Origin of the sequence: Chitinophaga sp. YR627 (assembly GCF_900114995.1) — a bacterium.
Taxonomy (GTDB): domain Bacteria; phylum Bacteroidota; class Bacteroidia; order Chitinophagales; family Chitinophagaceae; genus Chitinophaga.
Window position 1 is genome coordinate 1 of the sequence record NZ_FOUX01000003.1, and the last position, 115,343, is coordinate 115,343.

A 115,343-nucleotide genomic window follows, 5' to 3' on the forward strand; every position below is an offset into this window, starting at 1 on the left:
CCAAATCAGGCACATGCAAAACAAGGAGAATTAGTGAGAAGATGGCGAAACACAAAGAAAAAGAGTCCTGAATCAGGATTAACAGTTGATACTGTAAACCAGATCCAGGACTAAAATCAGCAAAAAAAACTTTTCCAGGATTATATTTTAATATTGTAAAATTCAAACGGATTATCTCACCCAAACCGTAAACCTATATCAGGACAAGACATCTGAACAAGATCCGATCAACCAATATTTATCCTGGAAAAGACAGTACCGGAAGGAGAGTAGCTGATAAATAGGTAACCCGTCCAAAAACAAAAACCGTCTCGTGAGACGAGACGGCTTTATGTAATTACGGTAGAAAACTTACTGAACAAAAATGCACTTTTTCCAAAAGGTCAAAATTGGTGTTATGAGGTGCAAAAATCGATGGCTTTACTCTTTTTGCTCAGTAAGCTTTCTCCATGGTCAAATCTGATAAGGAAGCTTATAAGGAAGATCGGGATAGATATCTGCCGATCGTGATACAAAGAAACGCCAATATTCCGGGGAGTGTTTTTGTATTCGGGAAAAGTAATGATCAAATCGGGAAAAGAAACTGCACCCACTACTCTCCACTAGCTCAAAATCCTCACAATTAATTGAAGATCAGCCATATGAAATAAAAAAGCCCGACCGCATCCGATCAGGCTTCTAACTATTTTTGCGTATTTCTTTTATCTCAGCAGCAACTCACATGGTTTCAGTCCCGTGTGCTTCTTGAAAGCAGTAGAGAAGTGCGAAATACAGGAATACCCCATCAGGATCGCAACCTCAGAAACAGACATGCCTCTTTCGTACAGCAGGCTTTTTGCCTTTTCCATTCTCTCTTTCTGGAAATAATCATAGATCGTCGTACCGTACATCGCTTTGAAACCTTTTTTCAGGTAACATTCATTCATCGCAACACGACGAGCCAGATCACGGATGGTGATCGGTGCATCCAGCTGTTCGAGTAAGATATCTCTTGCTTTTTCGATCTTTTCACGGTCTTCCAGCTGTGTCAGGAAACGACAGCCATAACGGTCATCCGTATCATTCTGTACAAACTGGTCAGAACTGAACAGTAACAGTTCCAGCGCTTTACTCTGCAGGAAGATATTCTTCAGGGCACCATCATAATTATGATGTACCATCTGCTCCAGCACCTCTTTGGATTTAGTGCTTGGCTGAATTGTCTTCACAAAAGGCTTGCGGGACTGCATATCAAAAAGGGTGGAGTTGGTAGACCCTTTTTGCAGCGATTGTATGAAAGAAGGCTGGAACCTTACAGTGATCATATCAATGGATGGAGACTTCTGTACACAGTTATCTTTATGTCCACCAGCACATACCTGATCAGTACAACCCGGATTCTGACAATATTTATTGCCAGCCACACAATAGCGTAACTCGATGGCAGCAGTCTGACCACGCTTGGCAGGTTGATATACCACCATGGCAACATCTTCTACCGGCAACGGACGATCATACGTAAACCGCTGCAATGTAAAGTCAAGGCAGTCCGGCACCGCTACAGCGTCGTTTTCTGCCAGTTGCAGCTGATCGCTCATCGCGGGCTGCCTGATAGCCAATGCTAATATATCCTGTACCTCTTTCACGCCTTGCATTTTGTTAAAACCGTCACAAAAATAGGCATTCAAAATTTATTCAAAAACGTTTTGACATTCAGGTTACAATAGCAATCCCGTCAAAACGATGTTCAGGTCAACATAAATGAATATAACACAAATACTTATGATTCATTGATGAACTTCAATATTTTTTATTTGCAGTAGAAAAAAAACACCCGCTTTCTATTTTCTACTACCTGGCTATAGGGACAATGGTACGAATTTCGTCTATATTGTATATGATGCAGAAAAAATCCTTTTTCAAAAAAATCTGGGTGAAAATCCTCCTGAGCTTCGTGCTGCTGATGGCACTCATACTGGGAGCCGCATGGTACATCGGACACCGCTGGAACAGACAGATCCAGTGGCAGCTCCGGTCATATATAATGGATATGTCAGACAGCCTGTATACACTGCGTTATGCCGACATGGCCTTAAACCCAATCACTGGTAGTCTTACCCTTGAAAAGGTCAGCCTGATCAGGGATCCGGACGTATATAAACGTCTACAGCAGGAGATGAAAGCGCCGAAGCTCATCTACAGTTTTACCGCCGACAGGATCTCGCTTAGCTATTTCCGGGTATGGCGCTATTTCATGAAAAAAGAACTAAGCGCGGGTTCATTGGTTTTTGAGAACCCAATTGTTCTCATGGAGTACAATACCACAAATAAGGATACTTCTGCACCCAAAAACGCCTATCAGAATATTTCGGCTAAAATAAAGTCGCTTTACCTGGGCAACCTCCGTTTTGATCATACCAACCTGAAATACACGGTCATAAAGCCTGATAGCGGACTGGTCATGACGCACCTGGAAGACCTGCGTATCCAGGTAAAGGACTTCCTGATCGACTCCATGGCACTGGAAGACCCGACCCGCTTTCTGTATGCGCGTAACTATGAATTCGGCCTGAAGGAATACCGTTACCGTACACCGGACAGCCTCTACTGGATGCACGTCAAAGACGTTGTGTATAGTGCTGAAGAACAAACATTGCGGATTGGTCAGTTTGCCGTAGAACCCCGTTATGGAAGAGCAGAATTTGATATCAAAGCGAAAACACAACGTGACCGCTTTGACGTCAGGCTCAATAACATCGAACTGGCGCAGTTACAACCGCGGATGCTGCTGGAGAATCAGGTCATATGGGCCAATAAACTCACAATCGGCAGCGGCGACCTGGATATCTACCATAACAGGAAATTACCGGATGGTCCGGGTAACAAACTGGGCGGGTACCCCAACCAGCTGTTCAAAAGACTGGCAGTACCTATATATATAGATACAATGATCGGGAAGAAGACCGAACTGACCTACACGGAGATCAGTCCGAAATCAGAAGAAGCCGGCAGACTCAGTTTCAAACATGTACACGGCACCTTCCGGAATATCACCAATATAGATAGTATGATAGCTAAAAATGCGCATATCAGTGCGGATATCAATGCCATTCTGATGAATAGTGGCAAACTGAGGGCGCATTTTGACTTTTCGATGAAAGATAGCAGTGGTTCATTTGGCGTATCCGGACAACTGAAGGATATGGATGGCCGTGAACTGAACCCGGTACTGAAGCCTTTAGGGATGGTGGAGATCAAGTCCTGCCAGATCCAGGACCTGACTTTCAATATGTCAGGCAACGAAAGAAGGGCGTCCGGGCAAGTAAAATTCCTGTATAGCAACCTGAAAGTGAATATTTTAAAGAAAAAAGACGGCTCACACGAATTTAAAAAGAAAGGGCTGCTCAGCTTTCTGGCCAATGCGCTGGTCATCAAAGACGCCAACCCGGACGGCGGAGAAACCCGTCTGGCGCACCCCAAATATGAAAGAGACATCACCAAGTCCTTTTTTAACCTGGTCTGGAAGACCCTGTTTACAGGGATCAAAGAGACGGCGCTGGGAGAAAATTCCCCTATCTGATTTCTTAAGCGAAAATGTGGATATCAACGATTCAAAAACCATGTGTTAAATATGGAAATAAGCCTCATTTTTCGTATTTTTGCACAATTCACGAGGATTCAAATCTAAACACATTTTACACCCAAATATGAGCGAAGAATTAGTGCAAGCACCTACCCCTGCCAGCAGTGGCTATGATGCGGGTAGTATACAGGTATTGGAAGGCCTGGAAGCGGTGCGCAAGCGCCCGGCCATGTATATCGGCGACATTGGTGTCAAAGGGTTGCACCACCTTGTATATGAGGTAGTGGACAACTCCATCGATGAAGCCCTTGCCGGTTACTGTAAAAATATCAGTGTAACTATCTGTGAAGATAACTCCATCCTGGTAACGGATGACGGTCGTGGTATCCCAACCGGCATGCACCCTAAAGAAGGACGTTCCGCACTGGAAGTTGTAATGACAGTGTTACACGCTGGTGGTAAATTCGATAAAAATACATATAAAGTATCCGGTGGTCTGCACGGGGTGGGTGTGAGTTGCGTAAACGCACTCAGTGACAAACTCCATGTAACCGTACGCCGTGAAGGCAAATTATTCGAGCAGGAATACCAGCGTGGCGTACCGCAATACGCGGTTCGCGAGATCGGTATCTCCGATGCAACCGGTACAACCGTTCATTTCAAACCGGATAATGAGATCTTCAAAGAGACCATTTACAACCGTGAGATCCTGGCTGGCCGTCTGCGTGAACTGGCTTACCTGAACCGTAAGATCAAAATCACCCTGACTGACGACCGTGAAAAGGACGAAGCAGGTAACTCTATCACTGAAACTTTCTACAGCGAAGGCGGTATCATCGAATTCGTACAGATGCTGGACCGTAACGGCCGTCGTAATGGTCTGTTACCTGATCCGATCTTCATCGAAGCACATGATGCAAGCAGCAACGTGGCAGTTGAAGTAGCCGTGATCTATAACGACTCCTTCAGTGAGAACATCTTCTCCTACGTTAATAACATCAATACGATCGAAGGTGGTACACACGTAGCAGGCTTCCGCCGTGCTATTACCCGTATCTTCAAGAGCTATGGTGATAAGAACAAAATGTTCGAAAAAACCAAGATCGAAGTAACAGGTGATGACTTCCGTGAAGGTCTGAGCGCTATCATCAGCGTAAAAGTACCAGAACCACAGTTCGAAGGCCAGACCAAAACCAAACTCGGTAACTCCGATGTAATGGGGGTTGTGGACAGTTCTGTAGCAGCCGTACTGGATGCTTATCTGGAAGAACATCCACGCGAAGCCAAGATCATTATCAATAAAGTAGTACTGGCAGCACAGGCACGTGAAGCAGCCCGTAAAGCGCGCCAGATGGTACAGCGTAAAAGCGTACTGAGTGGAAGCGGCTTACCTGGTAAACTGGCTGACTGCTCCGAAAATGATCCTGAAAAATGTGAACTGTACCTGGTGGAGGGTGACTCCGCAGGTGGTACGGCTAAACAGGGACGTAACCGTAGCTTCCAGGCGATCCTGCCACTCAGGGGTAAGATCCTGAACGTGGAGAAAGCCATGGAGCATAAGATATATGAGAATGAGGAGATTAAAAACATCTTTACTGCACTGGGTGTAACCATCGGTACAGAAGAAGATGATAAAGCCCTCAACCTCTCCAAACTGCGCTATCACAAGCTGATCATCATGACGGATGCTGACGTGGATGGTAGTCACATCGCTACACTGATCCTGACTTTTATCTTCCGTTATATGAAGGCAATGGTTGAACAGGGTTATGTGTACATCGCACAACCACCACTTTACCTGGTGAAAAAGAGCAAGGAACAGATCTACGCATGGACAGAAGAAGACCGTAAAGCAGCGATCGCGAAGATCGCAGGCGGTAAAGAAGACAGCGTAACGATCCAGCGTTATAAAGGTCTTGGTGAGATGAACGCAGAACAACTGTGGGAAACTACCATGAACCCGGATAACCGTACCCTGAAACAGGTAACCATTGAAAGCGCTGCGGAAGCAGACCGCGTATTCAGTATGCTGATGGGTGATGAAGTTCCACCAAGAAGGGAATTCATCGAGTCACATGCGAAATATGCAAAGATCGATGCATAAAATCTGAAGTGTTTACGCACAATATAAAAGCCCTGGTCTGATCAGACCAGGGCTTTTGCTTTTTATACACGTTTCTACCCCCTTTTGTTTCTTCCTCATTCCCAGTCAGTTCTCATTTTATTGCATCATACCTGTTAAAAAACTTATAAATAATTTATTTAATTTATTAGAAAGTAGCTAATTTGCACTCCTATTTATCACTATACCTGAAGAAACTACCTATCCTATGAAACTCTATTCCCTGCTGGGATTCCTGTGCCTCTGCCTCATTACTTTCGCATCCTGCCAGAAAGATAAGGCTGTACTGGCGTCTGGTTCCTGTGAATTCAAATTTGATGGTGCTTCCTATTCAGCTAATACCGCATACGGAGAAGTGTTTGACACGACCGTAGTAGGTAAAAAGGTGTTAATGATACAGGGGCTGACCAGTAACCTGAACAGTGCCATCATGATGACCGTGATCTTCCCTGATTCACTGAAGACAGGTACCTACACCAATACAGAAAATGCAAGTATGATATTCACTGCTTCATTATCTGGTTCTGATACTTACGAAAGCAAAACAGCGACAATAAAAATTACAAGCATAAATAGTAAATATGCCGAAGGCACATTCGACGGCATTTTAAACAATGGTGAATCAGAAAAGCCATTAACGGACGGAAAGTTTAAAATAAATATTAATTGATCATCGTTTTTTTGAAATCTTTTTCCATCGTGTCCCGCCTTTCAAGGCGGGACTTTTTTTTGGTTAATATCCGTCTATAGATAGTCAAGAATCATAAAAAGGTTAGCCCCCTTCCAATATTACATTTGAGTACATGTCATTTTAAGTCATTTGCGCAGATGACGGGATCAGTTATTTAGAGGGGAAATCACAAAAACCAATATCTAATCTCGTTGTATGAAAAGAAACGTATTTCACCTGCTGGCGTTGCTTGCGGGACTGCTGATCTATTCCTCAGCAATAGCACAAACAAGGGGAATAGAAGGAACAGTGACCGATGAAAAAAAGCAGCCGATCAGCTTCGCCTCCGTCATCATTAAAGGCACTTCAAAAGGGACAACTACCGCGCAGGACGGCTCATTTAAACTGGAAGTATCCCCCAATGCCATACTCATTATACGCGCTGTCGGATATAACCTGCAGGAGATTCCTGTTGGTGGTGAACAACACTTTAATATCACGCTGACAGAAAACGCCAGCGACCTGAATGAAGTAGTCGTAACCGCATTGGGCGTAAAGAAAGAGAAAAGGAACCTCACATTCAGTGCACAGGAAGTAAAAAGCGATGAGATATTACGCGCAAAGGAGCCCAATGTACTAAACTCGCTGACCGGAAAGGTAGCAGGTGTACAGATCACCAGTTCCTCCGGTATGCCAGGTAGTTCTGCACGCATAGTCATTCGCGGTATTACCTCTATATCCGGTGAAAACCAGGCACTGTTTGTTATGGACGGCGTACCTATCAACAATGACGAAAGCGGCGGCACCTATAATGGCGGCTCCGGTACTAACAGACTGGCTGATATAGATCCCGCTACCATTGAAAGCATTAACGTATTAAAAGGCGCTGCAGCGACTGCTTTATACGGTTCTGCGGGGGCAAGAGGCGTCGTATTAGTCACTACAAAAAAGGGAGCTGCCGGCCGCAAACCAGTAGTAACATTATCATCCGGTTTGTCTTTCGAAAGAACCATTTTTCCTGATAGACAATACCTGTATGCACAGGGAGACAAAGGCGTATTCTTTGATGGAGACACCAGAAAAAGCAGTACCTCATGGGGGCCTCTTATGGATACGTTAACAGTGAACGGACAAAAAATAAAAGCACACAATCCGCTGGAAGAATTCTTCCGGACAGGTGTGACTTCCAATAGTACTGTCAACGTATCAGGAGGCGGATCAACATCGAATTATTTCATGTCTTATTCCTACTTCGATCAGAAGGGAACAATACCTGTCACTTCGTATAAACGTCACAGTGTATTCACTAAATACAACACACAGATCATAGACAAACTAAATGCTACTTTTCAGTTGACATACAGCACTGCCAACAACAAAAAAGTACCGGAAGGTTATGGACTTGAATCTCCGCTGTGGACCATCTTTACCGCACCGGTATCTTATGATCTGAAACCAGCGCTGAATCCTGACGGCTCACAACGCCTGTATCGCTACAGCCGCAACAATCCTTACTGGGTACTGGACAATGTGTTGAATACAACTGTTGTAAACAGGTTCCTGCCGGTATTTACATTTGTATACACACCGTTTGAATGGTTGTCTGTTACCGAACGTGCAGGCGCTGATATCTACACTGATCAGCAGACCTATCACGTCAATACAAATGATATTACTTACGCAACAGGATTAACATACTACAACAATAAAAACTTCAGACAGTTTAACCACGATTTTATCGTTCAGGCAAGACAACAGTTTAACAACACGAATGTGAGTCTGCTGTTAGGTAACAACGTCTATTCAGAGCATGGTGACTTCATGACCGCATTAGGGCTGGGATTGGCCAAACCAGGCTATTATAATATGGCCAGCGCCTCTTCCATCACTTATACAGGCACAGAGTATCTGAGGCGAAAAACAGGCTTCTATGCGCAGGCAGAAGTGGATTACAATCGCATGTTAGTATTGTCGCTGACCGGAAGATATGATGGCAGCTCTGTATTATCCTCCGAAAACAGGTATTACCCATATGGGTCCGTAGCAGGTGGATTTATCTTTTCAGAATTATTCAAAGACAAACTGAAAGACGTCATCAATTTTGGTAAAGTAAGGGCATCGTTTGCCTCTGTTGGTAATGACAACGTAAAAACATATGCTACTACAACACCTTACTATCAGGCAGTGATCTATGGAGATGTCAGCAGTAATCTCACCTTTCCTTATAATGGCCAGAATGGTTTCCTGATCAGCTCCTCATTGGGTAATCCAAATCTGAAGAACGAATTGCAGAAAGAATATGAACTGGGACTGGAAATGAAAATGTTCAAAAACAGGGTCGGACTCGAAGCCTCTTATTTCAACAGACGTATGACACAGGGTATTGTTGAAAATATCTCTCTCGCAAATTCTACCGGTTATGCCAGCACTACTATCAACTCTGCAAAAATGTCGACCAAAGGGGTGGAAGTACTGTTAAATCTAACACCTGTCACTACCAAAGATTTCAGCTGGGATGTAACGATCAACTACACAAAACTCAATCAGAAAGTAGAAGAGATCAGTCCCGATCTGGATCAGACAAGCATCGGTAGTATTTATGCAAAAAAAGGAGAACCCTGGGGATTGATCTTTGGTACGAAATACGCGCGTACAGCAGATGGTCAGTTACGTATCAATGAAGCAGGATTACCTTACGCCTCCGGCGAATTTGACGTAGTCGGCAATATCACACCGAACTGGATAGGAGGCATCACGAATCAGTTCCGCTACAAACAATTCAATTTAAGCTTCTTTTTCGACACCAAACAGGGCGGTGATATACTGAACTCAGATGATGGATACGGGCTCTATTATGGCAGCTCAAAACAAACAGAAAAGCGGGAAGACAGGGTAGTAGCCGGCGTGAGTGATGCAACCAGTGCACCTAACAAACAGGTAGTAACGGGACAGGCTTATTTTCAGCAGATCAGCGGTATCACAGAAGCATTTATTCAGAATGCCTCCTATATCAAACTGCGTAACGTGAGTCTTTCCTATACTTTCAGAAAAGGTGCTACAGGACATACTCCATTCAAAGATGCATCTATCGTACTGACCGGCCGCAATCTCTGGATACACAAAGACAAAACATTTACCGGTGGCGATCCTGAAGTAAACTCATGGGGAGCCGGTAACGGTGGATTAGGTGTGTATACATTCTCTGCGCCGACAGCCCGTTCATTTGACTGCACATTAAAATTCACGTTCTAGTAAACTACGCAACATGAAAAGACCATTCATCGCAATAGCATTGCTGGCAGCTGTTACACTGTCCGCCTGCAGCAAATACCTTGACGTCAACCAGAATCCAAACGTGCCTTCTGACGTCTCTGAATCGCTTTTACTGGCGCCACTGGAAGCAGGGGTATCTCAATATATAGCAGCCGGGAATGCCGCCACACTGGTGAATCAGTGGATGCAGAACTGTGTACCTAATCAGCCGATGCCGAATACAGCTAATTATATGGTGACCAGTTCGAACTTTGATGACTTCTGGAATTCATTCTATGTTGTTGTACTCAACAACGCTACCATACTGGACAAACAGGCAACTGCCAACGGTAATCTTAAATATGCAGGGGTCGCGAAAGTATTGAAGGCATATACCCTGGGCACTGCTACGGATCTATGGGGTGATATTCCAAATGCAACTGCATTTTCCGGCACCGGAAATACTACACCTTCTTATGATAAACAGGAAGACGTCTACAAAAATATACAGTCATTGCTCGACGAGGCCATCACACAGTTACAGTCAGACGCAGGAAGTACGCCAGGCACAGATGATTATTACTATGCCGGAGATATGAACAAGTGGGCAAAGATGGCGTATACCTTAAAAGCAAGGTATTATATGCATCTGACAAAAGCACCGGGTTATGATGCAAAGACACAGGCAAATCTCGCACTGACAGCACTCAGCAACGGTATGAACAGTAATGATGATGACTGTTCGTTTACCTATAACGGATCATCTACCTCTTCCAATGCCTGGTATCTGCACTTCTATAATACTTCTACTTTGGTACTGTCATCTCATTATGTGGATTCACTCGCGAAGTATGCTGATCCCCGTTTGCCGTCTCTGGCCAGTAAGGCAGAGAACACCGGCAAATACAATGGTAATGTGATCGGTTCAGGCGCTGGTGCATTACAGGATTTTTCTGTTGCCGGTAGTTTCTATGGCGCGATCGGATCGAAGGTCTATATACTGAATGCGGCAGAAGCATTATTCCTGAAAGCAGAAGCCAACTACATCACATCCGGGTATAGTGCTGCGCAACCGGTATTCAGACAGGCAGTGGCCGGTAATATCCTTAAACTGGGTATTGATACAAACAGTGCAGCAGCACAGACCTTCTTATCTAAACGAGGTATACTGACTGCGAATAATGCCCTGCAACTGATCATCGAAGAAAAAGCGACCGCCAATTTCCTTTCTGTTGAAAACTATACAGACTGGAGACGTACCGGTTATCCGGCACTGAAAATGATCCCTAACAATACGGTAACAAGTCTGCCCCGCAGATTCCTCTATCCTTTAAATGAGATCAGCGCCAATCCACAGGATTTACAAAAAGCAAAACTCACTGATAAGATATGGTGGGATAGCTGATACAGATGGATCTATATAAAAAATAAAGGGAGCAGCGGTAAAGCATGCTCCCTTTTTCTATTTATGCGACAGTAATTATTTGATGAAGAACACCGCTCTTACTTCTGCACGTACTTTTATTTTCTTGAAAGCAGTAGGGTCTGCAACTGCATCAGCCGCCATTAAACGGGCATTAGAGAAAGCCACTGGCTGTACGTCTGCATAGTTATCAGTATTGATCTCCTGTACTTCCAGCACACCACCGATGTTGTCACCGATCGCTTCCAGCATATAAGTAGCTTTTGCTTTAGCAGCCTGTAAAGCTTTTGTTTTTACCTGTTTGCGGTAATCTTCCATTTTGCTGTGTGTATAGCTGCTGATGTTTACGCTTTCAATACCTTCGTCATCTACACCACTCAGGATGCTGTTCACTTTATCCAGGTTGCTCAGTTTAAGACGGTATTGTTTACGCGCCATGAAATCCGGATCTTTTTTCTTTTTAGTCCACCACTGGTCGTAGTTAGTACCAAATACATTTGCGATAGTCAGATCGCCGGAAGGGATACCAGCTTCTTTCACCGCTTTCTGTAACTGGAGTTCCAGTTTATTCATGTCTACTTTAGTTGTTTTATTTTTAAACTCGCGGAGGGAGATATCGAGATAGATCTCATCAGGAGTGATTTCGATCTCCGCGGAGCCTGTTACTTCGATTTTCTTAACAGGAGGCCTGTTGTCTGTCTGCTGTGCCTGACTGAAAGTTGCTACGAGTATTCCTGCCAGTAAAAACATTACCTTTTTCATACTGTTGTGATTTGATGTTAAAATGAATATTAGTTTCCGTTGTTTGCCTATATGATGCGATAAAATATCCCGATTCCATAAAGGGGTAAAAAAATATTTTCCCAGTATACCAGTGCTCAACACTTTATGATTAAAGATATATGGAGTATCTGCCTGTAACGTGCAAGTCGGGGATATGTTACACTGATTATTTTTTTTATTTTACTGACACAGTATTAGCCTATGACCAGAGCATTGTTGCTTTTAGCAGGATTGTGCTGGCTTCTTTTTTTATCCCATACACCGGTACATGCTCAACTACAGACCCCATATATATTGAATGGGGCTGCGACACAACGGACTTGTAATTGTTATGTGCTTACTGAAGATCAGGGTACTTCGAGCGGTACAGTATGGAATAAGAATAAGATCAGCCTGAATAATTCCTTTGATTATTATTTTGATGTAAACCTGGGTTGTAAAGATGAAAACGGTGCAGATGGCATCGGTTTTATTCTGCAAACGCAGGGTACAAACCTTGGGGCCACAGGTCAGGGCATTGGCTTTCAGAATATCAGGCCTTCTCTCGGCGTTATTATAGATACCTGGCAGAACATGGATGACGGCGACCCTTACTACGATCACGTATCCATCCAGATCAACGGAGACATATCACATAGCAGTCCTAACAACCTGGCAGGTCCTGTTACCGCGCTGGCAAACAACGATAACATCGAGGACTGTAACTGGCATATCTTCCATGTGAAATGGAATGCGGCCACCAAAGAACTGGAGGTAAGCATGGACGACTCCCTGCGCTTAAGCATACAGAAAGACCTGGTAGCAGAGGTATTTGGTGGCGATCCGATGGTATTCTGGGGTTTTGGTGCTGCAACAGGCGGTGCATCCAATAAACAACAGTTCTGTGCGGCATTACGTCCACAGCTGGAATTTAACAGCAATCAGCTCTTCTGTGATGGCTCCGCCATTGTCTTTGCAGATAACTCAAAATCATTTGGCAGTATCACACGCTGGCGCTGGGACTTTGGAGATGGAACAACCGCTTCTGTTCCTGATCCGCCACCACATCAATATGCCAGACCCGGCAAGTACCAGGTAAAACTCCTGATAGAAGATAACAGCGGCTGTGTATCAGATACCATGAAACAGGATATTACCATTGGTAGTTATCCAGTCCCTGATTTCTCCTATGACTCGATTTGTACAGGCCGTACGGTTAGCATTACAGACAAAACTACCCTGGACGTAGGCACATTACGCCAATGGGTATGGGATATGGGCAACGGTACGATTGAAACCACTCAAACACCTGTATTTAGTTACGATAACACAGGTACTTACACTGTAAAACTCCAGGTAACCAGTTCCCAGGGATGTGGAGCGGAGATCTCCAAACCTGTCAATGTCTATCCAACACCTGCGGTTGCAGCTGCGGGAGAGAGTGTATGTATTGGTGAACCTGTTGTGTTTACAGGCACTGATTTAACACCTGCTGTTCCGCTGTCGCAATGGTACTGGGATATGGGCAACGGACAACAACAAACAGTACAAAACATCGATTATATCTATCCGGAGGGTGGTGAATATGAGGCATCCCTACACACGCTCAGCACCAAAGGCTGCTTCTCAGATACCGCTTATATACCGATAACTATTTCCGATATCAAACTGGATCTGGGTCATGATACACTCATTGCCCGTGGTCAGCCATTACAGTTGCACGCCGCTACCAGTGGCAATAATCTTCAGTTCAGCTGGACACCTGACAATGGACTCACTGATCCTTATGCCCCCAATCCTACAGCGATACTGAATAATGATCAGACATACTACCTCACGGTAACCTCTCCACAGGGTTGTGTCGATATGGACACCATACATATTAAAGTATATGCCGGTCCGGATTTCTATGTACCGACTGCATTTTCGCCCAACCATGATGGTTTAAATGATATTTTCCGGGCTATTTCTCCGGGTGTTGCAACCCTGGATTTCTTCTGTGTATGGAACAGATGGGGACAGGAAGTATTCCGCACACAATCGCTGTCTACCGGATGGGATGGCAGCTATAAAGGACAGCAGATGCCTGCAGGAACTTATGTATGGATGATACAGGGAACAGATTACAGAGGAAAGGTATTTAACAGAAGAGGCACGGTGACGATTGTAAGATAATCTGCAAAATAATTAGTGTAAAAAAGGAAGGCGCTTCAGTATTGAAGCGCCTTCCTTTTTTACAGATGTATGCGTTATTACTTTTCGTTTCTTGCTTCTTCCATATTCTTCAGAAAATCATACAGATCACTCATCGTCGCGATCTTATCTGCCACCAGCATAAAGTTCTTTCCTACCTGTCTGAGTTTCGCATTGTTCACTCTCGTTTGCAGATAAGTGAGAATGTGATTGAAGGTAGGAGATTCGAAGTATGGAGAATCAGGATTGTTGATGAAATAGCAACGTAATTTTTCCTCTTTCAGCATCATTTTTTCGAAGCCTAATTTGATCGCCATCCAACGGCAACGGATCATACAGAACAGGTCTTTTACCGGCTCCGGAACAGGTCCGAAACGGTCCTGCATTTCTACTTCGAATGCCTGGAGTTTGCTTTCAAGCGTGATATTATCGAGCTCCTGGTAGAGGTTCAGACGTTCCTGTATACTTTCCACATAACTATCAGGGATCAGGATCTCCAGATCAGTATCAATGGTACAGTCACTAACGAAGTCTTTCTTCTCTTCCAGCTGATCTTTAAAGAGCTCACGGAACTCGTTCTGCTTCAATTCACGGATCGCTTCATCCAGGATCTTCTGATACATATCAAAGCCTATCTCTGCCATGAATCCGCTTTGTTCTCCACCTAAGAGGTTACCAGCACCGCGGATATCAAGGTCACGCATAGCGATCTGGAATCCACTACCCAGCTCACTATGCTGTTCCAGTGTCTGCAGACGTTTGCGGCTATCGCCGGGCAGTGTACTGATAGGAGGCGCCAGCAGATAACAGAATGCTTTTTTATTACTACGACCTACACGTCCACGCAACTGATGCAGATCACTCAATCCAAAGTGATGTGCATTGTTGATGATGATCGTATTGGCATTTGGAATGTCCACGCCGCTTTCCACGATATTGGTACATACCAGTACATCGTATTTACGATCGATAAAGTCGAGGATCACTTCTTCCAGCTGATGACCTTCCATCTGACCATGTGCAGTTGCAACAGACAGATCGGGACAAAGACCTTTGATCAGACTGCTCATTTCACCCAAACCTTTCACACGATTGTATACAAAGTATACCTGTCCGCCACGTTCTGTTTCGTAATAAATTGCATCACGTATCAGGTCATGATCAAAGACATGTACTTCTGTTTCTATCGGCTGTCTGTTAGGAGGAGGTGTATTGATCACAGACAGGTCTCTTGCACCCATTAATGAGAACTGCAATGTTCTCGGTATAGGTGTTGCCGTTAGTGTCAGCGTATCTACGTTTATTTTCAGCTGCTTCAGCTTTTCTTTTGCAGCTACACCAAATTTCTGTTCTTCATCGACCACCATTACGCCGAGGTCTTTGAACTTCACATCTTTACTCAGCAGTGCATGTGTACCGATGATAATATCGATCTTTCCTTCTGCCAGTCGTTGTAGTGTTTCCTTCTTTTCTTTCGCCGATTTAAAACGGTTCAGATAGTCTACTGTACAAGGGAAGTCTTTCAGACGTTCAGAGAAGGTCTTGTAGTGCTGGAATGCAAGAATGGTGGTAGGTACCAGTACGGCAGCCTGCTTACCATCAACAATAGATTTAAATGCAGCACGTACCGCAATCTCTGTCTTACCAAAACCAACATCACCACAAACAAGACGATCCATCGGAGCGGGCGACTGCATATCACGTTTTACGTCAGCAGTTGCTTTACTCTGATCAGGAGTATCTTCGTATAGGAAGGATGCTTCCAGCTCTGTCTGCAGATAGGTATCCGGCGAGTGAGGGAACCCGGTCTGGGCCTTACGCGCAGCATATAACTGGATCAGATCTTTCGCAATATCCTTAACCTGTGTTTTGGCTTTTTCTTTCAGCTTATCCCAGGCATCACTACCGAGTTTATTCACACGCGGTTCAACACCTTCCTTACCGGAATACTTGCTGATCTTATGCAGGGAGTTGATGTTTACATACAAGAGGTCATTGTTCTTGTAGATAATACGGATCGCCTCCTGCATTTTACCACCTACTTCGATCTTCTGCAAACCACTATACACACCTACACCATGATCGATATGCGTCACAAAATCACCTGCCTGTAATTCACGCAGGGTTTTCATGGTAATCGCCTTGTTCTTGTTGTAGGCCTGTTTAACCTTGTATTTATGATAACGCTGGAAGATCTGGTGGTCAGTATAACATACCAGTTTCAGCGAGTGATCAATAAAGCCGTGGCTGACAGGGGAGGGGATCGGGAAGAAGGTAAAATCAGCTTTCAGGTCTTCAAAAATGCTACGCAGCCTTTCCAGCTGACGGGCATTTTCTGCGAAGATGAAAAGGGTGTATTTATTCTTGTTGTGTGCGTCTAGGTCTTTGATCAGCATCTCAAACTGTCTGTTAAAGACAGGTTGTTCCTGTGTCTCAAAGTTCAGCGGTGTAAAAGAACGATTGGTGTCTTCCCACCACTGGCGATTGCCGAATATGATACAGTGTCTGCGTAGCAGGTACTGCATCATTGCATGTGCCTTGACAAAATCAGCTTCTGAAAGAGCAATGGTATCATCATCACCTACCTTCACCTGTTGTCCTGTTTGCAGAAAAGCATCCAGTTTTTCTTCCAGTTGCAGGATCACATCCTGTACATAACCAGGGTCCTTCATCCAGACGATGGTATTTTCAGGCAGGAAATCCAGCAGGGAGGCTTTCTCGTGTTTCAGCCCCTGTGTATCCATATTGGCGATCAGCGTTACCTGATTGAGCTTCCGTTCACTCAGCTGACTTTCCGGATCAAACAGACGGATAGAATCGATATCTTCTCCAAACAGTTCAATACGGTAAGGCTTTTCATTACCAAACGAGTAGATATCGAGGATACCACCACGCAGGGCATACTGTCCCGGTTCATACACAAAGTCAGTGAACTCAAAGCCCCAGCTTACGAGTTTGTTCAGCAGGTCATCCACTTTCAGTACGTCACCTACTTTTAGCTGCACCATGTTGCCGGTATAGGCAACAGAAGCAGCTACTTTTTCCCAGAGTGCTTCCGGGTAGGTAACTAATACTTTCTTGTGTACCGCATTACCGGAGAACTTCATCAGTGCCTCCGTGCGCAGCATACTATGACTACTGTTGATCTCGTTGAAGAAGCCGGCCTTTTTAAAGGAGTCCGGGAAGTAGAAGATGTCCAGCCCCTGGGTGATTGACTCCAGGTCATTATGGAAATAGGCCGCCTCTTCTCTGTCATTGAGAATGAAAAGATGGTTAACGGAATTGGCCAATTCCCAAGCTCCCGCAGCTACGAATGTGGTGGCACTTCCTGTTAATCCTGTTAATTGAAAATACTGTGGATCGGACAAATGTATCCCTTTCACCAGCTGTTGCAGGCGGGAATCTCGCTGGTACAGTTGTAAAACAGCCTGTATATTCATGAGGGTTGCAAAGATACGGAATTACTGTTATCAGTCCATAAATGGTATACCAGATCGGGGCGACCGCCTACGGACTAAATTCATTATATTTAGTATAAATAAATTCCACACAAATGGCGGACCAATGGCATAAGGGACTGGTGACCCGTATCGTACAGGAAACCCATAATACACGCAGATTCTGGATACAGATCCCCGAGCTGGAGCGCTTCAGCTTTAAAGCCGGGCAGTTTGTCACCCTCGATCTTCCCATACACGAACAAAAAAACAAACGCTGGCGCAGCTACTCCATTGCCTCCCCACCGGATGAGACCAATACCATCGAACTGGTGATCGTATTACTGGAAGGAGGAGCAGGGACTAACTATCTCTTCAACCACATCAAAGAGGGGAGTGAACTGATCCTGAAAGGGCCATTGGGGCATTTTGTACTGCCCGAACAACTGGACAAAGACCTGTTTTTCATCTGTACAGGCACCGGCATTGCTCCTTTCAGGGCTATGGCGCAGTATATAAAGGCACACGACCTGCCACATCCCCCTATTCATCTTATCTATGGGTGCCGGCAGCAATGCGACCTGCTGTATGCATCAGAGATGTGGGAGCTGGAGAAAGAATTAACAGATTTTCATTATACGCCTACACTGTCCAGGGATGACGACAAATGGACCGGCAGGAAAGGTTATGTGCATCTTATTTATGAGGAACTGGCCCAACATCAGCCGGCGCATTTCTTTCTGTGTGGCTGGAAAAACATGATCGATGAGGCCAAACACCGTATCCTGGCACTGGGTTATGACAAACATGACATTCACCAGGAGTTATATGGCTAAAAGATATACTACAATAAAAAAGGCCGCATCCCAGGATGCGGCCTTTCTATAATTTATACTTATTTTCTATTCGTTGATCTTATTCAGCACGAGTTCTTTCACCTTGTCCATTGGGATTCTTTCCTGCTCCATGCTATCGCGATGACGGATAGTAACAGTGCCATCCTCTTTGGTCTGGTGGTCGATCGTTATACAGAATGGCGTACCGATAGCATCCTGACGACGATAACGTCTACCGATAGCATCTTTCTCCTCATAGAAGCAATGGAAAGCTGATTTACACTTATCCATCAGTTCTTTGGCGATTTCCGGCAGACCGTCTTTCTTGGTCAGCGGGAAGATGGCCAGTTTTACAGGAGCCAGCTTCGCAGGCAGTTTCATTACAACACGGCTATCTTCTTTGCCATCTTTCGTAAGATCTTCCTCAACATAAGCATCACAGATCGTTAACAGGAACATACGATCCAGACCGATAGAGGTTTCTATCACGTATGGAATATAGTTCTGGTTAATTTCTGTATCGAAATACTGCATTTTCTTTCTGCTGAACTCCTGATGTCTGCTCAGATCATGGTCAGTACGGCTGTGAATACCTTCTACCTCTTTGAAACCGATAGGGAATTCATATTCGATATCTTCTGCTGCGTCAGCGTAGAAAGCCAGTTTATCATGTACATGGAATCTGTACTTATCCGGATCAATACCCAGGCTCTTATGCCATTTCAGACGCTCTTCCTTCCAGTAGGCGAACCATTCTTTCTGGGTGCCAGGGCGTACGAAGAACTGCATTTCCATCTGCTCAAATTCACGCATACGGAAGATGAACTGACGAGCTACGATCTCATTACGGAAAGCCTTACCCACCTGCGCGATACCAAAAGGTATCTTCATACGGCCGGTTTTCTGTACGTTCAGGAAGTTTACGAAAATACCCTGTGCGGTTTCCGGACGCAGGTAAATTTCGCTTGCTTCGTCGGTTACGCTACCCAACTGAGTGGAGAACATCAGGTTGAACTGACGAACATCTGTCCAGTTAGCAGTTTTGCTAACAGCACATTGGATATTATAAGTTTCAATGAGTGTTTTTAAACCAGCCAGATCATCTGCTGCCAGCAATTCGTTCATTTTGCTGATCAGCACTTCTCCGTTGCCTTCAGGCAGGGTTTCAGCATGCGCTTCTATCAGATGGTCTACGCGATAGCGCTTTTTGCTGTCTTTGTTATCGATCATCGGATCACTGAACCCATCTACGTGTCCGGAAGCTTTCCAGATAGTAGGGTGCATGAAAATAGCAGAGTCAATCCCCACGATATTCTCGTGCATCTGAGTCATACTTTTCCACCAGTAATCGCGGATATTCTTCTTCAACTGTGCTCCGTTCTGGCCATAGTCATAGACTGCACTTAAGCCGTCATATATTTCACTGGACTGGAATACGAAGCCGTATTCTTTACAATGCGAGATAATCGCCTGGAATTTGTTCTGATCTGTAGCCATAGTGGCGCAAATATAATAAGGGTTTTCGGAATTAAAGGAGCCTGTTATTTACCTTTTTCATTGGTCACAGGGGCTGTTACCGGCAATTCATCCGTCTCTACCGGCACTTCCTTCACGTACACTGCATATTCATTGGGCCTGATCTTTCCCCCGAAATGCTGGACATACACCTGGGTAAATTCAGCCCCAAAATACAGGATTATCGCCGAATAATAGACCCAGAGCAGGATAATGACAATAGACCCCGCGGCCCCGTAGGCAGTCCCGACCTTACTGGAACCCAGATACATGCCAATGGCGAATTTCCCGATCATAAACAGGATGGCGGTTGTCACAGCCCCTACGATCACATGTTTCCACCTTATTTTGGCGTCAGGCAGCACCTTGAAGATGATGGCAAAGAGGGTACTGATGATCACAAAGGTCAGTGCCAGGTTGATAATGTATACCAACACCATGGTCACCTGTGGGAACAGGGTAGCCAGTTGTTGACTGAACAGTTCTATGATACCGTTCATCGCCAGGGACACCATCAGAATGAATCCGAGGCTGACCACCATGGAGAAGGACAGTAAACGGTTAAGCAGCATTTTCAGCAGACCGTTTTTAGGTTTAGCCTTCAGCTGCCAGATAAAGTTAATAGAGTCCTGGATTTCACCAAATACACTGGTGGCACCAATGATCAGGGTCACAATCCCGATTACTGTAGCCACGGTAGAGTCTCCGGAAAGTGCCGCATTTTTGATCATCTGCTGGATCTGGAGAGCCGCCTCATTACCAACCATATCATTGATCTGTCCGTATACACTGCCCTCAATGGCTTCCTTTCCCAGGAATACATCACATAAAGTGATGATCACAATGAGCATCGGCGCAATGGAAAAGATAGTGTAATAGGATAATGCCGCACTGAGCTTGAGCACCTTATCATCCATAAAGTCATTGACAGTCTGCTTCAGGATCTGCCAGTAGGTTATTACTATAGCCGGGATCTTCATATGATTGCTTTAACAAAAAACCTGCCTTATTGCAGCTTCTCATTGTTCTTGTGCCGGTTGGCATCACGGATGTTCTTTTTCTCGAAATTCTTCTCCAGGGCAGCGGTCATATCCACCCCTGTCTGGTTGGCGATACAAAGTAATACCCACATCACATCAGCCAGTTCATCGCCCAGTTCTTTCTTTTTATCAGATTCTTTACTGGACTGTTCCCCGTACTGGCGGGCCATAATACGGGCTACTTCTCCCACTTCTTCGGTCAGGATAGCCATATTGGTCAGTTCGCTGAAATAACGAACACCGACGGTCCGGATCCAGCCGTCAATCTGTTCCTGTGCTTCTTTGATAGTCATATCGATTATTCTTTTGCTTTTGTGTCAATAATGATCGTAACGGGGCCGTCATTCAACAGGTCTACCTTCATATCTGCGCCAAAAATACCGGTAGGGACCTTTTTCCCCATATCCTGGCCTAACTGACTGATCATCTGCTCATACAGGGGTATGGCTATATCCGGCTTACTGGCGCGGATATAGGAGGGGCGGTTGCCTTTTTTGGTGGCAGCATGCAGGGTAAACTGGCTGACAAGCAGGACATCCCCATCCGCTTCTTTTACCGATCGGTTCATTACACCTTCTTCGTCGTTAAAAATACGGAGGTTCACGATTTTATTACTCAGCCAGACAATATCTTCTGTATTGTCGGCATCTTCAATGCCCAATAATACCAGCAGTCCGGTATTGATACTACCTGTAATATTCCCGTCTACGGTCACGGATGCCCGGGACACGCGTTGTATAACTGCACGCATATGTGTAACAGATCAGTTTATTGCGACGGGAAATTAAATAATTATGCGGTATGAGTGAAAATATCGCCGGTTTCCGGCTCCTGGATCTTCATCGTGTCTTCGATTTCGAGTTTAGGGCAGAAAAGCTCCAGCAACAGATAGTAGTAAAGATAGAGCAATGCCATGATCAGTATCAGGTGACCACTGCTGGCAAACAGTATGGTGATAACGTTCAGGGACATCACCAGACCTACAGCGGCTCTTCCGGAACGCAAACGGATATAGCCGATGATCTTCAGCAGGTATAATCCACCAATCAAACCGATAACAGGCAGTCGCAATCCTGTAGGTTGCGTCAGCAGCATATAAATGTTGAAGACTGTCACCAGGATGCCGGCAGCAATCATGATATTTTGTGCCGGTGTCCTGTCCTGTTGCATATAGGTAGCCGCATGTTCAGATGCGGTAGCAGGGGTTTCTTTTGAGAAAAACAACCAGGTCACTGCACCGATATTGAGGACCGGTACATAATGCAGGAGCAGGGTCCAGAAGGAATATTTGCCTACTGTCAGTGCCCGGCTGGTAACGACATTACGCATTAATCCGGCCACTCCATATAACAGGAGGATCATCCCCAGCGTAGAAAAGAGCATATAACCTGCAACCGTCAATGGCTGCGGACCTTCTTCGAAGAACATATAAATATTGGTATCCAGTACGCCGATGGCGCCGATATAGACAAAACACAGTGACAGGAAGAGGAAGAAGTACTCCCATTTTGCCAGCATCTGCACTTTTGATTGTAATAACATGCTGTAGAACTGCCACTTATAGCTATTTTCAATCAGGAACACGATCACATAATAGCAGATAAAACAGCAATATCCGACAGGCAGCGCAAGCGCTATTTTAGTGTAGGAAGAGAAAAGGGATAATACCGGCAGGTCACGGGCCAGCTGGAGATTATTTAATGGTATACCTTCTTTGGGCATCAGGAAATAGATCAATGCACCCACAAGCGCAGCATTGAGTTTATCGCTCATGCCGGCAAGATAGAACCGGGTAATAAAGATCAGTAACAGTACGGCGAAAGTATTGATCTTTTCCAGGAGAAATCGCATATCCAGATCTGTCCTTTGCATCAGCATTTTACTCAATCCTACCTGTAATACAGCGGTTAAAAGTACCGCCAGTGCAATGATGACCGCATGCTTCCATTCTTTCTTTATCAACATTTCCCATACTGCCGTGATGAAGAGGGGTAATACCGTCATCAGCGCAAATCCACCATATCTGATATATTCAAAGTTGTCCTGCCGGACAATATTATTCAACATACAAAAGGCGGTGATTGACCATATCAGGAGTGCTGGTATCCAGCTTGTTTTCAGAACGCGTAACTGAATGGGTGTAAAAAGAGCCATATAGCACAGGATTAAGGGTGGGCGGCAAATAAAATCATTTACCTTTATTAAATTACGACAATCAATTATAAAGAAACGTTAATTAATGAGCTTAGATCTTTCCGCTGAAATCACCTTCCAGACAGCCAGAAGTGGGGGTAAAGGCGGACAAAATGTCAACAAAGTGGAGACCATGGTAGAAGGATATTTCGACGTCTCCGCGTCAGCATTGTTAACCCAGGAACAAAAAACACTGGTACAGGAAAAACTGGGCCACCGCATCAATGCAGAAGGACTGTTGCAGGTCCGCTCACAGGAAGAGCGTACCCAGCTGGGGAACAAGCAACTCGTCATCAAAAAGATGAACGAACTGGTAAGTAAAGCGCTCATCAAACCCAAAAAGAGAGTGCCCACACGGCCGTCCAGAGCGGTACGGGAGAAGAGAATTCAGCTTAAAAAACAACAGTCTGAGAAAAAACAGCTGCGCCGGAAAGGGCTGGAATAGTTAATTTTGGAAAAATTTCAGGGCATTGAGTATAAAATCACTGGCAGGACAAACGATCTATTACGGCTTTAGTAACATTGCGAGTAAGCTGCTTAATTACTTCCTTACCCCCCTCTATCTGGAGCTGATGACACAGGCTTCTTATGGGGAGATGTCTACGGTATATGCCTATGTGCCTTTCATGAATATTATACTCACCTATGGGATGGAAACGGCTTTCTTCCGCTTTGCTAAAAAGGAGAACAGCCAGTCCGTTCTGAGTACCTCAACAATATCCCTGTTATTTTCTACTATTAGCTTTACCATCATATTACTGCTGTTCAGGGGAACGATCATCAATTCATATATTGGCGAACTGGGCGGACTGGGCGGTCACCCGGGATTTTATACATCCCTGGTACTGATCATGGCATTTGATGCCCTGACCGCGATCCCTTTTGCACAGTTGCGAATGGAAAACAGACCGGTACGTTATGCCGTTATCCGTCTGACAGGAATTATCACCACGATTGCGTTTAACGTACTGTTCCTGGTAGTCATCCCGAAATTGTATGCCGCCGGTCAGACCTGGCTGCCTGAGATACGTCCGGGTGGTAACCAGCTGGGCTATGTGTACCTGAGTAATATGCTGGGAAGCGGGGTCACTTTCCTGTTATTCCTGCCACAACTGATGCGCATCAGCTGGAAATTTGACAAGGTATTGTGGCGGCAGATGCTGAATTATTCCGTTCCGCTGATCTTCTTCGGCATGGCGGGCATGGTCAATGAGACCTTTGACAGGGCCTGGTTTCTGCCGGAATTCCTGCCGGGAAACAACCTGAATGATAAAAAAGAGCTGATCGGCATCTATGCGGCCAATTACAAACTGGCGATCCTGATCACTATGTTCATACAGGCATTTAAGTTAGGGGCAGAGCCCTTTTTCTTCAAACAGGCCGAAGGCAAGGATCCGCAGAAAATGTACGCCCGTATTATGAAGCTGTTCGTTGTACTGCTTTGTATGATGTTCCTGTTCGTCGGGTTGTACCTGAATATCTGGAAAATATTCCTCCGCAAACCGGAGTACTATCCGGGTATGAAGATCGTACCTATCTTATTGCTGGCCAATATGTTCCTTGGCATCTATTACAACCTGACCATCTGGTTCAAACTGACTGACCGGACCAAAACCGGTGCGCTGATCACGATCGTCACGGCGGTACTCGCTTTCCTGCTGAACTGGTGGTGGATCCCTGTTATGGGATATTTTGGAGCAGCCCTGGCCACCATGGCCTGTTATTTTGTGCAGATGGCCATCTGTTATGTACTCGGACAAAAATATTACCCGGTGCCTTATCACCTCCCGCGTATACTCACCTACATACTGGGAGCAGTAGGCACTTTCTATGTATATGACCTGTTGAACAGGACCCTGTTCTCTCCCCGGGATATCTATGCGTTAAGTCCATTATCGCTTACAGTAGCGACCATTTTCTTCTTCGCATATATCTGGTTCCTGCTGAAGATGGAAAAGAAAGAGTTTTCCAGGCTCCCGTTCATTGGTAAGTATGTCGCAAAGATCTGATCCTGCTATTGCAGGAAGGGATTATGCTGCTTTTCGTACCCGATAGTCGTGGACTGTCCGTGGCCAGGATATACCGTCACATCATCAGGCAATACGAACAATTTCTCCCGTATACTGTTTAATAAAGTTTGATGACTGCCTCCGGGGAGATCGGTACGACCGATACTCTGGAAGAACAGCACATCGCCACCAATCACGAATTTCCCGGCGGCGGAATAAAAGCATACGCTGCCTGGTGAATGACCAGGTGCGAGCAGTACCTCCAGTTCATCATCACCAAAAGTGATCTTTTCACCATCTTCAAGGAAACGAACGGGTTCAGGGGAGGGGTCAAAGGGAATATTATACATTTTCCCTATTTCAGGAGAGCGGTCGAGCAAAAGCTTCTCCAGGGGGTGTATTTCCAGGCCTACGCCATATGTTGTAACCACCAGCTTATTGCCGAGAACATGGTCGATATGGCAGTGAGTATTGAGCAGGCGTGTAACTTTAAGCCCCTCTTTTTCGATATAACTCTGTAATTGTTTCCTTTCTTCTTCAAAATAACAGCCCGGATCTATAATTATACATTCCTTTTTTTCGTTAATGAGTAAATAGGTATTTTCCTGAAACGGATTAAAGGTGAAATGTTGTATTTCCATCATTGTTGCCGATTTTTGCTATTTTTAATTCAGAACGCAATATTATCAATACTTTCTGTATGAACCGACTTATTACCAGGTTATTAATAATTACCGGTACCCTATTACTTGGCCCGTATCTATCTCAGGCACAGACCAATACCGTGGAATTTGGGCAGAACCGCATACAGCATAAGAATTTCAAATGGCGTTATTATCAAACCCGTCATTTTAATACGTATTTCAGCCAAAACGGTCTTGAACTGGGTAAATATGTTGCACAGGTAGCAGAAAAGGAATTGCCGCAACTGGAGCAGTTCATGGAATTTACCTTCCGTCAGCGTGTGAATATCGTGGTGTACAACAGCTTCGGAGAAATGAAGCAATCAAATATAGGCATTGGCGTTGAGTGGCAGAATACAGGTGGTATTACCAAGCTGGTGGGCAACAAACTGATCGTTTATTTCGATGGTGACCACCAACACCTCTACCGTCAGATCCGTGAAGGTATTGCCCGTGTGATGCTCGAAAACCTGCTGTTTGGAGAAGATATCGGAGAGTTTGCAGGTAACACGATCCTGATCGATTTCCCTAAATGGTTCACAGATGGATTTGTGGCTTATGCGGCTGAAAACTGGAACACTCAACTGGATGATGAGCTGAAAGATGCCATTCAGTCCGGCAGATATAAAGACTTTTACCAGCTGGCCTACGAAAAACCAACCCTGGCCGGACATGCGTTCTGGTATTATGTAGAAAGTAAATATGGTAAGGATGCAGTGCCTTATCTGATGTATATCTCCCGTATTAACCGTGGATTGAAAAAAGGCTTTGAGCAGGTGCTGAACCAGAAACCGAAAAATGCGCTCAAAGACTTCATGATATTCAATACCAAACGTTATCAGGATGACAACCGCCGTCGCCGTCAGAGTACCCGTGGCGCACGTACCGTTGTATCCAGAGAACTGAACAAATCAGACTTCTACCGTTTCCAGGCTAACCCGAAGAGCAACTACTATGCAGTGGTTGAATTCTCCAAAGGCCTGTATAAAGTACAGATCCAGTTTGCTGACATGAAGCCGAAAGTGCTGCTGCGCAGTGGTGTAAGAATGCAGGCCAGCCAGCTGGACCCTAACTATCCGCTGCTGGCATGGAACCAGAAAGGGAACCGTCTGGCCATCGTGTATGAGCATGAAGGGGTTACCAAACTCATGGTATATGACCTGGTTACCAGGACCAGCACCAGGGAAGATCTGCCAAGATTTGACAGGATCATTGACGTGAAATACTTCTTCGAGTATGACAACTCCCTGTTGCTGTCTGCCGTGAAGAATGGCCATACAGATATCTACACTTACAGCATCAACAAAAAGACCGCTGAACAGATCACCAACGATGTGTATGATGACCTGGATCCGTCTTTTGTATCGTTCCCTGGTAAAAGTGGTATCATTTACTCATCCAACAGACCTTCACCAACCGCTAAAAGCGGCGATACTATACTGCCTGCCGGACATTATAACGTCTTCCTGATCGACAACTTTAACAAGAGTGCCGACAAGCAGATATCCCAGCTGACAGACATGAAATACGGTGACGCACGTTCACCATTACAGTATAACACGACCCACTTTACGTTCGTATCTGACGTAAACGGTATCCGTAACCGTTATGCAGGTTTCTTCAAAACTGAAAGAGCCGGAGTAGACTCCCTGTTCTTCGTAGGTTCTGAGATCCTCCATAACCCTGACAAAGCAGACCTCGATTCTGCCCTGGCGGAATATGGCGCTACAGAACCGGATTCTGTAATGGCAGTTTCCCTGACAAAAGACTCTACCTATACTTTCCCGATGTCCAACTACTCTTATGGTATCAAAGAATCCAGAGGCGCAGGCGACCAGTCGGAAGTATCTCAGGTAATTCAGCAGTATGGTTTCAAGAACCTCCAGAAACTGAAGATCGATACCGTTACACTGCGTAAGAGAAACGTTGCCAGCCGTCCTACTACCTTCAGGTCCCGTCAGATGCATGAGGATAGTATCCGTCTTGGTCTGCCGACCTATCATGAGAAGGCAAAAACAGATACGGCAAAACACGGTGATTTCTTCCAGAGCGAGTTTGCACAGGAAGCACCAGATACCACAGCTGCTGCTGAAGCAATGGCCATACAGATCCCGCTCATTGAGCCGGTACTGAAAAAGGCCAAACTGCTGCCATATAAATGGAAATTCTCATCAGACTACCTGATCCTCCAACTGGATAACTCAGTACTGATCAACAGGTACCAGCCATTTACCGGTCCTCCTGTAAGTCCGATCAGACTGGCTGACCCAGTGAATGGTCTGATCCGTATCGGTGTAAGTGACCTGATGGAAGATGTGAAGATCAATGGTGGCTTCAGATTCCCTTCCAGCCTGGATGGTACTGAGTATTTTATCTCCGGCGCTTATCTGAAAAAACGCTTTGACTATAAATTCACTTACTACCGCAGAGTGGATAAATACAGCAGCCTCGGTGTCGATACCTCCGGTAACCTGCTGGATTTCCCAGCCAAACTGAAAACAAACCTCTTCCAGTTTGAAGTACGCTATCCGTTTGACCAGGCAAGAAGCGTTCGTTTACAGGTAGGTCTGCGTAACGACAAGTTTGTAGTAGCGGCATCCGATCCGACTACACTGAAGATGAAAAACTATGCTGATAACTATGCATTGGTTCGTCTGGAATATGTGTATGACAATACCATCAACCCTGCCACTAACATCTGGCATGGTACCCGTTATAAGATCTATGGTGATATGAATGCCCAGATCAACGGTGACCTGAACGATATATTTGATCAGGGAGCTGCCGCAGGTAAAGGCAAGTTCACGTACAATATGGGTATTGATGTAAGACATTATCACTCTATTTACCGCAACTTTATCTGGGCTACCCGCTTCTCAGCTGACCTGTCATGGGGTACACGTAAACTGTTGTATTACCTGGGTGGTAGCGACAACTGGCTGACGCCTAAGATCAATACCAATACGCCGGTAAATATGAACGCAAACTATGCGTATCAGACACTGGCTACACCGCTGCGTGGTTACAAGCAGAATGCCCGTAACGGTAATAACGTAATGGTATTCAACACGGAATTACGTTTACCGGTATTTGCGACCTTCATGAACAGACCGATCAACTCAGCGCTTGTTCGTAACTTCCAGGTGACCAGCTTCGTGGACATCGGAACTGCCTGGAACGAAAAACTGAGCTTCAAAGATGCTAACTATACCTATTATACAGGGAATGACGGAACGGTAACAGTGAAAGTGAAAGAAGGTTTCCTCGGACCATTTGTAGGAGGTTATGGTTTCGGCGCCCGTACAACGCTGGCAGGTTACTTCCTGAGAATAGATGCAGGCTGGCCGGCAGTAGCATTCTTCCGTGGCAAACCGATCTGGTATTTTGGATTGGGAGTTGACTTCTAATAATCGGATTAACACATATAAAGCAGGGGCTCGTTGAATAACGGGCCCCTTTTGTTTTAATACAGGATAGGGATAAAAATGACAGCTCCTGTAATAGCAGCGATCAATGCCGCAACAAGTACCGCCCCCGCAGCAACATCTTTGATCCACTTCACCCGGGGGTGATAGTCCGGGGACAAATGGTCCATGATCTTTTCAACAACAGTATTCAACATCTCGGTAACCCACACCATTCCAATGACGATCAATATAGGGAGCCATTGGCTGGCTGACAATCTGTAATAAAAACCGGCCGCTATCACCAGCACCGTTGCGACGGCATGAATACGGGCATGAGGTTCACTACGCAGAAAAGCAATGATTCCCTGAATGGCGTATTTAAAACTTCGTATGCGTTGTTGCAGATAACGACCGGTTTGCATGAATATCTTTATTTACTGGTTTATAATTCTCCCCACTTAATTCTCCGGCTAAAGTACATCACAATGGCCAGTATTATGAAGAGCCCCAGACTACCCATTAACAGGGCCTGGTCTTCGGATCGGATGATCACGTAGATGAATCCATAGAGCAGGGAAAGTGCGCCACCGATACCAGCAGCCAGACGAATACTTCGTAATACGCTTGCCGTATAAAAGGATACCAGGCCAATGGTCATGACCGCTGCTATCAGGTAAGCAATACTGAAATTCAATTGTTCAGCAAGGGCAATGAGCAGAGTATAAAATACACACAAAGCCACGCCTATGAGTATATATTGTAATGGATGAACGGAGTATCGCTGTAATAGTTCGATGAAGTAATAAACAAGGAATGAAAGGCCGATGATCAATATTGCATATTTAACAGCACGGGTTGATTGCTGATAGGTATCGACGGGGAGGAACAATTTTACACCAAAGTCCGCGGAATGCAGGTTACTGTTATTACCGATCCAGCTTTGTGGGAAATTGCGGTTCAGGTTAGAGACCTGCCATGCAGCAGTAAAACCTTTACTATCCACATTATGCACATTTGGCAAAAAGGCGCCATCAAAACTCGGGTTAGTCCAGTTCGACTTCATTTCTACAGAGGTCGTTTTTCCAACAGGGGAGAAGTACAGCTGACCGGAACCTTTCAGCTCAAGATTTACCGCAAAGTTACCGGCTACGATGCCACTGTCGGACATTGATAAGGGCACTTTCACCTGCATGCCATTGTGAAAAAGATCTGCCGCCGGAATACCTGGATTGAAATAATAGGTCTGGCCGTTCCACTGCACACCTGCCTGGTTACTGATCCCACGCATATCATTCACACCAACGGCGAGATAGGCATCTTTCAGCAGGACTGCTGCCGCAGGGATATTCAGTTCGCTGAGATCAAGTTTGGAAAAGGCACCGCTGATATCCAGTCTGGATGTATAGACGGCTACTTCATAGATCCCTCTTCTGCGGATTTCCGGCATCAGCTGACCATTGACCTTTAGTTTTTCCGGCAGATAGATCGCGTGGGAAACTACATTAGGCTTGCTATAATAAGGTATTACCAGTACAGGTCCGGTGATGGTCTGGGCGTCCCCCCATTTACCGCTCACTTCTCCTTTGGCCTCAAACTGGCGCTGTTCTCTTTCGGATATCAGGCCCATGATCATATTGGCGGGTATCAACAATAAGAGGACCAGGATGCCTATCAGCAGGGCCTTAATACCATAGGCATATCTTTCAAAGAAAGACGGCCCGGGCGCTGCATTGTCCGGGAGCTGGCGCGAGGATTCATTAGGACGGCTGGAACCATCATTCATATTCGTTGTTTCCATATTTACTGTATTTAAAGTGCTTTGTATTTCAAAGTGTAAAGGCAAAAAAAATCACTCCATAGAGCGGATCATATTTTCGAGCGCAGCAAGATGCCCTTTGAAAGCCTTTTCACCAGCTTTCGTAATAGAATAGGTGGTATTGGTTTTACGTCCGACAAACCCCTTATGTACTTTCAGAAAACCATTCTCCTCCAGGGTACTAAGATGGGAGGCAAGATTACCATCGGTCAATTCCAGCATCTGCTTCAGGTCATTAAAGCTTACTTCCTCATTCACCATCAGGATGCTCATGACCCCCAGCCGTATACGGCTGTCAAATATCTTATTTAAGTTACCTATGGGATTGATCACGAGTTCATCATTTATTCAAAAAATTGATACCAAACAGCACCGGTTCACTCTTCTACGGCATTCCGTTCATATTTCCACCACATCACGATGCCATAAAATATATGCATAACACCAAAACCGACAGCCCAAAAGTAAAGCCCTCTGCGCAAAAAGAAAACATTTAATATTCCCAGGGCTATTTCTGCAATACCCAAATATTTCGTATCAGAAACTGTATACTTGCTGGCATTGAGTACAGCCATACCGTAAAATATCAAACAGGAAGGGGCAATAAGTACATCCATATTGTTGTACATCAGGCCGACGATAAAGGCGCCACCTGCTGCCATAGGGATCATCCCATTAATGAGTACTTTACGGGAGGTAGCATCATATACCGGCAGGTTGTTCTTTTTCGCCCGTCTCCAGGTGAAATAAAGTCCACCGGCAGCTGCCAGGAACATGACCACAAGACCTAACAGGATCAACTGCAATCTGAGTGTAGAAAAATCTGTATCATCATAGTGACCTCTGACTTCCCATTTGTCATAGTACGAACGGAAAAGAACCAGTGCGGCACCCGCACCTGCCAGTGCGGAAGCGCCAGCAAAAACACCACTTAATCCGCTTAAGGATAAAAAGCGGCTGCTACGTTCCATGATGCGTTTGATATCACTTAATGTTTGCAGGTGTTGCTGTTCTTCTGTCATACTTAAAGTACTTTGTGAATCAAAGTTACATATTTTAGGGAGATGACAAAATATATTTTTCTATTATGGGTTGGAAAAAGGAGCAGCGCAGGAAATATAGCCGGCAGCGTTTACACTGCCGGCGCGCGATGAAAGGGATTAATATCTCAAATACAATGAGATAGAAGGTATAGGAATATAACAGCTAAAATGATCGTACTACAGCCAGTACCGCTGCCACGGTAGCTGCCTTTTCGAAAATGACCGGGTACGAAAGTGCCGTTTCTGCGAAAGTGACCTTTTACCCAGCTCATAAGTCCCGTTTATTTACAGGCTGCTGATTCAGACGATCCAGTTTATCGCTGATGTTTTTGAGATGCGCAACGATATCATCGATACGAAGGGTCTGTCTGGCTAAAAGTGCTCCAAGTGCCAAAATGAATACAATACTACCAAGAGTAGCGATGACCATACCTGTGTCCATATGAGCATATTGTTTTTGAGGTTAAAATGTCAGTAGATTACAATGCATCTAAATTAACGCTACGACTACATCTAACTCTCAGCCCCGATCAGAAACAGGAAAAATCCCCTCTCTTCTCCGGGGCTTTTTCACATCAAACAAAAAAGGCCATCAGCAATGCCGATGACCTTTCAATATGTTTAAATAATCATTTATCCCTTCGCCGCTTCTGCTACTGCCTCGAGTATAATATCACAAGCCTGCCTGATCTCCTCTTCACTGATAATCAATGGAGGCGCAATACGCAGACATTCCGGGGCAAACAGGAACCAGTCTGTCAGCAGGCCCTTTTCTATACACAGATCAATCACCTTCTTATTCATAGCAAAGCTCTCAAATTCAACGGCCATCATCAATCCAAGGGAGCGGATATCCTTTATTGCATGATGCTTCAGATACTGATGGAACAGCTGTCCTTTCGCTTTTACGCTTTCTATAAGATTCTCTTCAAGTAATACCTTAAATCCAGCCATACCTGCTGCACAGATCACCGGGTGCCCGCCAAAGGTGGTCATATGTCCAAGCACTGGCTTATGGGTAAAACTCCACATGATCTCCCTGTCGGCAATGAATGCGCCCATCGGCATACCACCACCCAGGGCTTTTCCCAGCAGGAGTATATCCGGTACTACGCCCGTCTGTTCGAATGCCCACAGACTACCATTTCTTCCCAGTCCGCACTGTATTTCGTCCAGCACCATCAGGGTGCCCGTAGCAGTACATTTCTCCCGGATGGCCTGTAACCATTCTTTCTGCGGTACTCTTACACCGGCTTCCGCCTGTACGGTTTCCAGGATAATACAGGCTGTACGTTCGGTAATCTGGTCCAGCGCCTCCCAGGTATTATATTGAAGATGCTGTATATCAGGCAATAAGGGACGATAGGCATTTCTCCAGGTCTCATCACCCATGATACTCATAGCCCCCTGTGTGGAACCATGGTAGCTTCTTTCAAAAGCCAGGATCTCTGTCCTGCCGGTATAACGTTTGGCCAGTTTCATAGCGCCTTCTACAGCTTCCGCTCCGGAATTGGTGAAATAGACGCTATTGAGTGATGCCGGCAGGTGTTGTGTCAGCAGGGTGGCAAAGCCTACCTGTGGGGTCTGGATCAGTTCTCCGTACACCAGCAGATGCATATATTGCTCCGCCTGTTCCTTAATGGCATTGACCACAGCAGGGTGGGAGTGTCCTACGTTACACACACTGATGCCCGCAATCAGATCCATGATCTTTTTGCCATCTGCATCCCACATATACATGCCGGAGGCCTTTGTTATCTCAAGAGCCATAGGGGCATCAGATAGCTGAGCCACATGGCGTAAAAATAGTTGTCTGTTATTCATGCTGGCACAAAAATACGCTATACGATTTTATTTACTTTTGCGTTAAAATTAACTATATGCCTGTCATCTTACCGGTTAAAGGAATACTGCCTACAATGGGAAACGACTGTTTTATTGCGCCAAATGCGACGATCGTAGGCGATGTCGTAATGGGCGATCAATGCAGCGTCTGGTTCAATGCAGTGATCCGCGGAGATGTGAACAGCATTCGGATGGGCAATAAAGTAAATGTGCAGGATGGCGCTGTGATACATTGCACCTATGAAAAAACGAAAGCAATTATCGGCAATAATGTCTCTATAGGACATAACGCGCTCGTGCATGGCTGCACTGTTGAAGATAATGTATTGATAGGCATGGGCTCTATTGTGATGGATAATGCGCACATTGGCAGTAATAGCATCATTGCAGCAGGAGCAGTGGTACTGGAAGGTACCAAAGTAGAGCCGGGATCCATTTATGCCGGCGTACCTGCCAAAAAAGTGAAAGATATCAGCCAATCCCTGATCAGTGGTGAAATAGACCGCATTGCCAACAACTATCTCATGTACTCCGGCTGGTTCAAAGAGGATGCCGGCAGTAAGTGACATATTTTAATTATCTTGCATTTATTAACACCTTACCCTATGAAAAAGCTATTATTCCTGATGGCGGTATGCGGCATTTTTGCCATTGGCTGCAAAACTGAGCGTACCGGTTGCCCCAACAACAACTACTATTCTGCCAAAAACGGAAAACAGAACAGGTCATCTATCAAACAGATGAACGGAAGAGTATTCTGATAAATAAGCTACCCTATGAAAAGATTAGTACTCTTTGTACTGGTGATGTCCCTCATCGGACTATCCGCCTGTCGTACCCGTAAGACAGGTTGCCCTACGCCCCGCAAGAACTGGGGTGCGGAAAAACTGCTGGACGAAATGAGCGCTCCGAAGAAAAAGAAACGTCGTTGACAGCAGCAAGCATCTGTTCAGATAACTAAAATATATAATTTGACATGGGCAGGTATTTCCCCCGGAAGCCTGTTGGAGAAGGACTAATACCGGTCAGCAGAGTCCTGCGGATCAGTATTGGTCTTCCTGTATGGTTTCCAGGATACTGGCATAGCTGACATAACGCTCAACATCGATTTCTCCCTCATTTACAGCTGCTTTTACGGCACATCCCGGCTCGTTGATATGGAGACAGTTATTGAACTGACACTCCTGCAGATAAGGCTGCATTTCCAGGAAATAATGCGACAATTCCGGTTTTGTGATATCCACAATACCAAACTCACGCACCCCCGGTGTGTCAATCAGTTTACCACCATCCGGCAGATCATACATTTCTGCATAGGTAGTCGTGTGCAGCCCTTTTCCGCTCCATCCGCTCACTGCTTTTGTACGCAGTTCCAGTCCCGGCAGCAAACGGTTGATCAGAGAAGATTTACCTACACCGGAATGCCCTGCCATCAGGGTCGTTTTATCTTTCATCTCCGCTTTCAGGAGATCGATACCGTCAGTCGTTTCTGCAGATACCAGTAGGACTTTATAACCGATATCTTCATATAAAACCTGTAGTTCGGCGAACTTGTCCAGGTCTTTTTCTTTATAAATATCCCTTTTATTAAAGACCAGGATCACTGGAATATGATAGGCTGCCGCTGTTACCAGGAACCTGTCCATAAAGCCGTTGGACGTACGTGGCTCCTTTACCGTACAGATCAGCATCGCCTGATCCATATTGGCCGCCACAATATGTTTCTGGTTCTTCTTATGCGGAGAGCTCCGCACGATGTAATTATGTCGCTTACTGATCTCCGTGATCATTGCATTATTTGCAGTAGCATCTCCATCTTCCCGCACGATCTCTACCACATCCCCTACGGCAATAGGGTTGGTGGAGGTAATATCTTCATCGATTTTTAATACCCCTTTGATACGTGCCTGGAACACTTCTCCTTCGGCTGTTTTTGCTGTATACCAGCTACCGGTCGATCTGTAAATAGTTGCCTGCAATGCTTCTCGTAATTATTTAAGGTATAAAGGTAGGTCGTTTTTCAATTAAGAATTAGGAATTAAGAATTAAGAATTATTGGCCAATTTTCTTGTCTCTCGCTTCCTGCCGGTTTAAACATCTAGATTGGGTATCATAAATAGAAAAGGGTGCCTAAGTTTCTAACTAGACACCCTTTTCTATTTATAATACTAAAATATTATTAATTATTCCACCTATCTCCGCTGCATTCAATTCTTAATACTTAATTTTTAATTCTTAATTTCTCTTTACGGCAGACTTCTGAAAACCGTATATCTCAATACCACTTCCAGCAGCATACACGCCAGCGCCAGCATGGCCAGTAGGAAGAAATGCTCCGCAAAGCGTTTATAAGAGGTGATTTCTACCTTCGTTTTCTCCAGTTTGTCGATCTCTCCATAAATGTTTTCCAGTTCCTTGTTGCTGGTCGCTCTGAAATATTTACCTCCTGTTTCAACAGAGATCTTTTTCATTAAAGGTTCGTCCAGCTGTACATCCTGCATCTGCATCTGAATAGAGCCATCCGGCATTGTCATCGGGAATGGTGCTTTACCAATAGTACCCACACCGATCGTATAGACACGGATCTTAAATGCCTTTGCGATCTCCAGCGCGGTAAGCGGGTCTACCAGACCGGTATTGTTCACACCATCCGTCAGGAGGATGATCACTTTACTTTTTGCCTTGCTGGTTCGTAAACGTTCTACAGATGTAGCCAGTCCCATACCGATCGCTGTACCATCCTGCAACATACCACTTTTCACCTGTGCGATCTGATTTTTCAGCACGCCGTGATCAGTTGTAATAGGGCATTGTGTAAAGCTCTCGCCGGAGAAGATCACGAGACCAATACGGTCACTGATACGGCTGTCTACAAAGTTCATAGCCACCCTTTTGGCTGCTTCCAGCCTATCAGGTTGTAAGTCCTGCGCCAGCATACTACCCGAAATATCTATCGCCAGTACGATATCGATACCTTCACTGTCGATACTTTCAGAGGTATTACTTGTCTGCGGTCTGGCAAGGGCCACCACCAGTGCGGTGAAAGCCACTAAGCGCAATACCAGCAATAAGGGGCGCAATCTCACCTTCCAGGATACCGGCAAGCCTTTCAATCCCTGCAGGGAAGACATTTCCATAGCAACCTGTCTGCGTTGCTGCCGGGCAATATACCAGTAAATCATTACCGGTATCAGCACCAGCAATCCGAAGAAGGCGGGATGGGCGAATTCAATATTTTTCCAGATCGAAAAATCCATTTACTGATAATAATTTCTCTTTTCAAGGAGCAACCTACTTCGCAGGCTGCTTTATTTCTTCTTTCCCGTTTTCTGCGGTTGCGGCTTTCTCTACTGCCGGTTTCGTCCACTCAACAATCTCCTGCGCCTGTTGCATGGCACTTTCATGCTCTTCCGGAGAAGGCATCAGTTTTGCAAACTTCGCAAGGTCAGCTACACTTAACAGGCTACGTAGCTTGTCGCGCTGCTGGTTCAGAATAGTAACAGGTTTGATATGCTGTAACAGTTCTTCTGTGGTTTGCTCCAATGCAGGAATGTTAAACTGTTGCTCAAAATAAGCGCGCAAAATATCTGTAAGACGGGTATAATATTGTTTGATATCTCCCTGCTGCCATACCTTTTCCGCTTTCAGCTGCTGCAACTGCCGCAATGCGATCTCGTAAGGCGGAACAATCGGAGCGGCTACTACAGGCGCCGTTTTCTTAGGCCGGTTACGGAAGTATACAAATAAGCCGATACCAATCAGTGCTGCGGATATGCCAATGGCAAAATATAACCAGTAATCCCAGAAACTCCAGGCTACAGTGCGCAGACCTTTGATAGGTTTGAAGGCTTTTGTTGTATCAACGCTCACGGTATTGACATCAATAAACAGCGGACCTGTAAAAGCGGAATCCGTGATGTTACCATTATTGACAATGTCAAAACGCAACGCCGGAATATCCCATCTGCCTGAATCAAAACTGGTCAGTACGATGGTTTGTCCCAGCAGTTTTGTGCTGCCCTGTGCGGTAGTATCCAGCGGGGAGCGGCGTACTACTTCAAAATGTCCGAAGGAATCCGGTATCTGCGGAAACACGATATCCATGCCCTGTGGAGGCATAGTTGCCGAAAGACGCAGCTGAACCTGTTCTCCCAAACGGATGCTCTCTGTATCGACTGTTGCCTTTACTTCACCCTGCTGTGCGTAGGAAGCAAATGGCGCCAGGATAAATCCAAGCAGAAAAAATAAAATAAGACGTTTAACTATAATCAGTTTAGCCATGTTAATACTTGCTCAGCTTTAGACTATCACCTGTTTACGAAAAAGTTCTGCAGGGCTTTTACATAATCTTCATCGGTACGGATACTGATTAGATCTGCGCCGCTCTTCTTGAATGAATTGCGGCAATATTGCACGTGCTGATTGAACTGATGGGTGTAATACTGCTGTACCTGTTTATCGGAGGAATCCACCCACTGACGCTCGCCTGTTTCCAGGTCATTCATCTGGATCAATCCTACGGAAGGTAATTCTTTATCACGCTGGTCATATACGTGTATACCAACCATGTCATGTCTCTTTGATGCAATGTTCAGCGCATCCTGGTAACTGCCGGTCAGGAAGTCACTCATCAGGAATACGATGCTTCTTTTCTTGGTCGCATTATTAAAGAAGCGTAATGTTTCCTTAATATTCGTGCCCTTACGTTTTGGTTCGAAAGAGATCAGTTCACGGATGATAAACAGGATATGCGATTTTCCTTTTTTAGGCGGGATATATTTTTCAACACCGTCGCTAAAAAAGATCACACCTACCTTATCGTTGTTGTTGATAGCAGAAAACGCCAGTACGGCACACAATTCAGTGATCATGTTCCGCTTGTTCTGTTTGGAGGTTCCGAAGACGGAGCTTTCACTCACATCTACCATCAGCATCAGGGTCAGTTCACGTTCTTCTTCAAATACCTTTACGAACGGGTGATTGAAACGCGCAGTCACATTCCAGTCGATAGACCGGATATCATCTCCGAACTGGTATTCCCTTACCTCACTGAACGACATACCACGGCCTTTGAAAGCACTATGGTATTCACCTGAGAAGATGTGATTGGAAAGGCCTCTGGTCTTTATTTCCAGCCTCCTTACCCTTTTTAATATTTCCGCAGTATCCACCGGTAATGATTAAAATGAATAATGATTACTACTCCCGACTTTAACTATAAAGACTAAGGTACTTCTACCGCATTCAGAATTTCACTGAGGATGTTTTCGCTTGTTACATTCTCTGCTTCTGCTTCATAAGTAAGACCAACACGGTGACGCATTACATCAAAGCAGATGCTGCGTACGTCTTCAGGAATTACATATCCTCTGCGTTTGGTGAATGCATATGCTTTAGCTGCCAGTGCCAGGTTGATGCTGGCCCTTGGGGAACCACCATAAGAGATCAGCGGTTTCAGCTTTTGCAGTTTATAGTCTTCCGGATTACGGGTAGCGAAAACGATATCGATGATATAGCGTTCTATTTTCTCATCCATGTATACTTCACGCACCAGCTTACGCGCCGCCAGGATGTCTGATGGCTGTACCACTGGATTGATCTGTACGGAAGCCTGCGGATTCAGGTTCTGACGGATGATATGACGTTCTTCTTCTTTTGTTGGATAGCCGATAGTCACTTTCAGCATGAAACGGTCTACCTGTGCTTCCGGCAGCGTATAGGTACCTTCCTGTTCTATCGGGTTCTGGGTAGCCAGTACCAGGAACGGATCATCCAGTTTGAAAGTAGTATCACCGATGGTGATCTGTCTTTCCTGCATTGCTTCCAGCAGCGCACTCTGCACCTTTGCCGGGGCACGGTTGATCTCATCCGCCAGGATAAAGTTGGCGAAGATAGGACCACGACGTACCACGAACTCGTTCTTCTGCTGGTTAAATAACATAGTACCTATCACGTCAGCCGGCAGGAGATCCGGTGTGAACTGAATACGGCTGAATTTCGCATTGATTGCAGAGGACAAAGATTTGATGGACAGTGTTTTTGCCAGACCCGGAACACCTTCCAGCAATACGTGACCACCTGCCAGCAAGCCGATAAGCAACCTATCTACCATGTAACGCTGACCAACGATCACCTTACTCAGCTCCAGGTTCAGCAGGTCCACAAATGCACTGGCCTGATGGATCTTTTCGTTCAATTGACGGATATCATACGATGTATTCTCCATGCTTATATATGATTTACAAGTTTGCTAAAGTAAACATTCCGTAGGTAAAAGCCCGCGCCACGCGCAGTTTTTGCCCGTTAAAATGCTGTTAATAATAACATTATAAATGACAAATTACGAATTACGTCTATGATTATCAGGATCCTCAGGTTTTTCCAGGTGTGCCTATATCAGAAAATGGTCATTCATAAGTCTCACCAACTCATGCGACCAAATTAATAAAGCCTGAGCATATTTATATCATCTTTTTTTATAACGTACATTTGCAATCGTAACTTCTCCATACGGAGCTCATAATTAAATATTTAGAAAGATGCAGGAAGATTTCGCGCAGCAATGGAAACGGGTGGAGGATATGCTTACAGAACGTTTCGGTAAGAAACCAAATATGGAGGCGATCCTCTTTTTAATAGGTGTCCAGGAGCTGAATCACATAAAAAAGAAATTCACCAAGGAGCAGAAACAGGACCTCATGCATGTGGCCACCTGTACACTGTTGAGCCAGAGTGGCTACTTTGAGGTAGAGGGCCGCGACAAGGATGGCTGGCCTCATTTCAGGGAAGTGCAACCCGTTCCTAAAATGAGTATGTTCGAACAGGAAAGATTTTTACAGGAGCATATCATTGCATACTTTGACGATCTTGAGGGGCGCTAGGCAGCGCCCCTTTTTTCACCGGTCTGTATGATACGGCCCGGCATTTGGGAACATAATCACAACATAAAACGTTTTTATGAGCGAAAGGACTTTGTGCCATCCGGACAAGATAACTTTTGCATTGACCGGCAGCCAGTTACCGGCCGGTTCCTGAAAAAATCCATAAAATACCCGCATGAAAAAACATTTACTACTACTATTCTTGTTATTCTCTTTTGGCACCACCATGGCAAAAAACCGGAAAGTAAAAGTTATTACACCCTATGGCACCATGATCATCAAACTATATGATCAGACCCCATTGCACAGAGACAACTTCATCAAACTGGTAAAGGCCCATTTTTATGATAGTACCCTTTTTCACCGGGTCATCAATACATTCATGATACAAGGTGGAGACCCTGAATCCAAACATGCACAGCCAGGTGCACAGCTGGGTAACGGAGATGTGGGTTATACTGTTCCGGCTGAGTTCCAGCTGGACCTCTTTCATGCGAAAGGCGCGCTGGCAGCCGCGCGTGATGATAATCCGGCAAAAGCAAGTTCCGGTTGTCAGTTCTACATTGTACAGGGCAAGAAATGGACGGATGAACAACTTGATAATCTCGAAAAGAACCGCCTTGGCGGCCGAAAGATACCTGTCGATCAAAGGGAATACTATAAACAATATGGCGGCACACCGCAACTGGACCAGAGCTACACTGTTTTCGGACAGGTAGTGAAAGGACTGGATGTGATCGATAAGATCGCCACACTCAAAACGGACGCGAATAATCGTCCGGCAACAGATGTTCCTATGAAGATAAAGCTGATACATAAGTTCCTTTTCTTCTAGGGTAAATATTCAATCGGAATTTCATTAATTTTACCGCTTAAAATCAAACTTGCCATGAATTTTCCATCAGAGCTGCGTTACACTAGAGACCATGAATGGGTATTACTGGAAGGTAATACAGCAACTATCGGTATTACTGAATTCGCTCAGCGCGAATTAGGCGATATCGTATTTGTAGACATTCCAACCGTAGGTAAATCACTCGAAGCCGAAGAAGTTTTCGGTACTGTAGAAGCTGTGAAAACCGTTTCTGACCTGTTCCTCCCGGTTGCAGGCACCATCAATGAAGTCAATGAAGAACTGGAAGGTTCTCCTGAACTGGTGAATACCGATCCATACACTGATGGCTGGATGGTAAAAATGACCGTTAAGAACCCGGCTGACGTTGCAGGCCTGCTTACTGCAGATGCTTATGCGAAGCTGGTTGCTGAATAATTCATTCGCACTCCACACGATATTTTAATAAAAGGTTAAAAAGGGTATAACCCTGCAAAGTTTAAGGTTATAAGGTTGGTAACAACTTTATAACCTTATAACTTTACAGACTAAACTTTGTCATAGTGCCAGCAATGAGACTTTTCAGATATTACCTGCCAGCAACTGTCTGGATATTACTGGTACTATATCTGTGTACACTTCCGGGAGACGATCTGCCGTCCAATCCATTCTTTGAGAAGATTCATCTGGACAAGATCGTACATATTGGATTATTTGGAGGAACCGTATTCTTCCTGTGTCTTGGCGTATATCTGCAAAAGCGGATCATATCAAAATTCACACTGACGATCATCGCGATCTCAGCTGCGTTCTATGGCCTGGCAATTGAATACATCCAGAAATATTTTGCTGTTCACCGCAGCTTTGATATGAGCGATGTCGCTGCTGACATAGTAGGCGCTATCGCAGGTATCATTGCATTTAACCTGGTCAGAAAATGGTGGCTTAAGTAGGCCTCTGCTGCGGTTCCGGCTGTACGATAATGAAGTGTATAGGCGGATAAGCTGACATAATTTCCTTTCTGATCCGTATAATGGCCTCATTAATATCTTCCGTTCCCAGATCGTCTCTGAAAGTAACCATCAGTAATAACATCACATCCTCCGGCGACTGATAGGTTGAGAAGATATGCTGCACCTTTACAATTGCCGGATCACTTTCCACCAGCCCCTTTATATGCTGCTGTGTAGCAGGTGCAATACCTTCTCCCATCAGCAGACTACGACTTTCCCTTGCCAGCAGTACTGATACAATACTGAGAATGATCCCCACGATCAATGAAGCGACTCCATCCAGGTACGGATTGTTGTAATGATGCCCCAGATATACCATCAGCGCTACAACTGAAAGGCCGATCACGGCAGCACCATCTTCAAATAACACGATAAAACTTGCCGGATCTTTACTACGGTGGATCGCCGTCCACCAGGACAAATCCCCCCTTACCTTATCAAATGCCCTGATAGCAACAATCAGGGAAGTACCTTCAAATACAAATGAGAACGCCAGTACAATATAATTCCAGGTAGGATCTTCAAGGGGAGGAGGGTGCTGAATATGGATCACACCCTGATAGAAGGAAATACAACCTCCTATACCAAAGATGAGTATAGACACGATAAACGACCAGAAATAGATCTCCTTGCCATAGCCAAAAGGCCGTCTTTCATCCGGAGAACGCCTGCTTCGCCTGATCCCGAACAGCAATAACAACTGATTGGTGGTATCTACCAGGGAATGTACCCCTTCTGATATCATAGCGGAACTACTGGTTGCTGCACCGGAGATAAACTTGATGACAGCAATCAGCAGATTAGCTGCCAGCGCGGTAAAGATGGTTTTATTATTTGCGGCCATATACACCGGTACCGGCGGGAAAATCGTGCCAATAGCCACAAAAAAAAGTGCCCCCGTAATAATGGAGGCACCAGTTGTATCAGTTGATCAGTGGAATATTAATTATTTTCCTGATTCTTTCTGCGCGTCAGATTTCATCTTCTCATTCGCGAAGATGGAGAATTCAACACGACGGTTCTTTGCTTTGTTAGCATCAGAGTTGTTTGGAACAACCGGCTGTCTTGCACCATACCAGTAAGTCTGTACGCGGCTTGCAGCAACACCCTGAGATTTCAGGTAAGTAGCAACAGCATTTGCACGTCTTTCAGAAAGACCCATATTATATGCATCTGTACCTGTAGTATCAGTGTGACCTTCCACACGTACATAAGTATCAGGATATTTGTTCAGAATAGTAGCCAGGTCTTTAATGTTCTGCTGTGCCTGTCCGGTCAGGTCTGATTTATCGAAACCAAACAGTACACCTGAAGCAAAGGTTACATTGATACCTTCACCTACACGCTCAACAGTTGCATTCGGAACTTCAGTTTTGATTTCCTGTGCCTGTTTATCCATTTTCTTACCGATCAGCACACCGGCACCACCACCTACAGCAGCACCAATGATCGCACCTAATGCAGTATTACCAGCAGCTTTACCGATAATTGCACCAGTCGCAGCACCACCAGCTACACCGATAGCAGCGCCTTTTTGGGTGTTATCCATTTGTTTCACTGTGTTACAAGCGAATAACATGATAGCAGACAGGAAAATAGCTACAATAGGATTTATCCTTTTCATCTTAATTAGTTTAAACGTTCTTTTAATTTGCTTTTAATAGTCAAGCGAAATACCTTAGACAAATATGCTGCCAGATTTTGAAACAGGCAGCATACCAGTGAACTAGATATTACGAGCGGCGCAAATGTAAGACATATATTTATTATGAAATAAGATATATATCTGCTTCGCCACTACTTATTAACTGCCCATCTTCATCTTCTCCGCGTTCTCTGCAAACTGTAATGCCTGTACCATTTCCTGGATATCTCCGTTCATAAATGCATCCAGATTGTACATAGTCATACCTATACGGTGATCAGTTACACGACCCTGTGGATAGTTGTAGGTTCTGATCTTGGCAGAACGGTCACCGGTAGATACAAGGCTCTTACGTTGTGAAGCGATCGCCTCTTCATGCTTACGCACTGCCGCCTCATAGATACGGCTGCGCAGCATCTTCATCGCGATATCCCTGTTGGAGTGCTGGCTACGACCTTCCTGACATTCTACCACCACACCGGATGGAATATGCGTCAGACGTACGGCAGACTCAGTCTTGTTTACGTGCTGACCACCCGCACCAGATGAACGGAAGGTATCCATTTTGATATCTGCGTCTCTGATCTCAACGTCTACTTCCTCCGCTTCAGGCAGGATCGCTACTGTAGCAGCGGACGTATGTACACGTCCCTGGGTTTCAGTCGCCGGTACACGCTGCACACGGTGTACGCCTGATTCAAACTTCAGGGTACCATATACATCATCGCCGGTTACTTCTACCACGACCTCTTTATATCCACCAGCAGCGCCGGGCGTCTCATTCATAATGGACGTACTCCAGCCTTTGGTTTCACAGTAACGCAGGTACATACGCAGCAGGTCGCCGGCAAAGAGACTCGCCTCGTCGCCACCGGTACCACCACGGATCTCCAGCATCGCATTTTTCTCATCCTGCGGATCTTTCGGGATCAACAGGTTACGGATATCAGCCTCCTGCTCGTCTTTCAACAGCTGCAGCGCTTCTGTTTCCTCCTTGGCAAGCTCCCTCATTTCCTCATCTCCGCTCTCAAGGACTTCTTTATTAAAGGCGATATTGTCCAGCGTCTTCATATAGGCATCGTATACCTTTACGATCTTTTCCAGCTGACGGTATTCCTTACTCAGCTTGCTGAACTGCTTATTGTCACTAACAATTTCAGGATTCGTTAATGCCAGCGATACCTGCTCAAAACGGCCTTTTATCGCATAAAGTTTATCTATCATAATTATCTTTGTTGGAGAGGGGATGGGTGACCTTCCGGTTGCCATTTCCTCTGACTGGCCGCAAAATTAATATAATTACTACATGTCTGAACAGCTGAAATTTAAGGGAACGGCATTATTTAACGGGCGGCAGTTATTGCCCGGGAGTATGGTACTGGTATTGACAGACGGTGGAATCGTACAAGACATAGTACACGAGAGCGAAGCAGGGGAGGGCGTCAGGGAACTCAACGGCATTCTGAGCCCGGGTTTTGTGAATACCCACTGCCACCTGGAATTATCCCATATGGGGGGAATCATCCCGGAAGGAACCGGTTTACCGGCCTTTCTGACCAGCGTAATGGAGAAAAGAGGGCAGCAGGATACCTCCGCCCAGGCATCGGCCATGGAAAAGGCAGCTGCCGCCATGTGGGAAAGCGGCGTCTCTGCCGTTGGCGATATCTGTAATGGCACTGCCTCGCTGGAACTGAAGAAAGACAGCCCTGTATATTATCATTCCTTTATAGAAAGTATGGGGTTTGTACCCGGTTTTGCGCAGCAACGCTATGACTATAGCCTGGGGATACTGGAGCAGTTTAAGGCCATCAATGGTCCAAAGCATTCCTGTTCCATCGTCCCGCATGCCCCTTATTCTGTGAGCGAGACACTGTTTTCCCTGCTTTCGGCTACGCCGGATAATACGCCTGTCAGCATTCATAATCAGGAATGTGAGGCAGAAAACACCCTGTATCAGGATAAGTCGGGGGCTTTCCTGGACTTCTATCAGCACTTTAATATGGATGCTTCCGCATTCAGGGCCAGTGGCACCAATAGTTTACCGGCATGGCTGCCCTGGTTTAAACACCTGCCGGTCATCCTGGTACATAATACCTATACCACTGAAAAAGACATCGCTTTTACCAGGGAACAGGCCCCCAATGCCTACTGGTGTCTCTGTCCGCAGGCAAATCTATATATAGAAAAACGGATGCCTGACGTCCCTCTCCTGCGTAGTCAGGGTTGTACGATCACTCTTGGTACTGATAGTCTGGCGTCCAATCACCAGCTATCCATCTGGCAGGAAATCCAAACCATCCGTAAGTATTACTCAAACATTGCGCTGGAGGAAATATTACAGTGGGCCACCCTGAACGGAGCAATGGCACTGGGCATTGCCGGGAAATATGGCAGCTTTGAGAAAGGCCGGCAGCCGGGCGTGATACTAATAGATGAACAGGAAAGTCGCAGGATTCTATAATTTCGCGGCATTAGAAGAATGCAAACGTAAACTATGAACAGTCTCTTAGACCAGGTAATACTTGGCAACCCTATCCAGAATTATTTTATACTGGCAATTATATTGCTGTTTGTGTCCATGATCAAACGCTACCTCTCCAGAGGAGTAGCCACCCTGCTATACCGTGAGGTAAGACGCTGGGCCCCTGAGATCGGGCAACATGAATTTTCTCATCTGCTGCTGGTACCGCTGGAATATTTCCTCCTGCTGATCACCTTCATGCTGACGATAGATCACCTGAATTTCCCACCTGAACTGGATGTAACCGTATATAACGGTTACACTGTGAAGATGGTGCTGCATACTCTCATGGAGCTGGCGCTGACCATATCCATCATATGGATCATCCTGCGTGTGATTGACTTCGTATCACTCATGATCAGCAAAAGCGCCGATCTTTCCCATGACATCACTGACAATCAGTTCATCGTATTCTTCCGGGATTTCTTCAAAGCGATCGTATTCATCTTTGGCGCTATCGCCTTTATACGCATCCTCTTCGGAGCGGTATTAGTGAACAAGATCATCGCTGGTCTTGGCATCGGTGCGGCTGCCCTTGCACTCGCTGCGAAAGAAAGTATTGAAAACCTGATCTGTTCCTTTATCATCTTCTTTGATAAGCCTTTCCGGGTGGGAGATGCCGTAAAAGTGGATTCCTTCCAGGGTAACGTGGAAAAAATCGGCTTACGCAGTACGCGTATCCGCACACTGGAAAAGACCTATGTGACGGTACCTAATAAGAAAATGGTGGATAGTGTACTGGATAACCTTTCACTGCGTACGCACCAGCGTGCCGCTATGCGCCTGGAGATAGCAGGTGATACACCGGCTGACAGCATCATGGAGGTATTGAATGATATCAGACAGCTGCTGATTTCAAACGAGCGGGTACAGGAAGGATTCGTACTGAACCTGAATGAGTTTACGAAAGATACCTATGTTATTCAGCTGATCTATCTGACACAGGTGATTGAAGGTGTACCATATAACGGACTGCGAAACGAGATCAACCTGGCGATCATTGCCATTATGGAGAGAAGAAATGTGAAGCTGAGCAGCACGAAAGTGGAGATACACGAGAAATAAACAAGCTTTATAAAATACAGGAATCCCCGGTTTAACTATACTTATCTTTCATTGATCTATCGTTCAAAAACGTAGCACTAACGAAGGATAAGTATTGTCTAACCGGGGATTTACTATTAAGAATTTGTATGATCAGTCTTTATCTTTTCTGTTAGCTTTCAGCAGTATTCTTGCGATATCGCTTTCCAGAGATTCTCCCACTTCACCATTCAGGCGGCCGATCTCTTTACCTTCACGCAGCACGATAAAAGTAGGCAGTTTCTTTACTTTATAGTCCTGTGGTGTGCTGGTCTGCATTTTTTCATCAGCGCCATAGGTTTGCACCTGTTCATCAGGACTGCCACCCAGGATCATGATCTTATATAACTGAGGCAGCAGCTGGCGGCTCTGGTCTTCCCAGGTACCAACAACCGCTACTATATTGAATTTACCGCGATTGTCCTTAATGTAGTTCAGCATGTTATCATTTGGCTGATAACCATTTACACCGGTATAAAACCAGGCAAATGCGCTGTCATTCATCAGGGTCTGCATGTCTATTTTACCTTTTAATACCTTTTTACCGTTGGATGCTCTGCTTGCTGTGGTTTGTGCAAATGTCAATGTTGACAGTAACAGACTGCCAACCAGTAATAATGATTTCAATCGCATAATGTATTTTTATAATTGTTCCTTCAGTTCGGTCAGAAAACCTCTTACCTTTAGCAAAGCTTGTACCATTTCGAAACTGCGGGCTGCCAGTTTACGGTCTTCTTTCAATTTTTGTTTAGCACCTTCGATAGTATACTTCCGTTCTCTTAGTAAATGATAGATAAGTTTCAGGTGCTGAATGTCTTCCTGGCGGAATAAACGGTCGCCTTTACGGTTCTTTTTAGGCTGTAATATATCAAACTCATTCTCCCAGTAGCGGATCAATGAGGTATTTACGCGAAACATGGTGGCCACTTCACTGATTGAGTAATATTGCTTATCCAGGGGAATAGCATCTAATGCTCTCATCAGGTCCGGGTCATCTGCCACTTCTTTCAATGATTTCCTGCCACGTTTTTTCTGTGGAGGCTGTGTAGCCGTAACAGACGTTCCTTTGCCAATAAATGGCACGGGTGGCAAATTGTCTGATGGCATCTGTACCTGTATCTTCACGGGAATCTCCACCTCCGGCAAGGGTCTTGACGGCGGTGGCGGCGCGGGGGCCGGCTTTATGACAACGACGGGTTCCTGTACCTGTTCTGGCACTTGCACTTGCGGCTTTGGATCTGGTGAAGAAAAAAGGTCCAGTTGTTGCATCATGGTACCAAATTACAAAATTCTCCCCTTTGAGAGTTCAGCATTAACAAGTTAGTCGAATGACTGGTTGCCTGAGCGGGCAATCTTCAGCATACGGTCAAACTCTTCGGGAGACAGGTCATTAAAGAAGAAGTATACCGGGTCAACTTTCTCTCCATTCTTCACTACCTCGTAGTGGCAGTGAGGACCTGTCGATTTACCTGTACTACCTACCCAGCCGACCACATCACCACGCTTTACAGTCATTCCTGTGCTCACTTTCATCTTCAGCATGTGGCCATACAGGGTCTTATAACCATAGCCATGGTTGATCGTAACGTGGTTACCATAACCAACGTCACTGAGGCTGGCATCTTCTACCACACCGTCGCCTGTCGCATAGATAGGCGTACCTGCCGGAGCGGCAAAGTCAAGTCCGGAGTGATATTTTACCGTTTTGTAAATAGGGTCGATACGATAACCAAACCCGGAAGCAATACGTTTAAGGTCTTTGTTGGCCACCGGCTGAATAGCAGGGATGGAGGCCAGCATTTTCTGTTTATTTTTTACCAGGTCATCGATCTTTTCGTAAGATTTAGCCTGAATAGAAATACGGTGTAACAATTCCTGAAGCAAAGCGCCTGTGCTGGCGATGATCTCGCTGCTGGAGAAAGACTGCAACTGGGTCAGCTCTTCTTCCTTCTCGGCACTGCCTGCACGGGTACTATCCGGGATAGGAGAGGCCTCGAAAATAACCCGGTAGATCTCGTTGTCACGGTGCTCCAGTTCTCCCAGCTGAGATTTTACCTCGTTCATACGGTCTTCCATCGCCTCATACTTTTCATTCATTACCTCCAGCTCACGGCGTAACCGTTTCTCCTTTGGAGAATCCAGTACACGGTAGGATACAGACAGAAAGATGAACCCTGTTACAATGGCAGCAGAAACAAATCCCAGTATCCTCAACAGTTTCACCCGCAGGGACACTACGAGTTTCTCATATTTGAGCGTTTGTGTATTATAAAAGTATTTAACCTTCTTCATGTACCGGCCTTAAGCATTTAAGCAGAACCTACATTCCCAATGGAAGTCCTTCGATTACTTTTAATAGGGTTATACAGATATGGATGAGAGGGGATATAGACTTTTTCAATATTTTTGCACTCCTTTCCGGAAATACGGCAAGGTGTGCAAACCTAAGGGAATTAGACTAAAGGGCAATCTTTTGAATGTCAATTTTCTAAATACCGTTAGTTGGCTTAAAATACAAATTAAAGCCATTTAGGTGACACAAAATTAATATACATACCAATTATTTCAAATACTTATGACAGCTCCCGAGATTCGTCAGCAATTCCTGGACTTTTTTGCGTCCAAAGGCCACCATATCGTGCCTTCTGCTCCTATTGTAGTAAAAAACGACCCTACCCTGTTGTTCACCAACGCGGGTATGAACCAGTTTAAGGACTACTTTCTGGGCAACAGGGCGCCGGCCTGGAAACGGGTGGCGGATACCCAGAAATGTCTGCGCGTAAGCGGTAAACACAATGACCTGGAGGAAGTAGGGATCGACACCTACCACCATACCATGTTCGAAATGCTCGGTAACTGGAGCTTCGGCGATTACTTCAAAAAAGAAGCAATTGACTGGAGCTGGGAACTACTTACAGAAGTATATAAGCTGCCTAAAGACCGTCTTTATGTGACTGTTTTTGAAGGAGATGCCAAGGAAAATCTGGAAAAAGACCAGGAAGCGTTTGAATTCTGGAAAAAACATGTTCCGGAAGACCGCATCCTTATGGGCAACAAGAAGGATAACTTCTGGGAAATGGGGGATACAGGTCCCTGTGGCCCTTGTTCTGAGATTCACGTAGACTGCCGTCCGGATAGCGAAAGAGCACTGGTAGACGGTAAGACCCTCGTCAATGCAGACGATCCGCAGGTGATCGAGATCTGGAACAACGTATTCATGCAGTTCAACCGCCTGAAAGACCGTAGCCTGGAATCACTCCCCGCTAAACACGTGGATACCGGTATGGGCTTCGAACGTCTGGTAAGGGTGATACAGGGTAAAACCTCCAACTACGATACAGATGTTTTCTCCGGCACAATCGAACACACTGAAAAACTGACCGGACTTAAATATGGCTGTACCGACAGCAAACCCGATGTGGCTTTCCGCGTAATTGCCGACCATATCCGTGCGATCTCCTTCGCAATAGCGGATGGTCAGCTGCCATCCAACACAGGCGCCGGTTATGTGATCCGTCGTATCCTGCGTCGTGCAGTAAGGTATTATTTCTCCTTCCTGAACTGGAAGAAGCCTCTGCTGCAGGACCTGGTACCTGTACTGGCACAACAGTTCGCCAATGTATTCCCAGAACTGCTGCAACAGGTTGATTTCGTACAGAAAGTAGTATTCGAAGAAGAAAACAACTTCCTCCGTACCCTGGATAGCGGTATCCGCAGAATTGAAGACTTTATGGGCGCTGCCAAAGAGAAATCTGTGGACGGTAAAACAGCCTTCGAATTATATGATACTTACGGCTTCCCATACGATCTGACCAGCCTTATTGCGTCTGAAAACAACTTCAACGTAGATGAGAAAGGTTTTGAAGCTGCTATGAAAGAACAGAAAGACCGTTCCCGTGCAGCAACTGAACTGGATATGGGCGACTGGACCGTACTGAACGAAAATGCAGAATCAGTATTCGTAGGATATGAGCTGTCTGAAACAGAAACTTCCGTATCGAAATACCGTAAGATCAAGGCAAAAGGTAAAGAACAGTACCAGCTGGTATTGTCACAGACGCCTTTCTACGCAGAAAGCGGTGGCCAGGTAGGAGATACCGGTACCCTGACCTTCGGCGCAGAAACCGTTCAGGTAACCGATACCAAAAAGGAAAATAACCTGATCGTTCACTTTGTAGATAAACTGCCTGCTAATATTACCACAGCAGCCAAAGCAGTGATCAATAAAAACAACAGGCTCAGCACCACCATGAACCACTCCGCTACGCACCTCCTGCACGCAGCACTGCGCCAGGTACTGGGTACACACGTAGCACAGAAAGGTTCCCTGGTGAATCCTGAATACCTTCGTTTTGACTTCTCTCACTTTGCGAAAGTAACAGACGAGGAACTGGCACAGATTGAAGAGATCGTGAATGAAAAGATCCGTGCTAACATCCCGGTAGTCATTAAAGAACTGCCAAAGGACGAAGCCCTGAAACTGGGTGCAATGGCGCTCTTTGGTGAGAAATATGGTGATGTGGTACGTGTAGTGGTAATGGATCCGGGTTATTCCGTAGAGCTGTGTGGTGGTACACACGTAGGTTCTACCGGCGAACTGGGTATCTTCAAATTCACTTCCGAAGGAGCAGTAGCAGCAGGTGTACGTCGTATTGAAGCCGTTACCGGCAGCAATGCACTGGCATTTGTCAATGCACAACTGCAACAACTGAAAGACATCAAAACAGCCTTCAAGAATCCAAAAGATATCGTGGCTGTTGTAGACAACCTGATCAACGATAAAGCTGCCCTGGAAAAACGTGTGGAAGCGCTGGAACTGGAAAAAGTTCGTCAGCTGTCTACCGGTCTGCAGGCAGAAGTTGAAAACGTCCACGGTATCAACTTCCTCGGTAAGATCGTGGATGTAAGTAATGCAGAAGCACTGAAACAACTGTGCTTCACACTGAAAACACAGATCGATAACCACGTATTCATACTGGCAGCAAATATCGGCGGTAAAGCGAACGTAGCACTGATGATCTCTGACAATCTGGTTGCCGAAAAAGGACTGGAAGCACCGAAGATCATTAAGGAAAAGATCGCGCCTATTATCAAAGGTGGCGGCGGTGGACAGAAGTCTTTCGCAACTGCCGGCGGACAGGAAGCTGGTCAGCTGGATCAGGTGATCACACAGGTGAAAGCAATGCTGTAATTAGTTATTAAGGATATAAAAAGGGTCTGTTTACTGTATAGTGAACAGACCCTTTTAGTTTATACTGTTATCTTTTTTTCCGCAGGAAGCTAAACCATTTTCTTTTCTGTTTTTGCGGAAGCAATACTGGTCCCCGGATCACCGTGATCCGTCCCATACTCCCCGTTACAAACCTATGACGGGTAGGTGCATATGCGATCACTTCAAAATCTTTACTCATCGCAGGACATCCGGCTAACAAGTCTTCGGTTGTATCTACCGGTTGGCAAGGCGGTGTAAATGTTGTATCCATATGTATGGCAGAAACCGGAGCCTTTATTTTTGTATCACGCCCCTCAACACTTCCAATTCCCACAGTCATTGCTGCACTCAATAAAAGAGCAGGCGCCAATGAGTGGTCGGGGAGCCTTTCTGTCACTAACTCTCTGTTCAGTTGATCCTCTCTGTAATGCCCACACAGGCCTCCGTTCGACTGGCTTATAATATGCACGATCTCCTGATCTGACATACCAGAAAAATCAACTACATTTTTATTGCAATGCTGACAAAAGCGCCCATCTGACGATGGCGTCATCTGATTCCAGGATTGTGTACAAGGGGTGGGCACATCTATCCTGAGGGATGTGATCTTATTCATTGGGGTTGGTTTATACCCAATTTACTTTATTCTGCTGAAAGAAAATCATGAAGCCTGCAGACGGTTCTTCTTCATGGGGAGGTACGGGTTTTTCCAAAAGTAATGTTAATTCCAGGCCCATGCATAACATCACACCCGTGTTCGTCTATTTTAACTTTTTGTTTATATATCGCCCCCCTAAATTTGTCACTGTTAATACCACACTTACAATTAAAAAGGAACATATTATGAGCAAGCTATTGCAAACCCTTACACTGGCAAGCATTACCTGCTTTGCTTTCAGCTCTGCCACCATCGCGCAGGATAAAAGCGGCGACAAACTGGGAGAGTATGACGAGATAGTTATTAAACGAAACACCAGTAAAGATGGTAAAGTGACCATCGAAATCAAGGATGGCAATGTCCTGGTTGACGGGGAGAAAATGGATGCTTATAAAGACGGTGATATTTCTGTGTACAGACGTCGCATCCGTCCTGTAGATGGTAATACGTTCAATTTCGCGATGCCTCCGGGTGGAGGCGGCATTCAGTTGTTCAATGAGGATGATGAATCCGGTGATAATGTACTGGATATCAAACCAGGTAAAGCCGTACTGGGTGTCTTTACTGAAAAGAAAGAAGCGGTTGGCGTAACAGTGAAAGAAGTGGCAAAAGGTACCCCTGCAGAGAAAGCTGGTTTACTGGCAGGTGATGTGATCACTAAAGTGGACGCTGATAAGGTAGACGAACCAAAAGACCTGTTTGAGAAGATCGGTGCGCATGATCCTGGTGATAAAGTAACGATCACTTACTTCCGTGATAAAAAAGAAAATACGGCCACTGTGACACTGGATGAAAGAAAAGGTGAAGGTACGCTGGAGCTATTCCCTCATAATGACAGAAACTTCCGTCGCATGCCCCGTGGTAGTTTTAACTTCGGAGATGGTACGCCGGGTCCGGGATTTCCTGGTCCGGGTTTCAATCGTGACTTCCGTGGTTTCCATGAAAACAACGAGGTAAAACTGGGTCTTTCCGTACAGGATACTGAAGATGGTAAAGGTGCAGTGGTACTGAGCGTAGCGCCTGGCTCCGCTGCTGAAAAAGCCGGATTTAAAGTCAATGATATCGTTACTGATATTGCAGGCAATGAAATCAGTTCTACCCGCGATGTGGCGAATGCTTATCGTAACAATAAAGATAAAGGAGCTTTCTCTGCGAAAGTGAAGAGAAACGGTCAGTCAAAAACGCTGGAAGTAAAAGTGCCAAAGAAATTAAACAAAGTGGATCTGTAATGATCCGTCTGTGTATTATAAAACAAAGGGAGCTTCATTTTTGAAGCTCCTTTTTTATGCAATAAAAAGATTTCAATTACACCATATCAAAATAACATCACTTCAACAGTCTTTTGACCAGCCAGAGTTTATTTTTGAAAGGCGGATATTTCATCGCAATATCGATCCAGGTACCGGTTTTCATAATACTCTTCGGATGGGTAAAAGTATCAAAGCTGTATTTCCCATGATACTGTCCCATACCACTATTGCCAACACCACCGAAAGGCAGTTCGGGATTGGTAAAATGACCCAGTGTATTGTTGATACAGGCGCCGCCGAAACGCAGCTGTTCTGTTATCAGCTTCTCTGTCGCCTTACTGCTGGTAAAGAGATACAATGATAATGGATATGGTTGTTGTCTGACTAAATGCATGGCCTCCTCCAGGGTTGTGTAAGAAATAACCGGCAGAACAGGGCCGAATATTTCTTCCTGCATCACCGGACTATCCCAGGACACATGATCCAATAGGGTAGGGGCCATAAACAGCTTACTTTCATCTGCTGTTCCACCATGTATGACAGTTCCCTGTGTCAGATATGTCTGTAAAGTTTTTAAGCGTTTTTCATTGATGATGCGTGCGTAATCAGGACTATTAACTGCCTGCTCTCCGAAGAACTTTACAATCGCTTTTTTCATAGCGGCAATCAGCTCATCTTTCACTTTTGTATGCACCAGTATATAATCCGGTGCGATACAGGTTTGACCTGCGTTCCAGAACTTACCCCACACGATCCGCTTAGCCGCTACTCTGATATTCGCCTTCTCATCCACTATACAGGGCGATTTACCTCCCAGTTCCAATGTAACCGGTGTCAGGTGCGGAGTGGCCATCTCCATTATTTTACGACCGATGGCTGGTCCACCGGTAAAGAATACATGATCAAAACGGTGCCGCATCATATCGGGAATGACGGTACTGCCGTCACCTTCCAGAGTAGTAATGTAGGCAGGATCAAAAGTCTCCTTAATCAGTGCAGCTATCACTGCTGAAGTACGGGGTGTTAACTCGGAAGGTTTTACAATCGCGCAGTTTCCACCCGCTATAGCACCCACCAGCGGGGCCATGATCAGCTGAAAAGGATAGTTCCAGGGAGCGATAATGAAAACGAGGCCCAGCGGCACCCGGTGTATACGGCTTTTGCTGGGGTACATGGTAAAGGGACTGGTAACCTTTTCCGGCCGCATCCATTCTCTGAGGTGACTGAGCATATGCCGGATTTCGACATACAGGGTACCTATTTCGCTGCTATATGCCTCTACCGGATGTTTATGCAGATCGGCCTGTAAAGCGGCCAGAATGTCCTTTTCCCGCTTTTTAACAGCTGATTTCAGCAGGCGAAGCTGCTGCCTGCGAAATTTATATGACAGGGTTTTACCCGACTCGAAAAAGGCCTGTTGTACGTTATAGATCTCCTGGGTATTCATACACCCTGAAAGGTACTGAAAATGACCCAGCTGCCATGAGCGGCCCTATACATCACATCAATACAGCTATGACAGAATACAGGTTAAACGCTGGTGTATGCGGAAAATATGGTAAGCCAGGGGCGGTCTGAAAAGAGGATGCCCGGACAGCATATAGGTCAATGGAGATCTACAGAATAATTTGTAATAGTAAAAAATGAATATATGACTGTAAATGGAGTATCAGATGAGACAGAATATAGGTTGAATGGTTCTGCAGTACAAGAATACTAAAATTTTGTTAAATTCCAATAAGATTAACAGATTTCCCCTGGCTGACCGGTCATCCCTTTCATTCCGGCAGATCCTCCGGCCATAAAAAATGTGGCTGAGTCCTTATCTGGTAACGCTTTAGCTGTATTTCCCATCTCCCGCTGCGGGCTACAGATCAATCTGTACTACCTTTCTACCCTTCATTGTATATATTTGTGCTAATAGCAGAAGATTATCATGAGCGCAGCCATCGATTCAGACAAATATGAAGTAGTTATCGGCCTTGAAGTACATGCCCAGCTACTGACAGAAAGTAAATTATTTTGTGGAGACAGTGCAGCTTTCGGAGGCGCTCCCAATACCCATATCAGCCCGATCACACTGGGTCATCCGGGTACCCTTCCAAAACTGAACCGTAAAGCGGTGGAATATGCCATCCGCCTCGGTCTGGCCTGCGGTAGCAGGATTGAGAGGGAGAATTACTTTGCCCGTAAAAACTATTTCTATCCGGACCTTCCGAAAGGTTACCAGATATCCCAGCATACAGCGCCCATCTGTGATGGTGGTATCGTTGCCATTCCCGTGGCCGGTGGGCAGCGGGATATTCAGCTGAACCGTATTCACCTGGAAGAAGATGCCGGTAAGTCCATGCACGACCAGGACCCTTCATTTACGATGGTGGATTACAACCGTGCAGGAGTACCATTGGTAGAGATCGTGACCGAACCGGCACTGCATAGCAGTGATGAGGTATATTCCTTCCTGACCACCCTCCGCAGACTTGTACGCTGGCTGGACGTTTGTGACGGCAATATGGAAGAAGGCAGTATGCGTTGCGACGCCAATATTTCCATCCGTCTGAAGGGAGAGACCAAACTGGGCACAAAAGTCGAAGTAAAGAACCTGAACTCTATCCGTAACGTAAAACGTGCGGTAGAGGGTGAAATAAAACGCCAGATCTCCATCGTGGAAGAAGGCGGCACCATCCTGCAGGAAACCAGGAGTTTTGATGCCGGTAACGGTACATCTTTCTCCCTGCGTTCCAAAGAAGAAGCGAATGACTATCGCTACTTCCCGGAACCAGACCTGGCGCCTTTCCACCTGACAGAAGACTACCTCGATCAGCTGTTAAAGGCTTTACCGGAACTGCCGGAAGCAATGGTAGAACGTTATGTCAGCCAGTACGGACTGCCTGATTATGACGCACGTGTACTGTGTGATGATAAAGCAACGGCTGATTACTATGAGCAGGTAGTGGCGGTTACTCCTAAACACAAGGCAGTGGCGAACTGGCTCTTAGGTCCGGTAAAATCCACCCTGAACGAACAGGGCGCTGCTATCAGTGATTTCGCGCTGTCACCTGCTGCGCTGGCAGGTCTCATACAGCTGGTAGAAGATGGTAAAGTGAACTTTTCCATCGCATCTTCCCGCATCTTTCCGGAACTGCTGCAAAACACCGCAGAAAAACCACTGGATATAGCAACAAGACTGAACCTCCTGCAGGATAACAACGCCGGCAGCATCGCACCGATCATTGACGAGGTCCTGTCAAAATATCCGGATAAGGTGGCAGAATTCCGTAAAGGTAAAAAAGGTCTGATGGCCCTCTTTGTCGGAGAAGTAATGAAGCTCTCCAAAGGCAAGGCCGATCCTAAACTGACCAACCAATTACTTGCTGAAAAACTGAAATAATTATAACTGAAGAATATGAAGAAACTTGCTTTATGGGCAGCCACCGGGTTATTCCTGGCCAGCTGTTCACAACAAACTGAGAAAGGCGATTTTACGATCAACGCACATATAGACAACGCTCCTTTAGGTACAATCTATCTGGAAGAGCTGACCACGGAAGAAGTGAAAGTAGTGGATACTGCGGTTATCAAAGACGCCAGCGGAAAATTCACACTGAAAGGTATGCTGCCTGAACAGGCCTTATACCGCATCCGTTTCGGAGAAACAAGCCGCCTGATCCCGTTAGGCCTGGATGCAGGTACAATGAGCATTACCGGTGACTTCAATCACCTGGATCAGCTGAAGATCGAAAACTCTGAAGCAACTGTAGAAATTCAGCAACTGCTGAATGAAGCAAGTGCAAAAGATAAAGCACTCTCTGCTGAAATGCAGGCATTGGATAGTCTGCATCAGGTAAAAACACCGGATAGCGTACTGCAACCAAGAGTAGCCGCTTTCCAGGCTAAACAGGAAGACTTTAAGAAGTTCCTGGTAAAATCAGCTACAGAAACAAAATCTCCTGCTGTTGCTGCATTTGCGATGAGCATTATCGGCCCGCAGGTGCTGCTGGAAGATCCTAAAACAGTAGAAGAAATTAAAAAGCATTTCCCTGAGAATACCCTCATCGTAAGCTTTGCCGATAAACTGAAACAGGGTGCACAACAGACAGAAGAACCAGGAGAAGAAGCCAACATGTCTACTGTAAAGATAGGCCAGGCTGCTCCTGATTTCACACTGCCTGATCCGGCAGGAAAACCTGTCAGCCTCAGTTCTTTCAAAGGAAAATATGTACTGGTTGATTTCTGGGCCAGCTGGTGTAAACCCTGCCGTATGGAAAATCCTAACGTCGTAATGGCTTACAATAAGTTCAAAAGCAAAAACTTCACCGTACTGGGTGTATCACTCGATAAAACAAAAGGTAAATGGGAAGAAGCAATTCAGGCAGATGGTCTGACATGGACACATGTAAGCGATCTGAAATTCTGGGATTCGCAGGTAGTGCCTTTATATGGCATTAATTCCATCCCTTCCAACATGTTGATCGACCCACAGGGTAAAGTGCTCGCAATCGGCCTGAGAGGCCCTGCGCTGGAGTCTAAATTACAGGAAGTACTACAGTAATATCAACTGCTGATAAAGAAAAAGCGTCCGCCATTGGCGAGACGCTTTTTTTATTTATTGGTCGACCACAATTATTTTTTATACCCCGGATTCTGTTCGATGTTCAGATTCACATCGATCTCACGTTGTGGTATCGGGAAGATCGCAGTAGGAGAGTTCGCCTCAATCGTACATCTTGGCGTATTCAGCTGCGCCGGATTGTTACAGGTAGTACGTACAATACTCAGCTTATTCCTCAGCAGATCAAAGTAACGATGGCCTTCAAACATAAATTCCACACGCTTCTCCTTCAATACGGCTGTCAGCACATTAGCATCAGGTACGTTTTCAAGTGCTGTCAAATTACGATGTGCACGAATCTCATTTACATCTGCCAGCGCCAGCGCATAACTACCGGTTTTAGCGTATGCTTCTGCACGGATCAGGTATAATTCGGATATGCGCAGCACCTTGATACTGTACAAACCAGATATACCATCCTGTCCGGAGAACTTGTTATTCTGGAATTCAGAAGGACTACCACTGAATTCAGATACGAATACATTTCTCGCATCAGCTGTTTCCAGCACATTCTTCAGGTCAGGAGACACCCTGATATCTCCATAACCCGGCTTCAGATAAATACGGCCAAGGTTATCAGAACCTAAACTTTCATTACTGAGTATTCTGAGCGTAAAGATATCTTCAGTAGTACCGGGTGTATTATAAAAATTTGCCAGGGTATTTGCAGGCGCGATACTATAACCCGCGTTGATCACTTCTGTAGCAGCAGTGATAGCAGCAGCGTCATCTCCTTTGTACAGATGTACCCTTGCCAGTAATGCGCTTGCAGCATAGGAACTGGCAACATAAGGCGTATTCCTGGTTTTAGCCAGTAAATCTCTGGCAGTTGTCAGATCAGCAATGATCTGTTTGTATACCTCGTCAACAGTATTTCTTTTTGGCGAACCGACTTCAAATTTTGTTATCAATGGTACGCCAAGGGTACCGCCTCCACCAACTGCATAAGGCGTTGAAAACACACGCAGCAGATCGAAATGACCAAGCGCTCTTACAAACAATGCCTGCCCCAGTGCACTGTTCTTTTCTTCTGTTGTACCATCTTCAAGCTGCGGCACGCTATTGATAATGTTATTTGCACGTAAGATCACCGCATACACCCTGTTCCATACACCTGTTACATCAACATCAGCCACCAGCCAGCTCAGACGCCAGCTTGAAAGAAAACGGTTACTGTTACTTAAAGAAAGGTATACGTTATCAGCAGCTATTTCCGGCATCACCAGATAGTTCCTGCCATAATATTCAGTCCCTCTCAGACCTTCATACATACCGTTTACAGCAGCATTAACACCCTGTATTGTTTTCAATGCATCCGCAGTTGGTAATTTATCTGCCGGATAAAGGTCCAGTTGTTTGTTACAGCCCTGATTGACTACAAGCAGCACTGCCATTAATATCGGGAAAAATAATTGTTTCATAGCTTATCAGTTACCAGGATTAGAAGTTAATGTTTGCGCCGAATGTGATGCTCTTTGAAGGTGGATATCTGAAGAATTCCATCGCACTGATATCCTGCTCAGGATCCCATCCTGTATAGCTGGTCCAGGTAGCAAGATTTGCTGCCTGTGCATAGAGTTTTACACTGGTGAAGCTGGCAGCTTTGACCCATCTTGCAGGCAGACTGTAACTCAGGTTAATATTTCTGAGACGCAGGAAAGATCCATTTTCCAGATATCGTGTTGACAATGCAGAGTTGGCATTCTTATTACCACCCGGAATAGGTTTAGGTCTGTCTGCAATGTCGCCTGGTTTACGCCAGTAATTCTCAGCAGTCAGTTTATCATATCCGTATCCGAAATAAGCACCATCGGCATCACCCAATATTCTTGTTCTGTTAAGAATTTTGTTGCCTGTTACTGCGTAGAAGAATACAGAAACACCAATTCCTTTATACTGGAAAGTGTTTGTCAGACCACCGGTAAATTTCGGCTGACTATTACCCACAATCCTTCTTTCCGCAAGGTTGATATTATTGGTTGTTTTACCGTCAGCAGTATACCATAACGGATCACCATTCTGAGGATCTACACCTGCCCATTCATTGAGGTACCAGCTTTGCACCGGATGTCCTACTCTATGTAACTGTGTACTGTTTGCGCCAGCTACATCACGGCCCATGAACAGCGATGTGACCTTATTTCTGTTCATACCAATATTGAGCTCTGTCGTCCAGCTGAAACCACCTTTATCCTGAAAGTTTTTAGAGGAGATCAATGCCTCAATACCTTTATTTTCCAATGAACCGATGTTGGCCATCTGCGTAGTAAATCCACTGGTAGAAGATACTGGTGTGTTCAGCAGCAAACCATCTGTCTTACGTTGATAAACATCTATCGTTGCTGTGATGGCACCCTTCAGCAAGGCAAGATCCAGACCGATATTGAAAGACTTATTTTTCTCCCATGTCAGATCAACGTTACCAATTGTGTTAGGCGCATTACCAGGTGCTCCGTTGTAGGAAGTACCATAGTCATACAATGCACGGGCTACGAAGTTATCTATCGTACCAAAATCAGCGTTCCCTGTCTGACCATAGCTTAAGCGAAGTTTCAGATCAGAAAACACCTCCTGCGATTTCATGAATTCCTCTTCTATCAATCTCCAGGAAGCACCTACAGAGAAGAACGTACCATAGCGGGTATTCGCACCAAAACGCGAAGAACCATCTGTTCTGAAACCAACGCTCAGATTATATTTCTGTCTGAAGGAATAATTCAACTGTCCCATATAAGACAGGAATGTATAATCAGTGGCATTACCGCCTACAGCCTGCGGAGTAGCAGTGATATCAAGCACTTTCAGGTCACTGCCGATAATACCAATACCTTCCGCACTGAATGATCTTGACTTAAAACGGTTGTATTCTGTCAGGGCCAGATAATCCAGCTGATGTTCCTCGCCGATATCGAAATTACCGCTCAGTGAAAACTGATTTGTCACTGTGGAGGCCTTTACATTCTGATTATATACGCTTCCGCTTTTCAACGGATCAGCAGCATTGTATCCATCACCGGTAGTAGGATCATAGAACAGATTAGCTTCTGTATTTACCATATCGAGATTGACTCTTTCCTGTACTTTCAACCAGTCGAATATGCGGTAGGAAACAGTGGCGCCACCAAGACCACGGAAGTTGGATAATTTCTTGTCGTTCCTGTAAACAGAATACAGGAAGTTATCTCCGCTGGCAGCATTAAAATCGGATTCAAGACCGGTATACAGTGAACCGTCAGGTTTGTAAGGACTCTGGAATGGAGAAACGAAGTATGCACCCAACAGGGGACTGGCGTAATAGTTACCGCCCATTGCACTTCTGGCGTCGCCTTGTGAAAGGTTGAGATTCATCGCGATATCCAGTCTGTCGTTTACCTTCTGCGATACATTGGAAATGATCGTATATCGTTTCAGACCGGAGTTGATCAATGTTCCTTCCTGATCATTATAACCAGCGGAAATGTACAATTTTGTTTTCTCGCTACCACCGGAAGCAGAGATACCATAGTCCTGCATCTTAGCCGTACGGAAACCGGCGTCACGCCAGTTAAAACCTGTTGCCAGCAGCGAAGCGGGGAACTCCGCATCAATTTCTGCCGGTGTAAAATCATTCAACGCCAATACATCCCGATTATAAGCATAGCTTGCTGCGGGACTTAGCAGGTCGGATTTACCAAAGCTCGGTTTGGCAGTACCATATTGCGCACGCGCACCGAATGTAGTAACACCTGTTTTTCCTTTTTTTGTGTTAATAACGATCACACCGTTGGCGCCTCTGGAACCATACATCGCAGTTGCAGCCGCATCTTTCAGGATATTGATAGTTTCAACATCATTAGGATTCAGGTTAGCCAGGAGGTCATTGGATTGCAGCGCAAGGTCGCCACTTTTATTGACGTCACGGCCATCTACGATGATACCATCGATCACATAAAGCGGCGCAGCGCTGGCACTAATGGAGCCGACACCGCGGATACGCACATTCTGTACAGAACCCGGCTGACCGGAAGCGCCGCCAACAAATACGCCGGCTGCCTGTCCCTGCAGGGCCTGATTGATATCAACAAGCGGTGTGTTGGCCAGCTTCTCCGCTGTGACCTCAGCGACTGCACTTACCTTTTTTACCCTGTTGGTATTGATATAACCGGTGGCAATGTATTCAGTAAGTGTATTGTCCGCAACCAGTGATACATTAACTGTATTACTATTATCAGGTTTCACGGTTTGCTGGGTAAAGCCAACACTTGAAATAACCAATGTCTGCGTACCGGAAATATCGATGCTGAAGTTTCCACTCAGATCGGTCGCAGTTCCTTTATTGGTTCCCTGTATTCTGACAGTGGCATAGGGTACGGCAGCGCCGTCTTTTGAGTCAGTTACCTTGCCTTTAATCGTTCGTGTTTGGGCATACGCGGTCATCCCGCTGATGGCCACGAATAGCCATAGGAGTAAAGTGTGTTTCATAAGCGATTTTGATTGATAATAAACGTCCGGATATTTACTTCATAGTTAAAATTTAGGATAATGAAATGCCACAGCCCTTACGCACAGGTATTTTTGTACGTATGGCGCTCTGCCGACGGATCAACACAAAAAAGGGAATGTATGCTACATTTCAGGCAACAATTATCCAGCCCCCAATGTCAGGCAGCAGCGTAAACCAGGTAGTTAGTTTTTGATGTTCAATAGTACGTTTAAGTAATTCCTCTCTATACGGCAAAAGTTGGTGGGTCGGGTCTCTCCAAGGAATTCAAATTCGAATATTAGATTTTGGTTCAGTCTAGGTCACAATAAGTCGTCTACTGCAATATATGAAATTCGGAGGAATTTATCTTGTGGTTTTAGCAGAGATTTTTGAAATAAAAAAAGCGGCGTTAAATACATGTATTTAACACCGCTTTCTATAAAATGATTGAGTTTAGTAACCCGGATTCTGTTGCCCCTGCAGCGCCGGACTCACATCAATTTCTCGCTGTGGAATTGGCAGTATCACACGCTCAGCGCCTGCTTTCTTCTCAGGATCATTATCACGTAACGCAAGTCCTCTTCTCAGTATATCCATTCTGCGATGTCCTTCAAAGCAAAGTTCTTTTCTACGCTCATTCAGGATAGCTGTAATGAAAGCATCGGTGCTGGCAAAAGTATTGATATCCCATTCTGCCAGTCCTGCACGTCTTCTCAATTCATTCATCCGATCGATGGATTCCTGGTTCACGCCATTCATAGAGGCTAGTGCTTCTGCTCTGTTGAGATACATTTCAGTGACTCTGATCAGCGGAGCGTTGTCTTTGAAAGTACCGATATTCGGGAACTTTAAAGTAAAGCGTCTTTTCTCATTATTTGCAGCATTTCCTTCATCACTTGCGAGAAAACGTTTGTCGTTTGGTTCTGCTGAAAATGCAGTGATCAACGATGGCGCAAACGGACAGGCACCTATAGCAGAGCTACCCGATGTCGGACGATAGTAATACGCCCAACCCTGTCCGCCGCCCGGAGGATCTGTGTCTGTATTCTGAATAGAGAATACATCTTCCATGGTGTTACCATCATAGAAGCCATAATCTCCTGATAATTTGTAGTATGGCGATTTCAGCACGCTATCTGCATACTGTGCCGCTTTATCCCATTGTTCACGGTACAGATATAATCTGGACAACAGGGCAAATGCAGCTCCTTTGGTAGCTCTGCCTCTTGCCAGTGCAGCATCAGGGAATGTCGCAGAAAGATCAGGAAGAGCTTCTAACAGGTCTTTTTCTATCTGAGCATGTGCAGCATTCACTGTTCCTCTTTCGGTATAGATGATAGTACCATTAAAGGCAGCCGTAACGATCGGAATACCAGGGCGGGTACCCTTGTCTACCTGATAAGGCTGAGAAAACAGGTTCAGCAACTGAAAATACAGGATGGATCTCATGAATTTTCCTTCTGCCACGTACATTTTGCGGTCTGCTGCTGAAAAGGCAGGATCCTGTACCAACGGCACTTTCTCCACCACCATATTCGCACCCATGATCGCATCATAGTGGATACGCCACATTTCACTGATGATAGAGCTGGCTGGCGTCGCTGTAAAAGTATTGATCTCACTAAGACCGGCAACAGCTCCATAATAATTGGCATTATCTGCCATATAATCGGCGATGATCTGAGGTTGAGCCCCGAATACCTCCGGACGTTGAGAGCGGCTGTATACGCCGTATAATGCGCTTAAAGAGGTTGCTCCGGATGTAAATACATCCTCCGAAGGGATAGCCTGCTCAGGATCCTGCTGAAGGTCCTTACTGCAGGAAAACATGCTGGTACAGGTAACACCTGCCAGTAGCCATATCCATATCTTATTTTTCCGGTTCATGTTGGCTGTTTTCATTTTTTAAAATACCAGGTTTGCACCTACAGTGATTGATTTAGGCTGAGGCAGGGAATAGTAGCCCTCTCCGGCTACCTGTGCGTTGGTACCATACTGGGATACTTCAGGATCAGCACCGCGGAAATTTTTATCCTTCACTGTCCAGAGGTTTTGTCCCATTACATACAGACGGGCGCCATTCAATACACGTGTATTGTTTAACACCTTAGCCGGTACATTGTAACCCAGGCTAAGCGTTTTCAGACGCAGGAAGGAGCCGTTGAACAACTGTGCGTTGGATAACTGAGCGAAGCTGCTGCCATTTTTCCAGGAAGCACTGGTCGCCGCTGGTGCAAATGCCTGATCACCTGGTTTCTGCCAGTAATTCAGCAGGTCTTTACTCAGGTTGGTGGCTGTACTTTTATTTATGTTGTCAAGCTCTTTGAACTCATTCAGCAATACTTTATTGCCATAAGAGAAATAGAAATTCACACCCAGATCAAACTGTTTGTAACGAACGGTATTATTGAATCCGCCTGTCCATTTTGGCAAAGCACTACCTGCAACGATCTGATCTCTGGCAGTAGGCGTGCTGGTCGTTTTTCCGTCTTTGGTGTACCACTCAGGATCACCGGTTTCTGGATTGATACCTTTATAGTTCAGCAGGTAGAAAGTGTTCAGTGTATAACCCTGCAGTACGCGCTGGTTGTTATTAGAACTCAGGATGTAATGCCGGCCTTCATCATCTCTGTTGTCAGCTGGTAGCGATAATACTTTGTTCTTTACCAGTCCCATATTTAAGGAAGTGGTCCACTGCAGGTCTTTTGTTTTTACAGGTATACCTGTGATCTGCAGATCTACTCCTCTGTTACGCATTTCTCCTGCATTTCTGGTGGCAAAACCAAAACCCGTGGTAGAAGGCACAATTGCATATAACAGGAGATTTTCTGAATGTTTGCTATAGTAATCAACTGATAACTGAAGTCTGTTATCCAGCACATTTACAGCAAGTCCCAGGTTCATCTGACGGCTTTCTTCCCAGCTCAGATCAGGATTTTTGATCTGGGTAGGTCTTAAACCCGGCTGTCCTGCATAACCAGCATCAGTACCAGAGGTATACAGTCCCATATAGTCATAGTACCCTATGCGGTCATTACCAGTCACGCCATAGCTGGCAGTCAGTTTCATGTAGTCAATGAAGCGCAGATCACGGATGAATTTCTCTTCTGACATGATCCAGCCTCCGGACACCGCCCAGAAGTTACCATAACGTTTGCCTGCGTCAAAACGGGACGAACCATCCCGGCGTAACGATCCTTCAAACAGATACTTGTCCTTAAAACGGTAGTTAGCACGGAAGATATAGGATTCCAGTCCCCATGCTTTTCCGGTAGCAGCACCTGTATTGGTCGCAGCCGATCCCACATTCAGGAACTGATCGCTGGTAAAGCCGGTACCCGTTACTTTGATATCATCATATCTGGCTGTTTCGTAGCTGTATGCAGCCAGAACGGAAACCTGATGTACATCCGCGAAACGTTTATCGAAATTAATACTGTTAGTACTTAACCACTTATAATCCTGCCACAATGCACGCCCTGCAGTACCTAAAGTACCTGCATTCGTAGGGGTTGCGGCCTGAAGCTTCGATGATCTGCGGTACCGTTCTTCTGTTTCCAGCAGATCCATACCCCAGTCGGTTTTTAACGAGAGATAATCAGTAATATTTAGTTTTGCATATGCGTTACCGGTATTACGGCGGGTATAGTATTTATTGGTGCTCAGATAAACATTCGCCAACGTATTGGTCGTTATATTCGCATACTGTCCATCATCCGTATAAGCAGCAGTAATAGGCGTATTGAGCAAACCTCTTGTATATGGTGCCTGGGAACCACTTTCAATATTGATACGGTCCATATTCGTATAGGCCGTATTGAAGTTAACACCCAGTGATAAATATTTATTGGCCGTATGCTCCAGGTTAATCCTGCCTGATAGTTTCTGCAGATTGTTTCCAATCACGAAACTTTCATCTTTTGCATAATTACCACCTATATAGAAACGGGTCTTGTCGTTACCTCCACTGGCTGATAATGCATAATTACTGTTACGGCCAGTCCTGCTAACCAGGGATGGCCAATCAGTGAATTTCGCCGGAGCAGTGATCGGTGTAGCACCTATCGCTTTGGTAACATAGTTATTAAAGAAGTTAACGTATTCATCACCATTCATGACATCTATCTTACCGCTGGGACTCACCCAGCCAGTAGCATAGTCAAGCTTTACCTGAGTTTTATTCCGGTAACCGCCTTTTTTTGTCAATATCAATATCACGCCATTGGAACCCCTTGAACCATAAATTGCGGCAGCCGCAGCATCTTTCAGTACAGTAATAGATTCGATATCCTCAGGATTCATTTCCAGCAGCGGATTCAGAGACGCACCGCCGCCATAGGCTGTATTGTAAGAACCGTCATTCAACGGCACCCCGTCCACAATGAATAATGGCTGTGTACCTGCTGTGATAGAAGCAGTTCCCCTTACCCGGAGTAACGAAGCGTTACCCAGCAGACCGGAAGAATTGGTCATACTGACACCTGCTACCTGCCCCTGCAGCAATTGCTGGGGAGTAACGGCCGGTACATTGGCAAAATCAGCAGCTTTTACTACCGATACAGCTTCTGTGGTATATTGCTGGGCCTGTTCTCCATACCCAACTACCACTACTTCAGATAGTTTGGAAGAAATAGGTTCCAGTTTTACATCAAGGCGGGTCATATCCGGTCCGACTTTTACCTGTCGGGAAAGATACCCAAGCATAGAGAATTGCAGTTCGGGAGTGCCCCCGATGCTCATAGAATAGGATCCATCCGGATTAGTGGCAACGCGATAGGTAGAGCCTTTCAGATGGATAGTAACACCGGGCAGAGGCGTTCCGCTGCTATCGGCAGTAACGGTGCCTGTAAGTGTTCTCATCTGTGCGAATGCTGGTAGCACAGAGATTAATGAAAACAGATACAGGAATACTCCTTTTTTCATCAAACAGATTTTTAATTTAATGCAGGAAGTCAGGCATTGTGATATATAGTACCAAGATTGAGAATCGCATTTGTGGTGAAATGCGATGATTTGTCCCCCGTGTCTTTTATTATTTTGATCTTCACACAGTCAAAAAAGCAACACAAGATATAAAAATTCTTACAAAGATGTAGGGATGTGTGGTTTAACGCATAGATGGGAAATAGGACGCCCCCTCCGGGGTACTACTCAAATCAGGGAATAAAACAGGCAGGAGATATAGATAAAATCAGATAATTACGGTACCGCCTGTAGGAGGCTGACTAATATATCTATTGACGTTAGTAATCTGTCAGTCGATATGTACATCCTCCGGGCACGCAGTAATGATGTAAAAGAAAAGGGCCTGTCAGCAGACAGGCCCTTTTTATAGATAGATAACTAACTATTAAAATTATGGTTTTGCATCCCACCATACCTTATCGGTAACGATCTTAGCGCCAGGGAAGTTAGGGTTCCTGGTCAGCTCAGTGTTAGGATACAGGAAGCGTCTTGGATAAACACCAGCCGGCAGGGAAGATACCTTAGACGTCACAAAGAAGTCAGGGTAGTGTGTACGACGCCATTCGCTCCAGGACTCAAAGTTCTGGCTCAGCGCCAACGCATAGTATTTCTGCTCGATGATGGCTTTTACCTTCTGCTCAACAGTACCAGCAACTGGGAATGCAGCTACCTGGGTAGTAATGTAGGCGCCAGGAGCTACTTCATAAGTATCGAAGTTATCCTGAATAGCCTGCTGGAACAGTGCCAGTGCATTACCGGTCATCCAGCCTCGTGCAACAGCTTCAGCCTGCAGGAATAAAGCCTCATAGCTGGAGATGAATTTAACCGGAGCCAGTGCAGCAGTTTCTGTCAGCGGATCTGCACCAAAAATTACAGTAGGAGTAGAGGCGCCGTTAGGGTTGGTATCATAACTACCCTGTGCCATACCTTTGATCACACCACCAGTTGTTGTCTGGAAGTAAGCTGGAACCCTCGGATCGCTTTTAGCGTTCATCTGAAGGAGTAAAGTGTTACTTGCTCTAACCTGGCGATACTGACCCAGTGCAAACAGTTCAGCATACAGTGGATTGTTGTTACCACCTGTGCTTACATAGTCGATCTGAGCGGTTGTTGTCAGGAAAGTAGCACCGGAAGCCTGAAGGGCTGCAACACCCGCTTTCGCTTTTGCCTCATTTACATAAGACAGACGAATATAAGCTCTCAGTTTCAGCGTGTTTGCAAACTGTTCCCATTTCTCCATATCACCCTGGAAAATCAGGTCTTCTGAACCTGGTACGAATTCAGATCCTGGTTCGATCCAGCCTTTCGCTCTGTCGATCATTGCGAAAATGCTGTCATATACTTCAGCCTGTGTATCGTAGTGAGGAGCAAGGTTACCTTCGCTTTCACCTTTCAGTGCATCTTTTAAAGGCACATCACCAAAAGCATCTGTCAGCAATTGCAGATCGTACGCTTTCAGCAGCAGAGAAATAGCCGCATACTGACGGTATCTTTCTTCACCTGCTTTATTGATAACCAGTTGCAGATCGGTCATCGCATCAGCATACAGCGTCTGCCATGGTCTGTCAAAGCTGGAACCCTGTACCAGGTACTGCTCAACTGATTTATACTGAGAGTTACCGAAGTTCTGTGTCCAGTACTGGTTCCAGATACCACCGTAGATCTGGAACTGGCAACCTACTACCTGGGCAATCGCTGCCTGTGCAGAAGGAACTACCAGTGATGGATCAGCATCAGTGGTTTTATTCGGGTTATCGTTGGTGTCCAGGAAGTTGGAGCACCCTGTGAATGTGAGAGACAGCACTGTCAGGAGACCTGCGGCCGACTTAATAATATTTTTCTTTGTCATTTGTAAGCTCTTTAATCGTTAAAATGTCACTCTGATGTTGAAGCCGTAGTTTCTCAATGATGGCTGAGCTGTAAAGTCGAAACCTTGCTCGTTACCAGCACCACCGGAGTTCACCTCTGGATCAGCAAACTTGTTCTGTTTTGCAGTCCACAATCCCAGGTTGTTACCAAAGAGACCAACTGTCAGGTCGCCAAATGGAGTTCTGTTCAGCAGATTTCTAGGCAGTTTGTATGACAGGCTCGCCTCACGCAGTCTGATGTAAGACGCGTCGATAACATGCTGACCGGAAGGAATAACAGAAGAATAGTAATCCTGTTTGCTGTAAGTAACGTCAGTGTTAGGAACCAGTTTACCTGTACCGTCATCCACCACTGAATTAGCGAATGGAGCATCTTCACGACCACCTTCTGCAGTTTCAAATGCAGTACCGTTGAAGTCCATGATGTCTTTAGTACGGGAGAAGAACTGATTACCCTGTTTGGTATCAAACAGGATACTGAAGGAGAAGCCTTTGTAACCTGCACTAGCACCAAATGAAGCCTGATATTTAGGATTGTATGAACCCAGATAAACTGCTCCAGGAGTTAATAAAGGATTACCGGTTGTAGCGCTTACAATCACACGACCTTGTTCGTCACGTTGAATGTCCTGTGCATAGAAAGTACCATAAGGTCTGCCTTTCGCAGCAACGATGCTCATACCACCAACACCACCGATTACGATCTGGTCTACACCACTCGCGATGTCGATAACTGTGTTTTTGTTACGGGTATAAGTACCAAACAGTTCCAGGCTGAAGCCAGATGCTGTACGGATAGGAGTACCTCTCAGGGACAACTCTATACCTTTGTTCTCAACAGAACCGGTGTTCATCACTTTGGAAGCGAAACCGGAAGATGGAGGAATAGGTACGCTCAGGATCTGATCTTTAGACTTGTTCTTGTAGTAAGAGAAGTCGATTGACAATCTGTTATCCAGGAAGTTCAATTCAGTACCAACTTCAAATGCAGTAGTGATCTCTGGTTTTAACGCAGGGTTACCGATCAGGTTACTGTAAGTGAAACCAGGAATGTTATTGAATGGGAAGGTAATAGTACCAAAACCACTGGTGATGTCAGTTTTGTTGAAGTAAGTCAGCAACTGATAAGGATCAGCGTCATTACCTACCTGTGCCCAGCTCGCACGAACTTTACCGTAGTTCAGGATCTTCGCCAGACCTGATTCCTTAGTCAGTTCAGTGAAAACGAATGAACCGTTTACACTTGGATAGAAGAAGGAATTGTTGTTTTTAGGCAGGGTAGAAGACCAGTCATTTCTTGCAGTTGCACCTAAATAGAGCATGCTCTTATAGGACAGGTTCAGATCTGCATACAGACCAACCAGACGGCGGGTAGTACGGGAGTTGAAAGTATATACCGGACCATTACTGTTGTCCAGGTTGTACCATCCTGGAATAACCAGACCATTCAGCTGGTTAGTCTCAGTTTCCATTGTATTGAATGTACGCTGACGGATGTTGTTACCCAGCATGATGGACGCTTTGAAATCAGGAGAGAAATCCTTTTTCGCAGTGATCATGAGGTCATGAACGATCTCGCTCAGGTTGTACTGGTCTTCACCATATTTACCAGTCTGGATCAGACGGTTATCAACCGGATCGTACCATTTTTCCGGATCGTTATCCGGGGTATCATCTGCAGGCAGATAATCGAATTTAGGATACATGTAACGACGACGGTCAGAATAGATATCAGCACCTAATCTTTCCAGTACATCTAACCATTCAGTTGGTTTGTAACCGATAGAGAAGTTACCACTTACCCTGTCCACATCGTTCAGGTTACGGTAGTTCTTCAGAATGTAGTATGGGCTGATAGTATATACACCATAGTAACCATAGGTAGGATTACCATTAGCATCGAATGTACCATAACCATTGTACGGGTTATCCAGATCGCCTAATTTATCCAAAGGAATATCACGGGCAGTCTGCAGTACGTTATCGAATACAGATGCATTACCCTGACCACCCTGAACTACGCGGCTGTTGATCTTGCTGTAGTTAACGTTAACGCCAGTATAGAACTTGTTGCTCAGCTGTGCGGTACCGTTGAAACGCAGACCGTATTTGTTGTATCTGTCGTAGTTATCAGGCATAACTCCATCAGAGTTCAGACTGTTAACAGACAGGTAGTAAGTTGTTTTTTCACCAGCACCGGATAGGGCGAGGTTACTATTTACAGCTTTACCGGTTTCGAAGAAGTTCTTGATGTTATCAGGCTGTGCGGAGTAAGCTTTTTGTTGTCTTACACCGTTGATGGACTGACCCCAGGGTCTTACCACGCCGTCAAACTTAGGACCCCAGCTCCAGTTTTCACGAGGATCGATAGTCTCCATGTCATAACCCTGACCATAGTCATTCTGGAACTCTGGCAGTTTTACTACGTTAGAGAAAGTACCGGAAGTACTGAAGGTAACTTCGTTCTTTTTGTTAGAAGTTTTTTTACCGCTCTTGGTAGTGATGATCAACGCACCGTTAGAAGCGCGGGAACCATACAACGCAGCAGCAGCAGGGCCTTTCAGCACGGTTACAGATTCGATGTCTTCCGGGTTGATATCGTTACCACGGTTACCGAAATCTACAGTGCTACGGCTGTCGCCACCGCCAATGATGCTGGAGTTGTCGATAGGTACACCATCCACAACCATCAGCGCCTGGTTATTACCAGTGATGGAAGAACCACCTCTCAATACGATCCTGGAAGAGCTTCCCGGAGAGTTTGAGCTGGTACCGATATTTACACCCGCAACTTTACCGGCAAGGGCATTCAGCGGGCTTGTGCTCTGACCTTTGGTCAGTTCGTCATTTTTTAAAGTAGGAGCTGCATAACCGAGGGAAGATTTATCACGACGGATCGCGTTTGCGGTTACAACAGTTTCAGTCAGTTTTGTTACATCTGGGTATAAAACCACATTGTGTTTTGCGCCGGAACCAATCTTCACTTCCTGGTCTTTCATTCCGACAAATTTCACAGTCAGGGCAGTAGCTCCTTCCGGTACGTTAATGGTATACTCACCACTCGCGTTTGTTACAGTACCAGTCGTCGTACCTTTTACAATTACTGTAGCGCCGATCACCGGACTCCCATCATCAGAGGAAGTGATCTTCCCTGTAATGGGGCGGGTCTGCGCAACCACCTGTCCAACTACCACGATAGAGGGCAGGAGGAAAAATAAACTTTTCCTCATAAGCTTTGTTGTTTCTGGTTGTTTAGTTTAAATATTCAATGAATAGAGAAAACTTTTCTCAGGAAACCGACCACTGGCTCTGAAATAGCTGTCCTACGTTGATAAAACAAACTTTTGTTGATAAAAATCTTAATCTACGGTTCCCCTTCAATCGTTCATAACGATTTAATTGTCCTGGAAAATCCTTGAATTAGTATACAGAGGGTGAGAAGACTACTTTGGGTCATTTCTCATAAGCATTTACCCTTCTTCTGTTGTTTAACTTAATTTTAACGTTCAAATATAAATTATTTAACAATAATTTCAGTGAAAAGCGGCAAACAAATTATATGTTATAACATCCCTTTAACAGTTTTTTAACATAATAAAAAAAATATTATTTGTAATAATCAAAATCTGTTAGAGATATCATAACCGGGCTACACTGGGTCTAACTTCATACTGAAATTAGTAAAGACAAAAGATGTAAAGGCAGGTGATAGGAATACCACCTGCGCGCTCATCAACCAAAATCTAAATCCGGGTTTTGTTCCAGATCTAAATAAAAGTTCCGCTGCATTACTGCAGCAATATCTTAATAATGAAATGTAATCAGGAGAGACTCAGGGGCTGGCTTTTTAACAATTCCAGCAAAGTCTCATAAATGTCCTCATTCCTGTTATTATACCGGAACTCGCACTCCTTTAAATGTAAATACACAGTACTGCGGTTCAATCCCTTGAACTTGGCAAGCCTGTGCTTGGTCAGCCCCCAGAACGCGTCCACATCGTCCGCAATACTGATAGCTCCCTCATTTTCCAGGTTGTACAAACGGTATTGCCCCAGGTCCACCACATTGCTGAAACGGCGGATCTTCTCCGCAGCTCCCTGCATCTCCAGAATAGAACGGCTGCTCCTCACTACAGAATGGATCATTGACCTGCTTACGTCAGGCAATATCTCCGTATGTAACCGGTCCGAAGAACGGTAAATACCAAATACGACCGGCTTTACAGTACGGCCTACTTCTGTTTTGACGGATACGTCCCCATCTTCTACTGGTGAAGCATGTGTAATGCGCGCGGGGGCTACTGAACGGTTGTGATTGTCGGAGGGCGATAAAGACTCACAGTGACGGGCAATCTGATGGCGGATCTTTTTGAGATAACTATTTACAGTGACACGGCTTACCCCACTAATGTTGGCAATCTGGGTGGCTGTAAGATCTTCGGCAAATAGCCGTAGTATCTCCTTAAATTTACGCTCAGAAAGGTGAGCGCCCTTTAAGTATTTGTTTTTCATGAACTAAAAGAGGTTAGAATGGCATTATAAACCTCTTACTTTTTACCGGGTATGTAACGCCCTTTTATACGAGCGGCGAATAAGGGGGGATGAATGTAGCCCACTAGATTATTTGGGTATAACAAAAACGCCCAATACTGATAATCATGTATTGAGCGTTTTAAACATATGTTGAAACTATACTTGTCTAGTCTTCTTTTTCTCTTTCTTTGAGCCCCAGCTCTGACATATCCATATCCTTCTCCTCATCAAGCGCATTCCATAATTGCTTCTTCTTCGCCTTCTTCAATAACGCCTTCTCCATCCACAATAACAGTGCCGGCAAAATAGTCAGGTTAGTGATCATCGCCATCAACAAAGTCAGTGAAGTTAACCAGCCCAAAGCCTTGGTACCACCAAACTCAGAGAAACTAAAGATCATAAAACCGGCCAGCAGGATCAGTGAAGTATAAATAATACTCAAACCTGTCTCATGGATCGTCTGCTTCACCGTTGCCGAAATATCCAGGTTATGGTGCGGCAACTCCTGTTTGAAGTTCACCAGGAAACGGATCGTTACATCGATCGCAATCCCCAGCGCCACACTAAACACTAACACAGTAGATGGCTTCAACGGAATATCCAGCCAGCCCATTACACCCGCCGTTACGGCCAATGGAATGATATTAGGGATCAATGATATCAGCAGCATCCTCCAGGAACGGAACAGATACAGCATACAGAAAATGATCAGTACAAACGCCAGCAGAATACTCTCTGTCAGACCATTGATAATAAAACGGCTACCTTCCAGGAAGATCACACTCGTACCGGTATAACTAACTTTGTATTGTGCAGTATCAAAGATCGCATCTACCTGTGGACGCAATGAATCCAGCAGCACCGGCAGTTTCGCAGAACCCACATCCGCCATATTCACACTCACACGGGCTACCTGACGGCTGCTGTCCATAAATGAGGAAACCAGCTTCGTAAACGCAGTCGCATTACCCGCCGCATTATTGCCTCCCTTCATACGCAGATAAGGCGCCAGGAAACCAATATCAAACTGATTAGGGATCGCGTAGTTAGAACTATCTCCGTTATAATAAGCCTGCTTGGCAAACTTGATACCCTCCGCTACAGATAATGGTCTTGCAAAATCCGGCTGCGCACCGATCAACTTAGATAACTGATCCAGTTTCTCCAGCGTTTTCAGATTCACCACCCCATTTTTCTTTTTCGTATCCACCGCTATTTCCAACGGCATTACACCTTTGAAGTTCTGCTCAAAGAATTTAAGGTCTGTATACAGCTTATCACTCGTTGGAATATCATCCAGCATATGCGCCTCTGACTTCAGCTTCAGCATACCCGCTACAGCCCCGATCACCAACACAACTGTCACTCCATACACCCACGCACGATATTTGAATACCAACGCAGTCAGTCCGTCCAGCAAAGCCCGGAAAGTGCGGTTGTTCATATAGTTTGTATGCTTCGTCTTCGGCGGTGGCAGATAACTCAATACCGCAGGCAGGAAAATAAAGGAGATCAGGAAGATCAGCATAATATTCAAACCTGCTACTACACCAAATTCTTTCAGCAATTCACTCTTCGTAAAACAGAACACACCGAAACCAATCGCCGCTGTCAGGTTAGTGAACAGCGTCACAATACCCATACGCTGAATCATGTGTACAAGCGCCCTGGTCTTGTTACCATCCTTCGCATATTCTGTATGATACTTATTCAGGAAGTACACACAGTTCGGTATCCCGATCACCACAATTAATGGTGGTATCAATCCTGTCAGCAATGTGATCTTATAACCCAGCAATACGATCGTCGCCACAGACCAGATCACACCAATGGCAACCACGATCATAGACATCAATACCGCACTGATGGAACGGAAGAAGATCAGCAGGATCACCGCCGTCAGTACAAATGATAACTTCAGGAACAGATCCAGTTCCTTCTTCACCTTATTTGCCATCAGGGTACGGATCAGCGGCAGACCGCTCATACGTACTTCTGTATGATGTTTCTCTCCGAAAGCAGTACCCAGCTTCATCACGTTCTCCACCACCTCTGTACGGCGCGGAGTCATCATGACACCCTTCTGAATATTGATCATCATCAGGTAGGCATGTGTCTGCGGATTATACAGCAATCCCTTATAGAAAGGCAGATTGTTTAAAGCACCGGCGAGGCTGTCCAACACTGCCTGCTGCTGCAGATCTCCCTGGAAAAGCGGTTCTGCTGACAGCTTGCGCGTACTGTCATTCTTCACCAGGTTAATGGCAAAAGGTACGCTCAGTACATTCTCTACAAACTCCACCTTCTTCAGGTCTTCATTCAGCTTTACATAGTCATGAAAGAAATCTTTCTGAAAGAAATTGTCAGTCTGGATACCGATCACCATCATATTACCATCCTCTCCGAACAATTCCCGGAACTGCATATATTCCTTATATTTCGCATTATCCAGCGGGATAGATTTATTTGCCTCATAGGAAAGCTCTACTTTGCTGGCGAAATAGGTCATCACTGCAGTGCCCAACAGTAATAAGACCAGGAGTGGTAAACGAAATTTCAATACGAATCCTGCTAAGCGTTGCCACATACGCGTCTTTGTAATTTTAGTAGGGCGTAAAGGTAACTCAAAGTAATAACATATAACTATTTTTGATGCATGCACCGTTTTCTGATATCCCTCTGCGCCATACTTTGCCTATCCTGTCTGAATGCCCTCCAGATAAGCGCTCAGCAACATATTGAAGGCACCTGGATCGGTCAGTGGAGCGACCATCTTCCCTGGCGTCCCGCTGTCTCCGTCACCGTAAAAGGAGACAGGATATACTGTGCATCCGCCGGCGGCGGACTCTCCGCTGTCACCAACACGCCGGAAGAAGGACTGGAACTCAGTCGCTACAGTAAAGCAAACGGCCTGCATGATATCGGTATCAGTACCCTCGCCGCCAACGATGAAACCGTCCTCGTTGCCTACACAAACAGCAATATCGATCTGCTGAACGGCAACACGATCTACAACATCCCCGACCTGATGCGTAAACAGGTCGCCGCCGATAAAACCATTTTCCGGGTCATTTTCCGCAACAACAAGGCATATCTCTGTACCGGTCTGGGTATCGTAGTACTGAATACTTCCGCTCCGGAAATTGAAGCCACCTACGTTGTAGGTAGCACCGGTGCCTATACACCGGTTTATTCACTCGCTATCATAGGCAGCTCCCTCTTTGCTGCTACAGCAGAAGGGGTCAGGACTGCGTCGCTCAACAGCAACAACCCTTCCGACTTCCGTAACTGGTCCTCTCTCTCACAGGGCCTCGCGCCGGATTCCGTACAGGAGATCATCGCTTTCAATAACCAGCTGATATGCCGCCAGCGTAATCAGCTGTTCCTGCTGAACAATAATACCTGGACGCCATGGTATACCGATGGTCGTACCATCAGCAACATGAGCGTACAAAACAATCAGCTACTCCTCTGCCAGCCACTGGCCGGCTCCTCCCGTATCCTGGGCCTGAATGCCAGTGCTGCGGTTGTAGCCAGCTATCAACATGCCCTGCTGAAAGCTCCCATGCAGGTAGCAGGTACTGATCATGCGCTCTGGATCGCAGACTCACTTTCCGGACTGATACAATACGATCAGCAAACCAGTGAATATACTACTGTCAACCCTGATGCGCCGGCTGGTATCATTACGGGTGATCTGCTTTTCTCCGGCAATACACTGCTGGCTGCCACCGGTACCATCAGTAATAACTGGAAAGCCACCGGCAACCGGGATGGTTATTACAGTTTTGAAAATGGCGCCTGGACGGCTACAACTACATGGCCTGATTCCCTCCATGATATTGCTACTATGACAGTAAATGCCGATGCCATATACCTGGGTTCCTTTGGCGGCGGACTAGCCCGCATCAGCGGCAATAAAAGGACGATCTTCAAACAGGGTATCCTGCCGCCGGCAACAAATGATCCGGCGGCTTACAATGTCAGCGGACTTACCACAGACCCGGCAGGAAATCTCTGGGTGGCTGCCTACGGCGCTAACAATAATCTGCTGGTTAAAAAACCAGATGATACCTGGGTCTCCTTCCGCAGCCCTTATGCCATGACCGGTAATGCGATCAGTCAGTTGCTGACAGACGACAATGGCCTGGTATACATGGTTTCTCCACAAAGCAATGGCTTATACGTACTGAATCATAACAATACGCTCGACAATAGATCTGATGACCAGTGGCGTCAATACCGCCTTGGCGCTGCACAGGGCAATCTGCCTTCCAATGACGTCTACTGCCTGGCAAAAGACCGCAATGGCAGCATATGGATCGGCACCGCCCGTGGCATCGCCATTATCAACTGTCCGGGACAAGCCGCTACAGAGGGCTGTAATGCTTTCCTCCCCATCATTCAGCAGGATAACTTTGCCGGTTATCTCTTCCAGGATGAACAGGTCACGGCCATTGCGGTAGACGGTGCAAACCGTAAATGGGTCGGCACCTACAACGGCGCATGGCTGGTCAGCGATGACGGAGAACACATCCTTGAACATTTCAATACCGGCAATAGTCCGCTACCTGATAATCACATCTACCGCATTGCAATAGATCCCAGAGTAGGAGAAGTTTACTTCGCTACCGCCAAAGGCCTGATGTCATGGCATGGTACCGCCACTGAACCTGTCAGCAAAATGGAGAGAGATTCCGTACTGGTATTCCCGAATCCGGTAAAACATGAGTATAGCGGCCCTATCGCTATCCGCGGACTGGCAGACAATACCCGGGTAAAAATCACTGACATCAGTGGCAGAATGGTATACCAGACAAGAGCCCTTGGCGGACAAGCCATCTGGAATGGCCTGGATTATACCGGTCACCGGCCACAGTCAGGCGTTTACCTGATATTTGTGGCAGGAGAAACAGGAGGGGAGCATGTGGTGACAAAGATTGTGTTCATTAATTAACGACCGCTCGTCGTACATTTGATGTCAGCAGTTGCTGTCTAGTTTTATGTTACACAAAACCCGCGGGATAGTCTTAAGAACAGTCAAATACGGCGATACCAGCGCCATCGTCAATATATTCACCGAACTATTTGGGGTACAGTCCTATATGGTGAATGGCGTGCGCAGCTCCAAACCAAAAGCCAGAGGCAACCTGCTCCAGCCGGGTAATATCCTGGAATTGGTCGTGTACCACTATGAGCAAAAGAGCATCCAGCGCATTTCCGAGTTCAAACTAGGCTATATCTATACCTCCCTGCACTTCAATATTGTGAAGAACACCGTAGCGCTTTATATGATCGAACTGCTACAGAAAAGCCTGCGTGAACCGGAACAACAGGTTGACCTGTACTACTTTGCCGAACAGTCCTTACAGGCACTCGATATGGCGCCGCTGGGTATTGCAGCCAATATCCCGCTTTATTTCACCCTTAAGCTGGCAGAGCACCTGGGATTCCGTCTCAATGGACGTTACTCGGAATACGCGCACTATCTCGACTTGCAGGAAGGCTCCTTTACCGATCTGCCGCCGCATCACAGTAATTATCTGGATGCTGCAAATAGTGAGATCACAGATCGCCTGTTCCAGTGTACGAGCTGGGAGGCACTGGGTGAGATCAATATGAATAAAGACAAACGCAGAAAACTACTATATGCTTATCTGGATTTCTTCAGATTGCATCTGCCCGATTTCCAGGAATTGAATTCTCCGCCGATCCTGCACGAGATCCTCGACTAAAGAGGCAGGGTTCAACAACGCAAAGCGCTATTTCCCATCGTATATCAGTTCAGTGTTCTTTCCGTCAAAGACAGCATAAGTGAAGTAATTCAGCCAGTCGCCGAGGTTAATATAGCGACTTTCAGGTCCTACCTGTAAATCAAGCGGCAGGTGTCTGTGGCCATAAATGAAGTAATCGAAATGGGCTTGCTGTAATACTTCTTTACTGTGGATAGCCAGCCATTCATTCTCTTCTCCCAGGAATTTTTCCAGTTCGCCACCGGTGGCAGCACGGCTTTTACGGCTGAAGTAATTCGCCAGACCGATTCCCCAGGAAGGATGTATCAATGAAAATAACCAGCGGCATACAGGGTTACGGAATACTTTCTTCAACATCTTATATCCATGATCACCGGGACCAAGTCCGTCACCGTGACCGATATAAAATCGTTTGCCGCCTATATCATATGTTTTAGGTTCGTAGTGTACCGGGATTTCCAGTTCTTCTTCAAAATAGCCATCCATCCACATATCATGATTACCGATGAATACGGTGATACCGATGCCTTTATCCCGCAATTCGGCCAGTTTGCCCAGCAGGCGCGTATAGCCTTTGGGCACCACTTCTTTGTATTCAAACCAGAAATCGAAAATATCACCTACCAGGAAGATATGTTCCGCATCTTTCGAACAGGCATCCAGCCATTTTACAATACGCTTTTCCCTTTCTCTGCTGGCAGCAGGATTAGGAGCGCCCAGATGAAAGTCTGATGCGAAATAAACACGTTTGCCTTCCGGAAGAGGAATGGAATAGTCCACTGCGGACAGTCCATGCGTCATAGATGATGATATTTGTCCGGTCTGTGCTGTTTAAAACAACAGACCGCTGATGATGAAGCGATTTGCACCGCGAAGTAATAGATAAGTCTTTAAGAAAACAACCCTCAGGGCTTCTTTATACCGGATTCCAGATAAGCAGACTCGATATCTGTCAGATCAGCCTTTACTGGATCGCTATACCCGTTGTACAGGAATATCTCCCAGGAATACTTTGGATGAGCCAGACTGAGATAGAAAACTTCTCCGTTCGGTTTGATAAATTTCAGCAATGTAGCACTGGTACTGATCACCTTCACCCCTTTAGCGGCAAGGTAAGCACTGTCTTCAGACAGTGTGCTTTTGTTAATTGCTTCAAGAGAAGGAAAACCTTTTTCACCAATAGCGGCTTTCAGTGAACGTAACTTATCACCTGCGGGTGTGAAGATAACAGCGCCAGGTCCTTTTACGGTTAAGGTATTGATGGTATCTACTGTGGCGGTACGCTGCTCGGAAGACTGTCCACATGACGACAGCAGAACAGCAGCAAAAAGAATTAGGAATAACCTGGTCATAGCGGCCCGTATAACATGATCATTTAAAAGAACAGCGCATGATAGGATCACGCGCTGCTCAAATATGCTTTATTATTTACAAATCTATTCATCCAACAGGAACACATATACCTCTCGCGGGCCATGTATTCCGACTACCAGTGTTTTCTCAATGTCTGCGGTACGACTGGGACCGGAGGCAAAGGAGATGGAGGAGGGGAGATCACCGTGATACTTTTCCTTCAGGCGGACGATTGCATCTTTGAGATCGAATACCAGCTGATGCGTGTAAGCGATCACTATATGCACCGGTGTGTATACCGGTAAGGCCCTTCCGGAAGCCTGTGCGGCGCTCAGCACCATGGTGCCTGTACGCGCTACCAGCATCTCACAGTCTGTGATCGCTGCCTCCGCAGTATGCATATCCCCTTTGTTGATATAAGGGAACTGCTTTAACTGAAACTGGTCCATCAGGGATGGCGTCTGGCAGTGTACGTCTTTCCAGTCTTTGGATTCGACTAATGCCGCCAGATTGTCCAGCAGTTCGTTTTTACTGGTGCAGAAAATGAACTTTCCCTGTAACCGGGCAAATTCTTCTGCGAATTTCATCTCCAGTCCATCATGTTCCTTCACAAAAACGGAACTGTTGCCCTCCGAGTTCGGAAAGGGCAACTGCACCGATTGACTCAATGCGTTTCGTACTCTCTTGAGGATGTTTTCCTTGGCAGGAGAAATCTTCATAATAGCTTACGCGTTAGCAGGTGTTGGTGAAGGATTGATGATATCTGCAGGATGTACGCCATCAGTGGTCATACCTTCCTTGTTTGCGATATGCTCACGGTGAACATCCCAGGGACGTTTACCGATCAATCTTTCCAGATCTGCCTGGTACAATACTTCTTTTTTCAGCAGTTCCTGCGCCAGCGCTTTCACGTTGTCCAGTTTATCGGTCAGCAGGGTTTTGGTACGCTGATAAGCCTTGTCGATCAGGAGACGAACTTCTTCGTCGATCATTTTGGCTGTTTCTTCAGAGTAAGGTTTGGTGAATGACTGATCGCTGTTAGGATCGTAGAAAGACACGTTACCAACCTTATCATTCATACCATACACGGTTACCATTGCATAAGCCATACGGGTGATTACCTGCAGGTCATTCTGGGCGCCGGTAGATACTTTACCGAAAACGATGTCTTCTACTGCACGGCCACCAAGTGTCATACAGATATCGTCCAGCAGCTGTTCGGTATTATAGAGGTATTGTTCTTTCGGCAGATATTGTGCATAACCTAATGCAGCCACACCACGCGGAACGATAGTTACTTTCACCAGTGGATTAGCATGCTCGAGGTACCAGCCACAGATAGCGTGACCAGCTTCGTGGTATGCGATCACTTCTTTCTCTTCTGGAGAAATGATCTTGTTTTTCTTTTCCAGACCACCGATTACCCTGTCTACTGCGTCGTTGAAATCTTCCATTTCAACTTCGTTCTTGCCTTTACGGGCGGCGATCAGTGCTGCCTCGTTACAAACGTTGGCGATGTCTGCACCGGCGAAGCCAGGAGTCATAGAAGCCAGTTTCTTGATATCGAGGTTTGGAGAGGTCTTGATTGGTTTCAAATGCACGTCGAAGATGTGCTCACGACCATTCAGGTCTGGTTTATCGATAGAGATCTGACGGTCGAAACGTCCCGGACGCAGCAGCGCACTATCCAGTACATCCGGACGGTTGGTAGCAGCCAGGATGATGATACCGCTGTCGGTACCGAAACCATCCATTTCTACAAGCAGCTGGTTCAGGGTGTTTTCACGCTCGTCATTACTCATCATTACGTTCTTGCCTCTGGCACGTCCGATCGCGTCGATCTCATCGATGAAGATGATACAAGGCGCTTTCTCACGGGCCTGTTTGAACAGGTCACGTACACGGCTTGCACCCACACCTACGAATAATTCAACGAAATCAGAACCTGACATGGAGAAGAAAGGTACCTGTGCTTCACCTGCCATTGCTTTTGCCAGCAGGGTCTTACCAGTACCCGGAGGGCCTACCAGTAAGGCACCCTTCGGAATCTTACCACCCAGAGCGGTATATTTCTTCGGATTCTTCAGGAAATCAACGATTTCCATCACTTCCACTTTCGCTTCATCCAGACCGGCTACATCACTGAAAGTGATATTTACCCGGGTACCTTTATCAAACAGGGTCGCTTTGGATTTACCAATGTTGAAGATGCCACCTGGACCACCACTACCACCGGCAGGGCCACCCATTTTACGCATCAGCAGTATCCACAATCCAATCAGCAGCACCAGTGGGAGCAACAGTTGGACAAATGGTTCAAACCAGCTCTGTCTATCCTCATACGTCACTTTCACCTGATCTTCCAGAGGGACTCCAGCCTGCGCCTTATCAAGGTCGGCTTTAAAACTCTCTTCACTACCAATTGAGAAGCGGAAATGAGGGCCTTGGTTAGGAGAGCCAAGACGGTTCTTGGAGACCTTATCGAATTTAGACTCAGTGAGCCTGTCCTTCTTAATGTAGACCTCCACGGATTTTTTGTTCACTACTACCAGCTTATCTACATCACCCGGTTTCAGGTAATTAAGCTGGAACTCCTGGAAACTCAGCTCTTTGGGCCCAGCGCCAAAGTTTGCGAAGTTCATTGCCAGCAAAGCTACCCCGATAAAAGCATACACCCAGTATATGTTGAACTTTGGTCCTTTCTTTGGCGTTTTGTCTCCCTTGTTGAAGTTGTTGCCTCTTTCCATAATCTTACGATCCTTTTTTTTAAGGATGTCTGTAATAGTTAAAAGTTATTAGTTCGTATCATTATGCTCCATTCGTTCTGCATCACTCCACATATCTTCCAGGCTGTAAAACTGCCTGGCCTCTGGTTGGAATACATGCACCACAACATTCACATAATCTACAAGTATCCATTGTTGCGCGGTAAAACCCTCGTGCTTATAAGGCTCTTCACCGATGTGTTTCGACACCTGGTCTTCCACGTAATCGGCGATCGCCCTAACCTGTGTGTTGGAGTTAGCCTCACATATAACAAAGAAATCAGCCACAGCTTCAGGAATCTGGCGCAGATCCAGAGAAACAATATTTTCTCCCTTTTTTTCCTGGATGGCCTTGATGATGGTGGAAAAAATCTCGCTTTCTCTACTCAAGCGCGTTAACGCTTTCTTTCTCGTACTCAGAACGGTTAAGGGTGCCAATAAAATCTCTTTTGGTTAAAAATAATCTTTAATTGTCAAAATTACTAAAGAAGGAGCAAATAAACGCCGGAATATGATATTGTTACAATGTGCAATAATCAATGATGTACAGTACTTTATCGCCTATAAATCATACACTTGTCTAATACCCCTGCTCTTAGCCAGCGCCTGACCGATTGTTAAGAAAAAGATAAAATGAGTTACTTTGCTCTCAAAATAAATCAGAAAAGAATTTTTCAGTGATCGGACAGCCATTATATATCTTAAACACAGTAGACAGCACCAATAACTATGCCATGGAGCAGGTAAATACCGGCCAGGTGACACCCGGCACAGCCTGGTTTGCCATGGAGCAAACTGCAGGAAAAGGACAACGTGGTAAACAATGGTCTTCCCCTCCAGGAGAAAATCTCATGCTCTCTATTGCCCTGCAACCCGGCACACTGCCTCTTTCCAGACAATTCATGCTCAGTGTTGTAATATCCCTCAGCGCCTATGACTGGTTCCGTAAATATGCAGGTGATGAAACCGCAATTAAGTGGAGTAATGATCTTTACTGGCGTGACAGAAAGGCAGGTGGTATCCTTATCGAAAATGTCTTGCGTGGCACGACATGGCAGTATGCCATCATGGGAATAGGGGTTAACCTGAATCAGACAAACTTCCCCCCTCATCTCACCAATCCCGTATCCCTCAAGCAGATCACCGGAAAAGACTGGGATCCGATTGAGTTGACACGCACTCTCTGCGCCTGTCTGGAAGAAAGAATGAAACTGCTGCATCCTGCTCATTACAACACCCTGCTGGAAGAATATAAGACTAAGCTGTTCCGGTTCAATAAAGCAGGCACTTACCGCATGAACGGAGAGCTGTTTGAAGGCATTATCCGGGATGTACTTCCCGACGGAAAACTGTGCCTGGAAAAGGACGGAGAAATCCTGCAGCTGAGCTTTGGCGAAGTAGAGTTCGTTATCGTAAAATAGCTTATTTCCAGGCCCTGAAACGCGCCTGTTCCTCCCGCTGCCACTCCTGCAATTTTGAAAGAAAAACAGGAGAAATTCCCTGCATAAGGAATACGCCTGTGCCATATTCTCTTGCCAGAACGTCATTGATCTGTCCGGTTTTGATGCACCCGGACGTGTATTTCCGGACATATTCCGCAGGTCCTTCTCCCACTACTATCAGGTAATGCAGGCTGTCCATTTTCGGAAACCAAAATACATAATCCGCGCTGAAGGTGATCGCCGGAGGAACCGCCTTTCCCGCATAGTAGTTAATAGCGCCTGCCTGGCCATAGTTCTCACAGAGTATCAGGGTATTTTTGCGCTCGCTGTCAGGTACCTGCTGATACGCCTTCACCGTCAGTGCAGCCAGGTCCCGCCAGCCCCGCATATCTGCAAAATCCTGTGGCAGCTCATGCACTTTACCATCCTCCCATTTACAGAATATTTCACGTCTGAGCGGAGTCATGGCTGCATGCAACTGCTGTGGGGACAATACAGGGAATATCAGCCGGAATAACCACACAGTAGGGAATATGATCAGAACAGCCCAAACCGGCCGCAGATAGCGTAACCATCCTTTGGAAAAAAGCTGCTCCCAGTACACGCTACCCAGTGCCAGTAAGATGGGATAGATACCATACGCGTAATACCCTTTCGCTTTCAGGTAGATGAACAGGCCCATCACCAGCAGGAAAGTCCAGCCAATAAAACCATAGGGGCGGAAAGGTGCATACCAGATCAGTGACAATACCCCGGCGATCCAGATCAGCGTGCCTATCAGGAAAATACCCAGCTGGTCTTTCACAAAACCCATCCGTTCTACGTTCACCAGTTGCGTTGCTGCCAGTTCATGCATATGATGTATCACCGGCATACCGTTCTGTATCTGCCAGATCACATTTGGTAGCGCCATCAGACAGGCGATGAGCAACCCGCCATACAGGTATTTATCCAGGAATATTTTGCGTTGCGATGAGATCAGCAACGCAGGCAGCAAACCCACTACCAGGAATAGTACATTGTATTTGTTCAGGAAGGCAATACCTGTAGTCAGCCCAAGCCATAAGAGCAGCCTGGAATTGCCTTCTTTTACATAACGCATCAACAGATAAAGCATCAGCGTCCAGGCCAGGATATCTGCACTATTGGGCTGGAAAAGGGTGTTTATTCTCGACATGGCAGAACACAGGAACAGGAGCCCGGCAATCAGTTGTGCATACCATCCTCCTTTCAGCAATTCCACAGTCTTCCAGATGACCAGCATAGTTAATGCGCCAAACAGGGCAGGGAAGAAGCGCACCCAGTACATACTGCCGCCAAATCCTTTAATGAGCAGGGAAATAAAGGCCGTAAACGGCGGTACTGACAGATAACCTGCTGCCAGGTGATTGGCCTGGTCCAGGTGCAGGTATTCATCTCTATGCAGGTCATAACCGGCATAAATAGCCCAGTAATTAAAAGTCAGTTTGAACAGGAGAAAGAAGATCAGTAGCAAATAAGGCCGTCCGGACATTCGCAATAACAATGAACACGGTGAAAAAAGAAAAGGCTACATGTCATCATTACTACAGCCATAGGTATGGAATTGATAACATGTAGCCCGATATAAAGAATCTTGTAATACTGCAACAGATAGTTGGTTAAATAGGCAGTTCATCAAAAAGACCAGTTGATGAAAACAAGATTTTGGTTGATAAAGGTTGACCTCAAGTTGTGAAATATTTGTTAATTTATCAAAACTAAATTTGCAACATTGATACAAACGAACTTCCTTTCAAACAGTAGAGCGACCATCCAAACTACTATTGATCCGCACGTCCTCGCCATAATGGACGCAATTTGATTAGCATACCATTAGCAATCTGCTTTTGAGTAACTTTACGCTATGTCCTCCATAAACAGTAAGAATAGCAGAACTGTTCCTCGCAAAAAGCTGACGCTGAGCGAAGACTTTTCACAGGTAAGCGTTGATCAGGAGAACTTGCCAAAGGTGCCGGCAAAGAGTAATTTCTCCATTCACTCCCGTTCCACCAATCCCTGCCGGGAATACATATCTGCCAGCAGAAGAGATTATTACAAAATAACGCTGATGACGCAAGGTGGCGGCATCATGACTTTAGGCCAACGTACTTATGTCATTAAAGCGCCTGCCATTGTCTTCATCAATCCGCTTGAACCAAAGCTCTGGGAACCGAAAGGCGAACAGGATGGCTACTACTGCCGGTTCACGGAGAATCTGTTTGAAATGCAGCGTCATTCCCGTGATGAGTTATTACATCATCCGCTCTTCCAGGTAGGCGCCAATCCGGTGATCAATCTGACGGAACAACAGACAGCCTATATGCTGCAACTATTCGGTCATCTCCTGAAAGAAAACAAGGACTGTAATCCCTACCGTCAGGAAGCCATCCTTATCTACCTCCAGCTCTTACTGCTGGAAGCCAAAAGGGTTGCCGCTCCGCAGATCATACCACAGCGCTCTCTGACCACCGCTCAGCTACTGGCAGAACGCTTCACCGATACACTGGAAAGACAGTTCCCGATCACCTCCGAACAGGAACAGATCCATCTCAAAACTGCCAGTGACTTCGCACTCACTTTAAACGTACATCCCAACCACCTGAACGCTACCGTCAAACGTGTCACAGGACGTACCACCAGCGAACATATCCGCCAGCGCATCCTCCTGGAAGCACGCCTCCTGCTGATGCATACCGACTGGCCTATTTCCGCTATCGCCCATTCCCTCGGCTTCGAAGAACCAGCTAATTTCTCTCACTTCTTCAAAAGCCAGACAGGACATACGCCGCACACATTCAGGATGCTATAAACCTGACTCAGAAGATGCGGCGAATTAGGAATTAGGAATTAACAATTAGGAATGATGAAGAAAGTGAATGCCTTGATCTCAAATAAAGCAAGGTAATAACAAGAGGACGGGCAAGAGATACGAATAAGAACATATAGAGAATAGTGAGGAGAAGAAGGAAAAGAAGGAGAAGAAGGAGAAGAAGGAGGAAAAAAGAAAAGAAAACAAAAGGGAATAAATATAAGCCAGAGAACAGAGAACAGAGAACAATAACAACAACTTTTTACGACGACCTGATCTTACCGATCAGGTCGTTCCTTTTTACCCTACCTCATTGCCAATAGGCCCCACTACTACAAGTGGTCGCCGTCAAACCAGGCAATGGCAGATGGAGCTGGCTGGCCTTAGTGCTTTGAAGTCCGCCTGGCCTATGCACCAGGGGTTTAATCACCCTACCACTGCCCAAATCTCCAACCCACCGCCCCATAGCAAGCAACTTCAAAGCACGACAGCCTGCCAGCCCATACAGCCTTTGCCGACTGACGCCCCACGCCCCACTCACCAAAAACCGCTGTCCGGCTATTAATAATCGCCCATAAATTACCACTCAAAACAAAAAAGCCCGGACAGTCTCAAAACCATCCGGGCCTTATCAAAAAGAAATCTATTTCGCCTTATACCCCCAATCCTGCAACCACTTCACCACCTTCTCCTTATAATCCCCCTGTATCAGGATCAAACCATCTTTCGCACTTCCTCCCGTCCCACATTTCGTCTTCAGCTCTTTCCCCAGTTTCTCCAGGTCCTCTTCAGCCCCAACGAAACCATCTACCAGCGTCACCACTTTCCCGGCCCGCTGCTTCGTATCCAGCTTCACCCGCAACTGCTGTTGCCCCGGCGGCAACGTCTCCACTGCTTCCGGCTCCTCGCTCTCCTGTCTGAAATCAGGATTGGTGGAATACACAATACCACCTGTATTGCTTTTTTTCTTCGACATAACAATAAGTTTAAGAACGGTTAACGATTACCTGCAACGCACCAGGATGCACACGAAACGCGACTTTACCATTTTCTTTCAGTGGCACCGCATCACCGTCTACCTGCAGGTGTACAAGTTCTTCACTTTTAACAACGATGGTTTCCCCGGTAAAGTGTTGCATATAGCGCGTCTTATCGATATTACCCATCAGGGAATAGAATCCGACAGGAATCAGGCCGATAAGTTTGATTGGCGGTACTACACAAAGATCCAGTTTTCCGTCAAACACATTCGCGTCTGGCGCAAGTTTGAATTCATAGCCAAACTGGTTACCATTAGCAACTGTGAGGAGAAATGCGCGTTCCTGTATTGTTTTACCATCTACGCTGATTTCGTAAGACGGACCTTTATAACTGCTGAAGCTCTGGATAACGAGTTTGGCGTATCCCCAGAGACCGCGTTTGGTTTTATGTCTGAACTGATCGGCGACAAGTGCGTCAAAACCAACGCCGGCGTTACTAAGGAACAGGTGTTCGTTGGCATAACCAACATCTATTGCCTTTCGTTTTCCGTCAGCGATCACTTCCAGTGCGCGGGACACTTTCAATGGTATTTTCAGTGCTCTGGCGAGACCATTACCACTTCCGAGCGGAATGATAGCCAGGGCAGTCGTAGTACCTACCAATCCCTGCGCTATTTCGTTGATGGAGCCATCTCCGCCCACTGCCACTACTGTATCAGTTCCATTTGCTACCGCTGCTCTGGCAAGATCTGTACCGTGACCCAGGTATTCAAGATGAGTCACTTCCACGGAAAATGCTTTTGGGGTCAGATATTTTCTGATGATACCCTCAAGGCGTTTTTCTCTGTCTGTGCCGGCTTTACGGTTGATGATGAATAGAATCTTTCTCAACGTTAGGGATATTATATTGCTTTTAAACTAAGATCAAGACTGACTGCATGATGGATCACGGCTCCGGCGGATACGTAATCAACGCCTGTTTTGGCATATGCTTCCAGTGTATCGAGATTGATACCACCGGATGCTTCTGTTTCGTACCGGCCATCTATGAGTGCCAATGCTTCTGTGAGTAGGGCGGGAGAGAAGTTGTCCAGCATGATACGGTGGATCTGCCCAACGGCAAGTACTTCTTTCACATCCTCCAGGTTACGCGTTTCTACTTCTATCTGTAAAGGCAATTGCTGCTGTTGCAGATAGGCAACTGTTTTGGTAACAGCGGCGGTGATACCTCCGGCAAAATCAATGTGATTATCTTTCAGCATGACCATATCATAGAGACCCATACGGTGATTGACACCGCCTCCGATGCGTACAGCTTCTTTCTCAAGCAGGCGGAAATTAGGAGTGGTTTTCCGGGTGTCCAGCAGGCGGGTATGATAGCCTTTCAGGACGTCGACATAGCTGCGGGTCAATGTGGCGATACCACTCATTCTCTGCATACAGTTCAGCACCAGGCGTTCTCCCATCAGCAAAGTATGGATCGATGCTTCTACTTCAAATGCAACCTCTCCCGATTTCATGACATCGCCATCTTGCTTAAATGGCCGAAAAATGGAATGACTGTCCAGTATCTGGAAAACAGCTTCCGCTACTTCCATTCCGGCCAGTATGCCGTCTTCTTTTATTTTCAGTCTGGCGCCACCTCTGGCGTCAGCCGGAATACACGCTAAAGTGGAATGATCACCATTCCCAATATCTTCTGCCAGTGCGTTGCGAATAAGCTCAGTTAATGCTGGTTCCTGTAACATACTATCGGTTTGAAAGAACGAAAGTAAGCCAATTTCAGAAAGGAGGCCGGCTCAGAATCCCCCCGAATATAAAAAAGTCCGGACGGAGCCGGACTTTTCAATATCAATCTTAACAATTCTTTATTTATTATTTATTCTCGAAACGAAGCTCATTCAGCACCATAGAACCACCTTTCATCTGCAGAAAGAAGGAGGTACGGTAAGCGCCACCGGAGGTACCAACATTGGCAATACCAACTCTGGAACCATTGTTACTTTGCACCTGGTGGATCAGTTCGAAAGTTTTAACCTGATTTTTTGAGAAGAAATCTTTCAGGATGATTTCTGCCTGTGCTTTGCTGTAGGAGTTAGATTTTCCGGCCATGCTGATTTCTACTGTGTTGTCAAGGTAGCGGGATAGTGCGCTTGCATCGCCTTGTTTGATCGCAGTTACCACATCATCGAATGGACCTGCTGCGGGAGCTTTTAAGTTAGCGGCTGACAGTGTAAATGCAGTGATAATGACGCCAAACAGCACAACTCCAAGCCCATACAATAACTTTTTCATCGTCAGTATTTTATTAAGTAGTAAAGTTTTCATCATTATAGTAAAATGGGCTAAAACTATGCCAATTTGCGGGATGCCTTTTAAAATACAATCATCGTTGTATTGTACAATCACTAATTAATGCGAATATATTAATATATATTTTTAGAATAAAACCTAAGTAAGACAAATTGCTGTTACCCCTGTATGAATTTTGAAGGCATTTCAATAAGTTTGACGCCGTTTCGCGGATGCTTCATAACTTTAGCATCCTTTACAGAACAAGAAAATTACAACCGGAAATATGGAAAAGAAAAGAGCCATTCTCGTTATCATGGACGGATGGGGACAGGGACAGGTTCCTGCCGCTGATGCTATCGCGCATTCTAAAACGCCATTTGTGAGCAGCCTGTATGCAAAATACCCGCATAGTACACTGATTACCTGCGGTGAAGATGTTGGTTTGCCGGAAGGACAAATGGGTAACTCCGAAGTAGGTCACCTGAACCTCGGTGCAGGTCGTATCGTGTACCAGGAATTACAACGCATCAACGTAGCCATCCGCACAGGAGAACTTGCCGGTAACAAAGTATTACAGGACACGTTCAGCTACGCAAAAGATAACGATAAGGCATTGCACCTCATCGGTCTCGTAAGCGACGGTGGTGTACACTCCCATATCAACCACCTGAAAGCACTGACGCAGATCGCTAAAGATAAAGGACTGACTAAAGTTTACATTCACGCCTTCACCGATGGCCGTGATACCGATCCTAAAGGTGGTCTGAATTACATGGAAGACCTGGTTGCTCACCTGAAGACAACCGTAGGTGAAGTGGCCAGCATCACCGGCCGTTACTATGCAATGGACCGTGATAAACGCTGGGAACGCGTGAAACTCGCATATGATGCGATGGTACATGGTACAGGTACGCCTACCCAGGACGTCGTAAACGCGATCAGAGCATCCTATGCAGATGGCGTAACCGACGAATTTATCAAGCCGATCATCACTACCGATGCGCAGCTTAATCCGATCGCAACTATCACAGAAGGTGATGCAGTACTCTGCTTCAACTTCCGTACTGACCGTTGCCGCGAGATCACACAGGTACTGACCCAGCAGGCATTCCCTGATTTCGGCATGAACCCGCTGGCACTGCACTATACTACCATGACCGAATACGACAAGACCTACAAGGGCGTTCATGTTATATTCGAAAATGATAACCTGCAGAACACCATCGGCGAAGTACTGGAAGCCAACAACCGCAGCCAGATCCGTATCGCTGAAACAGAAAAATATCCGCACGTATCCTTCTTCTTCTCCGGTGGACGTGAGAAAGAATTCCAGGGCGAACGCCGTCTGATCGTTGCTTCTCCGAAAGTAGCGACTTACGACCTGCAACCTGAAATGAGCGCCTACGAAGTAACCAGCACCATCGTACCTGAAATAGAAAGCAAATCAGCTGATTTCATCTGTCTGAACTTTGCCAACGCTGACATGGTTGGTCATACAGGCATCTGGGAAGCAGCTATCAAAGCGGTAGAAACAGTGGATACCTGCGTGGAGAAAGTAGTGACGGCAGCCCTGAAAAGCGATTATACCGTATTCCTTACTGCTGACCACGGTAATGCTGATTTCATGATCAACAGCGATGGTACGCCGAATACAGCACATACCACGAACCTGGTGCCTTACTTCATTATCAGTAATGAATTCAAAGGCGCAGTAAAACCAGGTAAACTGGGCGACGTTGCTCCAACCATTCTGACGCTGATGGGTCTCTCCATTCCGCAGGAAATGACAGGCAACATCCTGATCTAAGTAGTATATCTCATTGATAGGAAAGCTGTCCGCCTTACGGCGCGACAGCTTTTTTTTATATTATTTCAATGCTGTAACTATTCGCGTAGATAATACGTTTTACGTTTTTTAGTGCTCTCGACAGATTTGCTCATGCATTAGATGCGCCGTCTTTACGGCGCATTAACTTTTTTATACCCCCTGCTTTCAGACAGATGCGCGGCGCATTAATCCATCTTCCCTAAATTTGCAGCATGGATCATCGTTTTTCATGGATACTGATGGCCGTTGCTGCCTGCTGCGCCTCCTGCAGTAACAGTAACGGAGGGCAACAAGGCAAGGCACTGGCTTACAGGGATCTTAAAGGATACTTTCAGGGAGAACTGCATACTATCTCTACGAATAAACCTGCTTTACAGAAGACAATCGTCATGAACGGACAAAGGGACAGCATTACCATTGCTAACCCCGATTCGGCTCAGCTCCAGCACCTCCTGGCCCCTTTCCTCGACATAGACCTGAATAAACCCTCCCTCAGAGGTGCATACGATACCATCCTGCTGGCCGACCAGTTCTCCGGTACCCATTCCCTCATGTACAAAGCCAGAAATGCGGCCACCGTACCCCAGGAAGTGATCATGGATATTGACAACCAGCAGCATATTACCAACGTGCAGATGAATAAGCATGTGGAAAACCTGGTATATGAATACCAGCAAAACCTGGTGTATCAGCAAAACAAACATATCCGTATCGTAACCTGGCAGAAGATCGCTTTTCTCCCCGCCAGAGAACTGGATGTGAAAGTCCTGCTCAGACGCCCCTAACTGATTTTCTTAGAACATGACAGCAGCGGAGTTTCAACAGATATCACATACAATACCCCTTCAGCCCGGTATTTACAAGTATTACAGCGAAGCAGGCGAACTGCTTTATGTAGGAAAAGCTAAAAGCCTGCGCAAAAGGGTCAGCTCTTATTTTGTTAAAAATCATGATAACTACAAGACACGAAAACTTGTAGAAAACATCCACCATATTGAATTTACCATCGTTGGCTCCGAACAGGATGCCTTCCTGCTGGAAAACTCACTGATCAAACAGTTCCAGCCTAAATTCAATATCAACCTGAAAGACGATAAGACCTACCCATATCTCGTCATCAAACACGAATCATTCCCCCGTGTATTCCTGACCCGTAATATCATAAAAGACGGTTCTGAATACCTGGGCCCTTTCACCTCCGTAGGCCGAGTACGCGAACTCCTGGAAGTGATCAGATATAACATTCCCCTGCGTACCTGCAACCTGAATCTCTCGCCGCAGAATGTCGCCAAAGGGAAGTATAAGGTCTGCCTGGAATATCACCTGGGCAACTGTAAAGGTCCCTGCGAAGGATTACAGACAGAAGAAGATTACAGGGAAGGCTTACAGCAGGTCAAAAACATCCTCCGGGGTAACCTGTCGCCTGTACTACAGCTGTTCCGCACACAGATGCAGGAACACGCCATGAACATGGAGTTTGAAAAGGCGGAGATCGTCCGCAAGAAGATAGAAAGTCTGCAGGCCTATCAGTCAAAGTCTACTATCGTGGGTACCCGTGTCGGGAATGTAGACGTCTTCTCCATCATCAGTGAAGGCAACTACGCGTATGTCAACTACCTGCGCGTACTGAACGGCACCATTGCCGATACGAAGACGGTCACGCTGGAAAAGAAACTCGAGGAAGACGATACAGAAGTACTCACCTATGCGGTCGGATACCTGCGTGATGCATTTCAGAGCCTTGCCCGGGAGATCATCGTTCCCCTGGAAATAGAATACCCCGAGGAACACGTCGCCATCTCCGTACCAAAAGCCGGCGACAAAAAGAAACTCCTGGAGCTTTCGGAAAAGAATGTGAATTACTTCAAAGAAGAGCTGTACAGGAAAAAGATCCTGCACCTGGAAGGCAAAAGCGATCTGGAGAAAAAGAAAGTGCTGTATCAGTTGCAGGCGGATCTTGAACTCCAGGAATTACCGTTGCACATCGAGTGTTTCGATAACTCCAACTTCCAGGGGGCTTACCCCGTTTCTGCCTGTGTGGTGTTCAAAGACGGTGTTGCCTCCAAAAAAGACTACCGCCATTTCAATATCAAAACCGTACAGGGTATTAACGACTTCGCCTCTATGAAAGAGGTGGTATACCGCCGTTACAGCCGCTTACTGGCCGAACAGCAACCTTTGCCGCAACTGGTGATCATAGATGGCGGTAAAGGCCAGCTGGGATCTGCGATGGAAAGTATCCGGGAACTGGACCTCATCGGCAGTATGACCGTAGTGGGTCTGGCGAAAAATGAAGAAGAGATCTTTTTTCCGGGAGATAAAGACAGTATCAAACTTCCTTACGACAGTGAAAGCCTGAAGCTGATCCGCCGCGTACGTGATGAGGTGCACCGTTTTGGCATCACCTTCCACCGTCAGAAGCGCAGTAAAGGCACTTTTAAGAACGAATTAGAGGCTATTAAGGGTATCGGCGAGAATACAGCCACCCAGCTGCTGAAAACCTTCCGTTCAGTCGCTAAAATCAAATTATTATCAGAGGATGACCTCGTAAAGGAAGTCGGAGCAGCCAAGGCCCGTCTCATATACACATATTTCCATCCTGCTACCGGAGAAACAGGCCCTGTTACAGATGCAGACAGTAATAGCTGATATCAGGACTTTGCCCGTAATGCCTGTGCCATATGCCGCTGTTCGTGTGCGATCACGAAGCGGAAAGTGTCGCCCAGTGAAAATTTCAGCCAGCTACCGAGTGTAGTGCTTATTTTGATCTGTTGCAGGTTCACCAGCTTTGCGCGGTCCAGTAGCACATTGATCTTTTCCTGCCATTCAATAAACTCATTGACCACCTTCCTGGCATCCAGGTCAGCGAGCGGGCGATAGGCTTTCGGTGCCTGCATTTTCATACCCGGCAGCCCATCTGCCTTTGGCAGCATCATATTCGTAAAATAATTACCCAGCCAGCCGCTTTTAAAGGTAGGCGACGGATTGGGAGGGAGGCTGCCCGACAGTTTTCCCTGGATCGCGTTTTCTATGGCCGGTACATAAAAACGGGCATACGCGTTCAGGTGATCCAGGCATTGTGCGACGCTCCATTTTCCCGGGGCAGGTTGCCTTAACAATAGTTCATCAGGGACGTTCAGGAATTGATGGCGGGCAATCTGCTGCAGTTCTTCTACCTGGCGGTGTAGCTGGCCGAGCAGGGTGGGGGTTTCAAATATCAGGGACATAATCGTGGTGATTGTTTGTGGAACAAAGGTAGGCAGGGGCGGGGAGGAGAGAAATGAGATAAATCATGTAAAAGAAAAAGGGTCCGCCGTATGGCAGACCCTTTTTCAGTTTTTTATATCCTGCGAGCAGATTAATACTGCCACATATCTTGTTCTTTGTTAAAGATCTTATCCTTGATCGCCTGACCTTCCAGGAGACGCATGGTACCATCTTTAATGTATTCTTTGATCTCGCGGTTATAAGTATTGTTTTCCTTGATAATGAAGCTGGAGAAGAAACGCATTTCGAAAAGGTCTTCCCAACTCATCGTAGCCGCATCGTTATTCTGGTTGTAAACATCAAATTTAGCCAGTACAGGACGCAGATCAGGATAGTATACCCAGAACAGCGGGATAGCAGCACGGAAGGAACCGTCTTCGTTCATACGGGATACCATTGGAGCGATACCCAGGATACGAACTTTCAGTGCAGAGGCTTCTTTATCAAATACCCAGATTTCTTTGATCTTGTACTGAACAACAGTACGTGGGTCAAATTCATCACGGGTAGTGACCATTTTCTCCTCACCGGTTACCGGGTCGATACTACGTACAGTTTTCTCTTCACCACTCAGTTTGTTCTGAACTTCGGAGAAAGGAATGATAGTAGTGAACCTGTCATCGATAGGGCTGAAAGCCTGCACTTCGCCGGACTTAACCGCGTTGAGCAGAATGTTTATGAACAGCTGGTTAGTACCAGTTTCATCCTCAACATTGTACTGGAAAGGAAGGTTCATCTTTTCACGGGTGTCGATCACCTGCCATATCTTCTTTTCCCAGAACTCATCATCTGAGCGGATATGGTCATATGGAATAGGCACACGGTCCTTGATAAAGTTCTTTTCAGAAATGCCATCCGTACGCAGGGATTTGCGTGGAGTATCTACAACAGGCACACCAACACCATCTTGGCGGAGGGAGGCTGGTTCAGCACCTTGCGGTTGCTGAGGAGGCGCAGATACTGCATTGCCGGTAGCGGGATTGACAACAGAACCATCAGCAGGTGTTGTATTCTCAGATGGGGTAGACTCGGTACGACGTGTCGTACGACGGCGACCACCGCCCTGAGCGTTTGCCTCAGCTGCCAGGAATACCAGCAGCATAGCGCACAAACCGATTCTGTTAAGGATGACTGCTCGCATAGAAAATAATATTAGTTAATCTTGAAATTGACGTTACTCATATCTCTCACTCTTCCATCCGGACCTTTTACGCGGATGTTGTCGAAGTATACGATATCGCCAGCTCTCAGGGAGCGGATAACAGGCATCACGCTGTTAGGGAAGTATGCAGAGTTAGCTTCGCCTTCTGCATAGTCTTTACCTTTCGCATCGATACCAATACGATAGCTTACAACTTCGTATCTAACACCTTCGAACAGGAAGTCTTCCAGGTCAGCGCGGAGACCGCCCTGTACTTTGAACTCAGCAGCCTTCATGAAAGGACCTTTGCTCATACCAACCTTCAGGACTGGATCAGGAATGTATTTGATACGGAATTCTTTACCTGCCATGCTCTTACCGTTAGCAACAACACCGATGGTAGCTGTACCTGGTTTAGTAACTGTTACAGAGAATTTACCTGCACCAGTTTTAGATATAGTACCGTTGTTGATGCTTGCAGCTACCTGCTCAGCAGGAACACCAGCAGCAGAGATGGAGATTGGGTTCTGCAGACCGATGTACAGTACGTTCATCTTGTCAGCAGAGATTGATGTTGTTGAAGCACCTACGGTGTATGGTTCGCTGAAAGGGAATGTTTCAGTTTCGCCATTTGGTCTCTTCAGTGTTACGGTACCGGATAATGTTTTATCACCCAGGCCGCTAACATTCATTTTATAGCTACCCAGACCATCAGTTGCTGTAACGGCAGAACCGTTTACAACGATCTCAGGATTTACTGTGCTGCTATAAGCACCTACCGCTACCTGTGCAACCAGTTCCTGACCTTCCATCAGGTTCTTGGAGTTCAGAGATACGAAAGGCTTGATTTTGTCGAATTTGAACTCGTTAGCACCGATCTGTTTGAACAGGTAATCAACGATGCTTGATTCAGAGTTCTTTACGTCGTTCTGAAATTTACTCAGGATGGTAACTGCTGCAACAGTAGGTACCATGTTAAAGTGGTAAGAAGTCCATGTTGCATTTTTAGGACCGTGACCACCATGAGATTTACCAACTTCAATACGCAGTGGTAAGCTCTTTTCGAAATCTGCTGCTACTTTGCTATCAACGAATGTGAGCAATTTAGCACGCAGTTCAGTCAGCTTTTTCTCAAGTTCAGCACCCTTCTTCTGATTCTCCATCACACGGGTAGGAGCATCCAGGTTGTCTTTACTTTTAATTTCACCGTCTTCAGTCAGACCACCAGCTTCTCTGATGATGGTTGCTTTTAACGTATCGATATAAACGAACATCTCAGCAGAGATCGCTTTTACCTGATCAGCTTTTTCTTTCAGAGGACCGACCTTTCCAGGATCGTTGCTCATCTGTTTGGTAAACTGGTCATAAGTAATTGTGTTCTTACTTGTGATAGATGCGTTAGATGTTATAATTGAATCGTTTACTATATTAAATGCGTTCAATATCTCAGCAGAGACGTTCAATGCCAGCATGGCCGTTAAGACCAGGTACATGATATTGATCATCTTCTGCCTGGGATCTTTAGGTAGTGCCATAGTTTGTTCTCAGGTTTGAATGATTGTCTGTTGTTAATTCAAAAACTATTAGCGATACCTTATCTCGCACTCTGCATAGCGCTGAGCATGTTACCGTATACGGTGTTCAGGCTGGTCAGGTTGTGAGCCAGTTTAGAGATCTGATCCTGAGTTTTACGAGCATCGTCCACGCTGCTGGTCATTGCCTGAGAAACATTCAGCAGATTGCTATAGAAGTTGTTCATAGCTTTCAGGTGATTGTTAGTGTCCTGCAGTTCCAGTTCATAGATAGCATTCAGGGAAGCCAGGTTTTTGGTCATACCCTGCATTTGCTCGTGGAAGCTTCTTGTAGACTCAGAAGCACTGTTGAAAGAAGATACAGCTGAAGCAGCAGTAGTGTAAGCGTGAGCTACGCTACCAATTGCAGTAGCAGCTTCTCTTGTTTTTTGTGTGTAATCGCCTGTAGCGGCAACTACATCACTGATATCCCGCATTTTATCTACTGTGGAACCTAATTTCTGGAAGTTCTCGCTCAGACGCTGTAAGCTTACCGGAGTGATGTCAGCTTCTTCGAGCATTTTATCCAGACCAGCCAGAGCAGGGCTACCACCAGCAACAACTGCTACAGTAGCAGGAGCCGCATCGTGACCACCGCTATCCGGTACGAATGCATAAACGAAGAAGATCAGCGCTTCTGTGCTCAAACCAACGATCAGGGCGATATCAGCGCCTGGCCAGTGTTGAAGTTTAAAAAGCGCACCGATAATTACTACAGATGCCGCGACACAAACAAAGAAATTAAGCCATTTCGATGTAGTAGGATTCATAGCCATAGGTCAAAATTTACTGGTTAAAGTGTTAAAGGTTAAATTGTTGTTATGGAATAGTTGTTGCTCAACGATGATTTGCGGTTTCCCAATGTACTTCATACGGTTTCTCATATCAACTTGTTTTAGTTTGATTTTCACACACATGCCCGTCCCAAAGGCATACAGGTTTATTCCTGTCTCTTCGATACTGCCTGTTCTCATACACATCTATCCGTAATGCTGTTACTATAATTGTTACCTGTGACCAAAATCGTTTTTAGAACGGCTCAGGAAGGCGATCGTACATCTGAATCCAATGTAGGATTTAGCACTATCCTGATACTCGTAAGAACGTGTACCTGTCTGGAGGAAATATCCGATATCTTTCCAGGAACCGCCTCTTACCGCTTTACGTTTCATTTTCGGAACTGCATTGTCCGGAACGTCCATACGCAGATAAGGGTTCATATCAGACGTGAAGGAGTATGCGTTCTCATAGTAAATATCCTGTGTCCACTCAGCTACGTTACCTGACATGTTATATAAACCGTAGTCGTTTGGCCAGTAAGCATCCGCTCTTACAGTGTAGAAACCACCGTCCTCAGGATAGTTACCACGACCTGGTTTAAAGTTAGCCAGCAAGCAACCTTTCTTGTTACGAATGTAGTAACCACCCCATGGGTAAGGCGTTTGCTCTCTACCACCACGTGCAGCGTACTCCCACTGTGCTTCTGAAGGCAACTGGAATTTATCTTCTGTAAATAATTTCTTAGAAATACGGTAGTCTTCCCAGAACTTACTGCGCCATTCAGCGAAAGCGTTTGCCTGGTGCCAGGTCACGCCCACAACCGGATAGTTATCAAACGCAGGGTGCCAGAAGTACATCCTCGTCATTGGCTCATTGTAAGCATAAGAGAAGTCACGGATCCAGCACAATGTGTCAGGATAGATCGCAACATCCTTCTTTACGATGAACTTAGCACGGGATACATTCGCGTTTTCACGCTTCTTAGCCTGTTCCCAGTTGAAAGTCTCAGCATGGTAAACCAGCTTACGTACGTCAAACTCCTTACGACCATACAGACGGTCTTCAGGTGCATATGTCATACTTTCCAGCTGATCCATGGTGGATTTGTCCCGGTAGTTGATTTTCTTCTTCCAATCGATATAATCCTCACCACCATCATTCTTCACATGCCCCAGCATAATGTGGGCAATGGAGTCAGTAACCCACTGTACAAACTGCCTGTACTCGTTATTTGTGATCTCCGTAGCATCCATGTAGAAACCGGAGATTGAAATAGACTTGTTACGGGCGGTGTACGCGTAGTTCAAATCCTCATCGCTCGGTCCCATGTGAAAAGTACCAGACGGTACATATACCATTCCATAGGGTACGGGCGGGAAATACTTAGGTCTAGGACTTACGCCGATTAGCTGTCCTTGCGCGTTTTTGGGGGTCTTACTACCACCACAGCTGGCGAGCAGACTAACCAGCAATACTGCTGCTAACAGACCACTTGAAAAATTAAGCTTCATAAGGGTAGCTTTCATTGAAAATCATTTATTTCGTAGGCGACGCAGTGCACATTGGCCATAATGCTACTGAGGATGTCGCTAAGTTCTGAAACATGGCCTTTGGTCTCGCCGATCTCTCCGGTCGGACCGTTTACCAACGAGCCCCTCACACTTAATGACCCTAAAGTTGTTAAGGGCAACTTCAGAAATTTCGCGGTTGTTATACTTGTTGGTTTCAATTTTTTGAATTCATTCCCGTTGGAAACACATCATCTCTTCAAAGTCAGCACTTACCCTTCTGATAGTCTATCCCACACTATTAAGCAAGATAACAAATGTAACGATTAATTTTAATCCGTAGTTAGTTTTTACCCAACTTTTTCATGCCCGATCAGGGACGTGTGACAATTAAAATAAACGTACTTTTTAACATTTTATTATATCTTCTCAAAATCATTTTTCCGTGTGCTTTTTACACAGATATGGTCATGCAAGATACATAAATATTATTTTAAATTAATTATTTCCTCTATATAATTAACTGGCTTAATACAATGATAATGCTCACAGACGTATATAAGTGTTTCCCCTGGCCGTTCCCGCTGTTCGAGTAGTGGCAGACCGGGTTGATCGGTTGCTGCTCCTAACATTACTTTAAACGGAATATAATGCCTGTTAGTATCCTGCATCCTGGATTTATATTCCGACCCCACAACCGCTATCTCACGCACCCCGATCACCTGTTGTAACAGCACACCAGCCCATACCCCAAATGAAGTGGAATACCTGACCGCCGTCTGTGACTGCCCCGCCAGCATATGAATGCCACGGTCAGACCAGTCCTTCCTGTCATAAACAACTGATAGATAAAGCAGGTTAGCCGCCATTACAGCGTTGCCACTAGGCGTGGCGCCATCATATACTTCCTTCTTACGTACGATAACATCCGTCTGTCCGGCTTCCGTATAGTAAAAATAAATGTCCCCTTCGTCTGAAAAATTATTCACTACATACTCCGTCAGTTCCTTCGCCTTACCCAGCCATTCCGGCTCTCCACTCACTTCCTGTAAAGCAATTAATGCACGTATCATCCATGCATAGTCATCCAGAAATGCCGGATACTTTGCTATGCCGCCCTTAAATGTATGAAAAAAAGCCTGTTTATCAGCGTTTTGTAAGTGCTCCAGACAAAATTTCATCGCATTTACACCCATTTCCTTATACCGCTCAATACCTAACGCCGCATATGCCTTGCAACAGGCATGGATCATCAGCGCATTCCAGCCCAGAATGATCTTGTCATCCAGGCCCGGACGGATCCTCTTCGCCCTTACTGCCATCAGCTTTTCCCGGCTGATAGCCAGACTACGCTCCAGCGCCTCCACCGTGATCCCCTGCTCCGCAGCAAACACCGCTGCCGGCTTCGTGATCCATAATATATTCGTCTCTTCCCAGTTACCCTCCTCCGTCACATCATAAAATGCACAGAATAAAGCAGCATCTGCACCGAGAATATGTTCGATCTCTTCCTTGCTCCAGGTATAAAACTTACCCTCAACACCTTCTGAATCAGCATCCAGCGCACTATAAAAACCGCCGCCGGCATCCGTCATCTCTCTTTCCACAAAACCCAGGGTATCGGCTATCGTCCTTGCATACAACTCATTGCCTGTCAACTGATATGCCTCACTCAGCACATCCACCAGCAACGCATTGTCATACAGCATCTTTTCAAAGTGAGGCGCCAACCACTTAGCATCCGTGCTGTATCGCGCAAACCCTCCGCCCAGCTGGTCATAAATACCTCCCTGGATCATTTTATCCAGCGATAGCAAAGCCTGCTCCAGGGCCTTCGGCTCATTAAAACTATGATGATACCTTAACAGGTATTGAATGATAAAAGTTCCAGGGAATTTCGGCGCACTGCCAAAGCCACCCCATACCTTATCTCCCTGCTGCATCATATTGTTGAAGATGGTCTCACACTGGGCTTTCGTAAACAGCTCATCATGAGGCACCAGGTCCTGTCCGGGCGTCTTTCCGCTAAAACCGGAAGCCTGTATCAGGTGGTCACGCATGTTCTGCGCCTGTGTTTCCAGATCTTCCCGGCGCTCTTTGAATGCCTGCGACAATGCCAGCAGTACATCCGTCCAGGACGGTCTGTTAAACGCCTTGACAGGAGGGAAGTAGGTCCCGCCATAAAAAGGCAGTTTATCGGGTGTGAGGAAAACGTTCAAAGGCCATCCGCCTGAACCGGTCATCGTCTGTACCGCATCCATGTAGATATGGTCCAGATCCGGACGCTCTTCCCTGTCTATTTTAATATTAATGAAATGCTCGTTCATGATACGCGCGGTCTCTTCATGTTCGAAGCTTTCACGCTCCATAACATGACACCAGTGGCAGGCGGCGTATCCAATGCTGACTAATATAGGTTTATCCTCGGTTTTTGCCCGCTGCAGCGCCTCTTCCCCCCAGGGATACCAATCTACAGGATTGTGTGCGTGTTGCAGCAGGTACGGACTGGTTTCTTTCGCTAATCTGTTCACAGTGAATGGTTATTCTGTTACCTACGCAATTTTTGGCCTTACTTCTGTTCTTAACGGTAATTCTTCACTACCCCAAATATAAGAAGGGACAGCTTTCGCTGTCCCTTTCCGTGTAATATTTTACCGTGATTTTCGTGTTATTTTTTGTTGATCGTTGCCAGATACTGTTCCAGCGCCGCTACCATGGAAGGAGCCTGAGGAGCAGGAGCCTTTACATCCAGTCTCAAACCAGCCTCTTCAACAGCTGCTGAGGTAGTTGGTCCGAAAGCGCCGATACGGGTACCGTTCTGCTCAAACTTCGGAACATTCTCAAACAGTGATTTCACACCATAAGGACTGAAGAAAACGATCATATCATAATCGGTTGCCGACAATATTTCCTTTACGTCGTTGGAGACAGTCTTGTACAGGGTAGCGGTAGCGTATTCACATTTGTTGGTTTTTAACCACTCCTCGATGTCTTTACGCTGACTATCCGAACTCGGGAACAGGAATTTCTCATTGTCCCTGTGTTTGTTCATCACTTCCAGCAAACTCTTCGTTGAGCCGTCGGCACCATAAAATACCTTACGTTTCCGGTACAGGATGAATTTCTGCAAATACAAAGCAATTGCCTCCGTGATACAGAAATACTTACAGTCCTGGGAAACCTTAATTTTCATTTCCTCACAGATCCTGAAAAAGTGATCCACTGCATTGCGGCTGGTAAAAATCACAGCCGTAAAGTTCGGGATGTCTATCTTCTGTTTCCTGAACTCTTTTGCGGACAGTCCCTCCACCCTTATAAACGGATAAAAATCCAATTTGACATTGAATTTTTTAGCTAGTTCAAAGTAAGGTGATTTTTCTGTTTCAGGCTTAGGTTGGGAAATTAGAATTGTCTGAATGTGCTTTGCTTGCAAATCTTTTTTTGGCCCGCCTTTAATCATACGTTTTTATGCTCTTGTGTTAACAATAGGCAGTTTTAATAATCAGAGACCACCAGTTAACGCTACCAGCAACACCTTAGTTATTATTAGAACCGGCGCTACTTCGAATGCGCAAAGGTAAAGAAAAAAATGCAATCTGCTGAAAGATAAGTATTGTTTTACCACTGAATATGACCGGATATAGCGATATGCAACGAGTAACACAATAAATGCTACAGACATATACATGAATGGTTTTGACCATTCAGGCTTACAGAATGCCAGTATCACCAGAAAAGGCACCAGTAAAATGCCCAGTATTTTGTTGATGAGATACAATATGAAAATGTAGGCATCTGCCAGTTCTGTACTGCCAAACAGCCATCCGCAGAAGCGTAACATCACGTATTTCACGCTGTATACAACCGCCACCAGTACTACCAGTCCCGGAATTGCCATCCAGGCCGTATTTGCAGGTATGTACTGCTGACGATACATCAACAGGTACAGATACAAAGCCAGACTGATCACAAAAAAGCCGTTGAGCAAAAAGTTGGGGAACGGGGACTGTGATAACTGATCCTTCAGCTGCCGCTGACTAAGCGTCGGATTCATAAATGCCCGGAAGAGATCGGAGAAGTATTTCAGATAACTCAGTCTGATGATACCCAGTAACAATACAACGCCCGCCATCACATACACCAGCCAGTCCAGATCCTCATATACCCTTACTTTATTCACATCCGGCCGGGTAGGCTTATCGCTTTTCAGGAAAATATTGGTAGTTGCCAGCTTTTTCAGATAAAGATCATACTCCGTATCCTGATGTAAAGGTACAGCAGCCTGCTGCTGCATACTATCAGCAGCAGCTTTTGCAGCACTGTCTGCCGTCACAACGGGACCGGCCGGGACCGGCTTTTGCACAGTAGCCGCAGGTGCAGTAGTAGTACTTAACGGAGCAGCTGGCGTAGCAGGTTTTAACACACCTGCAGGCGAACTCACACCCGCACTGTCTTTTTTGATCACCGGTGCTTTCTTCTTCACAGGCTTTACTGAAGTATCCCGGGGGGCACTTTGTACCTTCACAGGAGCGCTTTGCACAGCAGGAGCCGGCTTTGCGGAGCTATCCGTCTGAGCCGCCAAACGTAAACAGGGTAGAATGAACAGAAACAATAACCAGCGTCGCACCGTGAATATTTTTTAATGCAGTAAATTTGTCGTTTGCAAAGATATAAAAATAGTCCATGGTCACTAGTTGATATACTATAGTTACCATATACTTATTTAAGCTATACTCAATTTATTTTCAGGGTTTACCGGTCTGTACCGGCAGACTCTTTTTTTCAGATGGCAGGTATTTATCTACATATTCCTTTTTGTAAGCAGGCTTGTTACTACTGTAACTTCCATTTTTCCACTTCATTGTCGCAGCAACCAGCACTGGTGAAGCAACTTGTAAGGGAAATAGATTTGCAACGCAATTATCTCTCCGGCGCCCCGGTCAGCAGTATCTATTTTGGTGGGGGCACCCCCAGTCTGCTGTCACAGGCAGATATACAGCTGCTCCTCGGTAAACTGCGGGATACCTTCCCGGTCAATCCGGATGCAGAGATCACACTGGAAGCCAATCCGGATGACCTTTCTCCTGAAAAACTGGACACCCTCCGCGCAGCAGGTATCAATCGCCTGAGCATCGGTATACAGTCTTTTCATGAACCGGATCTGCGCTGGATGAATCGTGCGCATGACAGTCAGCAGGCCCTGCAATGTATCATCAACGCAAAGGCCGCCGGTTTTAATAACCTGACGATTGACCTCATCTATGGCGGCCCGACCCTCACAGATGAAGGATGGGCAGCCAATGTGCAACAGGCGATCGACCTGGGCGTACAACATCTTTCGTGTTATGCCCTGACCGTAGAACCCGGCACTGCACTAGACCAGTTCATCCGGAAAAAGAAAGTAGCTGCCGTCGATACGGATAAAGCTGCACGTCATTTCGAGCAACTCATGCAATGGACGGCCCAAGCCGGCTATGAGCATTACGAAATATCTAACTTTGCCCTTCCCGGCTGGCACTCCCGTCATAACAGCAGTTACTGGCAGGGACAACCCTACCTCGGACTGGGCCCTTCCGCACATTCTTTCAATGGCCATTCCCGCCAATGGAACATTGCCAACAACGCGCTGTATATCAAAAGTCTGGAACAGGAAAAGGTCCCTTTCGAACTGGAAGAACTCACCCCGGTGATGATGCTGAATGAATACATCATGACCACCCTGCGCACCTCACAGGGCTGTATCCTGCCGGTAGTCGCCGAACGTTTCGGTACTGATAAACGGGATACCCTCCTGCAATTATCCCGGACTTTCATCGATAAAGGCTGGATGGTACTCCGCAACGATACCCTGGTACTGACGCCGGAAGGCCGTCTTTTTGCTGATGGCATTGCAGCAGATCTCTTTTTCTGAGCCCGTTTCCCGCTATTGTCTTCGTATAATAACGTTACTACGCCGTCATTATGCCGCTATCTCTTCGTTCCCGAACGGAGCGGTTACGGCGTAATGCCGGTATAATAAGGGTTTAATCGAAGAAATTGATCAAAATGAACGAAGAGATCAGGCGTTACATGCCCTAAAAACAGCGAGTGTCTGCCTTACGGCAGACACTCGCTGTGCTAATATCTCTAAAAACTCCAGGCGTCAGCCCGTGTAAATAATTAAGATTTTACCCCAAACTTGTACACACAGGTAGAAGTATAGGTTTCTCCCGGTTTCAGTACTACTGAAGGGAATGTTGGCTGATTTGGTGAATCAGGGAAGTGCTGTGTTTCCAGACAGAATGCACCGCGGTGTACATAGCTTTTACCTTCTTTACCTTTGTCAGTACCATCCAGGAAGTTACCACCGTAGAACTGTACACCAGGCTCAGTTGTCCATACTTCCAGGGTACGGCCGCTGGTTGGTTCTTCTACAGTAGCTGCCAGAGACAGTTCCTTTCCTTTTTTGTTCAGTACATAGTTGTGATCGTATCCTTTACCGAATTTCAGCTGTTCAAAGTCAGCATCCACTCTTTCACCAATTTTGGTGGCGGTGGTAAAGTCCATCGGCGTGCCTTTTACTGCCTGCAGTTTACCTGTAGGGATCAGGGTGCTGTCAACCGGAGTGAACTTATCGGCATTGATATACATGATATGATCATTGATATCGCCGTTACCCGCGCCATGCAGGTTAAAGAAAGAGTGGTTGGTCAGGTTTACCACAGTTGCCTTATCGGTAGTCGCTTTATAATCGATCTTAACTTCGTTGCTGTCTGTCAGTTCGTAAGTCAGTGTGATATCCAGGTTACCCGGGTATCCTTCTTCACCGTCTTTTGATACATAGTGCAGTTTCAGGGTGTGGTCATTTGGCTGCTCTGCATCCCATACCACATCATTGAAACCTACTTTACCACCATGCAGGTGATTGACACCATTGTTGGTAGCGAGGGTATACTCTTTACCATCCACTTTAAACTTGCCTTTAGCAATACGGTTGCCATAACGGCCCACGATACCACCATAATATCTTTCCTTGGTGCTTACATACTGAGCGGCATTATCATAACCCAGCTCAACGTCCGCCAGCTGTCCCTGTTTATCAGGAGCGAGGAGGCTTACGATCTTTGCGCCATAGTTGGTAATGGCTACCTGGATGTTTCCTTTACCTTTCAGGTGATATAACTTCACCTGTTTGCCATCGATGGTGGTATCAAATTTCGCATCTGATATCTGGCCCTGAGAAAGACTGTCTTGCTTGGTACTCATACTATCTGCTGAATTATTATCGGTTTTTGTACCAGACTGGCAGGCGCTGAAGCTAACTGCGGCCGCCACTGTTAATAGTGGAAATATGTTTTTCATTTTTGGAAGTTATAAGGGTACAATATACGCTTTTCGTATTAAAAGTGATAGTCTTATAAAAGACAAAACGCCGAGCACCGCAAAAAAAGCAGTGGTCAGCGTTTGCCTTTACTTCAGCCTTGCGGCATCAGCACTTACCAGCCAAGCAGGTAAGCAAATATCAGTGGTGCTACGATGGTAGCATCAGATTCAACGATGAATTTCGGTGTGTTGATATCCAGTTTACCCCAGGTGATCTTCTCGTTTGGTACTGCACCGGAGTAAGAACCGTAAGAAGTAGTGGAGTCAGAGATCTGGCAGAAATAGCCCCAGAAAGGCACATCATGCCATTCCAGATCCTGGTACATCATTGGTACTACGCAGATTGGGAAGTCACCTGCGATACCGCCACCGATCTGGAAGAAACCTACGCCCTTACCAGCGGAATTGTTACGGTACCAGTCTGCCAGCCATACCATGTACTCGATACCGCTCTTCATGGTAGATGCTTTCAGTTCACCTTTGATGATGTAGGAAGCGAAGATGTTACCCATGGTGCTATCTTCCCATCCTGGTACAACGATCGGAATATTACGTTCAGCAGCAGCGAGCATCCAGCTGTTCTTTGGATCGATCTCGTAGTGCTCTTTCATTACGCCGCTCAGCAGGAGTTTGTACATGTACTCGTGCGGGAAGTAGCGTTCGCCTTTATCATCAGCGTCTTTCCAGATCTTGTGAATATGCTCTTGTATACGGCGGAAAGCTTCTTCCTCCGGAATACAGGTATCAGTCACCCTGTTAAAACCATCCTGAAGCAGGTCCCATTCTTCCTGGGGGCTTAGGTCACGGTAGTTAGGAACCCTTTTGTAGTGTGTATGTGCTACCAGGTTCATGATATCTTCCTCCAGGTTAGCGCCTGTACAGGAGATGATATCCACTTTACCCTGGCGGATCATTTCCGCGAATGAGATGCCCAACTCGGCAGTACTCATAGCACCTGCAAGGGATACCAGCATTTTACCGCCTTCCAGTAAATGTGTTTCATATCCCTTGGCAGCATCCACCAGTGCAGCCGCGTTAAAGTGGCGGTAGTGGTGCTGGATAAATTGAGAAATAGGCCCTTTATTCATGTCCGTTTAAATAGTTTAAATTCCCTAAGAACCGCAAAGGTAATGAATTAAAAAAAATAGCCCATAATAGCTGTCGCTACTATGGACTATCCCTGACTATGGACTTTCAACTGATGAACTGATGTCTAGACTTTTTTCAGGTGCTGGTGTACACTCATGTCGCCACCTGCGCTTGATTTGATCACTTTCCAGGTCTTGTCGCCTTCCAGTGTTACATAGTACACGGTGTTACCATCGCTTTCGAATTCTACCACCCAGCGTACTTTTTCATTTGGATAACGTTTTGCCAGCTTGTTGGTCACAGCCATTGGCAGATGTTCTTCCGCTATATAGCGGCGGGTAGCCAGCAGCGTTCCTTCCTTATCGAAGTAGGCTGTCACATTACGCTCTTTCAATGTGAATTTGGCCATAAATGTTTTGTTGTCTTCACTGTACCATTTCACATCAGAAGCACCCGAAAATTCTTTGCTGAGTGCATTCTTCAATTTACTGCTGGCCTCCATTTCCTTGGTGCCTGCAAATGTGAGCTGTGTACTGAAAAGAAGAGCGGCAACAAATAACAGAAGCATGCTCCTGATACGACCGAAAGACAGTCGTGTAGCACCCGCAGGTGCACTGAGGTTAATTGATTTGATCGGTTTCATGGCGGAAACTTTTTGGTTTGGTTTTGTGATGTAAAGGTACATGCAAGAATGGGGTGGGGTCAAATGCTTTGTGTTAAATGGAGACGCTAGATTAATTGGTAATTCGCATCTGTAACAGAATCATTTTCAACTTACCTTGTCTTTTCATATACTTCCTTTGCCATACAGATGTTGCACTGAAACGACGATCGTTGCAAGGGTACGCGTTAAGCTTTTGTTAAACTGGACAGTGTAGCGATGAACGGTTAAAATATGCTGCTGAATGTCTTTAAACGGTGTCTTATTTCATCAGAATAAGATCACTTTCATCATCTTTATACCCCTCTGCAATCCATTGCCAACAGGGCGTTTCAATTACTCCGTCAATAAAAGATATTCTGTTAACACTCTCTTAATATTGCATCATAACAGCTGCATGTCTTTATGCAAACGATGGCAGGTGCAAAGTTTATTTTATCTTCAGTATATGAACTACCTGGCCCACGCATATCTTTCTTTCAATGATCAGTCCCTGATAGTGGGCAATATGATAGCTGATTATGTGAAAGGCAAACACTGGCAGGAATACGATCCCGGTATTCAGCAGGGCATACAGTTGCATCGCGCAATCGATACATTTACAGATACGCATCCGGTGACACTGGCCGCCAGAGAATATTTTCAGGCATCCTGCGGAAGATACAGTGCCGTCTTTATCGACATTGTATATGATCATTTCCTCGCCAACGATACCAGTATCTTTTCAGAACAATCACTATCTGCCTTTACCAGACAGATATACCGTACTGTTGCACAGCAACATGATATCCTACCACCTGTATTTCAACAGGTTTTCCGTCATATGCAGCAACATGACTGGTTGTATGGTTACAGGCTTATGGACGGTATTTATAAGAGCTTCAGCGGTATCGTACACCGGGCAAAATTCCTGGAAGTGACCGCTGATGCGCCCTTTCAAGTACTTAAACAACATTATGATGAACTGGCTGATCATTACAGCACATTCTTTCCTGAATTGGTCGCATTCGTTAAAACATACCCGCATTAAATCGTAGGTTTGCACATATTTTGTAACAACTGAATTGATAGCCAACAATGAAAATTTTACTTCGCTTAATGCTGCTTACCGTTATAGCAGGTCTCACCAGCCTGACCACCAATGCCCAGGACAAAAAGATGCCGCCTCTCGATGCGAGCCCTATGGACATGGCATACTATCCGGTAATGTATCCCTATGTGGTAAAGGTGAAAGGCGAACCCGGCACACTTGTAGCGCGCGTTATTTATAGCCGTCCGCAGAAGAAAGGAAGAAAGATCTTCGGTGAACTGGAAGCTTATGGCGAAATCTATCGTCTGGGCGCCAACGAGGCCACTGAAATAGAATTCTATCGCCCTGTCAATATCGGTGGTAAGAATATCCCTAAAGGCCGTTATACCATGTACGCAATATTAGGCGAACAGAAATGGACCATGATCGTAAACCGTGAAACAGATATCTGGGGCGCTTTCAAATACGATGAAAAGAAAGATGTGGCAAGAACAGAAGTACCTGTCACAAAACTGAGCACACCTGTTGAACCATTCAGTATCGTGTTTGAAAAAGCAGACTATGGCGCTAACCTCGTAGTAGCCTGGGATACTACCAGCGTAAGCCTGCCTATCAAATGGTCAGACAAAGCACCTGCTAACGGTAAAAAGAAATAACGAACAGCAGTTCATATAAAATAAAGAGAGCGGGAGTATGCACTTCCGCTCTCTTTGTTTTTAGTAATAAAATAGGCGGTAAGATTACCGCCCACGAATTTTAACCATATCCTATGAAAAACCTTTTCAAATGTAGTTCGAATAACTGCGCGGAAACTACGGTTTCGGCTGAGTGAACAAATTTTGTTCGTGAAAGTGGCGATTTCATCCGTAAAGTGATTTTTAAAAGCGATAAAGGACAAAAACGGCCACCATGGCCCGTATTTATACCTCAGCCTGCATCTGCGTAGAAGTACTTATTTGTATTTTTTTGTATCTGATTTGATATATAACACCTTGTACAAATAAAGGGGCGAACCGGCGCCGGAATGCCGGAATTAGTACCTTTGGAGCTGTCGAAAAGAATCGTCTAAATACTAAAATATTTCAGGAATGAAGCTGGGAACTAAACTTATACATGCAGGTGTTACCCCTGATCCTTCAACCGGGGCAATCATGACCCCGATCTTTCAGACGTCCACGTATGTGCAGAACGCACCGGGCGATCATAAAGGATATGAATATGCCCGTACGCAAAACCCCACCCGTGACGCATTACAGAATGCACTGGCTGCCATCGAAAATGGCAAATACGGTATTTCCTTTGGTAGCGGACTGGCCGCTACAGATGCTGTTATGAAACTGCTGCAGCCTGGTGATGAAGTGATTGCCTCTAACGACCTCTATGGTGGCACCTATCGCATCTTTACCAAGATCTTCGAACGCTATGGCATTAAGTTCCATTTCATTGGTATGCAGGATGCCGAAAACATCCGGCAGTATGTCAACAAAAACACAAAGCTGCTCTGGATAGAAACACCGACCAATCCACTGCTGAATATCATCGATATTGCCGCCAGTGCAAAGATCGCAAAGGAAAACAACCTGCTGCTTTGCGTGGATAATACCTTCGCCTCTCCATATCTGCAAAACCCACTCGACCTGGGCGCCGATATCGTTGTACACAGCGCTACCAAATACCTCGGTGGCCATAGCGATGTGGTACACGGAGCGATCGTTGTAAAAGATGAAGCACTGGCAAAACAGCTCTATTTCATACAGAATAGCTGTGGCGCCGTACCTGGTCCGCAGGACTGCTTCCTCGTATTACGCGGACTCAAGACCCTGCACGTACGTATGCAGCGCCATTGTGAAAACGGCGCTATCATCGCCAGATTCCTCCGCCAGCATCCGAAAGTGGCAAAAGTATACTGGTGCGGATTTGAAGACCATCCAAACCATCATATTGCCAGACAACAGATGAGAGACTTCGGCGGTATGATCTCTTTTACCCTGAAAGATGACAGCCAGGAAGCTGCCTTTAAGGTCTTAAGTGGCACCCATCTGTTCTCCCTCGCAGAATCGCTGGGAGGAGTGGAGTCACTGATAGGACACCCGGCCAGTATGACCCATGCTTCTATTCCCCGCGAAGAAAGGATCGCCAATGGACTGGTAGACTCCCTGATCCGGCTGAGTGTAGGCATTGAAGATGTGGATGACCTGATCGCCGACCTGTCCAAAGCAATCGGATAATAAGACAATCAAGCAATATTCCTGATGCAGGAACGAACGCTATATAACCAGGCGTTTGTTCCTGCATCTTTTTTTAGCATCCCCGGAGCACACTCTTCAATAACTGATCCGCTGTTCT

Annotated in this window: 90 protein-coding genes and 1 pseudogene; 34 read left to right on the forward strand and 57 right to left on the reverse strand. The window is 45.8% G+C overall.

All coding sequences use genetic code 11. The features are described from left to right. Positions 1-701: 701 nt before the first annotated feature. A complete protein-coding gene (locus BMZ72_RS15445; protein WP_177222803.1) occupies positions 702-1,625 on the reverse strand; it encodes a helix-turn-helix domain-containing protein in 924 nt (307 codons plus the stop codon). Positions 1,626-1,912: 287 nt separating this feature from the next. Here BMZ72_RS15445 and BMZ72_RS15450 point away from each other — a divergent pair, with 287 nt between their 5' ends. From BMZ72_RS15450 to BMZ72_RS15470, 5 genes are all read left to right on the forward strand, one after another. Next, positions 1,913-3,559 (forward strand): hypothetical protein, encoded by a 1,647-nt coding sequence (locus BMZ72_RS15450; RefSeq protein WP_143087705.1) that lies wholly within the window; start codon positions 1,913-1,915, stop codon positions 3,557-3,559. A gap of 127 nt (positions 3,560-3,686) precedes the next feature. Beyond that, entirely contained in the window at positions 3,687-5,666 is a 1,980-nt protein-coding gene (gyrB, locus tag BMZ72_RS15455) for a DNA topoisomerase (ATP-hydrolyzing) subunit B (protein ID WP_089809864.1), read from the forward strand. Between the two features lie 226 nt (positions 5,667-5,892). Next, a complete protein-coding gene (locus BMZ72_RS15460; protein ID WP_089809866.1) occupies positions 5,893-6,354 on the forward strand; it encodes a hypothetical protein in 462 nt (153 codons plus the stop codon). Positions 6,355-6,570: 216 nt separating this feature from the next. Then, positions 6,571-9,606, forward strand: coding sequence for a SusC/RagA family TonB-linked outer membrane protein (locus BMZ72_RS15465; protein ID WP_089809869.1), 3,036 nt, complete (start codon positions 6,571-6,573; stop codon positions 9,604-9,606). 13 nt (positions 9,607-9,619) lie between these two features. Beyond that, positions 9,620-11,011 (forward strand): SusD/RagB family nutrient-binding outer membrane lipoprotein, encoded by a 1,392-nt coding sequence (locus BMZ72_RS15470; RefSeq protein ID WP_089809872.1) that lies wholly within the window; start codon positions 9,620-9,622, stop codon positions 11,009-11,011. Positions 11,012-11,086: 75 nt separating this feature from the next. On the opposite strand, the gene BMZ72_RS15475 is transcribed toward BMZ72_RS15470, so the two are convergent. Next, positions 11,087-11,791, reverse strand: coding sequence for an SIMPL domain-containing protein (locus BMZ72_RS15475; protein WP_089809874.1), 705 nt, complete (start codon positions 11,789-11,791; stop codon positions 11,087-11,089). A 222-nt stretch (positions 11,792-12,013) separates the two neighbouring features. Here BMZ72_RS15475 and BMZ72_RS15480 point away from each other — a divergent pair, with 222 nt between their 5' ends. Then, entirely contained in the window at positions 12,014-13,966 is a 1,953-nt protein-coding gene (locus BMZ72_RS15480) for a lectin-like domain-containing protein (RefSeq protein WP_089809876.1), read from the forward strand. A 77-nt stretch (positions 13,967-14,043) separates the two neighbouring features. Here BMZ72_RS15480 and mfd read toward each other — a convergent pair whose 3' ends face one another. After that, the gene (gene mfd / locus BMZ72_RS15485) at positions 14,044-17,424 is read right to left on the reverse strand and encodes a transcription-repair coupling factor (RefSeq protein WP_089809878.1); all 3,381 of its coding nucleotides are present in this window, start codon (positions 17,422-17,424) and stop codon (positions 14,044-14,046) included. A 113-nt stretch (positions 17,425-17,537) separates the two neighbouring features. Between mfd and BMZ72_RS15490 the strand changes: the two genes are divergently transcribed. Continuing rightward, entirely contained in the window at positions 17,538-18,257 is a 720-nt protein-coding gene (locus BMZ72_RS15490) for a ferredoxin--NADP reductase (RefSeq protein ID WP_089809880.1), read from the forward strand. Positions 18,258-18,323: 66 nt separating this feature from the next. Here BMZ72_RS15490 and BMZ72_RS15495 read toward each other — a convergent pair whose 3' ends face one another. The 5 genes from BMZ72_RS15495 to BMZ72_RS15515 are packed head-to-tail and all read right to left on the reverse strand — an operon-like array spanning position 18,324 to position 22,966. Further along, positions 18,324-19,754, reverse strand: a complete 1,431-nt coding sequence (locus BMZ72_RS15495) for a glycine--tRNA ligase (RefSeq protein ID WP_089809882.1) — start codon at positions 19,752-19,754, stop codon at positions 18,324-18,326. Between the two features lie 44 nt (positions 19,755-19,798). After that, positions 19,799-20,752: a YihY/virulence factor BrkB family protein gene (locus tag BMZ72_RS15500; protein ID WP_089809884.1), complete on the reverse strand. Its 954-nt coding sequence runs from the start codon at positions 20,750-20,752 to the stop codon at positions 19,799-19,801. 26 nt (positions 20,753-20,778) lie between these two features. Next, on the reverse strand, positions 20,779-21,105 hold the full coding sequence (locus tag BMZ72_RS15505) for a nucleotide pyrophosphohydrolase (RefSeq protein ID WP_089809886.1): 327 nt from the start codon (positions 21,103-21,105) through the stop codon (positions 20,779-20,781). Positions 21,106-21,110: 5 nt separating this feature from the next. Continuing rightward, positions 21,111-21,563 (reverse strand): D-aminoacyl-tRNA deacylase, encoded by a 453-nt coding sequence (gene dtd, locus BMZ72_RS15510; RefSeq protein ID WP_089809889.1) that lies wholly within the window; start codon positions 21,561-21,563, stop codon positions 21,111-21,113. 41 nt (positions 21,564-21,604) lie between these two features. Beyond that, on the reverse strand, positions 21,605-22,966 hold the full coding sequence (locus BMZ72_RS15515; RefSeq protein WP_089809891.1) for a hypothetical protein: 1,362 nt from the start codon (positions 22,964-22,966) through the stop codon (positions 21,605-21,607). Positions 22,967-23,069: 103 nt separating this feature from the next. Between BMZ72_RS15515 and arfB the strand changes: the two are divergent. Beyond that, a pseudogene (arfB, locus tag BMZ72_RS15520) lies at positions 23,070-23,450 on the forward strand (alternative ribosome rescue aminoacyl-tRNA hydrolase ArfB); the annotation flags it as partial. Between the two features lie 25 nt (positions 23,451-23,475). Then, a complete protein-coding gene (locus tag BMZ72_RS15525; RefSeq protein ID WP_089809895.1) occupies positions 23,476-25,014 on the forward strand; it encodes an oligosaccharide flippase family protein in 1,539 nt (512 codons plus the stop codon). Between the two features lie 5 nt (positions 25,015-25,019). Here the strand turns inward: BMZ72_RS15525 and BMZ72_RS15530 are convergent, their stop codons facing one another. Further along, complete coding sequence (locus tag BMZ72_RS15530; RefSeq protein ID WP_089809897.1) at positions 25,020-25,658, reverse strand: MBL fold metallo-hydrolase; 639 nt, start codon at positions 25,656-25,658, stop codon at positions 25,020-25,022. 56 nt (positions 25,659-25,714) lie between these two features. Between BMZ72_RS15530 and BMZ72_RS15535 the strand changes: the two genes are divergently transcribed. Beyond that, the gene (locus tag BMZ72_RS15535) at positions 25,715-29,104 is read left to right on the forward strand and encodes a hypothetical protein (protein ID WP_089809899.1); all 3,390 of its coding nucleotides are present in this window, start codon (positions 25,715-25,717) and stop codon (positions 29,102-29,104) included. Positions 29,105-29,160: 56 nt separating this feature from the next. On the opposite strand, the gene BMZ72_RS15540 is transcribed toward BMZ72_RS15535, so the two are convergent. The 6 genes from BMZ72_RS15540 to BMZ72_RS15560 form a co-directional block, all read right to left on the reverse strand. Continuing rightward, positions 29,161-29,526, reverse strand: coding sequence for a diacylglycerol kinase family protein (locus tag BMZ72_RS15540; RefSeq protein WP_012788094.1), 366 nt, complete (start codon positions 29,524-29,526; stop codon positions 29,161-29,163). A gap of 20 nt (positions 29,527-29,546) precedes the next feature. Further along, positions 29,547-30,902, reverse strand: coding sequence for a cell envelope integrity protein CreD (gene creD / locus BMZ72_RS15545; protein ID WP_089809901.1), 1,356 nt, complete (start codon positions 30,900-30,902; stop codon positions 29,547-29,549). A 51-nt stretch (positions 30,903-30,953) separates the two neighbouring features. Continuing rightward, positions 30,954-31,253, reverse strand: a complete 300-nt coding sequence (locus tag BMZ72_RS15550; RefSeq protein ID WP_012788096.1) for a winged helix-turn-helix domain-containing protein — start codon at positions 31,251-31,253, stop codon at positions 30,954-30,956. A gap of 44 nt (positions 31,254-31,297) precedes the next feature. Beyond that, positions 31,298-31,942, reverse strand: a complete 645-nt coding sequence (locus tag BMZ72_RS15555; protein ID WP_089809904.1) for a hypothetical protein — start codon at positions 31,940-31,942, stop codon at positions 31,298-31,300. 289 nt (positions 31,943-32,231) lie between these two features. Next, positions 32,232-32,405, reverse strand: coding sequence for a hypothetical protein (locus tag BMZ72_RS36575; protein WP_177222804.1), 174 nt, complete (start codon positions 32,403-32,405; stop codon positions 32,232-32,234). A 191-nt stretch (positions 32,406-32,596) separates the two neighbouring features. Then, positions 32,597-33,733 carry an aspartate aminotransferase family protein gene (locus tag BMZ72_RS15560; protein WP_255373208.1) on the reverse strand — a complete coding sequence of 379 codons (1,137 nt, stop codon included), beginning with the start codon at positions 33,731-33,733 and terminating at the stop codon, positions 32,597-32,599. A gap of 110 nt (positions 33,734-33,843) precedes the next feature. On the opposite strand from BMZ72_RS15560, the gene BMZ72_RS15565 reads away from it, so the two are divergent. The 3 genes from BMZ72_RS15565 to BMZ72_RS36585 are packed head-to-tail and all read left to right on the forward strand — an operon-like array spanning position 33,844 to position 34,740. Continuing rightward, a complete protein-coding gene (locus BMZ72_RS15565) occupies positions 33,844-34,374 on the forward strand; it encodes a gamma carbonic anhydrase family protein (protein WP_089809908.1) in 531 nt (176 codons plus the stop codon). A gap of 39 nt (positions 34,375-34,413) precedes the next feature. Beyond that, positions 34,414-34,569, forward strand: a complete 156-nt coding sequence (locus tag BMZ72_RS36580) for a hypothetical protein (protein WP_177222805.1) — start codon at positions 34,414-34,416, stop codon at positions 34,567-34,569. A gap of 15 nt (positions 34,570-34,584) precedes the next feature. Beyond that, positions 34,585-34,740: a hypothetical protein gene (locus tag BMZ72_RS36585; RefSeq protein WP_177222806.1), complete on the forward strand. Its 156-nt coding sequence runs from the start codon at positions 34,585-34,587 to the stop codon at positions 34,738-34,740. A 111-nt stretch (positions 34,741-34,851) separates the two neighbouring features. On the opposite strand, the gene rsgA is transcribed toward BMZ72_RS36585, so the two are convergent. The 5 genes from rsgA to BMZ72_RS15590 form a co-directional block, all read right to left on the reverse strand. Beyond that, positions 34,852-35,787 carry a ribosome small subunit-dependent GTPase A gene (gene rsgA, locus BMZ72_RS15570; RefSeq protein ID WP_089809910.1) on the reverse strand — a complete coding sequence of 312 codons (936 nt, stop codon included), beginning with the start codon at positions 35,785-35,787 and terminating at the stop codon, positions 34,852-34,854. A gap of 267 nt (positions 35,788-36,054) precedes the next feature. Then, positions 36,055-37,065 (reverse strand): vWA domain-containing protein, encoded by a 1,011-nt coding sequence (locus BMZ72_RS15575; protein WP_089809912.1) that lies wholly within the window; start codon positions 37,063-37,065, stop codon positions 36,055-36,057. A gap of 34 nt (positions 37,066-37,099) precedes the next feature. Beyond that, positions 37,100-38,089, reverse strand: coding sequence for a hypothetical protein (locus tag BMZ72_RS15580; protein ID WP_089809914.1), 990 nt, complete (start codon positions 38,087-38,089; stop codon positions 37,100-37,102). Positions 38,090-38,115: 26 nt separating this feature from the next. Then, positions 38,116-38,979, reverse strand: a complete 864-nt coding sequence (locus BMZ72_RS15585) for a DUF58 domain-containing protein (protein WP_089809916.1) — start codon at positions 38,977-38,979, stop codon at positions 38,116-38,118. Between the two features lie 53 nt (positions 38,980-39,032). Further along, positions 39,033-40,034, reverse strand: coding sequence for an AAA family ATPase (locus BMZ72_RS15590; protein WP_089809918.1), 1,002 nt, complete (start codon positions 40,032-40,034; stop codon positions 39,033-39,035). A gap of 313 nt (positions 40,035-40,347) precedes the next feature. On the opposite strand from BMZ72_RS15590, the gene BMZ72_RS15595 reads away from it, so the two are divergent. From BMZ72_RS15595 to BMZ72_RS15610, 4 genes are all read left to right on the forward strand, one after another. Beyond that, complete coding sequence (locus BMZ72_RS15595) at positions 40,348-40,689, forward strand: hypothetical protein (RefSeq protein ID WP_089809920.1); 342 nt, start codon at positions 40,348-40,350, stop codon at positions 40,687-40,689. Positions 40,690-40,864: 175 nt separating this feature from the next. Continuing rightward, positions 40,865-41,524, forward strand: coding sequence for a peptidylprolyl isomerase (locus tag BMZ72_RS15600; RefSeq protein WP_089809922.1), 660 nt, complete (start codon positions 40,865-40,867; stop codon positions 41,522-41,524). A 54-nt stretch (positions 41,525-41,578) separates the two neighbouring features. After that, positions 41,579-41,959, forward strand: coding sequence for a glycine cleavage system protein GcvH (gene gcvH / locus BMZ72_RS15605; protein ID WP_089809924.1), 381 nt, complete (start codon positions 41,579-41,581; stop codon positions 41,957-41,959). 134 nt (positions 41,960-42,093) lie between these two features. After that, positions 42,094-42,474, forward strand: coding sequence for a VanZ family protein (locus BMZ72_RS15610; protein ID WP_089809926.1), 381 nt, complete (start codon positions 42,094-42,096; stop codon positions 42,472-42,474). Here the strand turns inward: BMZ72_RS15610 and BMZ72_RS15615 are convergent. The 3 genes from BMZ72_RS15615 to prfA form a co-directional block, all read right to left on the reverse strand. Next, positions 42,467-43,378, reverse strand: a complete 912-nt coding sequence (locus tag BMZ72_RS15615; RefSeq protein ID WP_177222807.1) for a cation diffusion facilitator family transporter — start codon at positions 43,376-43,378, stop codon at positions 42,467-42,469. The two genes, BMZ72_RS15610 and BMZ72_RS15615, sit on opposite strands and share 8 nt — an antisense overlap. A gap of 102 nt (positions 43,379-43,480) precedes the next feature. Continuing rightward, the gene (locus BMZ72_RS15620; protein ID WP_089809928.1) at positions 43,481-44,158 is read right to left on the reverse strand and encodes a YiaD family glycine zipper/OmpA-like lipoprotein; all 678 of its coding nucleotides are present in this window, start codon (positions 44,156-44,158) and stop codon (positions 43,481-43,483) included. Positions 44,159-44,338: 180 nt separating this feature from the next. Beyond that, the gene (gene prfA / locus BMZ72_RS15625) at positions 44,339-45,403 is read right to left on the reverse strand and encodes a peptide chain release factor 1 (protein ID WP_012788114.1); all 1,065 of its coding nucleotides are present in this window, start codon (positions 45,401-45,403) and stop codon (positions 44,339-44,341) included. 82 nt (positions 45,404-45,485) lie between these two features. On the opposite strand from prfA, the gene BMZ72_RS15630 reads away from it, so the two are divergent. Both BMZ72_RS15630 and BMZ72_RS15635 read left to right on the forward strand, forming a co-directional pair. Continuing rightward, a complete protein-coding gene (locus tag BMZ72_RS15630; RefSeq protein ID WP_089809930.1) occupies positions 45,486-46,640 on the forward strand; it encodes an amidohydrolase family protein in 1,155 nt (384 codons plus the stop codon). 33 nt (positions 46,641-46,673) lie between these two features. After that, on the forward strand, positions 46,674-47,765 hold the full coding sequence (locus BMZ72_RS15635) for a mechanosensitive ion channel family protein (protein ID WP_089809932.1): 1,092 nt from the start codon (positions 46,674-46,676) through the stop codon (positions 47,763-47,765). Between the two features lie 132 nt (positions 47,766-47,897). Here the strand turns inward: BMZ72_RS15635 and BMZ72_RS15640 are convergent, their stop codons facing one another. Genes BMZ72_RS15640 through BMZ72_RS15650 form a run of 3 tightly spaced genes read right to left on the reverse strand, consistent with a single transcriptional unit; the run spans position 47,898 to position 50,075 of the window. After that, on the reverse strand, positions 47,898-48,416 hold the full coding sequence (locus BMZ72_RS15640) for a thioredoxin family protein (protein WP_089809934.1): 519 nt from the start codon (positions 48,414-48,416) through the stop codon (positions 47,898-47,900). Between the two features lie 9 nt (positions 48,417-48,425). Then, positions 48,426-49,055: a MerR family transcriptional regulator gene (locus tag BMZ72_RS36980; protein WP_255373209.1), complete on the reverse strand. Its 630-nt coding sequence runs from the start codon at positions 49,053-49,055 to the stop codon at positions 48,426-48,428. 48 nt (positions 49,056-49,103) lie between these two features. After that, positions 49,104-50,075, reverse strand: a complete 972-nt coding sequence (locus BMZ72_RS15650; RefSeq protein ID WP_089809936.1) for a M23 family metallopeptidase — start codon at positions 50,073-50,075, stop codon at positions 49,104-49,106. Positions 50,076-50,358: 283 nt separating this feature from the next. On the opposite strand from BMZ72_RS15650, the gene alaS reads away from it, so the two are divergent. Beyond that, entirely contained in the window at positions 50,359-52,974 is a 2,616-nt protein-coding gene (gene alaS, locus BMZ72_RS15655) for an alanine--tRNA ligase (protein ID WP_089809938.1), read from the forward strand. A 67-nt stretch (positions 52,975-53,041) separates the two neighbouring features. Here the strand turns inward: alaS and BMZ72_RS15660 are convergent, their stop codons facing one another. Next, positions 53,042-53,611, reverse strand: coding sequence for a hypothetical protein (locus BMZ72_RS15660; RefSeq protein ID WP_143087706.1), 570 nt, complete (start codon positions 53,609-53,611; stop codon positions 53,042-53,044). Positions 53,612-53,838: 227 nt separating this feature from the next. On the opposite strand from BMZ72_RS15660, the gene BMZ72_RS15665 reads away from it, so the two are divergent. Continuing rightward, entirely contained in the window at positions 53,839-54,882 is a 1,044-nt protein-coding gene (locus BMZ72_RS15665; protein ID WP_177222808.1) for a PDZ domain-containing protein, read from the forward strand. Between the two features lie 97 nt (positions 54,883-54,979). Here BMZ72_RS15665 and BMZ72_RS15670 read toward each other — a convergent pair whose 3' ends face one another. After that, on the reverse strand, positions 54,980-56,350 hold the full coding sequence (locus BMZ72_RS15670; protein WP_089809943.1) for an aldehyde dehydrogenase: 1,371 nt from the start codon (positions 56,348-56,350) through the stop codon (positions 54,980-54,982). 489 nt (positions 56,351-56,839) lie between these two features. On the opposite strand from BMZ72_RS15670, the gene gatB reads away from it, so the two are divergent. Together gatB and BMZ72_RS15680 are read left to right on the forward strand one after the other, a co-directional pair. Beyond that, positions 56,840-58,294: an Asp-tRNA(Asn)/Glu-tRNA(Gln) amidotransferase subunit GatB gene (gene gatB / locus BMZ72_RS15675; RefSeq protein ID WP_177222809.1), complete on the forward strand. Its 1,455-nt coding sequence runs from the start codon at positions 56,840-56,842 to the stop codon at positions 58,292-58,294. Positions 58,295-58,309: 15 nt separating this feature from the next. Beyond that, complete coding sequence (locus BMZ72_RS15680; protein WP_089809946.1) at positions 58,310-59,455, forward strand: TlpA disulfide reductase family protein; 1,146 nt, start codon at positions 58,310-58,312, stop codon at positions 59,453-59,455. A 71-nt stretch (positions 59,456-59,526) separates the two neighbouring features. Here the strand turns inward: BMZ72_RS15680 and BMZ72_RS15685 are convergent, their stop codons facing one another. The 8 genes from BMZ72_RS15685 to BMZ72_RS15720 form a co-directional block, all read right to left on the reverse strand. Next, complete coding sequence (locus tag BMZ72_RS15685; RefSeq protein WP_089809948.1) at positions 59,527-60,936, reverse strand: RagB/SusD family nutrient uptake outer membrane protein; 1,410 nt, start codon at positions 60,934-60,936, stop codon at positions 59,527-59,529. Positions 60,937-60,955: 19 nt separating this feature from the next. After that, a complete protein-coding gene (locus tag BMZ72_RS15690; RefSeq protein ID WP_089809950.1) occupies positions 60,956-63,976 on the reverse strand; it encodes a SusC/RagA family TonB-linked outer membrane protein in 3,021 nt (1,006 codons plus the stop codon). 454 nt (positions 63,977-64,430) lie between these two features. Then, on the reverse strand, positions 64,431-65,864 hold the full coding sequence (locus tag BMZ72_RS15695) for a RagB/SusD family nutrient uptake outer membrane protein (protein ID WP_218155256.1): 1,434 nt from the start codon (positions 65,862-65,864) through the stop codon (positions 64,431-64,433). Between the two features lie 18 nt (positions 65,865-65,882). After that, the gene (locus BMZ72_RS15700) at positions 65,883-68,900 is read right to left on the reverse strand and encodes a SusC/RagA family TonB-linked outer membrane protein (protein WP_089809951.1); all 3,018 of its coding nucleotides are present in this window, start codon (positions 68,898-68,900) and stop codon (positions 65,883-65,885) included. A 433-nt stretch (positions 68,901-69,333) separates the two neighbouring features. Next, a complete protein-coding gene (locus BMZ72_RS15705; RefSeq protein ID WP_089809953.1) occupies positions 69,334-70,791 on the reverse strand; it encodes a SusD/RagB family nutrient-binding outer membrane lipoprotein in 1,458 nt (485 codons plus the stop codon). 18 nt (positions 70,792-70,809) lie between these two features. Further along, positions 70,810-74,040 carry a SusC/RagA family TonB-linked outer membrane protein gene (locus tag BMZ72_RS15710; RefSeq protein WP_089809955.1) on the reverse strand — a complete coding sequence of 1,077 codons (3,231 nt, stop codon included), beginning with the start codon at positions 74,038-74,040 and terminating at the stop codon, positions 70,810-70,812. Positions 74,041-74,631: 591 nt separating this feature from the next. Next, positions 74,632-75,321 (reverse strand): LuxR C-terminal-related transcriptional regulator, encoded by a 690-nt coding sequence (locus tag BMZ72_RS15715; protein WP_089809958.1) that lies wholly within the window; start codon positions 75,319-75,321, stop codon positions 74,632-74,634. 187 nt (positions 75,322-75,508) lie between these two features. Continuing rightward, positions 75,509-77,929: an efflux RND transporter permease subunit gene (locus tag BMZ72_RS15720; protein ID WP_089809960.1), complete on the reverse strand. Its 2,421-nt coding sequence runs from the start codon at positions 77,927-77,929 to the stop codon at positions 75,509-75,511. A gap of 69 nt (positions 77,930-77,998) precedes the next feature. On the opposite strand from BMZ72_RS15720, the gene BMZ72_RS15725 reads away from it, so the two are divergent. Next, complete coding sequence (locus tag BMZ72_RS15725) at positions 77,999-80,299, forward strand: type IX secretion system anionic LPS delivery protein PorZ (RefSeq protein WP_089809962.1); 2,301 nt, start codon at positions 77,999-78,001, stop codon at positions 80,297-80,299. A 46-nt stretch (positions 80,300-80,345) separates the two neighbouring features. Continuing rightward, positions 80,346-81,077 carry a DNA repair protein RecO gene (recO, locus tag BMZ72_RS15730; RefSeq protein ID WP_089809964.1) on the forward strand — a complete coding sequence of 244 codons (732 nt, stop codon included), beginning with the start codon at positions 80,346-80,348 and terminating at the stop codon, positions 81,075-81,077. Between the two features lie 27 nt (positions 81,078-81,104). On the opposite strand, the gene BMZ72_RS15735 is transcribed toward recO, so the two are convergent. The 5 genes from BMZ72_RS15735 to rsfS all read right to left on the reverse strand — a co-directional run bounded on the left by BMZ72_RS15735 (position 81,105) and on the right by rsfS (position 85,603). Continuing rightward, positions 81,105-81,896, reverse strand: coding sequence for a UDP-2,3-diacylglucosamine diphosphatase (locus tag BMZ72_RS15735; RefSeq protein WP_089809966.1), 792 nt, complete (start codon positions 81,894-81,896; stop codon positions 81,105-81,107). A 104-nt stretch (positions 81,897-82,000) separates the two neighbouring features. Then, positions 82,001-82,447 carry a hypothetical protein gene (locus tag BMZ72_RS15740; protein ID WP_089809968.1) on the reverse strand — a complete coding sequence of 149 codons (447 nt, stop codon included), beginning with the start codon at positions 82,445-82,447 and terminating at the stop codon, positions 82,001-82,003. A gap of 84 nt (positions 82,448-82,531) precedes the next feature. Next, a complete protein-coding gene (locus BMZ72_RS15745; protein WP_089809970.1) occupies positions 82,532-83,167 on the reverse strand; it encodes a LutC/YkgG family protein in 636 nt (211 codons plus the stop codon). Positions 83,168-83,173: 6 nt separating this feature from the next. Continuing rightward, complete coding sequence (gene ftsH, locus BMZ72_RS15750) at positions 83,174-85,195, reverse strand: ATP-dependent zinc metalloprotease FtsH (protein ID WP_089809972.1); 2,022 nt, start codon at positions 85,193-85,195, stop codon at positions 83,174-83,176. A gap of 48 nt (positions 85,196-85,243) precedes the next feature. After that, positions 85,244-85,603, reverse strand: coding sequence for a ribosome silencing factor (rsfS, locus tag BMZ72_RS15755; RefSeq protein ID WP_245552072.1), 360 nt, complete (start codon positions 85,601-85,603; stop codon positions 85,244-85,246). A 287-nt stretch (positions 85,604-85,890) separates the two neighbouring features. Here rsfS and BMZ72_RS15760 point away from each other — a divergent pair, with 287 nt between their 5' ends. After that, on the forward strand, positions 85,891-86,634 hold the full coding sequence (locus BMZ72_RS15760) for a biotin--[acetyl-CoA-carboxylase] ligase (RefSeq protein ID WP_089809974.1): 744 nt from the start codon (positions 85,891-85,893) through the stop codon (positions 86,632-86,634). A 1-nt stretch (position 86,635) separates the two neighbouring features. Here BMZ72_RS15760 and BMZ72_RS15765 read toward each other — a convergent pair whose 3' ends face one another. After that, the gene (locus tag BMZ72_RS15765; protein ID WP_089809976.1) at positions 86,636-88,168 is read right to left on the reverse strand and encodes a glycosyltransferase family 39 protein; all 1,533 of its coding nucleotides are present in this window, start codon (positions 88,166-88,168) and stop codon (positions 86,636-86,638) included. 372 nt (positions 88,169-88,540) lie between these two features. Here BMZ72_RS15765 and BMZ72_RS15770 point away from each other — a divergent pair, with 372 nt between their 5' ends. Further along, on the forward strand, positions 88,541-89,485 hold the full coding sequence (locus BMZ72_RS15770; protein ID WP_089809977.1) for a helix-turn-helix domain-containing protein: 945 nt from the start codon (positions 88,541-88,543) through the stop codon (positions 89,483-89,485). A 643-nt stretch (positions 89,486-90,128) separates the two neighbouring features. Here BMZ72_RS15770 and BMZ72_RS15775 read toward each other — a convergent pair. From BMZ72_RS15775 to BMZ72_RS15790, 4 genes are all read right to left on the reverse strand, one after another. Further along, complete coding sequence (locus BMZ72_RS15775) at positions 90,129-90,461, reverse strand: translation initiation factor (protein WP_089809979.1); 333 nt, start codon at positions 90,459-90,461, stop codon at positions 90,129-90,131. Positions 90,462-90,471: 10 nt separating this feature from the next. Beyond that, entirely contained in the window at positions 90,472-91,356 is an 885-nt protein-coding gene (locus tag BMZ72_RS15780; RefSeq protein ID WP_177222810.1) for a diacylglycerol/lipid kinase family protein, read from the reverse strand. A gap of 11 nt (positions 91,357-91,367) precedes the next feature. Next, positions 91,368-92,213 carry a carboxylating nicotinate-nucleotide diphosphorylase gene (gene nadC / locus BMZ72_RS15785; RefSeq protein WP_089809983.1) on the reverse strand — a complete coding sequence of 282 codons (846 nt, stop codon included), beginning with the start codon at positions 92,211-92,213 and terminating at the stop codon, positions 91,368-91,370. Between the two features lie 127 nt (positions 92,214-92,340). Continuing rightward, positions 92,341-92,760, reverse strand: a complete 420-nt coding sequence (locus BMZ72_RS15790; RefSeq protein WP_177222811.1) for a DUF4783 domain-containing protein — start codon at positions 92,758-92,760, stop codon at positions 92,341-92,343. 283 nt (positions 92,761-93,043) lie between these two features. Between BMZ72_RS15790 and gpmI the strand changes: the two genes are divergently transcribed. The 3 genes from gpmI to uvrC all read left to right on the forward strand — a co-directional run bounded on the left by gpmI (position 93,044) and on the right by uvrC (position 97,237). Continuing rightward, a complete protein-coding gene (gpmI, locus tag BMZ72_RS15795) occupies positions 93,044-94,567 on the forward strand; it encodes a 2,3-bisphosphoglycerate-independent phosphoglycerate mutase (RefSeq protein ID WP_089809987.1) in 1,524 nt (507 codons plus the stop codon). A 233-nt stretch (positions 94,568-94,800) separates the two neighbouring features. After that, on the forward strand, positions 94,801-95,373 hold the full coding sequence (locus BMZ72_RS15800) for a hypothetical protein (RefSeq protein ID WP_089809988.1): 573 nt from the start codon (positions 94,801-94,803) through the stop codon (positions 95,371-95,373). A 16-nt stretch (positions 95,374-95,389) separates the two neighbouring features. After that, positions 95,390-97,237, forward strand: coding sequence for an excinuclease ABC subunit UvrC (gene uvrC, locus BMZ72_RS15805; RefSeq protein WP_089809990.1), 1,848 nt, complete (start codon positions 95,390-95,392; stop codon positions 97,235-97,237). 2 nt (positions 97,238-97,239) lie between these two features. Here the strand turns inward: uvrC and BMZ72_RS15810 are convergent, their stop codons facing one another. The 8 genes from BMZ72_RS15810 to BMZ72_RS15850 all read right to left on the reverse strand — a co-directional run bounded on the left by BMZ72_RS15810 (position 97,240) and on the right by BMZ72_RS15850 (position 107,482). Then, a complete protein-coding gene (locus BMZ72_RS15810) occupies positions 97,240-97,815 on the reverse strand; it encodes a DinB family protein (RefSeq protein WP_089809992.1) in 576 nt (191 codons plus the stop codon). 131 nt (positions 97,816-97,946) lie between these two features. Continuing rightward, on the reverse strand, positions 97,947-98,996 hold the full coding sequence (gldN, locus tag BMZ72_RS15815) for a type IX secretion system ring subunit PorN/GldN (RefSeq protein WP_089809994.1): 1,050 nt from the start codon (positions 98,994-98,996) through the stop codon (positions 97,947-97,949). A gap of 11 nt (positions 98,997-99,007) precedes the next feature. Beyond that, a complete protein-coding gene (gene gldM, locus BMZ72_RS15820) occupies positions 99,008-100,531 on the reverse strand; it encodes a type IX secretion system motor protein PorM/GldM (protein ID WP_089809997.1) in 1,524 nt (507 codons plus the stop codon). Between the two features lie 59 nt (positions 100,532-100,590). Beyond that, positions 100,591-101,343, reverse strand: a complete 753-nt coding sequence (gene gldL / locus BMZ72_RS15825; protein WP_089809999.1) for a type IX secretion system motor protein PorL/GldL — start codon at positions 101,341-101,343, stop codon at positions 100,591-100,593. 231 nt (positions 101,344-101,574) lie between these two features. After that, positions 101,575-102,873, reverse strand: coding sequence for a T9SS ring complex lipoprotein PorK/GldK (locus BMZ72_RS15835; protein WP_255373210.1), 1,299 nt, complete (start codon positions 102,871-102,873; stop codon positions 101,575-101,577). A 470-nt stretch (positions 102,874-103,343) separates the two neighbouring features. Continuing rightward, on the reverse strand, positions 103,344-105,386 hold the full coding sequence (locus BMZ72_RS15840) for a thioredoxin domain-containing protein (RefSeq protein ID WP_089810003.1): 2,043 nt from the start codon (positions 105,384-105,386) through the stop codon (positions 103,344-103,346). A 137-nt stretch (positions 105,387-105,523) separates the two neighbouring features. Beyond that, positions 105,524-106,315: a uroporphyrinogen-III synthase gene (locus BMZ72_RS15845; RefSeq protein ID WP_089810005.1), complete on the reverse strand. Its 792-nt coding sequence runs from the start codon at positions 106,313-106,315 to the stop codon at positions 105,524-105,526. 42 nt (positions 106,316-106,357) lie between these two features. Continuing rightward, positions 106,358-107,482 carry a DUF4271 domain-containing protein gene (locus tag BMZ72_RS15850; RefSeq protein WP_143087707.1) on the reverse strand — a complete coding sequence of 375 codons (1,125 nt, stop codon included), beginning with the start codon at positions 107,480-107,482 and terminating at the stop codon, positions 106,358-106,360. Between the two features lie 159 nt (positions 107,483-107,641). Here BMZ72_RS15850 and hemW point away from each other — a divergent pair, with 159 nt between their 5' ends. Beyond that, positions 107,642-108,766 carry a radical SAM family heme chaperone HemW gene (hemW, locus tag BMZ72_RS15855; protein WP_089810010.1) on the forward strand — a complete coding sequence of 375 codons (1,125 nt, stop codon included), beginning with the start codon at positions 107,642-107,644 and terminating at the stop codon, positions 108,764-108,766. Between the two features lie 248 nt (positions 108,767-109,014). On the opposite strand, the gene BMZ72_RS15860 is transcribed toward hemW, so the two are convergent. The 3 genes from BMZ72_RS15860 to BMZ72_RS15870 form a co-directional block, all read right to left on the reverse strand. Further along, positions 109,015-110,196: an aldose epimerase family protein gene (locus tag BMZ72_RS15860; protein WP_089810012.1), complete on the reverse strand. Its 1,182-nt coding sequence runs from the start codon at positions 110,194-110,196 to the stop codon at positions 109,015-109,017. Positions 110,197-110,330: 134 nt separating this feature from the next. Continuing rightward, entirely contained in the window at positions 110,331-111,305 is a 975-nt protein-coding gene (locus BMZ72_RS15865) for a deoxyhypusine synthase family protein (protein WP_012788164.1), read from the reverse strand. A gap of 125 nt (positions 111,306-111,430) precedes the next feature. Beyond that, complete coding sequence (locus BMZ72_RS15870; RefSeq protein WP_143087708.1) at positions 111,431-111,949, reverse strand: hypothetical protein; 519 nt, start codon at positions 111,947-111,949, stop codon at positions 111,431-111,433. A gap of 466 nt (positions 111,950-112,415) precedes the next feature. On the opposite strand from BMZ72_RS15870, the gene BMZ72_RS15875 reads away from it, so the two are divergent. The 3 genes from BMZ72_RS15875 to BMZ72_RS15885 all read left to right on the forward strand — a co-directional run bounded on the left by BMZ72_RS15875 (position 112,416) and on the right by BMZ72_RS15885 (position 115,225). Continuing rightward, a complete protein-coding gene (locus BMZ72_RS15875) occupies positions 112,416-112,997 on the forward strand; it encodes an acyl carrier protein phosphodiesterase (protein ID WP_177222812.1) in 582 nt (193 codons plus the stop codon). 47 nt (positions 112,998-113,044) lie between these two features. Further along, positions 113,045-113,653 (forward strand): DUF2911 domain-containing protein, encoded by a 609-nt coding sequence (locus tag BMZ72_RS15880; RefSeq protein WP_255373212.1) that lies wholly within the window; start codon positions 113,045-113,047, stop codon positions 113,651-113,653. A gap of 432 nt (positions 113,654-114,085) precedes the next feature. Beyond that, positions 114,086-115,225 (forward strand): cystathionine gamma-synthase, encoded by a 1,140-nt coding sequence (locus BMZ72_RS15885; protein ID WP_089810021.1) that lies wholly within the window; start codon positions 114,086-114,088, stop codon positions 115,223-115,225. Positions 115,226-115,343 lie beyond the last annotated feature (118 nt).

Bases quoted from the DNA above. Each gene is read 5' to 3' on its own strand.
- BMZ72_RS15620 (WP_089809928.1), bottom strand. From the start codon at position 44,158: ATGAAAAGGATAAATCCTATTGTAGCTATTTTCCTGTCTGCTATCATG.
- BMZ72_RS15555 (WP_089809904.1), bottom strand. From the start codon at position 31,942: ATGACAGAAGAACAGCAACACCTGCAAACATTAAGTGATATCAAACGC.
- BMZ72_RS36575 (WP_177222804.1), bottom strand. From the start codon at position 32,405: ATGGACACAGGTATGGTCATCGCTACTCTTGGTAGTATTGTATTCATT.
- nadC (WP_089809983.1), bottom strand. From the start codon at position 92,213: ATGTTACAGGAACCAGCATTAACTGAGCTTATTCGCAACGCACTGGCA.
- BMZ72_RS15720 (WP_089809960.1), bottom strand. From the start codon at position 77,929: ATGTGGCAACGCTTAGCAGGATTCGTATTGAAATTTCGTTTACCACTC.
- BMZ72_RS15725 (WP_089809962.1), top strand. From the start codon at position 77,999: ATGCACCGTTTTCTGATATCCCTCTGCGCCATACTTTGCCTATCCTGT.
- BMZ72_RS36980 (WP_255373209.1), bottom strand. From the start codon at position 49,055: ATGATGCAACAACTGGACCTTTTTTCTTCACCAGATCCAAAGCCGCAA.
- BMZ72_RS15600 (WP_089809922.1), top strand. From the start codon at position 40,865: ATGAAAAAACATTTACTACTACTATTCTTGTTATTCTCTTTTGGCACC.
- BMZ72_RS15845 (WP_089810005.1), bottom strand. From the start codon at position 106,315: ATGATTAAAGGCGGGCCAAAAAAAGATTTGCAAGCAAAGCACATTCAG.
- BMZ72_RS15610 (WP_089809926.1), top strand. From the start codon at position 42,094: ATGAGACTTTTCAGATATTACCTGCCAGCAACTGTCTGGATATTACTG.
- BMZ72_RS15680 (WP_089809946.1), top strand. From the start codon at position 58,310: ATGAAGAAACTTGCTTTATGGGCAGCCACCGGGTTATTCCTGGCCAGC.
- BMZ72_RS15590 (WP_089809918.1), bottom strand. From the start codon at position 40,034: ATGGAGAATACATCGTATGATATCCGTCAATTGAACGAAAAGATCCAT.
- prfA (WP_012788114.1), bottom strand. From the start codon at position 45,403: ATGATAGATAAACTTTATGCGATAAAAGGCCGTTTTGAGCAGGTATCG.
- BMZ72_RS15660 (WP_143087706.1), bottom strand. From the start codon at position 53,611: ATGAATAAGATCACATCCCTCAGGATAGATGTGCCCACCCCTTGTACA.
- BMZ72_RS15575 (WP_089809912.1), bottom strand. From the start codon at position 37,065: ATGGATTTTTCGATCTGGAAAAATATTGAATTCGCCCATCCCGCCTTC.
- BMZ72_RS15775 (WP_089809979.1), bottom strand. From the start codon at position 90,461: ATGTCGAAGAAAAAAAGCAATACAGGTGGTATTGTGTATTCCACCAAT.
- BMZ72_RS15580 (WP_089809914.1), bottom strand. From the start codon at position 38,089: ATGGCTAAACTGATTATAGTTAAACGTCTTATTTTATTTTTTCTGCTT.
- BMZ72_RS36580 (WP_177222805.1), top strand. From the start codon at position 34,414: ATGAAAAAGCTATTATTCCTGATGGCGGTATGCGGCATTTTTGCCATT.
- BMZ72_RS15535 (WP_089809899.1), top strand. From the start codon at position 25,715: ATGAACCGACTTATTACCAGGTTATTAATAATTACCGGTACCCTATTA.
- BMZ72_RS15635 (WP_089809932.1), top strand. From the start codon at position 46,674: ATGAACAGTCTCTTAGACCAGGTAATACTTGGCAACCCTATCCAGAAT.
- BMZ72_RS15870 (WP_143087708.1), bottom strand. From the start codon at position 111,949: ATGAAACCGATCAAATCAATTAACCTCAGTGCACCTGCGGGTGCTACA.
- BMZ72_RS15740 (WP_089809968.1), bottom strand. From the start codon at position 82,447: ATGACCAGGTTATTCCTAATTCTTTTTGCTGCTGTTCTGCTGTCGTCA.
- BMZ72_RS15690 (WP_089809950.1), bottom strand. From the start codon at position 63,976: ATGAAACACACTTTACTCCTATGGCTATTCGTGGCCATCAGCGGGATG.
- BMZ72_RS15865 (WP_012788164.1), bottom strand. From the start codon at position 111,305: ATGAATAAAGGGCCTATTTCTCAATTTATCCAGCACCACTACCGCCAC.
- BMZ72_RS15640 (WP_089809934.1), bottom strand. From the start codon at position 48,416: ATGCGATTGAAATCATTATTACTGGTTGGCAGTCTGTTACTGTCAACA.
- BMZ72_RS15695 (WP_218155256.1), bottom strand. From the start codon at position 65,864: ATGAACCGGAAAAATAAGATATGGATATGGCTACTGGCAGGTGTTACC.
- BMZ72_RS15670 (WP_089809943.1), bottom strand. From the start codon at position 56,350: ATGAATACCCAGGAGATCTATAACGTACAACAGGCCTTTTTCGAGTCG.
- gldN (WP_089809994.1), bottom strand. From the start codon at position 98,996: ATGCGAGCAGTCATCCTTAACAGAATCGGTTTGTGCGCTATGCTGCTG.
- gldL (WP_089809999.1), bottom strand. From the start codon at position 101,343: ATGGCTATGAATCCTACTACATCGAAATGGCTTAATTTCTTTGTTTGT.
- BMZ72_RS15460 (WP_089809866.1), top strand. From the start codon at position 5,893: ATGAAACTCTATTCCCTGCTGGGATTCCTGTGCCTCTGCCTCATTACT.
- BMZ72_RS15540 (WP_012788094.1), bottom strand. From the start codon at position 29,526: ATGCAAACCGGTCGTTATCTGCAACAACGCATACGAAGTTTTAAATAC.
- BMZ72_RS15595 (WP_089809920.1), top strand. From the start codon at position 40,348: ATGCAGGAAGATTTCGCGCAGCAATGGAAACGGGTGGAGGATATGCTT.
- BMZ72_RS15735 (WP_089809966.1), bottom strand. From the start codon at position 81,896: ATGACGCATGGACTGTCCGCAGTGGACTATTCCATTCCTCTTCCGGAA.
- BMZ72_RS15810 (WP_089809992.1), bottom strand. From the start codon at position 97,815: ATGTCCCTGATATTTGAAACCCCCACCCTGCTCGGCCAGCTACACCGC.
- BMZ72_RS15630 (WP_089809930.1), top strand. From the start codon at position 45,486: ATGTCTGAACAGCTGAAATTTAAGGGAACGGCATTATTTAACGGGCGG.
- BMZ72_RS15885 (WP_089810021.1), top strand. From the start codon at position 114,086: ATGAAGCTGGGAACTAAACTTATACATGCAGGTGTTACCCCTGATCCT.
- hemW (WP_089810010.1), top strand. From the start codon at position 107,642: ATGGCAGGTATTTATCTACATATTCCTTTTTGTAAGCAGGCTTGTTAC.
- BMZ72_RS15835 (WP_255373210.1), bottom strand. From the start codon at position 102,873: ATGAAAGCTACCCTTATGAAGCTTAATTTTTCAAGTGGTCTGTTAGCA.
- creD (WP_089809901.1), bottom strand. From the start codon at position 30,902: ATGGAAACAACGAATATGAATGATGGTTCCAGCCGTCCTAATGAATCC.
- BMZ72_RS36585 (WP_177222806.1), top strand. From the start codon at position 34,585: ATGAAAAGATTAGTACTCTTTGTACTGGTGATGTCCCTCATCGGACTA.
- BMZ72_RS15700 (WP_089809951.1), bottom strand. From the start codon at position 68,900: ATGAAAAAAGGAGTATTCCTGTATCTGTTTTCATTAATCTCTGTGCTA.
- BMZ72_RS15480 (WP_089809876.1), top strand. From the start codon at position 12,014: ATGACCAGAGCATTGTTGCTTTTAGCAGGATTGTGCTGGCTTCTTTTT.
- BMZ72_RS15475 (WP_089809874.1), bottom strand. From the start codon at position 11,791: ATGAAAAAGGTAATGTTTTTACTGGCAGGAATACTCGTAGCAACTTTC.
- BMZ72_RS15770 (WP_089809977.1), top strand. From the start codon at position 88,541: ATGTCCTCCATAAACAGTAAGAATAGCAGAACTGTTCCTCGCAAAAAG.
- alaS (WP_089809938.1), top strand. From the start codon at position 50,359: ATGACAGCTCCCGAGATTCGTCAGCAATTCCTGGACTTTTTTGCGTCC.
- gatB (WP_177222809.1), top strand. From the start codon at position 56,840: ATGAGCGCAGCCATCGATTCAGACAAATATGAAGTAGTTATCGGCCTT.
- dtd (WP_089809889.1), bottom strand. From the start codon at position 21,563: ATGCGTGCAGTTATACAACGCGTGTCCCGGGCATCCGTGACCGTAGAC.
- BMZ72_RS15515 (WP_089809891.1), bottom strand. From the start codon at position 22,966: ATGGCTCTTTTTACACCCATTCAGTTACGCGTTCTGAAAACAAGCTGG.
- gldM (WP_089809997.1), bottom strand. From the start codon at position 100,531: ATGGCACTACCTAAAGATCCCAGGCAGAAGATGATCAATATCATGTAC.
- BMZ72_RS15470 (WP_089809872.1), top strand. From the start codon at position 9,620: ATGAAAAGACCATTCATCGCAATAGCATTGCTGGCAGCTGTTACACTG.
- gpmI (WP_089809987.1), top strand. From the start codon at position 93,044: ATGGAAAAGAAAAGAGCCATTCTCGTTATCATGGACGGATGGGGACAG.
- uvrC (WP_089809990.1), top strand. From the start codon at position 95,390: ATGACAGCAGCGGAGTTTCAACAGATATCACATACAATACCCCTTCAG.
- BMZ72_RS15710 (WP_089809955.1), bottom strand. From the start codon at position 74,040: ATGAGGAAAAGTTTATTTTTCCTCCTGCCCTCTATCGTGGTAGTTGGA.
- BMZ72_RS15530 (WP_089809897.1), bottom strand. From the start codon at position 25,658: ATGATGGAAATACAACATTTCACCTTTAATCCGTTTCAGGAAAATACC.
- gcvH (WP_089809924.1), top strand. From the start codon at position 41,579: ATGAATTTTCCATCAGAGCTGCGTTACACTAGAGACCATGAATGGGTA.
- ftsH (WP_089809972.1), bottom strand. From the start codon at position 85,195: ATGGAAAGAGGCAACAACTTCAACAAGGGAGACAAAACGCCAAAGAAA.
- BMZ72_RS15765 (WP_089809976.1), bottom strand. From the start codon at position 88,168: ATGTCCGGACGGCCTTATTTGCTACTGATCTTCTTTCTCCTGTTCAAA.
- BMZ72_RS15745 (WP_089809970.1), bottom strand. From the start codon at position 83,167: ATGAAGATTTCTCCTGCCAAGGAAAACATCCTCAAGAGAGTACGAAAC.
- BMZ72_RS15880 (WP_255373212.1), top strand. From the start codon at position 113,045: ATGAAAATTTTACTTCGCTTAATGCTGCTTACCGTTATAGCAGGTCTC.
- BMZ72_RS15875 (WP_177222812.1), top strand. From the start codon at position 112,416: ATGAACTACCTGGCCCACGCATATCTTTCTTTCAATGATCAGTCCCTG.
- mfd (WP_089809878.1), bottom strand. From the start codon at position 17,424: ATGAATATACAGGCTGTTTTACAACTGTACCAGCGAGATTCCCGCCTG.
- BMZ72_RS15465 (WP_089809869.1), top strand. From the start codon at position 6,571: ATGAAAAGAAACGTATTTCACCTGCTGGCGTTGCTTGCGGGACTGCTG.
- BMZ72_RS15650 (WP_089809936.1), bottom strand. From the start codon at position 50,075: ATGAAGAAGGTTAAATACTTTTATAATACACAAACGCTCAAATATGAG.
- BMZ72_RS15615 (WP_177222807.1), bottom strand. From the start codon at position 43,378: ATGGCCGCAAATAATAAAACCATCTTTACCGCGCTGGCAGCTAATCTG.
- BMZ72_RS15665 (WP_177222808.1), top strand. From the start codon at position 53,839: ATGAGCAAGCTATTGCAAACCCTTACACTGGCAAGCATTACCTGCTTT.
- BMZ72_RS15800 (WP_089809988.1), top strand. From the start codon at position 94,801: ATGGATCATCGTTTTTCATGGATACTGATGGCCGTTGCTGCCTGCTGC.
- recO (WP_089809964.1), top strand. From the start codon at position 80,346: ATGTTACACAAAACCCGCGGGATAGTCTTAAGAACAGTCAAATACGGC.
- BMZ72_RS15685 (WP_089809948.1), bottom strand. From the start codon at position 60,936: ATGAAACAATTATTTTTCCCGATATTAATGGCAGTGCTGCTTGTAGTC.
- gyrB (WP_089809864.1), top strand. From the start codon at position 3,687: ATGAGCGAAGAATTAGTGCAAGCACCTACCCCTGCCAGCAGTGGCTAT.
- BMZ72_RS15560 (WP_255373208.1), bottom strand. From the start codon at position 33,733: ATGGCTCTTGAGATAACAAAGGCCTCCGGCATGTATATGTGGGATGCA.
- BMZ72_RS15715 (WP_089809958.1), bottom strand. From the start codon at position 75,321: ATGAAAAACAAATACTTAAAGGGCGCTCACCTTTCTGAGCGTAAATTT.
- BMZ72_RS15860 (WP_089810012.1), bottom strand. From the start codon at position 110,196: ATGAAAAACATATTTCCACTATTAACAGTGGCGGCCGCAGTTAGCTTC.
- BMZ72_RS15505 (WP_089809886.1), bottom strand. From the start codon at position 21,105: ATGACTATCAAAGAAGCACAGGAACAGATTGACGGCTGGATCCGGACC.
- BMZ72_RS15490 (WP_089809880.1), top strand. From the start codon at position 17,538: ATGGCGGACCAATGGCATAAGGGACTGGTGACCCGTATCGTACAGGAA.
- BMZ72_RS15705 (WP_089809953.1), bottom strand. From the start codon at position 70,791: ATGACAAAGAAAAATATTATTAAGTCGGCCGCAGGTCTCCTGACAGTG.
- BMZ72_RS15790 (WP_177222811.1), bottom strand. From the start codon at position 92,760: ATGAAAAAGTTATTGTATGGGCTTGGAGTTGTGCTGTTTGGCGTCATT.
- BMZ72_RS15500 (WP_089809884.1), bottom strand. From the start codon at position 20,752: ATGAAGATCCCGGCTATAGTAATAACCTACTGGCAGATCCTGAAGCAG.
- BMZ72_RS15495 (WP_089809882.1), bottom strand. From the start codon at position 19,754: ATGGCTACAGATCAGAACAAATTCCAGGCGATTATCTCGCATTGTAAA.
- BMZ72_RS15565 (WP_089809908.1), top strand. From the start codon at position 33,844: ATGCCTGTCATCTTACCGGTTAAAGGAATACTGCCTACAATGGGAAAC.